Raw genomic sequence first — 113,086 nt, forward strand, 5'->3', positions numbered from 1 at the left:
CCTGATAGTTCTTGCAAATTGTTGTCACTAAAGGGTTTTGTGTGCTTGTTTACAATCGAGTGGGAGTGACGGGCACTGGCTGGCAATGTCTAGCAACGGCAGGCATTTCGGCTGAGGGTAAAAGAACTTTCCGCTAAGCGATAGACTGTATGTAAACACAGTATTGCAAGGACGCGGAACATGCCTCATGTGGCGGCCAGGACGGCCAGCCGGGATCGGGATACTGGTCGTTACCAGAGCCACCGACCCGAGCAAACCCTTCTCTATCAGATCGTTGACGAGTATTACCCGGCATTCGCTGCGCTTATGGCAGAGCAGGGAAAGGAATTGCCGGGCTATGTGCAACGGGAATTTGAAGAATTTCTCCAATGCGGGCGGCTGGAGCATGGCTTTCTACGGGTTCGCTGCGAGTCTTGCCACGCCGAGCACCTGGTCGCTTTCAGCTGTAAGCGTCGCGGTTTCTGCCCGAGCTGTGGGGCGCGGCGGATGGCCGAAAGTGCCGCCTTGCTGGTTGATGAAGTACTGCCTGAACAACCCATGCGTCAGTGGGTGTTGAGCTTCCCGTTTCAGCTGCGTTTCCTGTTTGCCAGCCGGCCCGAGATCATGGGGTGGGTGCTGGGCATCGTTTACCGCGTCATTGCCACGCACCTGGTCAAGAAAGCGGGCCATACCCACCAAGTGGCCAAGACGGGCGCGGTCACCCTGATCCAGCGTTTTGGATCGGCGCTCAATCTGAATGTTCACTTCCACATGCTGTTTCTCGACGGTGTGTATGTCGAGCAATCCCACGGCTCAGCGCGTTTCCGCTGGGTCAAGGCGCCGACCAGCCCAGAGCTCACCCAGCTGACGCACACCATCGCCCACCGGGTGGGTCGCTATCTGGAACGGCAAGGCCTGCTGGAACGGGATGTCGAAAACAGCTATCTGGCCTCGGATGCGGTGGATGACGACCCGATGACACCCCTGCTGGGGCACTCGATCACTTACCGTATCGCTGTCGGTTCACAGGCGGGGCGAAAGGTGTTCACTTTGCAAACTCTGCCGACCAGTGGTGATCCGTTCGGTGACGGGATTGGCAAGGTAGCCGGGTCCAGCCTGCACGCCGGCGTGGCGGCCAGGGCCGATGAACGCAAGAAGCTCGAACGGCTGTGCCGGTACATCAGCCGCCCGGCGGTATCCGAGAAGCGGCTGTCGTTAACACGAGGCGGCAACGTGCGCTACCAGCTCAAGACGCCGTACCGGGACGGCACCACGCACGTCATTTTCGAACCATTGGATTTCATTGCAAGGCTGGCCGCCCTGGTACCGAAGCCCAGAGTCAACCTAACCCGCTTCCACGGGGTGTTCGCACCCAACAGTCGGCACCGGGCGTTGGTCACGCCGGCAAAACGGGGCAGGGGCAACAAGGTCAGGGTGGCTGATGAACCGGCAACACCAGCACAACGGCGAGCGTCGATGACATGGGCGCAACGGCTCAAGCGTGTTTTCAATATCGACATCGAGACCTGCAGCGGCTGCGGCGGCGCCATGAAAGTCATCGCCTGCATTGAAGACCCTATAGTGATCAAGCAGATCCTTGATCACCTGAAGCACAAAGCCGAAACCAGCGGGACCAGGGCGTTACCCGAAAGCCGGGCGCCACCGGCTGAGCTGCTCCTGGGTCTGTTTGACTGACGAGCCTGAAGGCCAACGATACCAATCAAAATGCTGCGTTCACAGCGCCGCGGCAGGGATCCGCCGTGCTGGTTGTCGGAAAAGGAGCCGCTAGTGGGAAAGAGGAGGGTAAATTTTCAGCGTTGCTGGCTCCCCGTCAGCCGGATTGGGTTGCATCGCAGGGGTGTCGAAAGAGTCAACTGCGGTCCAAAGCTGTTGGACTTGGGTGAAAAGGGCGTTTATTCTTCCTATACGTTGTCGGCAGCGGGCCAAAAAGGAATACGTCCATGCCCATCGAGGTGAAACCGGCTGTGAGCGCGGGTTCAAGCATATAGCCCGACAGGCGCGTATCCTTGCCGATCACGACACGATGGCGGTGGTCACCGCGACGAAAGACACGGCCAGCCGCCATGCCGACGCGCAAGGCGGTTTCCGCCGTCATCGCGCCTTCGTTGGCTTTGCCACGAATACCGTCTGTGCCGAAATATTTGCGCACCATAAGGTCGATTATCCTGTCGTCGGGTCGCCCTCAAAGGGGACATGCCTGCTGAACCGCGAATATAGAGAAATATCCCGAATGTGCAGTTAACGAATTCTTGCGGTTTCTTTCAGCGCCGCCAATACCGCCAGCCCGTCGCGCAAGGGGCGCGGCTCGTGTGTGCGGATGAAGTCAGCTCCACCTGCGGCGGCGGCAAGCTCTGCAGCGAGTGTCGCGGCCCCGACATCCCCCGGACCACGGCCTGTGAGCGCGCGCAGAAAGGATTTGCGCGAAACAGACAGAAGCACCGGCAAATCGAAGCGCAGCCGCAATTCATCGAACCGCGCCAGCACCGAGAGCGAGGTTTCGGGAGCAGCCCCCAGAAAAAACCCCATGCCGGGATCAAGGACAAGGCGGTTGCGTTTGATACCGGCACCCGTCAGCGCCGCGATGCGCGCGTCAAAGAACGCCGCAATGTGATCCATGATGTCGCCAGCGGGTGCCTCGCGCCGATCTGCCTGCCCGTCTTGCACCGAATGCATAACGACGAGTTTGGCAGATGATTTCGCCAATTGCGGATAGAACGCAGCGTCTGGAAAACCGCGAATATCATTGAGATAGGCCACACCACGCGACAAGGCATAGGCTTGCGTCGCGGGTTGATAACTGTCGAGCGAGACGGGAATGCCATCTGCCTTGAGCGCGTCCAGCACCGGCGCGATACGCGCGATTTCTGTGTCGGACGAAACAGGCGCGGCGTCGGGATTGCTGGATGCCGGACCGAGGTCGATCACATCTGCCCCCTCGGCCATCAGCTTACGCGCCTGCGCAATGGCTGCGTCTGGCGCCAGATACCGGCCTCCATCGGAGAAACTGTCCGAGGTTATGTTGACGATGCCGAAAATGATGAGCGATTTATTCATGGGGGCTTCTATAATAATAATAATCGAGCATGAGTCTCATACGGATGCTCGGGTCGAAAGGGAATCCCCAGGCGAGTAACCTGTTTGCGGTGATCCATTAGCTGCAGGAGCAGAAGAGCATACATCTGGAAGCAAAGCCAGGAAAGCGGCCTATGGAGCTGTGCGGCAGCGCTCAGTAGGCAATTTTTCAAAATATTGTTAAGCCTTTTCTGAGCATGGTATTTTTCATGGTATTACCAATTAGCAGGAAAATAAGCCATTGAATATAAAAGATAAAAATGTCTTGTTTACAATAGAGTGGGAGTGATCACGCATTGTTCCTGCGGGCATCGATGCGGTGGCTTGGTCTGAAGCGCAGTAAGGCTTAAGCGCGGCGGCGCGCCCAAATTCGCGGCCCCGTGTCTTGGCTTCGTGTTACATCTCCGGAATTGCGTCAATTGCGGCCTGATCGCCCTTCGAATAATCATTTTGACTCTTAACGTTGCCAGATCGCGCATTCGCAGCGTTGCGTGCGTGTTGCGCCCGCAGTTCGGGATCGATGACGTCCATCTTGCGCGGCATCTCAGCAAACGCTTGCTCGCCAGGCATCAATTGGCAGTTCCTAGTGAGCGTGTTGACAGCATCGCCGGTGGTTGCCGTGACATCTTGAAGATTTACCGTAACGCCTAAGGTATCGCCAAGCGGATCGAGGCGACTGCATATTTCATTGAGGGTCGCGTAGCTTTTCAGTTCCGGTCCGCTCACGCGCACCAGCAAGTTTTGTGTATCGACCCATGCTGCACCGCGAACACCTTGCATCTGCAAAACGATGGATCGGGCTGCTTCCGGATCAACACGACGCGTGACATCTTGAAGTCGCATGGACTTCATCATGTCCGAATGAAGTGCCGTGAACTGCTCCTGCACGACGGCCTGATTGCCGAGCGTTGCGGCCGCATTGATTGCCGCAATTCTCGCAGCCGTTTCGGCGGGATTGAGTGGCTGACCTGCACGCGTGGTTGGCGCGCCGACTTGTTCTTCGGGTGCGCAAGCAGACATCAGCGCCAACATTAAAGGGAGTCCGACAGCGCGGATTCCGACATGCTTCATTTTTGTGGCCGCTCGGGCGGCGCTCAATACTCGGTTCATCCGCATCCCCAATGCGATTGGCCTCTCAACAATGTCGAATTTAGCAGGCCTGCACGTCTTTTCAATGGATTTTCTCTAGAGAATTTTGATCCCAAATCCTTTACATCATTGGTAGTACGCTTCGGTGATCACATTCGGAGACCGTGCATGTCTGTTGACCTCATCATTGACAAGCGCATTCACGACTTGGGCGGTGGCTTCCAAGTCGGTCGGCTGCTGCCATACCGCGCGCGTCGCATGGTGGGGCCGTTTGTGTTTTTTGATCACATGGGGCCGATGGATCTTGCGCCCGGGATTTCAAAATCCTTAGACGTACGACCGCACCCGCATATCGGTTTGAGCACCGTGACGTATCTCTACGACGGCGCCATGACCCATCGAGACAGTCTCGGATTCAAAATGGAAATTCGACCCGGTGAAGTCAATTGGATGACGGCAGGCAAGGGCATCACGCATAGCGAGCGCTTCGAGCGCGCACGACTCGAAGGCGCACACATGCATGGCATTCAAGCGTGGGTCGCTTTGCCTAATGAGGCCGAAGAAGTGGACCCGAGATTCACCCACCACGTGGGCCACGATTTGCCCACGTGGTCGGAAATGGGCGTCAAGGGCCGCTTGATTGCTGGGGAAATGGACGGGCTGAAGGCAGGGGTGCCAACGCACTCGCCCTTGTTCTATCAGCATTTGGAAATGATCCCAGGTGCAAAGCACACAGTATCAACGGCATATACAGAGCGGGCCCTCTATGTAGTGAGAGGACACCTCGACATCAACGGACTTGAACTGGAAGCTGGTCAAATGGCTGTGCTGAAAGCAGGGTCTCCGGTCGACATACGCGCGATTGCGGAGTCCACCGTCATGGTGTTGGGTGGTGAGCCTGTGGGTGAGCGATTCCTGTTGTGGAACTTTGTTTCATCGTCCAAAGATAGATTGGCCCAAGCCGCAGAAGATTGGCGACAACAGCGTATGAAGTTGCCTGTTGGCGATGAACTCGAATTCATTCCATTGCCAGACAGCGCGATGCCACCAAGTAAAACTTGAGATTCAAGGATTTCAATATGTCAGACATGATCTTCGTCAATTTGCCCGTCGCAAATCTCGAGCGCTCCAAAGCGTTCTACTCGGAACTTGGTTTTGAGAACAACCCGGTATTCACAGATGAGACGGCCGCGTGCATGGTGCTGAACGACCACTTCGCCGTGATGCTAATTAGTCATCCGCGATGGGCTGAATTTACAAAACGTCCAATTCCATCGAAGGATTCGAGTGAAGTGATGATTGCCATGCCGCGAGAGAATCGCGCGGCTGTCGATGCATTGCTTGACGTGGCCCAGAAGCTAGGCGGCACACCCGATGTCAATCCGACGCAAGATCTAGGGTTCATGTACAACCGGTCGTTCACAGATATTGACGGGCACATCTGGGAAGCATTTTGGATGGACATGGAATCTTTCCCGGGAAACGAGAAGACCGGGTAGCGTTGGCAAGGAGGATGTATGAAGCAGTCCGCGTATGCAAAGCTTGTGGGGTCGATTTTTGCGTTGTTGGCGTTGTTCCACATCTACCGACTAGTCGTTGGTCTACCGATGGACGTCGGTGGTTGGTCAATACCGAATTCAATGTCGATTCTCGGCTTAGTGCTTTCGGCTGGATTGAGCTGGCTCGGATTTAAGTCGAAACCTTAAGCTGCTTCGCTGTCCGCAAAGCGTGCCGCGACACGCTACGCTTTACGGCATGACAGAGGCTCCAGTTCGGGCGAAACACGCCAGTCGACTTCAACTACCGCAAGGTGAATGGGAGACGCTTCTATCTGGATTGTGCGCACGGTTTCCACAAATCTCTGAAGAGACGTGGCGCTCTCGGTTTGATCGGGGGTTAGTCACGGACGCCGAGGGTCGTGTGCTTTCACCGACTACGCCTTACAAGGTCGGGCTTGAGATTCGGTATTTTCGTGAGGTTGAAGCCGAGCCGATCATTCCATTTACCGAATCGATCGTGTACCAGGACGAACACTTAGTTGTGGCAGACAAGCCACACTTCCTTCCAGTGATGCCAGCAGGACGATTTGTTCGAGAGACGCTTCTGACGCGATTGATAGAGAAGCTTGGCAATCCTGATTTGGTGCCCTTGCATCGTATTGATCGCGAGACGGCGGGGTTGGTCATGTTCTCAGCCAACCCGCAAACGCGTGATGCTTATCAGGCGTTGTTTAGAAATCGAGAAATTGAGAAGCGTTACGAAGCGCTTGCGCCCGCTCTGCCGCACTTAACGTTTCCCATGGTGAGGCGAACCCGAATAGTGCAGGGTCATCCATTCTTTAGGATGCAAGAGGTTGAGGGTGAGCCAAACAGCGAGACGCGAATTGAAGTCTTGTCTATGGATGGAGAGATCTGGCGTTACGCATTGTTCCCGGTGACTGGGCGTAAGCATCAGTTGCGAGTGCAAATGGCGGGGTTGGGGGCGCCAATATTGAATGATCGCTCGTATGATGAACGACAGAAGTGTGATTTCGATGGGTATTCTCGGGCATTGAGATTGAGAGCGGATAGACTGAATTTTGTTGATCCCTTGACTGGTTCTATCAGGTCGTTTGTCGCTCACAGGGCTAGTGAAAATTGGAGTTCGGCGAATTGGCTAGGTTCGCGATAGAGCTCTTTATGTTGAGTGACGATTGGGTAACAATTACGTTCCGAAAAGAGATTAAATGCTATGCAATCAATTGGCCAAACTCTTCGTTCAGTTGAGCTTTTCACGGGGGCTGGGGGGCTGGCACTTGCTACTCATATGGCAGGTTTCCGGCATGAGCGGCTATTGGAATGGAACGACGATGCTTGTGAAACTTTGAGACATAACGCAAAGCGACGTGCATTAAGTGGGTTAGGTGGCTGGTCGAACAAAGTCATCCAAAGTGACATTCGTGACATTCAATTTGGATCATTCTCGGGCGTTGATCTCGTCGCAGGGGGGCCACCTTGTCAGCCATTCTCTTTAGGTGGAAGACATGCAGGAATGGAAGATAAGCGGGATATGATTCCGCATTTTATTCGAGCGGTCCGTGAGACTGCGCCTCGTGCATTTATTATGGAGAACGTTAGAGGTCTAACGCGAGAAGCTTTTTCATCCTATTTCCAGTTCTCACTTCTTCAACTTTCATACCCCGAAATTGTCCGCAAAAAGGGTGAGTGTTGGAACACACATCTGGCACGTTTACATCAGCACCATACTTCGAGTCCTAGAAAGTCAGGCCTTAGCTATAGTGTAGTGCACCATGTACTGAATGCAGCAAATTTTGGCGTTCCTCAGTCTCGCGAGAGAGTATTCATCGTCGGATTTAGATCTGATATTGATGCGCACTGGAGCTTTCCCGAACCAACGCATTCTCAGAATCAGCTTCTTTTTGATCAAATTGTGTCCGGAGACTACTGGCGCAGAATCGGGTTGCGAAAAAGAGTTGTCGCGCAAATCTCCGCTTCGCGATTGAATGTGATCAAACGGGATGCTGGGATATTTAAGCCTTGGCGCACCGTGCGCGAAGCTATTGCTGATCTTCCGAAACCCTTCACGAATAGGGATGATGACGGAACGTACTTCAATCATCGTCTACAAAATGGCGCGCGACCATATGCGGGCCATACGGGGAGCCCAATCGATGGTCCCAGCAAGACTCTAAAGGCAGGCGCGCATGGCGTACCGGGCGGTGAAAACATGATTGCTTTTCCAGATGGATCCTATCGCTACTTCACTGTGCGAGAGGCTGGTCGCATACAAACGTTTCCAGACACTTGGCATTTTGAAGGCGCATGGTCAGAGGCGATGCGGCAGCTCGGAAACGCTGTGCCAGTCGAATTGGCGATGGTTGTTGCCAAAAGCGTGGCAAAAACATTGAGAGCCGAGGCGAAAAATTAATGCACGCAATTTACAGTTTTGACTTTCTCAATACTGTCTCGGAGCAATTGAGCAAGGAGCTGGAATCGTTATCTGTTTCGCGCCTGGAGTATTCGAGCATTGCGCAATTGGAGTGCTTTCAAACAGAGAATCGCTCGAAACAGGGTGTATACCTCTTGCATCTATGTGGAGATCCTGTCTACCTTGGAAAGGCAGTCAACATTAAAGAAAGACTATTGCAACACCTGATAAAACTTTCGGGTCGCAGAAATATAAATCTCTTGGATGTCGGCTATAAGGCGTTGCTTTTGGATAAGAGCATGAGCACAGCGGCAAACGAAACGGTGCTTCTCGGTTTCTTTCAACAGAAGTATCCCGAAATGTGGAACAACAAGGGCTTCGGTCCAAAGGACCCTGGCAGGCAGCGTGACAACACCAATCCCGGCTTTTTCGACGTGCATTACCCTATCGAAGAAAACTACGTGATCTCCGTCGCTGTATCAAAAATGAGCATTTCAGATCTTTTCAGAACGATGAAAGCTAGTCTGCCATATGTCTTTAGATACAACCTTGAGGATAAGGGTGGCGCAGAAGTTGATGTTTCAAGCGTGCGGCCTGTAGCTCGTGAACTACTTCAATTGGCTATTGACGCATTGGGGCCGGGATGGAAGGGTGTAGTTTTGGCGTATGGAATGATCGCATATCGGACGAACCAAGAATATGAGTTCGGCGAAGAGCTTTTGCCTCGTATTAAGTAAATGCATGCGCGTTTGATGCCTTTTTGTAACTTTTCGTTAGCCAGTGAAATTCGCAACAACGATAGTGATGAAAATTTGCCTCGATTAAGAGATTGCCAATTGAGTGGATATCAAGCCTGAGAAAGTTGACGTAGGTCAGATGCGGCTTGCTTTAATCGTTGTCAAACATTCAACTCGCAGTATTGAGCATGCACATATTGCAAGGCTTCAGTACTTTTATTCGTCATTTTCTCTTCGCTGAGACTAACTTGTGTGACAGCTTCTTGCGCAGAAGTAGCAGCCATTGATTCTTGAAGTTGGGTAACGATGCTTTGCCTCGGCAACTGCGCCGTGGCAGCTGGAATGCCAACCCAAGTCAATTCTGTGGGAGACGGCCGGCATAAATGCACAGCCAGTTGTCGAGTTATGTACTTCGTGGTCGCCGTTTGGTTGTGGATTTGAATTGAGAACAAAGGTTGGCATTGCGTTGCTCCGTGAGGGGAAAAGACGTGTGTCGCGATCTCTTAATTTCAGATTGCCGTTTCCAAGTCTCAAGGACTGCGACTATCACAGCGAAACATGAAACAGTGTTTACATGGGGCAAAGTAACGGAAACGATGCCAATCGCACGACGCAAGGCATCTTGCGCGCGCCCCACAAGAATTGACGCATTTATTGAGTGAGATGAATCACGCCGCGCTATGCACCGCCATATGCATTTATGCCGCACGTTAGCGTGCTGGTGAACTAAAGTGCATGCCTTTGCGAGACGGAGGAGCAGGATCACCCGACAGTACCCGACTTTGCCAAGGAATTGTTTTCGGCTGGCAACTCTGCGCCCGATGGTAGACCGAAGGACGATGAGTCGTCACGCGGGGGGCGGCGATGGCATGTGTACGTGTCTTAGGGGGCTTGATCTTGAGCCCCAAATTAGGGTGTTGCTTCAAAGTGACCTTTTTTTGATAGTCAGACTTTTATTGTGCTATTCACCTTGTCGAATAGTGCGGCAAAATTATCCATTGTGGCTTTGGAGAAAGCTCTTGCGGAATGTGCTCTTAGCAGTGTTTCCGCAACTGAGCCATGGTCAAATTTACCGTGTTTTCCTTCAAGCCGCTTGGTAATCCGATCACCTGCTTGCAGGTCCGCAAGTTTGTACTTTGTGCCGAACGTTTCGTTAAAGAGTGAAAGATAATCTCCGTCGCTGAAGAGGTCTTCCATGTCTGCACTCTTTGAAGAAGTGACTTGGTTAATTTGAATCAAGCGCTGGTCGTCAAGGATTTTGTTGGCAATCATATTAGTCACACGCTGCATGCCCTGGGTGTCTGAGTCCGCGACTACAGTGATGTCAAGATGCGGTCCGACAAGGCTCACGAACGTAGGGATGTTCGTTGCACCGCCACTGGGAAGGATGCGCCAGCGTTCGTCGAGTTTGGAAAGGCCAGATGCACCGCACAACCGGCTTAGCGTGGTGAGATAGATGTAGTCCGATGTCCCCTCCACTACAAGATTGTTTGGCCCGACAAAGAGACTTTGTGCAATGTCATAGCCCAATGCGGCTTGAAGAGGGAAGAGGCTGTCTGGATCGTTCGCAAGTACTTCATCGGTAACCACCGACCCTTGCGGCGGCCCCTTGTCCTCTACTACGCGGACCCGTTCCAAGTGACCCATTTCAACCATAAAAGGAGAGTGGGTCGTATAAACAACCTGTGAACTTGGAGCCAGCCGTTCGTTGATAAACCGCAGGAAATCAGCTTGCGCTTTACCATGCAACGACAAAGCCGGTTCGTCCAAGAGCACTATCGTTGATTCCTTTTTCTCAAACTCACTAAACGCGGTAAGGAACGAAAAAAACCATTGAAATCCGGACGAGCGTTGACTGAAGTTGTTCGAGTAATTTGTCCGGCGATCACGAAGGCGAACTTCCAGATAGCGCACTGCGATTGTTACACCTTGATTCTGATGCGGGTGTTGTTTCTCAACCTTATCTACGTCAATTGAAACTTCAAGATCTGGATTCTGCTTCCAGTACTCGAATACTTGCCGGGTCAAGTCAATAGATACCGCCTCAAGTTCCGCTCTCCGGTCTTCATAGTCATCGGAGCTAAGTTGTTCCGGTGTAGTGCCTGCGAGCGCAACCAACGCTCTTGCGGTCTGCAATTCGCTGTTGCCGGGCTTTTCGTCGTCACCTCCGAGTTTGTGCAAATCGATTCGACCGGGAAGCGTGTTGTAGTTCGTGAATCGGAAGAATGTCGGTACGCGCGGCCAGAGAACTTCGTAAATGAAATCGACTGGATTCTTGTCTGCTAAGTCATTGCTCTTGGTCAGAGCTGCGACCTCAGCCACATCGCTTGCGCTAACCTCTCCGCCTTCTTCAAGATCCACGAGTGAAGTAATTAGCGAAGTGAGCGATGTGGGTTTTTTTATCGCCTTCAGCGTGGTAGCAGATAGGTTGCGCGTGAGGTGTTCTACAAGCACTTCTTCGTTGACGTCTATGTCCCAATGCGTCTCGTTCGCATAGGAGCGGGAGACTGTGAAAGTCGTCTCTAGCAGGGGGTTCTTTCCAAAGCGGTTTATGAGCGAATCGATGTCTTCGCTATCGAGTTCAAAATTTGCTTCGATAAAGCAATTCTCTTTGATGTCACCGTCGCGGCGATCCTTTGCATACAACCAGCGCGGGTACTGATTTTCAATCTCTGGGATGTCACCGTAGGCTGGCTTCAGCAGGTACAGAGCTTCGAGCATCCCTGACTTTCCTGCCTCGTTCTTTCCAACCAAGCACGTCACTGCATCTGACAAAGTAATGGGGCCAGAATCGACAATGTTGCGAAACTTCCTGACTTGATATGTTTTTAGCTGCATAGCGTGCGCGCCCTGACATTGACTTGACTAACCGACATATGCCTAGGGTAGAGCAAGTGCGATGACACGTATCACGATCCAGTAGCTTTTCGAGCGCACAAACAACAATCCCGACACTGTTGGCCGGGATGTTGGGAAAATCACAAAATTCAATTGTAAGTTATTGATTTTGTTATGTATCTGGCGGAGAGAGGGGGATTCGAACCCCCGAAGCGCGGTTTAGACGCTTACACACTTTCCAGGCGTGCTCCTTCAACCACTCGGACACCTCTCCGGATATTGCGCAGGCGCGAGCGCTTGCGAACCGAGGATTTTACGGGCTTGCGTCAGTTCGAGCAATGAATCATTTCGGGTTGGGGCAGTTCACACCGTAGCTGACGATCGTCGCAGGGCCATCTCCGGCCGTGGTGAAGCTCAGGAATGCGCCTGATTTGTGGGCATAGCCGCCGCTGCAGAACCCATAGCCCGTTCCGCTACAGTCGGCGATTTCAGGCTCCTGACTCAAATGGCCGGAGGGTGGGGCGTCGCCTTCCTCGCGCGGCGGAGAGGGTTTCCAACCAGATTTAGCCAGCAGCGCGCGGGCTTGCGGCACTTCTTTGCCATAGAGGTTGGGGACGTCCAAGCCACAGTAGTTTTCAGATGCGGCCAATGGAACGACCTTCATGCCGGTCTCAGAAAGTTCGATATCGGCGCTCAAGTAGTTGGCAGGCGTGAAGTCGCCAATTCGGACCCGATTGGCTATTTGGGTCTTGATGACGCCGCCAATAGGGGAAAGGCTGTCCGCTTCGGGTGTGTCGCCGTACACAAGGCCAAGCAGCTGCTGCCCTTTGTAGACTGCAATATTGCCGTCCTGAACCATGCAGGTGCCGCTGGTTCCTTCTTCGCCACGGCTGAAAATGCCGACACTCGTCAGTTCGCCCGATTTGACCTCACTGGTGATGGTCCACCCTTTACTCGCGGCATCTTTTCCGCCGGCTGTTTCAGGTCGTTTTGAGATAAAGCTGCAAAAGTGGCCCTCGCTGAAGGCTTTTGCCCCTTTTGCGGCTGGCAAAGTGCCAAGCGCAGTCGCATGCAGGCCCGAAACCTCAGATGTCGCCGTAAATCCAGGCGCATCCGCGTTGGCCGCCGCTGCTGGCGCTGTGGTCGATGCAGGTGTGGTTTGGGTGGTTGCTGCCTCCGGTGAGGCTTGGGCGCAGGCAGACAACGTGACGCAAACGGCCAGTGAGAGTGCAGTACGTAGGGATTGATTCATTTGTACGTATCTTTCATAGGATTCACTTACGTTCGCAGCTTGCTCGATTCTTTGCAATCGCTCAGCTCTGGCGTGTCAAAATGGCTTCATGAGCTATCTCGTTCTCGCGCGCAAATGGCGCCCACGTCGCTTCAGTGAATTGGTCGGTCAAGAGCATGTCGTCCGTGCTTTGACCAATGCCTTGGAGACCGGCCGCGTTCACCATGCCTTCCTGTTCACGGGGACGCGTGGGGTGGGTAAAACCACCATTGCCCGCATTTTCGCAAAGTCACTTAATTGCGAGAACGGTACGTCAACAGAACCCTGCGGCGAATGTTCGACCTGTAAAGACATTGATGCGGGTCGCTACATCGACTTGCTCGAAATCGACGCCGCCAGCAATACCGGTGTCGACGATGTGCGTGAGTTGATCGACAACGCGCAGTACATGCCGTCTCGCGGTCGGGTGAAGGTTTACCTCATCGACGAAGTTCACATGCTCACCCGCAATGCGTTCAACGCATTGTTGAAGACGCTTGAAGAGCCGCCGGGGCATGTGAAGTTCTTACTTGCCACCACAGATCCGCAGAAGTTGCCGGTCACTGTTCTATCGCGCTGTTTGCAGTTCAATCTGAAACGGCTCGAACTCGATCAAATCGAAGGGCAAATGTCTCGCATTCTTCAAGCGGAAGGCATTGCGTTCGAACCAGAAGCCATTGCGCAGCTGAGCGACGCAGCGGATGGTTCACTGCGCGATGGTTTGTCATTGCTCGACCAAGCGATCGCTTACACCGGCGGAAAGCTTGAAGATGCCGCAGTCGCAAAAATGTTGGGCACCGTTGACCGCACGCGCGTTGATACCTTGTTGGATGCGTTGACAGAACAGGACGGTCAACAGCTGATGGCAGAGATTGCCGCGTTGGCTGATTTCTCGCCAGATTGGTCAGCCGTGCTCGAAGCCATGGCGAAAACCTTGCACCGAATTCAGGTCAAGCAACTGGTGCCCGAGGCGCTGGTAGATGACACATCTGAAACTTTGGCGCGATTTGCAAAAGCCATTCCACCTGAGCTTGTGCAGCTTTGGTATCAGTTTGCATTGAACGGTAAGCGCGATTTGGAAAACGCACCGACAATGCGCACCGGTTTTGAGATGACGCTATTGCGGATGTTGGCGTTTCGTCCGTCGCAACAGCAGGCGGTGAGTGCATCAACATCTGACACGCCTTCGCTTAAGCCACAGCCGCGCGCAGAAGTGCCGAGCGCATCCGCACCTGCGGCGGCGCCGAAGGCTCAAAAGCCACACGTCGCTGCGCCAACACCGGCGCCAGCACCCGTACGCCCGACGTCTACACCAAGCAACATCGTGCCGATGAATCACGAAGACTGGGCAGCGATGGTGCGTAACGCAAACCTCTCTGCATTGATCGGGCAGTTGGCCATCAATGCAGCCTTGTTGTCGCAGAAGGGCGCCCAGATTGTTTTAGGTTTGCCGCAGGCCATGCAACACATGGCGCGTCCAAACACTTTGCGCGCACTGGAAGAAAAGCTCACCCCGATATTGGGCTATGTGCCGGTCATCTCTGTCGAATTGCAAGAAGAGGTCAAGGGCACCACGGTGCGTGCCCAAGACGAAAAAGTACACAACGAACGCTTGAGCGCAGCGGAACAGGCGTTCCGTGATGACCCCTTCGTCAGCACATTGCTGGCAGAAGGCGGGCAGATCGTGCCGGATTCAATTCAACCGATTAACGAGTAGGAGTCATTCATGCGAGGCAATATCGCGCAATTGATGCAACAAGCACAGGCCATGCAAGAGAACATGCAACGTGCGCAAAACGAGTTGGGCAATGTAGAGGTGACGGGTCAAGCCGGCGGCGGCATGGTTGAAGTCACACTTACGGGTCGCATGGAGTGCCGCAAGGTGCGCATCGATCCGACAACCGTGTCAGACATCGAAATGCTTGAAGATCTCTTGGCCGCTGCGATGAACGATGCAGTGAACAAGGCGAACGCCGCAGCGCAAGAACGGATGAGTGCCGCGACGCAAGGTATGGGTCTGCCGGCAGGCATGAAGCTGCCGTTCTGATTCGATGTCAACACCTTTGCTCGAACAATTGATCGACGCGTTCCGCATCTTGCCGGGCGTCGGTCAAAAAACGGCACAGCGCATGGCGTATCACGTGCTGGAGCGTGAGCGCGATGGCGCGAAGCGATTGTCTGAGGTGCTCTCAGAGTCCGTCGAAAAGATCGGGCATTGCAAACGCTGCCGGGATTTCAGCGAGACCGAGGTCTGCGCCATTTGTAGCAGCGCTGCGCGTGATGCGCAGTTGCTTTGCGTACTGGAATCCCCTGCAGACCGGATGGCCTTGGAACAAGCCACAGGTTATCGCGGCTTGTATTTCATCTTGCAGGGCCGGTTGAGTCCTTTGGATGGCATCGGCCCCAATGAACTGGGAATGGATCAACTGGTTGCACGGTTGGCAGAAGGTGAGATCACAGAAATGATCATCGCCACCAACCCAACCGTGGAAGGTGAAGCAACAGCACACTACCTCGCGCAACTCGCGCGAAACAAATCGGTTAAGCCGAGCCGCTTGGCGCATGGGGTGCCACTGGGCGGCGAACTTGAGTATGTCGATCGCGGCACCTTGGCGCATGCCTTCGGTAGCCGAATTGAAATGAGCTGAGGACGCCATGAGCGAAACTATTTTTCACAAGATCAAGCGCCGCGAAATTCCGTCCGAGATTGTTTACGAGGACGACCACGTTTTTGCATTTCGTGACATTGCGCCGCAAGCACCGGTCCACGTGCTGTTCGTACCGAAGCAAGATTTCGCCACGTTGAACGACGTGCCATTTGATTCGCCAGAAATTGTCGGCCGCTTAGCAACAGCGGCGGCAGCCTACGCAAAGAAGGAAGGCTTCGCAGAGCGCGGCTACCGAATTGTCATGAACTGCAATGAGGACGCGGGGCAAACCGTGTTTCAGATCCATTTGCACGTGTTGGCCGGTGCCCCCTTGGGACATTTCGGCGCTTAAGGTCGAATGCGTCGAATGTCTCGAATGAGTTGTTTGATGCTTGCAGCGGTTTCCCCTTGGGCGTAGCGCACGTCACTGAAGCGACTTGCCAGCCCGAGCATGGCAACTGCATCTGCCGGCCGTGCTTTGGCAATGCGATCCACCCATGCGGACACCGGTTCATGCGGTGCTCTGCCTAAGCCGTGTTTCGAATAGCGTTTGCTGAGTTGATGCCACGCACGCAGCAACGGGTCGGCAATGCGTTCGCCACGTCGCAGAAGCACAACCATCCACGCCATCGCAATTCCGACGGCAAGTACGAACAGCGCAATCAGGGTGCTGCTGTCCACTTTGTCGATACCGAAGCGCTTGAACATGCTTGCTTGGCGCTTCGAGTCAAAGCCCAGAACAAAATCGTTCCAACCGCGACGCATAGTGTCGCTGACTTCCCAAAGCTTTTGTAAGCCCGCAAACGAGCCAATTCGCCCTGGTGCGCGTTCTTCCAAGGTGTCGTAAATATTGGCAGCGGCCACCGCGGCGGTGGGATCAACACGTGTCCATCCGCGGCCGCGCAACCACACCTCCGCCCATGCGTGCGCGTCCGAATTTCGAATCAACCAGTAGTCACCGGTCTTGTTGTAGAAGCCGCCGGCATAGCCCGTGACGACCCGCGCAGGAATACCGGCCGCGCGCATCAACACCACGAACGCAGTGCTGTAGTGCTCGCAAAAGCCAATCTTGTTTTGAAACATGAAGTCATCGATCCAGTGCAATCCGGGTTGCGGCACGGTCAACGAATACGTGAAGTCTTTGTGGAAGGTGTCTAGGGCGCGTTGAACAATGGCCTCGTCGTTTGCGCCCAATTCGGTGCGCCACTGCGCACCCAAGACACGCGTGCGTCCATTCAAATTATTGGGTAGACGCAAGGCACGTTGCATTTGGAATCTGGAGAGAGGCGTCGCATCTTGCGCCGCTGGGGCTGCATCAACTTGCCAACGCGTGAGTTGCGTCATGGAGTTGTCGGTGCGCAACGCGCCATCTGCATTCATTCGAACGCCTTCGGGCACGGTCGTGCTGAACTCGAGCAAGGGCAGAATTTTGCGATCAGTCGGCTCGACGTCGGCGGTGTAGTGCCAGCGCGGCGCAGTCGTTTTGATCAGGCTGCGTCCTGCTGTATCGACGGCCGATTTATCTGCGGGTTTCCATTCGACGCCATCAAAATCCCAGAACACCGTGCCACGCCAATACATATCACTTGCGTTTGGCGGAGCCCCTTGAAAGCGAACGCGCATCGCGGGTGTGTCGTCGATGAGCAACTGACTCCATTCGCCGGGCTTCATCGTTTCGCCCAAGCCCACCTTGGAAACAGATTTCTCGGGAAGGCCCCACAAGGGCGTTGGCAAACGTGGAAACAGCCAGAAAGCCGCCATCGCCAAAGGTAAGCCTGTCAGCAACAATTTGCCTGTTGCACGCAAGGGTTCTCGATATGACCAATCTTCTGAATCCACGTGATTCTCAAGATCGGCCAAACGCATCAGCACGAGAATCGCGGCAACAATCGCAATGGCGCCCAATATCAGCGCAGTCGGGCTTTGATCCAACAAATACGTGGAGAAGGGTGCAAACGTGGCGAAACCCACCAAGCTGCGCCCGTCACGGACCGTCAAAGTTTCAGAAGGTTTGATGGCAAGCATCGCGGCCAGCAGTGCACAGCCGGTGTCGCGGCCGAAGCCTCGATACACCATGAATACCGCCGTCACGACGATGATCAACAACAAGATCTTGAGCAAAGCGGGTAGCGGATGTCGCCAGCTTGCAATCGTCGTCAATAGGGCGGTGCCGGTGATTGTCAACGCAACCGGCAGTTCCAACTGCAGCATCAGCGGCAACATGCACAAGCCCAAGGCAAGCATGACGTAGGGCCGCGTTTTCGCGTCCAAGGTCATGCGTGTACTCCGGGTAGACGCGCCAAAGCTTCTAGACATGCGGCGCGATGCGCGGGGCCGGTGTTCGCCTCAACCACATGGAGACTTGGCAATTGCAAGGCATAGCGGCGGCCCATTCGGTCTGCCAACACGACCCAATGGGCCAATCGTGAAATGGCGCGCTCATGCGGCAACTGACGCACCTGCATCCAAGCGAGGAGTACATCGGCTTGAACGGCTTGTTCGTACTCACGCGCTAACAGTGCACCGCTTTTTGCCGATGCTTTCCATGCAATAGAACGCATAGGGTCACCGTGTCTGTATGCACGGAGTTGATGCACATCGTCACCCCCTTGCGCAGCGCGCATGCGCGATGCATCCGCGGTCGCTTCGGGCAAGGGCGGGCCGTTCTCTTCCAGTTCCGGATAAACAATCCAACCGTAAACCGGGTACAGCCAACTCCAGGTATGTGCGAGCCCCATCGGACGCGTCGTCCAAATGCTGATGCGATCAATTTCGTGCCAGCCCCGATGCGCCATTGGCAATCGAATCTCTGCAACGCTGTCGGTTGATGCGGGCATCATTAACATCGTTGTGGTGTCTTCAATCCCGATCATCACGCCGGTGCGTGGGCGTGCATCCACGGCATTGAAAGAAAGTCGCAAAGTCGCGTCGTCGCCCGCATGTACCGGATCTGCGTGGAGACTACGGAGGGTCAGCCCTGAGAGTTGCAAATGACCTGTGAGGAGGCCGGCGAGCCCAGCCGTGCCCAACATCAAGGCGAGCAATAGCGCAGGGTTGTTGTTGTAGTTCAACGCGCCCCCGGCCATGACGAAAACGACGGCCGAGAAGAACAGACCAAATTTTGTCGGCAAGACATACACCCGACGTCGATCGATGAGGACGGGGAGTGCATCGATTCGATCGCGGCGGATGAATCGTTCCAGCCTCAACCACAAGGGTTTGCGAGACCGCTTGAACATCATTAGTCCACAGGCACGGCAAGCATGACCGATTGAGCGAGACTGCGCGCCTCCTTAGCATCTCCATTCGACATCAATCGATGCCCAGCGACGTGCACAAAGAGCTGCTGGATGTCTTCCGGTCTCGCGTGATCGCGACCTAACAACAAGGCATGCGCACGCGCAGCGCGAAGCAATGCAATGCCGGCACGCGGTGAGAGGCCCACACGAACACCCGGATGATTGCGGCTGCGTGCAAGCAAAGCCTGCACATAGCTCACCAATGCTTCGCTGACGTGTACGCGGTCAACGGCCTCGCGCAATTCGCTCAGCATCGCCGGCGTCAGAATGGCACGCGCAGATTGCAGCAAGGTGCGGCGATCCACGCCAGACAAGAGTTCACGTTCGGCCTGTTCGCCCGGGTAGCCCATCGAAATGCGCAACAAGAAGCGATCCAATTGCGAGTCCGGCAATGGATAGGTGCCGACCAAGTCGACCGGGTTTTGCGTAGCGATAACAAAGAAGGGTTCCGGCAGCGGATGCGTTTCCCCATCGACGGTCACTTGATGTTCGGCCATGGCTTCGAGCAACGCGCTCTGGGTGCGCGGCGGTGCGCGGTTCACTTCATCTGCCAGCAGCACATTGGTGAATACCGGACCTTTGTGGAATTCAAAGCGGTTCGCATGGGTGTCGTAGATGGAAACGCCCACGACGTCAGCGGGCAACAAGTCCGAGGTGAACTGGACGCGTTGGAAGCCCAAGCCCAGGCTGGAGGCGAGCGCATGGGCAAGTGTGGTTTTGCCCAAGCCCGGCAAATCTTCAATCAGCAAATGCCCGTCGGCGAGCAGTGCGGTAAATGCAAGTCGCACTTCGAGCACTTTGCCCAGCACGACTTGGTTCACTTGGGCCATGGCTTCTTGTAAAGCCTGCGATAATGCGGGGGTCAGGCCTGCGTCTGCTTTTCCGTGCATCGTGTCAATTTGCGAGGGATTCATCGCAGTCTAGCTTGTTCGGCCTTCGTGCCGCATCGTTTTGACTCGGCAGGAAGTTCATGCGCCTCAGCAAATACATCAGTGATACCGGATTCTGTTCACGCCGCGAGGCGGATCGGCTCATCAGTGCGGGTCGATTGACCATTAACGGTACGCGCGCCCGTGTGGGCGACGAAGTGCAAGAGGGCGACGACATCCGCTTGGATGGCGAAAAATTGGTTGCGCGTAGCGCCGCCAAAGGCCAGCGCAAGCACGTTTACATCGCGCTCTACAAACCCGTGGGTGTGACCTGTACAACCGACGAATCCGTGAAAGGCAACATCGTGGATTTTGTCGATCACGACCAGCGCATTTTTCCGATCGGACGTCTCGACAAAGATTCAGAAGGCTTGATCTTGCTCACCAGCAACGGTGACATCGTGAACGAAATTCTTCGCGCCGAGAACAAACTCGAAAAAGAGTATTGGGTCGGCACCAATAAGACGGTGACTGAAATCTTCCTACGCTCAATGGCGAAAGGCGTACCGGTGCACGGTCAGATGACCTTGCCATGCAAAACCGCCAAGCTTGGCGCAGTGGGCTTCAAAATCACCCTTGTGCAAGGCTTGAACCGACAGATTCGCTTGATGGCTTCACATTTTGGCTATCGCGTGAAGCAGCTGGTGCGGATGCGCATCGGCACGGTCAAGTTAGGCCATTTGAAACCAGGGCAATGGCGAAACTTGACCGACGCCGAGTTGAGGGCATTGCTGCCACTACGCACCGAGTGGTGAGGCGAACCTCACTCAATCATGAAACGGCGCAATCTCACCGGGCTTGCGCAGCATCTTGTTGACTTCATCCATGTGCTGCTCTTCGTGCACGATCAGTTCACGCGCATATTCTTCGAGCAACACAGACTTGCCTTCGACCAATTTCAGCAGGTCGTAGTAGGCGGCAAGCGATGCATTTTCGTGGCTCAAGCTTTCACGCAAAATGTCGCCAATGTCGTGGCGTTCCGACTCCAACAACTGACCGATCTTCAAAGACGGGTGACCGCCCAGCAAGGTGACCATTTCACCTGCGCGATGGGCGTGCACCAGACCTTCTTCGGCGTTTGCTTTCATCCAAGAAACGATCGGAATACGGCCATAGCCATAGATCATGAGCGAATAGTGCGTGTAGCGGACGACACCTGCGAGTTCGGTCTCGAGGATCTTGTTCAGCGCCGCAATGGCGGCCTTGCGATCATCGTCATTCAAGTTCATGGCGTGTCCTCTGGCGTGTAGACGGCCAGTCTAGTCAATTCGCCGCGAGGGTGACGAAATGCAACGCATTCTCGCCTGAGCGTGAGGCACAAAAAAACCGGCAAAATGCCGGCTTATTGTCTGGTGGGCGGTACAGGGATCGAACCTGTGACCCTTGCCGTGTGAAGGCAATGCTCTACCGCTGAGCTAACCGCCCGAGCCGGCCATTTTAACGGCAAATCCGGGAACTGTCACCTACGCTCAGAATTTGTCTTTTAGGATGCGCTTTAGCTCGCTTTCAACGGTGCTTTTCATAGCGGAAAAGAGCATGCCGAGTTTGGCATCGATTTCAAGTTCGCCCGGGTGCATGATGATTTTGCCCTGCACGCCACTACGCTGGAAATTGAGCGCATTGCCTTCCCACTGCGTGACCACACCGAGCTTGTCGGCGAGCTTCTGAGCGATTTCGTCGATCGCGGCACGTGCTTTCGCATCGTCGAATGTGTGTGCGTGTCGCAAATGGATGTGTGACATGTATATTTCAAAGCGTAAAAAACATGGCTGAATGGTGCCACAGGCTACAATCAAAAACGTGAACTCCGTCCGACTCCACTTTCCCAATCACGAGCACGTCGATCTTGCCTTGCAGCCGGGTGCGACAGGTCTTGGGCGCGACCCTGATTTTGACCGCGGCATCGCGGTTGTGCAGCCCGATCAAGATGCCTTTATTCGCATTGTTGTCGATCGCCGTGGCATTTGGATGACGGTTTCTGAGGGTGTTTGGGGTGTCCACGTCAATGGTCGGCCCGTGCAAAGTCTGGCGTGCCTGCACGTAGGTGACAGCCTGCACGTGGAAGGCATGGAAATCGTGCTCACGCGTGAGTCTGTTTCAGGTGACGCGGCTGACAGCGATGCCGGCATTGATTTGGATGTGTTGCCTGTTGTGCCGCACCCGGTGTTGCGCGGCGTCGGCGGCCCCTTACATGGTCAAGCGTTGCCGGTGTCCGCGCGAGATTCCTATTGCCCTGTGATTGATTTGGCGGCGCAAAGTGGTTTGCGCATGCTCGATGCAGGGGAATGTATTTTCGTGCAGGCGTCGCCAGAGACGGGGACGTTCGAGGTGAATGGCTTGCCGGTGACTGAGGCATTGTTGCGTTCCGGTGATCAACTCCGTTTGCCAGGTGGGCAGCGCCTGATTGTTGAATCTCCGCGCACCCGTGCATCGCGCGCACCTTTACCGGAGATGGATGCCGTTGAGTCGCCCGAACCGCAAGCAAAGCACTCCGAAAACTGGTCTTTCTTATGGATCTTGTTGTCGGCCGTGTTCATCGCCTTGGTCTTGCTGGCGGTGCTCTGGTTCGGTGCATGAGCAGGTGGGCGTGTCGTGCGTAGTTTGAATTTCAGTGCCGGCCCTGCGCAGTTGCCTTTGCCGGTTTTGCTGCAATTGCGCGATGAACTCCTTGATTGGCGTGGCACGGGTGCCTCGGTCGCTGAGTTGAGCCACCGTGGTAAGCCGTTTATGGCCTTGGCCGAAGAAATTGAGGCCGATGCACGGGCCTTGCTTGAAGTGCCGGACTCGCATGCCGTGTTGTTTCTTTCGGGCGGCGCAACCACGCAGCAAGCCCTGATACCCATGAACCTTTGTGCCCCAGGTGAGGTCGCTGACTATTTGGTCACCGGCCATTGGAGCAAAGTAGCGATCAAGCAAGCCGCTGCGATTTGCAGCGTGAATGAAGTGGCGAGTGCGGAAGGGCATGCATTCACCCGTTTGCCGCCCGTGTCCGAGTGGCGCAGGCACCCTGACGCGGCGTACTTCCATGTCACCGGGAACGAAACCATTCACGGTGTTGAAGTATTTGATTTGCCTGAGTCAGATGGCACGCCCGTGGTGGCCGATCTCAGTTCAAACATTGCGTCAAGACCCATGGACTTTTCCAAGATTGGGCTGGCCTACGCCGGCGCCCAAAAAAACTTGGGACCGTCAGGCATCACCTTGACCGTTGTTGATCGTGCACTGTTGGCACGCGAAGGTATGCCGCGGCCGGACATCTTCAAGTTCGCGTCTCATGCGGCACAAGGTTCAATGCTCAACACGCCGCCCACCTTGAATTGGTATGTGTTGGGTCTGTGTATTCGTTGGATGTTGAACGAAGGCGGCACGCGTACTTTCGAGCAAAGCAATCTCGAAAAGTCTGCGGCCCTGTATTCAACGATTGATCAGTCCTCCGGCTTCTATACCAATCCAATTGAAGCGTCGTGTCGTTCACGAATGAATGTGCCTTTTGTGCTGCATGATTCAGCGTTGGATGCGGTTTTTCTTGAGGAAAGTGAGCGCGCCAACATGATTGGCCTGAAAGGGCACAAGGCTGTCGGCGGCATGCGTGCCTCCCTCTACAACGCAATTCCATTGGCTGACGTGCACGCGCTCTGCGATTTCATGCAGGAGTTTCAACGGCGACATGGCTGATCCTGCGTCGACACCGCGTGCCTGGCACACGCAGCCCAATACGCGTCCGCTTTCTGGTGCCTTGCGTATTCCCGGCGATAAATCCGTTTCGCATCGAGCGGTCATGTTTGCGGCCTTGGCGCATGGCACTTCGCATGTCAAAGGCTTCTTGGAAGCTGAAGACACGCGTGCGACTGCGCGGGTGATGCAGCAACTTGGCGTGGATATCTCTACACCCGCTTATGGCGAACGCGTTATTCATGGCGTTGGTTTGAACGGCTTACATGCGTCCGAGCTGCCCTTGGATTGTGGAAACTCAGGCACGGCCATGCGCCTGTTGAGCGGCGTGCTATCGGGCCAGGCGTTTGCAAGCACGTTGATTGGCGATGACTCGCTGTCAACACGGCCCATGCAGCGTGTCGCGCAGCCACTTCGTGAGATGGGTGCAGATATTCAACTGTCTGCAACGGGCACGTCGCCGATTCAAATTCGACCTGTGCAACAACTCCGTGGCATTCGATATGAAGCGCAGGTCGCAAGTGCGCAGGTGAAATCCGCACTATTGCTTGCAGGCCTGTATGCCGAAGGCGAGACAGAAGTCATCGAAGTCGCGCCGACCCGTGACTACACGGAGACCATGCTGGCGGCGATGGGCGCCGAAATCGCATTCAAACCAGGCTACGCTCGCATTCGTGGTGGTGTGCCCTTGAAGGCGACGAATGTCGATGTGCCGGGTGATTTTTCATCTGCCGCGTTTTCGCTGGTCGCTGCGCTGCTCGTGCCCGGTAGCCATGTCCGATTGCAGGCAGTCGGGATGCATCCGCGTCGCACGGGCTTGCTCGATGTGCTGCGAATGATGGGTGCAAAAATTGAAGTCGTGCCCGTGTCTGGCGGGGGTGAATGCTGCGATATCGAGATTCACGCCTCGCCGCTACACGGCATTGACGTACCGGAGGTCCACGTGCCGGACATGATTGATGAGTTTCCGATCCTGTTTGTAGCGGCCGCTTGTGCAAAGGGCATCACACGCGTACGAGGTGCCGCCGAATTGCGCGTCAAAGAATCAGATCGCATCGCGAAGATGGCAGAGGGATTGCGCACCTTGGGTATCCGTGTGGACGAAACAGCGGACGGCGCGGACATCCACGGTGGCACGCTGCACGCGGGCGTCGTTCACAGTGGCGGCGACCACCGAATCGCGATGGCGTTTGCCATTGCCGGTCTAGTGGCAAGCGCGCCTTTGAAAATTTGCGATGTGGCGAATGTTGAAACTTCGTACCCGGGGTTTGCGTCAGCCATGGCATCGCTCGGTGCCGACATAGCAAGTGCCTAAGCAACAGTGCCGACACCGGGCGGACGGCGTTCGCTCTTACTCGTTGGGCTTGAACTCAAACGGAATCGTGACGCTACCGACAACGGGCTGACCGTTTTGCATCGCGGGCGTAAATTGCCAACGCCGCACCGCTTGGCTTGCGGCCCGATCCAATTGGATTTCACCTGAGGGTTGCGCGATGCTCGTATCGATCACGTCGCCATTGCTGCCGATCGTCGCCCGGATTTCCACATGGCCACCAATGCCAGCATTCATCAACGAACGCGGGTACACAGGTTGAACCTGACGAATCACCTTGGGTTGAATCGTTTTCAGCGGCGCATTGGGTGCTTGTGCAACGGGTGCAGCGGGGGCTTGCACGGCCGGTTTGGGCGGCGGGGGCGGCGTGGTTTCTTCGATGCGCGCAGTGCCTGCTGTGTCGTCATTGGCCGACATGCCTTGGCCCAAGGTGCTACGAGTGTCACCCGGCAGCGGTACCGGAAGCGGTTGGTATTCCTCACCACTGGTGGGCGGTGCGACGGGTGCGACCTTGAAGAACTTGTTTTGCCGTTCGCGGTTCCAAATAAACAGGAAAAAGAGCAGTCCGACCACAAAAGCAACAATGAGCCACTTGCGCTGCTCACGTGTCACCCACGGGTTTTTGCGAGATTCTGGTGCGGTTTGGTTGGAGCTAGGACTCATTTCTTCCACGGGCGGCCTGTATTTGCAACGGAATATCGGGGCAATGATGGATAATGCACTTGAACGTGTGAACAAGTGAAAACCCATGCTAGACCCTCAGAAACTGCGAACGCAAATCACCGACGTCGCAGAACAACTCGCCCGACGCGGCTATGCCCTTGATGTCGCCCGTCTCGAGGCCTTTGAAAGCGAGCGCAAATCGCTGCAAGTCGATACGCAAGAACTGCAGAACAAGCGCAATACCTTGAGCAAGAGCATTGGACAGCTGAAGGCGAAAGGCGAGGATGTGTCTGCTGTGATGGCAGAAGTGGGTGGCTTGGGCGACGTGCTCAAAGCAAGCGAAGCACGCTTGGACGCTTTGCGCGCAGAAATCGACGGCTTGGCGATGACGATCCCGAATATTCCGGATGCATCCGTGCCATATGGCGAGGGCGAAAGCGACAATCAAGAAGAGAAGCGTTGGGGCGAACCGCGCCAGTTTGATTTCGAGCCGAAAGACCATGTTGAGCTCGGACAAGCATTGGGTGAGCTCGATGCCGAAACCGCGGCCAAATTATCGGGATCGCGTTTCACCGTATTGAGAGGCGACATCGCGCGCCTGCATCGCGCGCTCGCGCAGTTCATGTTGGATTTGCACGTTGAGGAACACGGTTACGTAGAAACCAATGTGCCGGTCCTGGTCAATGCAGATTCCATGCGTGGCACCGGGCAATTGCCGAAATTTGAAGAAGACTTGTTCGCCACATCGGTGGGCGAGGGCGAAGATGCCTCGCGTCGTTATTTGATCCCCACGGCGGAAGTGCCGCTGACCAATAGCGTGCGCGACACCATCGTCGATGCAGCGGCGCTGCCGATGCGCATGGTGGCGGACTCACTGTGCTTTCGCGCGGAAGCCGGCAGTGGCGGTCGCGACGTGCGCGGCATGATTCGTCAGCATCAATTTGAAAAGGTTGAGTTGGTCACCATCAGCACGCCCTCTGACTCCGATGCCGAACACCAACGCATGACCCGTGCCGCGGAGACGGTCTTGGAAAAGCTCGGCCTGCCTTACAAGCGCATGCTTCTGTGTACCGGCGATATGGGTTTCTCTGCGCGCAAGACCTACGATCTGGAGGTCTGGCTGCCGTCGCAAAATACCTACCGTGAAATTTCGTCTTGCTCAAATTGCGGCGACTTCCAAGCGCGCCGTATGCAAGCGCGTTGGCGCAACCCCGAAAGCAGCAAGCCTGAGCTTGTACACACCTTGAATGGCTCCGGTGTAGCCGTGGGTCGCTGCCTGATTGCGGTGATGGAAAACTACCAGCAGGCCGATGGCAGTATCGAGGTGCCGGCGGTGTTGCAACCCTATATGCGGGGCAAGACCGTCATTTCTGCTTGACCCCATTTGGGGGCTGAAAGATTCGCCCTTGCGTGCGACAATGTGCGTTCGCGTTTTTCCGGAAGTGTGGCCGAGCGGTTGAAGGCACCGGTCTTGAAAACCGGCAATGGGAAACCATTCGTGGGTTCGAATCCCACCGCTTCCGCCAGCGACATGCTTTGGTGGGGAAAACGCCTTATTGATGTCAGTGTGCGCGAATAGATGCGACACTCACACGAGCATGTTTGCCGGTGCAGCCCATGTGCTACTCAGCGCAAGTTGAGCAAGACTATAAAAAGTACGTTCGCGACTATGGTGCTGAAATCAGTATCCAAGAGTTCGCGCGCATCTTTTGGCACGGGGAAAACGCCAAGGTGCCCAAGGCCATGCTGCACGCGTTTGATGATCCGCACACCGCTTGGGAGCGCGATCTAAAAGCGGGCGCCGACGCGTTGGTCAAGGCGCAAGCTGCCAAATACGAGCAAGCACTCTTTACGCAGAAGACGCGTCTGAATAAGGCGGTCAATGCACTCAAAGTGAAAGAAACGAAAAAGGCCGCGGAAGATCAACGGATCGCAACGAGCAAGATCGCGGCTGCAAACCTTCACTTAAAAGCCCTTCGACGCACACGCTTAATGCCCGAAGATTCGCGGATTTACCCGGGCATGTACAGCACGGTGCTGGCCTCTGCGAATGGTCGGCGTTTCGTGGCGCCGATGCGCTACGGGTGTCGTCTTGCAGGCAAGCCGGCTTCGTATGACAAGCGTTATCCAGGTACCTATAACGCGCGTCGCGACAACCTCACCGGTTTTTGGCAGAAGCAATTCGGCCACGACCATGCATTGATCGTTGCCGAAAAGTTCTATGAGAATGTCGAGATAGACGGGCGAAATCAGGTGCTCGAATTCGAGCCGCGAGACGGTGAGCCCATGTTGATTGCCTGCCTATGGTCCCGTTGGTCAGACCCCGAAGGCATCGCACCCGACTTGCTTTCATTCGCTGCAATCACCGACGAGCCGGAACCTGAGGTCGCAGCGGCCGGGCATGATCGAACGATCATCAATATCAAGCCGGAACATGTCGACGCTTGGCTCAATCCACAAAATGATTTGGCCGCCATGCAGGCCATTTTCGATGACAAGCGACGTCCTTATTACGAGCATCGTCTCGCTGCGTGATTGTCGGCTTGGCCACCGAGCACTGCGTGACTCAGCAGGGCGTGGAAGGCACAATGTGAGACTACGCGACGCCACGGTGGCGGGTATCGCTGACGCTCATAGGCATCCCAAGCATGCATTCAGACCAAAGCGCCCTTGACGAACAGTGGATGCGACAAGCCCTTGTCTTGGCCGAACGCGCGCAGCTTGAAGAGGATGAGATTCCTGTCGGTGCGCTATTGGTCAGTGCCGATGGCATGTGCATCGCCGAAGGGTGGAACAGGAACATCGGCGATCACGACCCCACCGCACATGCCGAAATTGTCGCCATGCGACGCGCAGGTCAAGCGCTGGGCAACCATCGGCTGATTGGTTCGACCCTGTACGTCACCCTCGAACCCTGTGCCATGTGCGCAATGGCCATGGTGCATGCGCGCATTGCGCGTGTTGTTTTTGGCGCCTACGACCCGAAGACAGGCGCGGCAGGGAGCGTGTTCGATCTCCTCGCAGACGCACGGCATAACCATCGCGTAGACGTGCAAGGCGGTGTGCTCGCCGAAGAAGCCGGCGCACGTTTGTCGAACTACTTCAAAGCCAAACGCGCAAAGGTTTGACGCGGGCGGCCACGCGGCCGCGCAGGGTGAGATCTTGCGTCGATGTATCATGCCGCTTGTTGCCCGTAAGAGTCATCGCATGAGTGCCACACAAGACAATCCCGCTGAACGCTTGATTTGGATCGATCTGGAAATGACCGGGCTTGATACCGACGCAGATTCGATTATCGAGATCGCAACGGTTGTGACCGATGCGCAGTTGAACGTGCTCGCAGAGGGGCCTGATTTGGCCATCGCACATCCATTGGCCAAGCTCGAAGCCATGGACGAGTGGAATCGCACGCAGCATTCCAAATCGGGTCTTTGGCGCCGTGTGTTGGAAGAGGGCGTCTCACTGGCAGACGCCGAAGCACAAACCTTGGCCTTCTTGGCGCAATGGGTGCCCGAACGGGCGTCGCCGATGTGCGGCAATTCGATCTGCCAAGACCGTCGATTTTTACATAGAGAGATGCCGGTACTTGAGCGTTATTTTCATTACCGCAATCTTGATGTGAGCACGCTCAAAGAGCTGGCCCGTCGGTGGGCGCCCTCGGTGCTGTCCGGTCATCACAAAGAGAGCAAGCACACTGCGCTGAGCGATGTGCATGATTCCATCGAAGAGTTGAAGTATTACCGATCGAGTTTGGCGTCTTTCGTAGGCTAAAAAAAACGGCGCATTTGCGCCGTTTCTTTTGATCAGCTCGCTTTGGATTTTGCGAGCTTTAACCACGTGTCAACGACGGTATCCGGATTCAAGGACACCGATTCGATGCCTTCGTCCATGAGCCATTGCGCAAAGTCGGGGTGGTCACTCGGGCCTTGGCCGCAAATACCGACGTACTTCTGTTTGCGCTTCGCGGCGCTGATGGCCATCGTGAGCAATTTTTTCACGGCCGGATCTCGTTCGTCGAATAGCTCAGCGACAATCGATGAATCGCGATCAAGCCCCAATGTCAGCTGGGTCATGTCATTGGAGCCAATCGAGAAGCCATCAAAGATGTCGAGGAATTCGTCTGCCAACAAGGCATTCGACGGCACCTCGCACATCATGATGACTTTGAGACCGTTCTCACCTTGCTTGAGTCCGTTTTTGGCGAGCACCTCGATGACCTTACGGCCTTCGTCCAAGGTGCGCACAAACGGAATCATCACCCAAAGGTTGTCTAGGCCCATGTCTTCACGGACGCGCTTGACGGCACGACATTCAAGTGCGAATGCATCGGTGAAGTTGGGCGAGATATAACGGCTGGCACCACGGAAACCGATCATCGGGTTTTCTTCGTGCGGCTCATAACGCTTGCCACCGATTAGGTTGGCATATTCGTTTGATTTGAAGTCCGACAAACGCACGATCACGGGATTCGGTGCAACCGAAGCCGTGATGGTGGCGATGCCTTCGGCCAATCGATCGACATAGAACTCAACGGGCGAGGCGTAACCCAGAATCTTGGCGTCGATCTTTTGCTTGGTATCCGCGTCTTGGCTGTCGTATTCAAGCAGTGCGCGCGGGTGAATGCCGATGTGGCTGGCAATGATCATTTCCAAACGTGCAAGGCCGATACCTGCGTTCGGCAATTGACCGAAGTCGAAAGCGCGTTCCGGATTCGCGACATTCATCATGATCTTGAGCGGCGCAGGCGGCATGTTGCCGAGATCCGTGGTGGTGCGTTCGAACGGCAATTCGCCGGCGTAGATAAAGCCCGTATCACCTTCGGCGCAACTCACAGTGACGCTTTGGCCGTCTGCGATGGTGTCGAGTGCGTTGCCCGTGCCGACGACAGCCGGCACACCCAGTTCGCGCGCAATGATGGCCGCGTGACAGGTACGGCCACCGCGATTGGTCACGATCGCAGCGGCGCGTTTCATCACGGGTTCCCAATCGGGGTCGGTCATATCAGCGACCAGAACGTCGCCTGGCTGCACGCGGTTCATGTCTTCAAGCGTGCGCACAACGCGCGCGACGCCACTGCCGATCTTTTGGCCGATGGCGCGACCGTCGCAGATGACTTCGCCGCGCTCGCCCAAGGCGTAGCGTTCCATCTGCGTCGGCTTTGCCCGTGACTTCACGGTTTCGGGGCGTGCTTGCAGAATATAGAGCTTGCCGGTGTTGCCGTCTTTGCCCCATTCGATATCCATCGGGCGGCCGTAATGCTGTTCGATGACCAAGGCTTGTTTGGACAATTCTTGAACATCAGCATCCGTGATCGAAAAGGTTTGACGCAATTCGACCGGTGTGTCTTCAGTGCGCACGCGTTCGCCCGGCACGTCGGAATACACCATGCGCAATTGCTTGCTACCGATCGAGCGACGCAAGATGGCCGGCTTGCCTTGCTTCAATGTGGGCTTGTATACGTAGAACTCGTCCGGATTGACTGCGCCTTGCACAACCATTTCGCCCAGGCCGTAGCTTGAAGTCACGAATACGACATCGCGGAAGCCGGACTCGGTGTCCAGAGTGAACAAAACGCCAGACGCGCCGATGTCCGAGCGCACCATTTGCTGGATGCCTGCAGACAAAAACACATCTTCGTGCGCAAAACCGTGGTGCACGCGGTAGGCAATGGCGCGGTCGTTATAGAGCGAGGCGAAGACTTCCTTGACCTTGAGGACAACATCATCTGCGCCAGTGACATTCAAGAAAGTTTCTTGTTGGCCTGCAAACGATGCGTCGGGCAAATCTTCTGCAGTGGCCGAAGAGCGCACGGCAACCGCCATGTCGGTGCTGCCTGCTTCTGCGCACATCTGTGCGTAAGCCTTACGGATGTCGGCATCCAAGTCGGCTTGCAGCGGCGCGTCAATCACCCAGCCGCGGATTTCAGCGCCGGCACGGGTGAGGGCAGGCACGTCTTCGACGTCCACTTCGGCGAGCTTGTCGTAGATACGCGCATGCAAATTGTTGTGCGCGATGAAGGCTTTGAATGCATCCGCCGTCGTCGCGAACCCGCCTGGAACGGACACGCCCAGATCGGCGAGTTGCCCGATCATTTCACCCAGAGAGGAATTTTTGCCACCGACTTGTGCGAGGTCGGACAGGCGAAGGTCTTTCAGCCAGAGGATGTTGGCGCTCAAGGCGTACTCCGTTTAAGGTTGGGGCTGCAGCAAGAGTTCGATATTTTAGCAGGCTCGCAAAGGGATCTTTATGCCGACTGCACGACCCATCTTCTACGTCTCAGACGGTACCGGTATCACAGCGGAAACCATTGGGCACAGTTTATTGACCCAATTCACGGAAACCACGTTCAAAAGCGATCGTCTGCCTTTCATCGATACGGATGCCAAGGCGCATGAAGCAGCGCGGAATATTCGTGCGGCCGGCGAGGCGGCAGGGCAGCGGCCCGTGGTCGTCAGTTCTTGCGTGAATACGGATATCGCCGAAATCATTGCATCCAGCGGTGCGCTGGTGTTGGACATTTTTGAGCCGTTCATCGCGCCACTCGAGCGCGAATTAGGTAAAGCGCGCCAGCCGCGCGTTGGTAAAGCCCACGGCATCGTCAATTTCGATACCTATCACCAGCGCATCAATGCAATGAACTACGCACTGACGCATGACGACGGTGTCCGCCTTGACTACAAGGATGCAGAAGTGATCTTGCTCGGTGTCTCGCGCGCCGGGAAGACGCCGACGTGTGTGTACTTGGCCTTGCACCATGGCGTCCGCGCGGCGAACTATCCGCTCACAGAAGAAGATTTGGAAACGGATCGTTTGCCGGCGAAACTGCGGCCGTTCAAGGACAAGATTTTCGGGCTCACCATTGATCCGGAGCGCCTGCATCAAATTCGCCAAGAACGACGGCCCAATTCAAAGTATTCGTCGCTTGACACGTGCAAGAAAGAAATCGCTGCCGCAGATGTGATTTTCCGCACTGAAAGCATTCCTGTCTTATCGACTACGCATGCGTCGATTGAAGAAATTTCAAGCCGTGTGTTGGAATCACTGGGTATCAATCGCGAGATGTACTGAAGGGCTTGTTGAACGCAGCGCTTTCGCCTATATATCGATGCAATGACGAAGATTCTTGACCGCACCGATCAATGGGCTCGACTCAGCAGCTTTCGTTGGCTGATGGGCTTGTATGCCGAGAATCACGTCAAGCTCGAAAGATTCTTTGCGCCGTGCCAGCGCGCGACCGGCACATATTTTTCGCAAGGCGCTGATGGCCTGATCTTGCGTGCCGATGTGCTTGAACAGCATCGTTTTACCACCGAGATGCGCTTGACCTATACGGTTGAAGATCCTGAAACCGGCACTCTGGATCCTTCCGCATTTATCCGCGCCTATCGTGATGCGAAGCAGGTGGAAGCCACGCACTGCCGAGCGGGGCGCAATTGGCAGGACGCGATTGGCATGTTTCCGCCACCTGAGAAAATGATTGACCATCGCCTGCGAATGAACATCTTTCTAGGTAAATGGCTGGACTATTTGGGTTCGCAGGGTCATGCTGCAGAGACCTTCGATGCGAGCCCTGTGCACGAGGCCTCAAACGTCTGAAAAAAACGCTTGACGACATTTAAAGACCTCGGTATTCTTTCGTGCTTCCCATCCGGGGCCATAGCTCAGCTGGGAGAGCGCCTGCATGGCATGCAGGAGGTCGGCGGTTCGATCCCGCCTGGCTCCACCAAGTTTCAAATTGCTTCAGATTCACCGTTTCAAGGTTTGCGTTTAGGCCCGCGAACTGGCTGTACAACCTAAAGCTGTATCTGCGTCCCCATCGTCTAGAGGCCTAGGACATCACCCTTTCACGGTGGCGACCGGGGTTCGAATCCCCGTGGGGACGCCACTATTCCAAAAAGACCTGCCGAAAGGCGGGTCTTTTTTTATGCATAAAAACTATGTTCGGGATTCAGGCGGAATCATTCACAATAGGCCTAAGCGAACGATGGAGTTGGGAATGCGCAAGACACTGAGGCTCATCCTCATTGCCGGGGCCTTGATGGCCACAACCGTGTATGCGGCGGACAAAACGCTCAAGACCGAACGTGAGAAGTTCAGCTATATGGTGGGTATGGATGTCGGAAAGTCGATTGCACCCGTTGCGCAAGATGTTGAACCTGCCGCCCTTGAGAAAGCCATTCGAAATGCGCTGGCCGGGAACAAACCCCTGGTGTCTGGCCCTGCGGCAACGCGCGGTGCGGAAGTCATGAAGGCACGCGTCGCGAGCCGGAAGCAAGGTAAAACCGTGGGTGCATTGCCGAAGGATGTCACCAAGCAAACGATTTCGTATTTGGTCGGGCACGCGGTCGGAATGCCGTTGGCGGAAATGAAAGCGGATTTCGATGTACCGCCCATGATGCAGGGTGCGCTCGATCGTATGACCGGTGGCAAGACCCAGCTCAGTGATGATCAGGCGGCCGCACTACGCAATGCTTACATCCGCAAAAACGTGGATGAGACGGTGCGTGCCAATGCTGAATTCAAACGTGCCAATGAGGCGTTCTTGGTCAAGAACAAGACCGAAGACGGCATTGTCGTAACGTCCAGCGGTCTGCAATACAAAGTGTTGAAGCAGGGTGCGGGCGCCGCACCATTGCGCACTTCCACGGTGCGCGTCGCGTACGAAGGTCGATTGATCGACGGCACCGTCTTTGACGGCTCTAAAGGCACACCCGCTGAATTCCCATTGAACCGGGTGATCCAAGGTTGGACGGAAGGCCTGCAACTCATGAAACCGGGTGCAAAGTACCGTTTCTACATCCCGTCTTATCTCGGCTATGGCGAAAAAGGCGGGGCGCCAACGATTCCTCCGAACGCCACCCTCATTTTCGATGTCGAACTGATGAGCGTCATTCGATAAAACCACACGATCACTGGATAATATCCCTCAAGCCGGCGTACTTCCGGTTCCACAACAGGAGCAACAAACGATGTCGATTCGCAAAGTCGCCTTGCCAGTATTGGCAGCCGCAACGGTGGCCTTGATGGGGTGTAACAACCCTGCCGGAGCCGGTAAAAAAGAAGACGCTAAGACGGGTGCCGCCGCCGATGCGAAAGATGCCAGCAAGCTCGACATTCCGGGTCTCAAAACCGAACGTGAGCAAGTGAGCTACATGGTCGGTTTGGACATGGGTCGCACCTTGAAGCCTGCTAAAGACGACATCGATTTGGACGTGATGTTGAAAGGCATCAAGGATGAATTGGCCGAAGGCAAGAAGCTGATGGATGACAAGCAAGCGGATGCCGTGCGCGAAGCATTCGGTCAAAAGATGCAGGCGAAGCAAATTGCCGCCATGCTTGCCGACCAAAAGAAGAATGCGGAAGCGGGCACCAAGTTCTTGGCTGAGAATGCTAAGAAAGCCGGCGTCAAGACGACCCCGTCGGGTCTTCAGTATCAAGTGATTACCGAAGGTACCGGCCCGAAGCCGAAAGCCACCGACTTTGTGAAGGTGCACTACCGCGGTACCTTGCTAGATGGCAAAGAATTCGATAGCTCTTATTCGCGTAATGAACCCACCATGTTCCCGTTGAATCGCGTGATTCCGGGCTGGTCGGAAGGTGTTCAACTGATGCCTGTCGGCAGTAAGTACAAGTTCTGGATTCCGTCTGAACTTGCTTATGGCGAACAAGGCACGCCGGGTGGTCCGATTCCGCCGAACGCCATGCTGACCTTCGAGCTCGAATTGCTGAGCATCGAGAAAGCACCGCAAATGCCTAAGGGCGCGAAGTAATTGAACGATGTTGCAACGGCCCTGCGGGGCCGTTGCACTGAAAGGATGCTGCACGAATGAAAGTGGTTATTTTCGGAACCGGCTATGTAGGACTCGTCACCGGTACATGTCTTGCCGAGGTCGGGCACACCGTCACCTGTGTCGACATCGACGTGGCCAAAGTCGACGGTCTGAATCATGGTGTCATTCCGATTTTCGAACCGGGTTTGTCACCGATGGTGAAAGAAAACCATGCCTCGGGACGACTGAATTTCACCACGGATGCCGTTGCGGCGATTCAATCTTGCGATGTCATTTTTATTGCGGTCGGCACGCCACCTGACGAAGACGGTAGTGCAGATCTCAAATATGTGTTGAAGGTGGCGCGCACGATCGGCGAGCACATCCATCGCCCGGTCATCGTCGTCAACAAATCGACCGTGCCTGTGGGCACAGCAGACAAAGTGCGCGCGGAAATTGAGCGCGCACTCGAAGCCCGCGGCGCGACCGTCAAGTTTGACGTCGTGTCCAACCCCGAATTCTTGAAAGAAGGCGACGCAGTTAAAGATTGCATGCGACCTGACCGCATCGTGATTGGTGCAGACAACGAAGATGCCGTGCTTGTGATGCGCCGTATTTATGCGCCTTTTAATCGCAATCACGATCGCATGGTCACGATGGATATTCGCTCTGCAGAGCTGACGAAGTACGCCGCGAATGCCATGCTCGCGACCAAGATCAGTTTCATGAATGAGATCGCCAACATCGCGGAACGGGTGGGTGCGGATATTGAGCACGTGCGCAAAGGCATTGGTTCGGATCCGCGTATCGGCTGGCACTTCATTTATCCAGGCGCCGGCTACGGCGGTTCGTGCTTCCCGAAAGATGTGCAAGCCCTTGAGCGCACGGCAAAACAGGTCGGTTATCGCGCTGAGCTGCTCGGTGCCGTCGAGTCAGTCAATGACCGTCAGAAGTCGCATGTCTTTGAATTGATGGTGCGTCACTATGGCAGTGTGGAAGCCTTGCGCGGCAAGTCGATCGCACTTTGGGGACTGGCATTCAAGCCCAACACCGACGACATGCGCGAGGCGTCTAGCCGCCGTTTGATCGCCTTGCTGCTGGAAGCCGGCGCAACGGTGCGTGCCTACGACCCGGAAGCTGCCCATGAAGCAAAACGCATCTTCGGCGAAACAGCCGGTTTGGAGATTGTTGCGCGCGCGAGTGATGCAGTGGCGCACGCCGATGCCTTGGTGATCGTGACGGAATGGAAGCAATTCCGTAGCCCGGACTTCAACGCGCTGGGCCATGCATTGGCCGACCGCGTCATTTTTGACGGCCGTAATTTGTATGAGCCCGCAGAAGTGGAAGGCCATGGTTTGGCCTACTGGGCCATTGGTCGGGGTCGTTCGACCCGAACTGAGCACGTATGAACATTGAAGAACGATTGGTTGAACTGGAATCGCGTATCGCGTTTCAAGACGACACGATTCAAGCATTGAATGACGCATTGGCCGATGCGCAGATGGCATTGAGCAAACAACAGTTGGTGTTGAAGCGCATCGTTGAAGAACTGAAATCTGCGCGCGGTGCCGGTGTCACCATTGACGCGGCAGACGAGCCCCCACCTCCGCATTACTGAGCCTCATGACTGACTCATTACGTGATCAATTGATGGGTTTGGGATTCAAGCAATCCAGCCCTGAGAAAAAACCCGCCCCCAAACATGTGCAAGGCAAGCGGCCTGCACCGCACAAGCGTGGCCCGAAGAAACCTTCGGGCAAGCCCGCAGTCGAGGCCGCGAATTCGGGCGGCTTCGATCTTGCGCGCGCCTATGCTGCGCGCAATGCCCAAGAGCAACGCGAACGCGCGGAAGCCGAGCGCTTGGCACAAGAACAAGCGCGCCTAAAGCGTGAAGCGCGCGCAAAGCTGACCGAGTACTTGGCGGGCAAAGTGCTGAATGATGAGAAGGCGGATATCGCCCGTCATTTTGAATATGGCGGCAAGATCAAACGCATCTATGTCACCGAAGCGCAGCTCAAAGCACTCAATGCCGGTGAGCTGGGCGTGGTGCAGCAGAGTGGCCGCTATCTACTGGTCACGGCCGACACGTTGCTGGAGGCCGAGCGGATTTTTGCGCAGGCGGTAGCACTTAAGGTCGATCCCAACGCGCCCGCACAAGACGATCCCTATAGCGATCCGCTCTACCAAGTCCCAGACGACTTGGTTTGGTAAGCGCGCTGTTGCAGCGCGCTTATTCAGGGTCGTAATCGAGATTCGCAGCAAGCCAGCGTTCGGCCTGCAAAAGGCTGATGCCCTTTCTACGCGCGTAGTCTTCGGCCTGCGTTTTCGAGACGCGACCCAGCACGAAGTACTGCGAATTCGGATGGCTGAAGTACCAGCCAGAGACGGCCGCAGCCGGCATCATTGCGAAATTCTCGGTCAACGTCATGCCTGTGTTTGCTTCAACTGACAGCAACTCGAACAAGGTGCTCTTTTCGCTGTGCTCAGGGCAGGCGGGGTAACCCGGCGCGGGTCGAATGCCTTGATACTTTTCGCCAATCAGCGCCTCTGCATCCAAAGCTTCATCTGCTGCGTAGCCCCAGAACTCTTTGCGGACACGCTGATGCAGTCTTTCCGCCAAGGTCTCGGCCAAACGATCTGCCAATGACTTGAGCAAGATCGCGTTGTAGTCGTCGTGGTCGGCTTCAAACTTTTTGATATGCGGTTCAATACCGAGCCCTGCGGTGCATGCAAAAGCGCCCACCCAGTCTTGTTTGCCTGATTCGACGGATGCGATGAAATCTGCCAAGCAGAAGTCAGGGCGCTCGACGGGCTTGTCGACTTGCTGTCGCAGGAAGTGCAGCGTGGTTTTGTTTTCCAGCACGACGTCGTCGCCGACGGAATTCGCAGGGAATAGACCGATCACCGCATTGGCGGAGATCCACTTTTCTTTGATGATCCGCGCGAGCATGGCTTTGGCATCGTTGAAAAGCTCACGTGCTTGCGTGCCAACGATCTCGTCATCGAGGATATCGGGGAATCTGCCGGCGAGCTCCCAAGCGTTGAAGAACGGGCCCCAGTCAATCAACTCAACCAGTTCTTCCAACGGGTAGTCCTTGAACACCGTGATGCCCGGTTTCACTGGCGTCGGCGGCGTGTACGTCTCCCAATCGCCATTGAACTTCTGTGCGCGCGCCTTTTCGAGCGAGACCAAGCGTTTGGCATCGCCGCGGTTCTTATGACGTTTGCGAATTTCAGCGTAGTCGGCATCGTTCGCTGCCATGAACGGCTGGCGTAGGTCGGGTGAGATCAACGACTGCGCAACGTTCACGGCACGCGAGGCGTCCTTCACCCACACCGTGGGGGATTTGTAATGCGGATCAATCTTCAATGCGGTGTGCGCACGCGACGTCGTCGCACCGCCGATCAACAGCGGCACAGTGAATGCCTGTCGTTCCATTTCTCGGGCGACGTGACTCATTTCTTCCAGCGAAGGCGTGATCAAGCCAGAGAGGCCAATCAGATCGGCATTTTCTTCGCGTGCGCGATCTAGGATTGTTTGCGCGGGCACCATGACGCCCAGGTCAATGACGTCGAAGTTGTTACAGGCCAGGACCACGCCGACGATGTTCTTGCCGATATCGTGCACGTCGCCTTTGACAGTGGCCATGACAATTTTGCCGTTGGACTTGCCGACGTCACCGGTCTTGAGCTTCTCGGCTTCGATAAAGGGCAGTAGATGGGCCACTGCTTTCTTCATGACACGTGCAGATTTGACCACCTGCGGCAAAAACATTTTGCCCGCGCCAAACAAATCGCCGACGACATTCATGCCGTCCATCAGTGGTCCTTCGATGACGTCTAGCGGACGTACAGCTTGCAGACGCGCCTCTTCGGTGTCGAGCTCCACGTACTGATCAATGCCGTGCACCAATGCGTGGCTCAAGCGTGCGGCGACGGGCTTCTCGCGCCAACCGAGATCTTCAACTTTCTTTTCGCCCTTCTTCCCTTTGAATTTGTCTGCGATATCGAGCAGTCTTTCGGTGGCATCCGCGCGGCGATTCAGCACGACGTCTTCCACGCGCGTGCGCAATTCGGCATCCAAATCGTCATAAAGGGGTAGGGCACCCGCATTGACGATGCCCATATCCATGCCTGCTCGGATGGCGTGGTAGAGGAACACCACGTGAATCGCTTGGCGCACGGCTTCGTTGCCGCGGAATGAGAAGGAGACGTTCGAAACGCCGCCCGAGATATGCGTCAACGGGAAACGGCGACGCAGCTCGCGCGCTGCTTCAATGAAATCGACGGCGTAGTTGTTGTGTTCTTCGATGCCCGTTGCGATGGCAAAGCAGTTTGGATCGAAGATGATGTCTTCAGGCGGGAAACCGATCTCTTCTGTCAGCAGTGTGTAAGCCCGCGTCGAAATTTCGATCTTGCGTTCTGCAGTATCTGCTTGCCCAACTTCGTCAAATGCCATGACCACAACCGCTGCGCCATAACGACGAACCAGGCGCGCTTGTCGTAAGAACTCTGCTTCGCCTTCCTTCATCGAAATGGAATTGACGATGCCCTTGCCTTGCAGGCACTTCAAACCGGCTTCAATGACACTCCATTTCGAGGAGTCAACCATCACCGGAATGCGTGCGATATCGGGTTCGGCGGCAATGAGATTTAAAAACTCAACCATGGCTTTCTCGGAATCGAGCAAGCCTTCGTCCATGTTCACGTCGATGATTTGCGCGCCGTTTTCCACCTGTTGGCGCGCGACCGTGACCGCTTCATCGAGGCGGCCTTCCAAGATCAGCTTCTTGAACTGCGCACTTCCCGTGACATTGGTGCGTTCACCGACGTTGATGAAATTCAACGTAGGCGTAATGACCAAAGGCTCGAGGCCGGACAGTCGGGTTTGACGTGCGAGCGTGCTCACGCAGCTTTCTCCAAACGGGGGATTTGGCGCGGCGGAACGCCAGCGACAACGGCGGCAATGGCCGAGATGTGGGCGGGCGAGGTGCCGCAGCAGCCGCCCAGTACGTTGACTAAGCCCGAACGCGCGAACTCGCCGACGACCGCAGACATTTCTTCGGGAGTTTCGTCGTAGCCGCCAAATGCGTTGGGCAGGCCTGCATTGGGGTGTGCACTGATAAAGGCATCGGCGATCGAAGACAGTGCATCGACGTGTGGTCGCAGGTCTTTTGCACCCAAGGCGCAATTGAGTCCGATCGACAGCGGTTGCACGTGGCGCAATGAATACCAAAATGCTTCTGCGGTTTGCCCTGACAAGGTTCGTCCCGACGCATCGGTGATCGTGCCCGAGATCATCACCGGCAAACGGTGGCCGAGTGCCTCGAATGTTTCCTCGATAGCGAATACGGCGGCCTTCGCATTCAACGTGTCGAAAATGGTTTCCACCATCAAGATGTCTGCGCCACCTTCAATCAAACCTTCCGCAGCCTCGCGGTAGGCGAGACGCAGTTCATCAAAAGATGTTGCGCGAAAACCGGGGCGATTGACGTCTGGTGACAACGACGCGGTCTTGCTCGTGGGGCCGAGCACGCCCACAACAAAGCGCGGCTTCTCCGGTGTTTCGGCTTCAACGGCATCGCATGCAGCGCGTGCGAGACGTGCACCTTCGCGATTCAATTCGCGGACCAAGTGCGTTAAACGATAGTCCGCCAAAGACACCGAGGTCGAATTGAAGGTGTTGGTCTCGACCATATCTGCGCCTGCGCGCAGGTACTGCGTATGGATGTCTTGAATGATGTCCGGACGCGTCAGGGTCAACAGATCATTGTTGCCACGTTGATCGTGCGACTCACAACCACAGCCCGCGCCATGCGCATGACCGGGTTGTGGTTCAAAGCGTTGATCAAAGCCATTCGCAAAACGTGTGCCGCGATAATCGGCCTCGGTCAAACCGTGGGCTTGAATCATCGTTCCCATTGCACCGTCTAACACGAGAATGCGTTCTTGTAATGCGGCGAGCAAAGCTTCCGCGCGTTTGGCGTTGTGCCAAGGCAGGGGTGTGTTCACGACTTATGACCGATCAAGGAAATGACTTCAAAATGGGGCGGACGACGCTCACGGGTAATGGATTCAATGCCTTCCGAAGTGAGACCGGCTTTATCCATGAATTTGCGCAATTCCTTGCTGGTGAAACCATGGTTCAAATGACCGAAAGGTTCCACAGCTGTGGCGTGTGCGTGCTTCTTCAAGCTGCTGAGCAAAACGCGACCACCGGGGCGCAATACGCGCGCGGCTTCGAGCACGGCCTTGGCCGGATCGCTTGAGTAGGTGAGCGCGTGCATCAGCACAACGAGGTCAAAGCTGTTGTTGTCGAAAGGCAGCGAATGCATGTCGCCTTCGAGCACTTCAACATTGGTAAAGGGTTTCAAGCGTTCAGCGGCGGCCGTGACGACACGTCGGCTCGCGTCCAAGCACACATAGCGCTTCGCATGCGGGGCGAGCAGTTCCGCCAATACACCGTCGCCTGAGGCGATATCGAGTACGTCACCCGCTGCGAGCAGTGGCAACGCGGAACGGGCCATGGCTTCCCACGTGCGCCCAGGCGAGTAGTGGCGCTCCATATCACCTGCGACACCATCGGCCCAATTCTGTGCATCTGCGCGATTGGCAAGCACGCCTGGCAAGCGTTGAGCGTCTTGTTCAAGCAATGGGTCGTTGCTTCCGTCGCGCAACACGGCCCACAGCTTGGCTTGCGCGTCATCAATGCTGTCTTCATTGAAGCGGTAATACGCTGAGACACCAGAACGGCGATCACGTACGAGATTGAACTCTTTAAGTTTGGACAAATGCGTGGACACGCGCGGTTGCGCAAGACCTGTGATCGCTGCCAGTTCGGCAACGGTGAGCTCTTCGCGCTCAAGCAGTGCAAGCAAACGCACGCGTGTGGTTTCCGCGAGTGTCTTTAAGTGGTTCGACCATGTGTCGAGATCCATATATCTCTCTATGCGGATTAAAAGATAATTGTCTCTCGATTCGTCCAAATGCACAAGCGGGGGCGCGGTTCTACGGGCGGAGGGCTACAATTCGTGTTTGTCTGAAAAATTGAGGAAAAAAGGCGTGGATTTCAATTTCACCGAAGAGCAACTGATGATCCAAGATGTCGCCCGACGCATTGCGCGCGAGAAAATTGCGCCCTCTGCCGAAGGCTTCGATCGCAGCGGTGAGTTTCCTTTGGAAAACATCCGTTTGCTCGGTGAAAACGGCCTGATGGGCATTGAAGTTCCGTCTGAGTACGGCGGAGCAGGCATGGATCCTGTGGCCTATGTGTTGGCGATGGTGGAAATTGCCGCCGCCGATGCTGCGCACAGCACGATCGTGTCGGTGAACAACTCGCTGTTCTGCAACGGCATCCTGACCCACGGCACCGAAGATCAAAAACAGACCTATGTGCGCGCGATTGCAGAAGGTCGTGAAATCGGTGCATTCGCGTTGACCGAACCGCAGTCTGGTTCTGATGCAACGGCGATGCGTTGTCGCGCCGTCAAGCAAGCAGATGGCAGCTATGTGATCGATGGCAAGAAGAGTTGGATCACCTCGGGCCCGGTTGCGAAGTACATCGTCTTGTTTGCGATGACCGACCCGGACAAGGGCGCGCGCGGCATCACCGCATTCCTGATTGACACGGCACGCGACGGGTTCCATCGCGGGAAGACCGAACCGAAGCTCGGCATTCGCGCGTCGGCCACCTGCGAAATTGAATTCGAAGGCTATGTGGCGCGTCCCGAAGACGTGTTGGGTAACGAAGGCGAAGGTTTCAAGATCGCCATGAGCGTTTTGGATGCAGGTCGCATTGGTATCGCTTCGCAAGCCATCGGTATTGCACGCGCTGCTTATGAAGCGACCTTGGCATACGTCAAAGAACGCAAAGCCTTCGGTCAACCGATCGGCGCCTTCCAAATGACCCAAGCCAAAATTGCTGACATGAAGTGCAAGTTGGATGCTTCGTTGATGCTGACCTTGCGCGCGGCGTGGACCAAGGGTCAAGGTAAGAAGTTCACCACTGAAGCTGCGGTTGCAAAACTCACTGCTTCTGAAGCTGCAATGTGGATTGCGCACCAAACGGTTCAAATCCATGCAGGGATGGGCTATTCGAAAGAAATGCCCGTTGAACGCTATTTCCGCGATGCAAAGATCACTGAAATCTATGAAGGCACCAGCGAAATCCAACGCTTGGTGATTGCACGCGCTGAAACCGGTATCCGTTGATTTACTGAACTAACACGTCATCAAGCCGAATCCATTCTGAAAATAGACATGACCACAGCCAAACACTCACCGGCTACGCCGGGACTCATCATTTCCGCTGTACAGAAAGCTGCCACTGCGGCGCAAAAGAAGAATGCGGCGCACTTTGCGCAAGCGTTTATTGCGAGAACGCATGCCTCAGAGTTGCAAGCGCACAGCGCGAACGAGTGGGCCGCTATTTCAAATGATTTATTGTCGTTTGCCGCGACTCGCAAGCGCGGCAAGGTGAGTCTGCGTGTGTTGGCGCCGACTGAGAAAGCCAATGGCTGGACGTCCAATCGTTTGGCATTGCAAATCGTCAATGACGATATGCCGTTCTTGGTCGACTCCGTCACCAACGCCTTGAGTGAGAAGGGTATTGGTGTGCATAGCTTGCTGCACCCGGTGGTGTCCATCGAGCGCGATAAGCAAGGCAAGTTGCTAAGCATGGGTTCGGGCCAGCCGGAATCTTTCATGCATATCGAAATCGATCGCTTGGATGCGGCCGATGCAAAGGCGCTCGAGAAGTCATTGCTCGAAGTGTTGGTTGACGTGCGTGCAAGCGTTGAAGATTGGTCGCGCATGCAAGATCGCATGTTGGCGGCAGCATCGGGCTTGGGTGAGAAGACGGGCGTCGTAGACGCGGAAACCATCGAAGAATCGCAGGCATTCTTGCGTTGGGCGGCAGACAATCACTTCACTTTCCTGGGCTACCGCGAATATGCCGTCGTCAAACGTGGCAAAGACGACATGCTCGTGGCGGTGGAAGGCAGCGGCCTCGGCATTTTGCGTGACGAAGATGAAAGCACGCCGCGCTTGCTGAAGTCGATGGACGCGCACGCGTTGCAAAAGCACGGTGTGCGCGAACCGCTCATCATTACCAAGACAAATGCGCGTTCAAACGTGCACCGTCGTGGGTATATGGACTACATCGGCGTTGTGACGTTTGATGCGAAAGGCAATGCCACCGGCGAACGCCGCTTCGTAGGCCTGTTTACTTCTAGCGCCTACAACCGTCGGCCATGGGAAATTCCGATGGTGCGCACGCGCTTTGAACGCGTGATGTCAGAGTCGAAGTTGCCGGATGCGGGCCACAGTGCCAAGGCATTGCGTCATGTGCTTGAAACCTTGCCGCGTGATGAGTTGTTCCAATCCAACACCGCTGAACTGGGCATGTTGGGTGAAGGCATCCTCGGCTTGCAAGAACGTGTGGAAAGCAAGCTGTTTTTGCGCCGTGACCGTTATGGTCGCTTCTTCTCTGTCTTGGTGTACGTGCCGCGCGATCGTTTCAATACGGAAGTGCGTTTGCGCATTGAACACCTGCTGAAGGAGTCGCTGCAGGCTGATTCGATCGACAGTCACGTCATGATGAGCGACTCGCCACTGGCGCAGTTGCACTTGATCGTGCGTCCGCGCAACAACGCGGATACGTCCAAGGTCGATATGGCCGAAGTCGAACGTCGCTTGGCAGAAATCGTGCGAAATTGGCACGACGACTTGAATGACTTGCTCGTCGCACGTCACGGCGAAGTAGAAGGTTTGCGTCTCGCCAAGTTGTTTGGCCGCGGTCTGCAACCGGCATACATCGAGTCTGAAACGACCATGTCTGCCGCAGATGATGTGGCGCATCTGGCCGCCTTGGAAAAGGGCAGTGCGCTGCAAATCTCTTTGCGCTCAGAAGCGACGAATACAGATTGCGAAGGCTGTTTCGAAGTCAAACTGTTCCACGCCGGCAATAGCTTGCCGTTGTCTGATGTCCTGCCGATGCTTGAAAACATGGGTCTGCGGGTCATGGGTGAGAATGCGCACCGCGTCGTGACCGAGAAGGGGTCTTACTTCATTCAAGACTTCAGTGTGCTGCCGGCATCGGGCCGCGTAGATGTCGATGCGAATGCGGAAGCCTTCGTTGAAGCGTTCTCCAGCACGTGGGCCGGTGATTGCGAAAACGACGGCTTCAACCGATTGATCCTTGCTGCAGGTCTGACCTGGCGCCAAGTTGCGATGTTGCGCAGCTACTGCAAGTTCCTGTTGCAAGTCGGTGTGCCGTTCTCGCAAAGCTACATGGAAAGCAGCATCGCCAAATATCCGCTGATTGCGCGTCTTTTGGTTGAACTCTTCGAGGCACGCTTTGATCCGTCGACCGGTAAAGAAAGCAAAGATCAAATCAAGCAGGGTGCGGATGCGTTTGCATCACAGCTTCAAACCTTGGCCGGTGGTGACGAAGCGACTTTGGCGTTGCTGTCGCGCGTGATCAAGGCGCGCTCGGGTGATCGCGCGACGCAAGTGGAAGCCGTGCACGCCACCTTGGCATCCTTGTACGACCGCGTGTCGAGCTTGGACGAAGACCGCATTCTGCGCGCCTTCATGGGCGTCATGGACGCGACCTTGCGTACCAACTATTACATCGATTACGTCGATGGCAAGCGCAAGGACGGCGGTCCTGCAGACTACTTGAGCTTCAAGTTGGATTCGGCAAATGTGCCGGATCTGCCGAAGCCGCGTCCGTACCGTGAAATCTGGGTGTGTGGCCCGCGCGTTGAAGGTGTCCATTTGCGCTTCGGCCCGGTTGCGCGGGGCGGCTTGCGTTGGTCGGACCGCCGCGAAGACTTCCGTACCGAAGTGCTCGGCCTTGTGAAAGCGCAAATGGTGAAGAACACCGTGATCGTACCGGTGGGCTCCAAGGGCGGTTTCTATTGTAAGCAATTGCCGGACATCAATGTAAATCGCGATGCGTGGTTCAACGAAGGTGTCGCGTGCTACAAGCGTTTCATCAACGGCCTGCTCGATATCACCGACAACTTGGTGAAGGGCAAAGTGGTGCCGCCGGCAAACGTCGTGCGTCACGATGGCGATGATGCCTACTTGGTTGTGGCCGCAGATAAGGGCACTGCGACCTTCTCCGATATCGCAAACGGTATCTCGCAAGCGCATGATTTCTGGTTGGATGATGCCTTCGCGTCAGGCGGCTCGGTCGGTTACGACCACAAGGGCATGGGCATTACCGCACGTGGTGCGTGGGAATCGGTCAAACGCCACTTCCGCGCATTGGGTCATGACACGCAGAAGGAAGATTTCACCTGCGTGGGGATCGGTGACATGTCGGGTGACGTGTTCGGTAACGGCATGATGCTGTCGAAGAAAATTCGCTTGCTTGCCGCCTTTGATCACCGCCACATCTTCCTCGACCCGAATCCGGATTCTGCGGAGTCGTTCAAGGAGCGCCAGCGCTTGTTCAAACTGCCGCGTTCAAGCTGGGCAGATTACGACACCAAGTTGATCAGCAAGGGCGGTGGCGTGCATCCGCGCAGCGCGAAGTCGATTGAACTGACGCCCGAAGTCAAAGCGGTTCTGGGTATTGATGCGGATATCAAGAGCCTTGCGCCGAATGAGTTGATGTCCGCCATCCTCAAATCGCCGGTCGATTTGTTGTGGAACGGCGGCATCGGTACCTACGTGAAGTCGTCGGCGCAGTCCAATGCCGATGTCGGTGACCGTGCGAACAATGGTTTGCGCGTCAACGGTCGCGACCTGCGATGCAAGGTTGTGGGCGAGGGCGGCAATCTCGGCTTTACGCAATTGGGTCGCGTTGAGGCGGCAGAGCATGGCGTGCTCATCAATACCGACTTCATCGACAACTCGGCAGGTGTCGATACCTCCGACCACGAAGTCAATATCAAGATTTTGTTGAATGGCGAAGTGCAGTCGGGTCGTTTGAAGTTGGCAGACCGTAACAAGCTGCTCGCATCCATGACCAACGAAGTCGCGGGCTTGGTTTTGAACGACAACTACCGTCAAAACCAAACCTTGACCTTGATGGAGCGGATGGCCACCACGCGCCTGGGTTCGAAACTGCATTTCATGCGCACTTTGGAAGCGCAAGGTCTGTTGGATCGTCAGATTGAAGATCTGCCGAGCGATGCAGAACTCGCAGACCGCAAATCACGTGGGATGGGTTTGACGCGTCCGGAAATGAGCGTGCTACTCGCTTACTCCAAGCTCGTGGCGTTCCCGCGTTTGTTGGCCAGCGATATTCCGGAAGACAAGTATTTGTCGAAGGAACTGCTGCGTTACTTCCCGCAACCCTTGCAAGACAAGTATGCAAAGGCCACTGAATCGCACTCACTGAAGCGCGAAATCATTGCCACCGCGGTCACCAACTCCTTGATCAACCGCATGGGCGCCACCTTCCTGATGCGCATGGAAGAAGACAGCGGCCGCAACATTGGTGAAATCGCACGTGCATACACCATTACGCGTGAAACGTTGGACGCGCGTGATTTGTGGACCGCGATCGATGCATTGGACGGCAAGGTCGCAGAATCGGTACAAATCGATGCCTTGCAAGTGATTTGGGAACTGCAACGTTCGTTCACGCGTTGGTTGTTGTCACGCGCCGGTGCCATCCCGCAAATCACGGCGGCGGTTGAGCGTTACCACGATGGTTTCCGCGACATCCGTGCAGGCGAAAACATCTTGCCGCCGTCACAACGTCCGGTGTATGAAGAAGCGCGCAAAGAATGGCGTGCGAAAGGTTTGCCAGCGCAATTGGCCGACCAAATCGCAGCATTGCCCTATCTGGATGCATCGCCGGACATCATTGAGTTGGCCCGCGAACACAAATTGCGCCCGGTAGAAGTGGCCAAGTTGTACTTCCGACTCGGCGATGCATTGCGTTTGCCCTGGCTGCGCACCCAGATCGAAGCCTTGGAAGTTGAAGGCCGTTGGCATGCCGTTGCACGCGGTGTGTTGCGCGATGAGCTGTCATCGCAGATGCGCAAGCTCACTGCACAAGTCATGGAAATGCCGGGCAAGGATCCGGATGCGCGTGTTCAAGCTTGGCTTGAGCGTGACGACGCAAACTTACGCTTCACCTTGGCGATGTTGTCGGAATTGGCCGCGCAGAAGACGCTCGACTATCCGACCGTGTCGGTGGCGGTGCAGCGTCTGGCGCAATTGGCGGCACGAGGCTGAGTGGGTACGCCAAGGCTCGCATTCTTGGCCAGTCAGTCGGAAGATGCCCAAGCGGCGTCTTCCGCCTTAGGCGCGCGCTTTGGTCATGTCACGCCTGAAGAAGCGGATGTGCTCGTCCCCCTGGGCGGGGACGGGTTCATGTTGCAGTGTTTGCACCGCTACGCAAACTTGAACAAACCGTTCTACGGCATGAAGCATGGGACGGTCGGCTTCCTCATGAATCAATCGCATGCGGAAGGCTTGCTCGAGCGCATTTCATTGGCCGAGCCGGCAAATCTGCGGCCCTTGGAGATGGTGGCGCAAACGGAGTCAGGCACTACGGTGCACTCGCTTGCCTACAACGAAGTGTCGCTGTTGCGGCAAACACGCCAAGCTGCGCATATTGCCGTCGAGTTGAACGGTGTGGAACGTTTGGATGAACTGATCTGCGATGGCGTGATGGTGGCAACGCCTGCCGGGAGCACTGCCTACAACTTCTCCGCAGGTGGTCCGATCTTGCCGCTAGGCTCCAAGGTCATTGCATTGACGCCGATCGCACCGTTTCGCCCACGCCGTTGGCGCGGAGCCGTGCTGCGCGGCGATACCGTCGCCAGCTTTCGAGTGCTAGACCCATACAAGCGACCCGTCAGCGTGACCGCGGACTCTCACGAAGTGCGTGACATCCTGGAAGTCTCGATTCGCGAAGCGCAAGACCAGTCGGCAATCTTGCTGTTCGACCCTGAGCACAATCTCGAAGAGCGCATCTTGAGTGAGCAATTCACCAGCTGATGGATGATCGTGTGCCGCCACCGTTGGTGATTGCGATTACGTCGCGTGCCTTGTTTTCGATGGAAGACAGCCACGGCTTGTTCGAACGTGAAGGGATCGAGGCCTATCGCGCCTACCAGCAGACGCACGAAAATGATCCGTTGCGGCCGGGCATCGCCTTTCCATTGGTCCGCAAGATTCTGGCGTTGAATCAACGCGTGCCGAAAGACGCACCGCACGTTGAAGTGATCCTGCTGTCACGCAATTCAACTGACACGGGTTTGCGCGTATTTAATTCCATCCAACACCATCAGTTGGACATCAAACGCGCGAGCTTTACGTCAGGTGCGCCCGTTTGGCCGTATATCAGACCGTTCGGTGCGCAACTGTTTCTATCTGCAAACCCCGAGTCGGTCGCGGCGGCACTCGCAGCGGGCGTGGCTGCGGCAACGATTCTGCCTGCAAATGCCGCTGAAACCGCACATGCAGATCAGGTTCGAATCGCCTTTGATGGTGATGCCGTCATTTTTGGCGATGAGAGTGAGCGAATTTCACGCGAGCAGGGCGTTGAAGCCTTCGGTGCACATGAGCGGGCACACGCCAAGCTGCCGTTATCGGGCGGTCCGTTCCGAGGTTTTCTTCAGGCACTGCACGACCTTCAAGAAGCGTTTCCCGTTGGTCAGGAATCACCTATCCGTACCGCATTGGTCACGGCGCGCTCAGCACCGGCGCATGAGCGGGTCATTCGTACCTTGCGCGAATGGGGTGTGCGGCTGGACGAGGCGTCGTTTCTGGGTGGGCGCGACAAAGGCGAGTTTCTCAATGCCTTTGGTGCGGATATCTTTTTCGACGATTCTTTACACAACGTGGAATCTGCGCGGGCGCACGTAGCGACCGGTCACGTCCCGCATGGCGTGAACAACGAAGCGTAATCAGCCCGCTTTCTTGTGCGGCAGCTTGATATTGGCAAGCTTCCAGCGAAAGCCTTCGCGCTCGAATATGAAATCTACGATTGCGGCATCACTGACTTCTACAGTCGCCTGAAAGGTGCTGGCCGAAAGATAATGTGTTTGCGCATTCTTGAATGCATTCAGGGATTTAGGTCCGCCACTCGCAATCCCCGAGCCGGGTTTCATGTCGCCTTTTGCACGCTTAATCAAAGCGTCGCCCTCTAGCAAGACCGCGATACCCGCGGGCGACACCATGCCTTCTGCTGCGGAGGCGGCGACGACATTCGCGGCGCCTGCTGCGGCGCTGCCGAACATGCCACCACGATTGGCGATTTGCGCTGCAATGATCGTTTCCATCTGTGCCTGGATGTTCGGGCGCAATTTTTCAAAGTTGATGTACTTGGGCATGGCGCTCAGGTCACGGGTTTCAACCGCATGTTGGATGCCACGCATGGCGATCCATGGACCCGCGGCAACGTAGGCGATCAAAAGCACGAGCAAGGCGGCCAGTGCTATGGACAGCTTGAGGGTCACGGAGGCGTGCGTGGCCTGCGGGGATTTATGCGGTGTCGACATGTTTAAGATCCGAGTGACTGTGCCAAGGCGTGACGCCAAGCATCCATAGCGTCGAGTATGCCTAATTCATGAGGATTGTCGGCGTTCAAGACGCGCAATTGTTCCACTTTTTCAGCATGCGCCTGCAAGGAGTACTGCGCATTGATGCCGTTGTTCAAACATGCGGCGAGGTGACCTTGCCAGCACGCTTGTTCTTCGAAGCTCAGAAACTCCGGCCAGTTACGCGCACGATACCGGAAGAACAACTCCGGCATACGGGCATCCTGAAAACGAAAACCTTCGGCGCCGAGTGCATCAGGTGGACATGCGTGGATCTGTCTGAACAAGGCTTTGTCAGCCGGCGCGATGAACCCATCAAACAGCGCCGCATCCACGTCATTCTGCGACGACGCTTTGGACGGTGCGAAGACATGGCGGGCGAGTGAGGCCAATGCGTTGCGGTGCTTTCGTAAATACGCAAGATTGCGTTCGACCACTGTCTTGTCGATGGCGGTGCGCTCAAAGTCCGCGTCACGTAGATCGGACAAGGGAATGAGGGTCGGGCTTTCATTGACGCGGATATCGGTGAAGGGGGGGCGAGACACCCCCTCCGGCAATGCATCGCGTCGCGTGAAGTAGTGCGTCTTGGTCAGGTCCGGATCGGCCGACGCCAAATCATCAAGTGGTACGTCCACACGGACAAAGAGCATTTGATTGCGATTCACCGGGTGCTCTGAAATGGGCACCACGATGGCGGCATTGCGATTGGCGGGCGAGTACTGACCCGCGATGTGCATCAATGGCGTCAGCTCGGTGAGATTGATCAGTTGTTGCACGTGGCGTTTGTCGCGAAGTCTGGCCAAGTAGTGCCAGAATTTCGGCTGATGGGTTTTCACCAATCGCGCCAAGCCCACCGTCGCGCGCACGTCAGACAGGGCTTCGTGTGCCATGCCGTGTCTCAGGCCATTGTCTTCCGCCAGATGCTCCAGTCTGAAGCTTGTGGCCTCGGGCACGTCCTCGCGCGCACGCCACTGAATCCCCTCGGGTCTCAAGGCATGCACCGCGCGAATGACATTGAACATATCCCAGCGCGAATTGCCGTCTCGGTACTCACGTTCGTAGGCATCGTGAAAGTTGCGATAGAGTCCGAACCGAACAAAGGCATCGTCGAACTTCAGGGTGTTGTAACCGAGCGTGCATGTATCGGGCTCAGCCATGAGTGCGTGAATTCGATCGAAAGCCTCTGCTTCGACCAAGCCTTCCGCATCGGCAAGCTGCGGCGTGATGCCGGTAATGAGCGCGCTTTCAGGGCAAGGGAGGAAGTCCGCTGCGGGACGGACGTACAGGCTCACCGGCGTGTCGATTTCTTCAAGATCGACCGTCGTGCGGATGGCGGCGAACTGCGCGATACGCGTCTTGCGGGGGTCAAGCCCCCAAGTTTCCAGATCGTAGAAGAGGAAGCTGCCGCTCATGCGTGCGCTGTGAGCGGTGGCAGTTGTTCATTCACCTGTGCATCGGCAGTCGCGAGGTCGACATCTGCGAGCGTCGTCTTACCGCGTGTTGCCGCAATCAAGATGTCACGCTGGATATCGCTTCTTGCCAATGCAACGGCATAGGGAATCCGCATGAAGGTGACCATGGTGTAGTGGGGGACAAATCGCTCAGGGTGACGCGCTTGCAAGGTCAATTCCAACTCGCGTTGCAAGAGAAATGCCGCATCGTCGACCTTGTCTCGCATCTCAATATAGTTTTCCAAGGCCATCTGTTGAATGGCCGCGGCATTCGGCATGCGTTCTGCGCTGTAGGCTTGGAATGCGGCTTCGAGGTCGTCTGCAGCGTCCAGATGTTCTGCCAAGCTGACGCAATCTTCAAACGCACAGTTCATGCCTTGCCCATGGAAAGGCACCATGGCATGTGCGGCATCACCAATCAGCACCGCTTTGTCTTGAAGGTGCCAGCGATCCAAATACAAGGTCGCGAGCTTGCCAACCGGATTCTTGCCGAAGTCTTCTTTTAGCTTCGGAATCAGCGGCAAGGTGTCCGGGAATTGCGCCTCGAACAGTGCGAGTGCTGCGTCAGGTGTCGATACCTGTTGGAAGCTCGGATACGCGCCTTCCAAGGGCATAAACAACGTCACAGTGAAGGTGCGCTCATCATTCGGAAGTGCAATGCACATGTAATGGCCGCGCGGCCAAATGTGCAATGCATTCGCTTCGATGCGGAAGCCGCCGGATTCAGAAGGCGGGATTTCAAGCTCTTTGTAGCCGTGGTCCAGCCACTCGGTCCGTTCTTCGAACGGCAGCTCCGCGTGCATCTGTCCGCGCAGTGACGAACCCGCACCGTCTGCACCGATCAGTGCTGTGAAGCTCACTTCTTGATCGCCGCCCAAGCAGTCGAATCGCGCGCGCTTGGTTTTGAAGTCAACGGATTTCAGCGCCTGATCAAAGCGCAGATGCACACCCGCGCGTTCTGCAGCGTTGAGCAAAGTGATATTGAGTTCACCGCGACTGATCGACCAAATGACCTCGCTGTCATCGCGACCGTAGCGTTGCAAATGCGCCTCGCCCTCGAGCGGGTGGACGAAACGACCGCGCATCATCACGGCCTGTTCCAGAACACGGTGGTCGAGTCCTGCTTGCTTCAAAGCATGCAAGCCGCGTTCGGCCAAAGCGAGATTGATGGAACGACCACCCGCATAGCCCGCAACGCGCGGATCGCTGCGCTGCTCATACACATCGACTTGCCATCCACGCTGCGCGAGCAGGGTGGCGAGCAGTGCGCCAGCCAAGCCGCCACCGACGATGGTGAGATGCTTAGCTCCGGTCATGCAGCCACTCCTGAGTTACGCGAACGAATCGTTGAACGTCTGCATAGGTGTTGTACAAAGGCGCGGGCGAAATACGTATGACATCCGGCTCACGCCAGTCGCCCATCACGCCGTGCTTTGCGAGGTGGTCAAACAATGCCCGGCCCGCATCGCGCCCCTCTTTGACGCGCAAAGACAATTGCGCGCCGCGTTTCTCTGCGGCCATGGGCGTAATGATGTCGATCGCATCTGATAAGTACAGCTCGATGCATTGCGCCAAGTACGCCGTGAGCTGCAAAGACTTTTCTCGCAGCGCGGGCATGCCCGCTCGTTGGAATTGATCCAAAGACGCGCGCAAGGGCGCCAGCCCGAGGATGGGCGGGTTGGACAACTGCCAACCGTCCGCACCCGGCGTGGCACTAAATTCCGGCCCCATCTTGAAACGCACATCGGGATTGTTGCCCCACCAACCTGCAAAACGCGGGCGCGTCGTATTGGCGTGGCGCTCATGCACAAAACAACCGCCCACGGCGCCAGGGCCCGAATTCACGTACTTGTAGTGACACCACACGGCGAAATCCGCATTGATGTCATGCAACTGCAACGGCAAATTGCCCACAGCGTGTGCAAGATCGAAGCCCACCATAGCGCCTGCTTCATGCGCGAGCTCGGCAATCTTGGCCATGTCGAAGGCTTGACCGGTACGGTATTGCACGCCAGGCCAAAGGACGAGGCTCAGACGTTTGCCGTGCGTACGTATTGCATTGGCAATGCATTCGTCAGAGAACACGCCATTGGGCAAGTCGGGTTCGACTTCAATCAATGAATTGCCGGCATTGAAGCCGTGAAACTTCAATTGCGATTCAACGGCATAACGATCGGAGGGGAAGCTGCCTGCTTCAATCAAGATGGCCGTGCGTTCAAGCGTCGGCTGGTAAAAACTCACCATCATCAAATGCAAATTCGCGGAGAGCGAATTCATGGCGACGACTTCGTGGGGCTTTGCGCCCACAAGTGTGGCCAGACCATCACGCACCAGCGCGTGATAAGGCATCCACTGCGCTTCACCGGTGAAGTGGCCCTCAACCGCCTCATCTGCCCATTTGTTGAGCACTTCTTCAACGTGCTTACGTGCGCCTTTCGGTTGCAAGCCTAATGAGTTACCGACGAAGTAGGCCATCGGTGCACCCGCATGTTGCGGGAACAGAAACTCATCGCGAAACTTTCTGAGTGGATCTGCTTGATCCATGCGCGCCGCATACTCGGGCGACAACAACGCTTCGTTCATGCGAATCTCGCTTCAGTCAGACCGAGCCACTCGAGCGCGGTGCCGTTGTAAAGGCGAGCACGCGATGCGTCGTCGAGTGCCAGCCGTTCAATGCTTTCGCCCGGCGATTGTTCGCCCAGCGGGAAGGGGTAGTCGGTGCCCAACATCACGCGATCCGCACCGCAGACATCAAGCAAATATTTCAACGCCAAGTCGTCTGCGACCCAGGAGTCGAAGTACAAGCGCTTTAAGTATTCGCGCGGATTACGGAAGTTGTCAGTGGCCACCAAATCGGGGCGCATGTTGAAGCCGTGTTCTATTCGGCCGATGGTATAGGGGAAACTGCCGCCGCCATGAGCCAAACACACGCGGAGCTTGGGCAAGCGCTCCAGCACGCCGCCAAACACCAAGCAACAGGCCGCACGAGATTGCTCTGCGGGCATGCCGACCAACCAAGGTAACCAGTACTTGGGCATGGATTCACTACCCATCATGTCCCACGGGTGGATCAAGATGGCCGCGCCAAGCTCGGCCGCTGCTTCGAAGAACGGAAACAGTTCAGGGGCGTCGAGATTCATGCCGCCAATGTGCGAGCCGATCTGTACGCCCTGCAAGCCGAGTTCGTCTATGCAGCGCTCGAGCTCGCGAATTGCGAGTTCAGGGGATTGCATGGGGACCGTGCCGATACCCGCGTAATGTTTCGGATAGGCGCGACAGGCTTCTGCCATGTGGTCGTTCAAGGCGCGATGCAATTCGAGCGCATGGTGCGGTTTAGCCCAGTAGGAGAACATCACCGGTACGGTCGACAACACTTGCACCTGCACGCCAAATTCCGCGTAGTCATCAATGCGAATTTGCGGATCCCACGTTTTCGGCCAAATCTCGCGAAAGAACTTGCCGTCTTTGTAAATGCGATGTCGTCCGTCATCGCCGTGGTGGATCACTGCGAAGCGATTGTCACCGTACTTGCTCGCCAGATCGGGCCAGTCTTTGGGGAGATAGTGCGCGTGAATATCGATCTTGAGCATGTGAATCCGGTCAGGTGATATCGGCTTGAGAGTGGGCGTCGAGTTCGTAATGCGATGGTCGTGGATTCAATGTGCCGCACTGTTTGCAAGTGCGCAATGCGTCATCGCGATAGAAGCGCTCGAAAACCTTGAAGAAATCATTTTCGATGTCGACTAAATGAAAGAATTCCTCGTAAATCTTTTCATTACAGTTCACGCAAAACCACATCAATGCATCGTCTTCGTGTGCAAGCCGTTTGCGTTCCATCACCAAGCCCACTGAGCCGGGCATGCGCTGTGGGCTGTGCGGCGTGCGCGGCGGCAAATAGAAGATCTCGCCCGCCTTGATCGGAATGTCGCGTGCTTTGCCATCCTCTTGGATACGCAGCACCATCTCACCTTCGAGTTGATAGAACCATTCCGCGCCTTCTTCAAAATGGTAATCGGTGCGCGAATTCGGGCCGCCGACAATCATCACGATGAAATCGTCATGGACAATTGTCTTATTGCCCACCGGCGGTTTTAGCAAATGTCGATGTTCGTCAATCCAGTGCTGCAAATTGATGGGATTCGGTAACATCACGCATCTCCAAGCACGGCCGTGCATTTGAACTCAATGGCAATGGGCGCCGGAAGTTGCGTGATACCCACAGTCGTGCGACAGGGTGCATTCGCAGCATCAGGAAACTTTTCTGCCCACAAGGCGTTGTACGTTTGGAAATCACGTTCCATGTCGGTCAGAAAGACCGTGACGTCAACAACGTTTGCCCAAGTCGCGCCGCAGGATGCGAGCACGCGCTCAACATTGTCGAACACCGATCGTGTTTGCAGTGCAATGTCATAAGACACCAGCTTGCCTTCTCGATCAAAGACATTGCCGGGTGCAGTATTGGTTGCGGGGTCGCGGGGGCCGATGCCGGATAGAAACAGCAGCGATCCGACGCGACGTGCATGCGGGTAATGACCCACGGGCTTCGGCGCCGCATCGCTGTGAATGCCGGCCGTGCTCATCGATTCATCCTGTCGGCGTGAATTTCGACCAAGGCACGTCCGTACTGTGCTTTGAATGCCTCGTTCGAGTTCACGTTCAAACCGATGTCATGCACGATGCCGTCATTGAGGCTGTAGACCCAGCCGTGCACTACGAGCTTTTGACCGCGGGCCCAGGCGTCTTGAACAATCGTCGTCGTGCAGACGTTGGCGACTTGTTCCAATGCGTTGAGGTCACACAAGCGGTCATGACGCATTTGCGATGTGTCGAGCGATTCGATGAATTCGAGGTGCTTGTCGCGCACATCGGTGACGTGACGAATCCAATTGTCGGCCAAGCCCAATCGGCTTTGGTTCAAACCTGCATGTACGCCACCACAGCCATAGTGCCCGACAACCAAAATATGCTCGACCTTGAGGACATCTACCGCAAATTGAATCACTGACAAGCAGTTGAGATCGGTGTGCACGACGACATTGGCGATATTGCGATGGACAAACACTTCGCCCGGTGCGACGTCGACGACTTGGTTTGCAGGCACGCGTGAATCAGAGCAGCCAATCCAAAGGTACTTAGGAGCTTGTTGCTTGGAGAGCCGCTGGAAAAATGTCGGGTCTTCCGCGTGAACGCGTCGCGACCATTCACGGTTGTTTGCCAGCAGCTCATCCAAATGTGTCATGCGCGAATTCCTAGAGTGCGAACCATGTGTGGTATCAAAGCATCGTCATGCGGGCCTGCGGGCGTTGTCATATCCGCCAAGCTAAAGCCGCGTGCGAGTGCGTCTTCTTCATCTAGACCGTCCCAAGAGACAAACTCGGCGTCCATCAAAGCAGCGCGTGCGGTATCGGGGCTGTCATAGGGCAGGATGTTGCCGTCTGAGTCCAAAACTTCCGCGGTCCCGGCTTCGCGAATTCGAAGCCGCGCCCAAATCAATGTGTTGCCGAGTGTGGCCAACCACCATTCGTCATGTGCATTGTCATCAAGACTCATCCGCCGACTCCGGGAAAGAGCACTGCAAACACGTATAGCAACGCAGCGAAGAAAAGACCCGCCAAAATGACGATCAAAGAAATGCGGGCAGGAGTGGCCAAGCCGGTGAACGAGCGATCTTGCAGCGCTCTGTAGCGACCACTTAGCAACCACCACAATGCTTTCGGATTCAAGAAAGCAAACTCACCCAACATCGATTTGCTTGCGGGATGCTTGTCACGCAGGTGCACCAGCGACAGCGGCCAAAAGATGACGAACGCGGTCGCGCCCGCGATGGCCATGGCAACAAACCAAAGTGCAAAGAACAAAATCATGATCAGAACTCCGCGCTACCCGGCGCGCGCGGATACGCAATCGCGTCACGGATATTCGTTAAACCACACACGTAGACCACGAGGCGTTCGAAGCCCAAACCGAATCCGGCATGCGGCACGCTGCCGTAGCGACGGAAATCGCGATACCAGCTGTAGTGTTCAGTATCCAAGCCGAACTGCTGCATGCGTGCGTCCAACACATCCAGACGTTCTTCACGTTGCGAGCCGCCGATGATCTCGCCGATACCCGGGGCCAGCACATCCATCGCGGCCACGGTCTTGCCGTCATCATTCAAACGCATGTAGAACGCTTTGATTTCTTCCGGATAGTTCATGACAACGACAGGGCGGCCCACATGCTCTTCGGTTAGCCAGCGCTCGTGTTCGGTTTGCAAATCCAGACCCCATTCGACCGGGAACTCAAACTTTTTGCCGCTCTTTTGCAGCAAGGACACCGCGTCGGTGTAATCAATGCGTTCGAACGGCGCGTTGACGAACGCTTCCAGGCGTGTCGCAGCGTCTTTTTGCACGCGTTCCGCAATAAACGCCATGTCGTCTGCACGTTCGCTCAAAACAGCACGGAACAAATACTTCAGGAAGTCTTCGGCAAGGTTGGCGTTGTCATTGAGATCCGCAAACGCCACTTCGGGTTCAATCATCCAGAACTCAGCCAAGTGGCGCGTGGTGTGCGATTGCTCTGCGCGGAAGGTCGGACCGAAGGTATAGACCTTGCTGAGCGCCAAGCAATAGGCTTCGACATTCAGCTGGCCAGACACGGTGAGGAAGGTTTCCTTACCGAAGAAGTCACGGCTGAAATCGACCTGGCCGTCTTTTGTGCGCGGCAAGTTCGCCATGTCCAAAGTGGAGATGCGGAACATCTGTCCGGCACCTTCGGCGTCGCTGGTCGTGATGATCGGCGTTGAAATCCAATAGAAGCCGTTTTCATGGAAATAGCGATGGACGGCCATCGAAAGACAATGACGAATACGCGTGACCGCGCCGAACAAGTTGGTGCGCGGACGCAAATGTGCGACTTCGCGCAAGAATTCCGGCGACATCGGTTTGGGTTGGATCGGGTAGGTGAGGGGGTCTTCCACCCAACCGATCACATCCACCGTATCTGCTTGGATCTCGTAGCTTTGGCCTTTGCCCTGCGACTTCACCAAAGTGCCAGAGGCAATCACGGAGCAGCCAGAAGAAAGTTTGCGCACATCTTCGAAGTTCGACAGCGCATTTGTGGCCACGACCTGCATGGGTGAGAAACAGGAGCCATCGCTGACTTGAATGAAGCACAAGTTCGCCGATTCGCGCACAGTGCGAATCCAGCCGCGAAGGGTGACTTTTCCGCCTTCAGGCAATTTGCCCGAAAGCGCATGTTCTACGCTAGAAATCGTCATGGTGCAGGCGCTCGGGATGAATCTTCAAGAAACATCCATGATAAAGGAAAGCCCGCTTGGGTCATCCGAGCTTGAAGCACCTGCGCATCGGCCCCATCATGTGCGCATGAGTATTGAATTAGCACCTGCCGCGCTTGAACGCGTGCAAAGTTATCTCACGGCCGAACCCAACAAAACCGGGCTCCGCTTTGGCGTCCGCAAAACCGGCTGCTCCGGCTGGGGCTACGTGATCGAGATGGCGGACAGCGTGGCAGCAGATGACGTCGTGTTCGAACAGGACGGTGTGAAGGTATTGGTGGACCCCACCAGTCTCCCCCTGGTCGACGGCACGATCATCGATTTCATCAAGCAAGGCCTGAACGAGCAGTTCGTCTTCAGAAACCCGCAGGTGCAGGGCGAATGCGGCTGCGGCGAAAGTTTCACGACCGATCCAGACAAGGCCCTCTAAGCGCCAGCGCCCAATTTTGCGTCTTGCACGCAAGTGATTGATTTGTCATAATGTCTGGCTCCCTGAACGGGGAGACCTTGCTCCATCCATTGGGAGGAGCTGTCCGGATCGCAATCCCGCGGCCGGATGTCCAAAAGGAAAACACAATGCGTCATTACGAAATCGTGTTCATGGTCCATCCGGACCAGAGCGAACAAGTGCCGGGCATGATCGAGCGCACCACCGCTTTGATCGAAGCCGCCAGCGGCAAAATCCACCGCACCGAAGATTGGGGCCGCCGCATGCTGGCTTACCCGATCAACAATTTGGTGAAAGCCCACTACATCATGATGAACATCGAAGCTGACCAAGCTTCGTTGAACGAGCTCGTTGACGGTTTCCGTTTCAACGATGCAGTGTTGCGCCACCTCGTGATCGCACGTGATGAAGCCGTGACCGAACAATCCTTGATCATGAAGAACAAGGACGAGAAGGTTGAACGCGGTGACCGCCGTCGTCGTGACGACGTCGAAGTCGAAGGTGTTGACGATTCGGAAGAATCTGACGACTCCGTTGAAGCCGCTTAAGGAGCACACACATGTCCAAATTCTTCCGCCGCCGCAAGTTCTGCAAATTCACTGCCGAAGGCATCGTTGAAGTCGATTACAAAGACCTCAATACCTTGCGCCAATACATCACCGAAAACGGCAAGATCATCCCGAGCCGCATCACCGGCACCAAGTCGCGCTACCAGCGCCAGTTGGCTACCGCCGTGAAGCGCGCACGTTTCTTGGCTTTGCTGCCGTACACGGATAACCACGACGTTTAATCGTCAACGTCCTTCCGGACAACACCCATGCTGCAGCGCAAGCTGCTAACGGAGACACACATGAAATTGATTTTGTTGCAGAAAGTTCAAAACCTCGGCGCGTTGGGCGATACCGTCAACGTGAAGCCGGGCTATGGCCGTAACTACCTCGTGCCGCAAGGCAAGGCTGTGCCGGCAACGGCCGCCAACTTGGCCTCGTTTGAAGCCAAGCGCGCTGAGTACGAAGCGAAAGCCAAGGCGATCCTCAACGAAGCCGAATCGCGTCGTGCCAAGCTCGACGGCGCCAGCGTCACCTTGAAGGCGCACGCTTCGGCCGAAGGCAAGCTGTATGGTTCGGTGACCCCGCGTGATATCGCGGACGCACTGACCGCACAAGGCACGCCGGTTCAAAAGAGCGAAGTGGTGTTGGGCGAAGGCCCGATCCGCCACACGGGCGAATTCGATGTCGTGTTGCATTTCGCAGCAGACGTCGAAACCACGCTCAAGGTCATTGTGGAAGGCGACGTCGCCTAAGCACTGGCTTCAAGTTGTTTGAATACGGGCGCTTAGGCGCCCGTATTTGTTTGTCTCAACCCTTGAGACTGTCAGGGAATACAAAGATCAGAGATTCCCACCGGTTATCCACAGGCTTGTCCCTAACGCCTGAAGGCGATGCCGTGATTAGATGATCGACCGTCCCCATGCTTTGTGGAGCTTTTGTCCGATGTCATCCAAACCGCGCTTCAATTCGGATAACCGGACGGAAAGGAAGATCGATCAACTACGGGTGCCACCGCATTCGATTGAGGCCGAGCAAAGCGTTTTGGGTGGGCTCATGCTTTCGCCGATTTCGATTGAAGCGGTTGCAGAAATTCTCACCGAAAGTGCGTTCTATCGACGCGATCACCAATTGATCTATCGCGCGATCAAACAATTGAACGATAAAGACCAGCCGTTCGATGCCGTGACCTTGGGCGAGTGGTTTGATTCGCAAGGCATGTCCGAAATGGTCGCCGGCGGCGCTTACTTGATTGAGCTGGCCTCAACGACACCGTCGGCCGCCAATATTCGCGCCTACGCCAATATCGTGCGCGATAAGGCCACACTTCGAAACTTGATTGATGTCGGCACGAGCATCGTCAATGATGCGTTCCAGCCTGAAGGTCGCGAGAGCCGTGAAGTGCTCGCCAAGGCTGAGCAAGACGTCTTCGCGCTCGCAAACACCGAAGGGCAGGGCCGCAAAGACTTCGTCGACCTCAACTCCGCATTGAACAGCGCCGTCGACATGCTGCAGGAGCGCTATGCCAACCAAGGCGCGGTGACCGGCCTGTCAACGGGCTACACCGATTTGGATGAAATGACGGCGGGCTTGCAGCCCAGCGATCTGGTGATTGTTGCGGCGCGTCCCTCCATGGGCAAGACCACGCTGGCCTTGAATATGGCTGAGTACGCGGCCATCAAGTCGCGTAAAGCGGTCGCTGTGTTTTCGATGGAAATGTCGGCGTCGCAACTGGCGATGCGTTTGGTGTCGTCCGTCGGCCGTATTGACGCGCGCAGGCTAAGAACGGGCGCCTTGGAAGATGAAGATTGGACCCGTGTTACGCATGCCGTGTCGATGTTGAACACCGCCAAAATCTTCATCGAAGAAACACCCGGTTTGTCGCCAGATGTCTTGCGTTCGAAGTCACGCCGCTTGAAGCGCGAGCATGATCTCGGCCTGATCGTGATCGACTATCTGCAGCTGATGTCGGTGCCTGGCAACAATGAAAACCGCGCGACAGAGATCTCCGAAATTTCACGGAGTTTGAAAGCCTTGGCTAAAGAGCTCAACGTGCCCGTGATTGCTTTGTCGCAGTTGAATCGATCACTTGAAACGCGCCAAGACAAACGACCTGTCATGGCCGACTTGCGCGAATCCGGTGCTATCGAGCAAGACGCCGACATGATCTGCTTCATCTATCGCGACGAGTATTACAACAAGGAGTCCGCCGATAAGGGGCTGGCCGAAATCATCATCGGCAAGCAACGGAATGGCCCGACGGGCATGGTCAAGCTGAAGTTCTTTGGTGAGTACACGCGCTTTGACAATTTGGCGCGCGACAGCATCGGACAATTCGAATAAACGCGCGCATGACGCGCACCTTCTAAACTCGTTCCATGGCACGTTCAACGACAGCAACCATCCATCCAGACGCCCTGCGTCACAACCTTGGCGTCATTCGTAAATTGGCACCAGCCAGCAAAGTCATGGCCATTGTCAAAGCCGATGGCTACGGGCATGGCTTGGAACGTGTCGCGAATGCGCTCGCGGGTGCGGATGCGTTCGGTGTGGCCGCGTTGGCAGATGCAGAGCGCTTGCGTGCTACCGGTTTGTCGCAACCCATTCTGTTGTTGTCAGGGTTTGATGCGCCCGACGACGTGCCGCGCATGCGGGCGCTGAATGTCTGGTCAGTGGTGCATCACGCCTCGCAATTGGAGATGCTCGAGCAATCTGAGGGCACGGAACCATTGCGGTGTTGGTTGAAGGTAGACACCGGCATGCATCGTCTCGGGTTCGCGCCTGAGGAGGTGCGTGACGTCTACGCGCGATTGAAGGCGCTGACATCCGTCGACGATGAAATCGGTCTGCTTCAGCACTTTGCGAGTTCAGATGAGTACCTGGACAGTGCGTCCAGAGGCGCGCAAACCCTGTCGCAATTAAGCGTTTTTGACTCTGTCACCCAAGGCTTGGCGGGCGAACGTTCGATGGCCAATTCGGCCGCCGTGTTGGGTTGGCCGCAGTCGCACGGTGATTGGGTGCGCCCGGGTGGCGCGCTCTACGGCATTTCGGTCTGCGAAGGAAAGACGGGCGCAGATTACGGCTTGCGTCCGGCAATGACCTTGACCACACGTCTGATTTCGGTGAAGTCGATTCCTGCCGGTGGACGGGTCGGCTATGCGGGCACCTGGACCGCGCCCGAGGACATGCGTATCGGTGTCGCTGCGGTGGGCTATGGCGATGGCTACCCGAGAATGGCCGCTTCAGGCACGCAAGTGCGCGTGGCAGGCAAAGTGGTACCGACGGTGGGTCGCGTTTCAATGGACCTGATGACGATTGATTTGCGTACGTGCCCCGAAGCAAGCACCGGCGATGAAGTCACCCTGTGGGGCGAAGGTTTACCCGTCGAGCACGTGGGTGAATCCGCGGGCACGATTGGCTACGAGCCTGTGTGCTCGATCACGCGCCGTGTTCGATTTGTCGAAGACTGATCAATCCAAAAATTGAAGTTTGGCCAACTCGGCATACAGGCCGCCTTGTGCAAGCAATTCGGCGTGTGTCCCGCTCGCAACAATCCGGCCTGTATCCATAACGACAATCCGATCGGCTTTGAGAATTGTTGAAAGTCGATGGGCGATCACCAAGGTGGTGCGTCCTTCCATTAGATGCCCCAGCGCGGTTTGAACCGCCATCTCACTTTGCGCATCCAAGGCGGACGTGGCTTCATCCAGCAGTAGGATCGGCGCGTCTTTCAAAATCGCACGGGCAATCACAATCCGTTGTTGTTGTCCGCCCGACAGTCGGGCACCACGTTCGCCCAATTGCGAATCAAACCCTTCTGGCAAGGCTTGAATGAAGTCGAGTGCTTCCGCAGCACGCGTGGCTTCTTTTAGTGCGGCATCGTCGGCATCCAGACGGCCATAACGAATATTTTCGGCGGCCGTGGCGGCAAATATCGTGGGTGATTGCGGGACGAGCGCAATGTTGTCACGCAACTCAGAGGGATCCGCAGTGCGAATGTCGATGCCGTCGATGTCGATATGACCGGAATCTGGGTCATGAAAACGCAACAGCAAGGAGAACACCGTGCTCTTGCCCGCACCCGATGGACCCACCAAGGCAACCGTTTCGCCCGGACGAACTTGCAAAGAGAAATTCTGCAAGGCGGCGGTATCGGGCCGGGAAGGGTAGTGGAAAACGACGTCGTCAAAACGGATATCGCCATTGACAGCTGTCGTCCAATGCGCGGGCTGCGCAGGTGCACGAATTTCCGGTGCTTCTTGCATCAGTTCATTGACACGACCCATGCCGCCGGCTGCACGTTGCAGCTCATTCCAGACTTCCGCCAAGGCACCGACGGAACCGCCGCCGATCATTGCGTACATCAAGAACTGCCCCAATGTGCCCGCAGACATTTCACCGGTGACCACTTCCCGAGCGCCGCTCCATAGCACCAAAGTGACCGCGCCAAAGATCAAGACGATTGCGAGTGCGGTGACCCAGGATTGCGCGGCAATGCGCCGACGTGCGCTGTCCAACGCAATATTCAGGCCCGTCGTGTAGCGATTCAATTCGTAGGGTTCGCGCGCGTGGGCTTGCACGGTGCGCATGGCGCCCAGTACTTCGGTCGCGTGCGTATTGGCATCTGCAATGCGGTCTTGATTCTGCCGTGACATCCCTTGCAAACGTCGACCACTCAGCACCAAAGGTGCAACGGCGAGGGGGATGCCGATCATCGTATAGCCGGCCAGATGCGGGCTAGTCACCACAAGGCCGATCAAACTCCCCAAGACGGTGATCACGCTGCGCAAGGCCACCGACATCGTTGAACCCACCACGCTGCGAAGCAACTCGGCATCTGCGGTCAAGCGCGAGACCAGTTCACCGCTCCGTGTCTTGTCTTGAAACTCCGCATCCAACGAAAGCAGATGCGCGAACAAGCGATTGCGTAGATCGGCCACCACACGTTCGCCTAACAACGAGACGAAGAAGAAACGCACTGCCGTGGCAATTGCGAGCACCAAGGTGACGCCAAAGATAAAGAGGAAGGTGCCGTCGATTTTGGAAAGGTCGTGAAACCCCAAGTCGATCATCTTTCGAATGGCAATCGGAATCGTCAGCGTTGCCGCCGAGCTGCATGCGAGTGCAATCAACCAGCCGGCAAACAGCGTTTTCTCGCGCCGAACAAACGGCCAAAGCGCTTTCAGCGTGCCAACCGCAGCACGCGGCTTTTTTTCTTCAGTCATTTGTCAGTATTCACTTTGCCCAAAGGCGCGAGATCTGCAGGCACGGTGGCCTCGGGGTAACGTTTCCGCCAAGCCTCCAGGCTCGCTGCGGCTTCTTCTTTCTTGCCGGCCTGCATCAGCGCACGTATGCGCTTCAGCCAGGCAACTTGAACGTCTTGCGCTTCGGTGGTCTTTGGCGGTCTCGGGTCGTAACCATTTTCCAAAGTGATCGCGTCGCTCTGAGTTGCAGGCGGTGCCTGTGAAGGGACAGGTGCGGGCGCCGCTGCCGCGGCGGGTGCCGGTTGTGGCGGTGGCGGGCGGGCCGCGCTCGCAGCCGCTTGGCGCGAAAGCACACCGTCTTTTGCGCTGCTTTCCGTGGCGGCATCGTTTGCACGACGGGCGGCGTTGGCCGTGTCGAGCTGCGGGGATGCTGATACAGGCGCGCGTTGCTTGGACTGCATACTCGCCGCACGATCTACTTCCGCTTCTGCTGCCTTGAAGTCGGTATCCGAGCGCGCCTCAGCCGCGCGTACGGCATTTTCTACGGCGTCCACGGTTGGCGTGTCTGCTGCACGCGCCTTCGTTGCAGCGTGTGTCGAAATCTCGGCGCCTGTGTCGATGCGCGCAGTGGGGTCGGGTACGGCTTCTATCGCTGCGGGCGCTTCCACTACTGCTTTATCTGACTCAGCGGCCTGCGCAACGACCGGACGATCGTCTACAGTTTCGTCAATCGTCTTTGCCGGTGCAGCCACTTCTGCCGCTTGCGAAGCAGCAGAGCGATACCCGTCCATCTCTGTTGATTGGGGCGTCTTCAAGGTCTTCCATGCGACGCCCAATGCCAATACGCAGGCAGCGGCAACACCGCCGTATCGAAGCCAGTGCATTGGCTGTGCGCGTGCGCGGTCGGCACTGCGCACGGCGTGATGGGCATCAGAACGAATGGCTTGCTCGATTTCCGGGCTTGGCGCATAGGTGCGCTTGCCGAGTCCGAGCTTCGCAGCCAGATCGCGTTCTTCTGCCGTCAACGGTTCGAAGTCATCGATACTCACGACGCCATCTCCAGCTTTAATTTGTCCATGGCATAGCGCAAGCGCGATTTGACCGTTTCTCGGCCTACACCTGTGATGCGGCCAATGTCTTCCAAAGACAACTCCTGATCGAGTCTCAGTGCGATGACCACTCGCTGCTCGTCCGGCAATCGCTCCATCGCGAGTTGTAAGCGGCGCCGCACTTCAAACGTAGACATTTCGTGTTCGGGCGTGCGCTGCTCGGCGACACGTTCGATTCGATCGTCCGCGTCTGCAGGCGCGGCGGGGCGAAGCTTGGCACTGCGCCAATGGTCCATCAATCGATTGTGTGCAATTTGAAACAGCCAACTTTTGAAATTTGCGGTGGGTTGCCAATGCGTCCGGTTCACAACCACTTTCTGCCAGACGTCTTGAAAGAGCTCATCGGCAAGTGCTTGATTACGCACGTGTTGCATGAGAAATCGGAAGAGCGGCAGTCGACAACTTTGATAAAGACGATCGAAGGCCGTAGGATCGCCGGCCACATAGGCCGCCATCCATACGTTGTCTTGATCGAGCGTGGCGTTGCCGTCCATCCAATAAATATTCCGAATCCACTGCACCATGCTAACCGACCCTCTTTGAACCCTTGGTGGAGGGTTTTGGGGCAGCACTTTGCGCTATTCTCGCGCTATGGGAGATGTATCGGAAGCCACCACGATCATGGGGACATCGGGCTGCGCTGAGTTTCCTCGGATTGCTCGATTCTTGCGTGAGATTGGCGCCATATTGCCGGCAGGTTCTTCGGTTGCCGGTGCGTGGTCGTTTGGCGGTGCGTCCGCTTCATGCTCGAGCGGGCCAGATGCCAATAATCTTGAGGCCTTTGCGCTCTCGGCGCTAAGCCAAGATCCCGCCGTTGCACCGCATCTGAAAGTTTGGACGTCCGGACGTCGGCGACAAGCTTTGGCATTGCATCTGCTTGACGGCGCTGTGCTCGAGGCGTCGATCTGGAACTTCGTTGTCAGCCAATTTGAATCTGTGCTCGACTCCGAGCGTGCAGATCGACAAGTCAAAGCGCTGGATGCGTCCAAACAACTCCAACAGGCTTTGTTCAATATCAGTGAGGTCGTGCAGTCCGACGCGTCGATGGATGAAGTCTTGGAGATCATCCATAAAGATGTGGCGCAATTGATGTATGCCCGCAACTTCATGGTGCTGACTTGGGACCGGGATACCGACTTGGTCCAGCTGCGCTACTTCGTTGACGAAATGGACGAGGCGAGCAAAGTGGCTTCGCGCGTCCCGTATCCCGCGACGCAAATGACGCAGAGTTTGGCCGTACGCATGATGATCGGCGGCAAGCCGCTGTTGGGGCCTTCGGACGATTTGTGTGTGTCGCTCGGCATCAGTACGCACCCTGCGTATGGCTCTCCAAGTCGTGCCTGGCTCGGCGTGCCGATGATGAGCGGTGGCGTGGTGCGTGGTGCGATTGTCGTGCAGAGCTACGAGGAAGAGGCGGAGTACTCAGAAGAATCGCTGCGTATTCTGGAGTTCGTTGCACAGCATTTGCAGATGGCATTGGATCAGCGCCGCGAGATCGACGCGTTGGAGGCTAGGGTTTACGAGCGGACGCATCAGCTCAGAAACGCCAATATGATTCTGCAAAATGAGATCAGCGAGCGCCAACGTGGCGAGGCGCTGCAACGCACACTCTTTAGGATTTCTGAGTTGTCGACCGCGCCGATCAGTGGCGAGCGGTTCTTCTCGGAAGTGCACGAAATTATTTCGAAATTGGTTGACTGCCAAAACTTCTTTATTGCATTGCTCGATGAGTCGCACGAATACCTCGAGCTTGCCTACAGAATCGACCTGCAAGGTGCCGCGCCGCGCAGGCGCCATCGCTTGAACTCGATCACGGACTACGTGGTGTCGCACGGTCGGCCGACGCTCCTTGATCGACCCGCGATTCAAAAAATGATCGAAGAGGGTCGTGTCGAAGCTGCCGGCGAAATTCCGTATTCGTGGTTGGGCGTGCCACTGCGCAAAGAAAACTCGGTGATTGGCGCGATGGTTGTTCAAAGCTATAACGAACACGTCGTGTACGACGAGCGCGATTTGGAGCTCTTTGTGTTTGCGGCACAACAAGTGGGCGGCGCATTGTCGCGACGTACTGCTGTGGTCGAGCTGGAAAACCGTGTCACGCGACGCACGCAAGAGCTCGCACGTTCTAACCGCGCGCTCTTGGCTGAAATCGCCGAACGCATTCGTGTGGAAGATCGACTCCATCACCAGGCGCAGCATGACGTGTTGACGGGCTTGGCAAATCGCCGCCAATTGTTGGATCGCTTGTCGCGAGATATGCGCAATGCGCGCTCAGATGGAACAGTCCCTTCGTTTGCGGTGCTCTATCTGGACATGGATCAGTTCAAATTGGTCAATGATTCGATGGGTCACGCGGCGGGTGATGAAATGCTGGTCGACGTGGCACGCCGTTTGCAGGAGCACGTGCGCCCCGATGATTTGGTTGCGCGTTTGGGCGGGGATGAGTTTGCAATCCTCACCGAGCACTTCGAAGACCCGATGGTGATTGAATCGATGGCGGCGCGCATCCTTGCAGCGTTTGAACGACCATTGCGGATTCATGATCGCGAACTGTTTCCTTCCGCCAGTATCGGCATTGCCTATTGGCGCGAAGGCTACTTCAACGGCGAAGAACTGTTGCGCGATGCCGACGCAGCCATGTATCGAGCGAAGGCCTTGGGCCGCGGCAAGTTCATGGTGTTCGATGAAGAAATGCGCGCTGAATCTGTGCGATTGCTCGATCTGGAAGCTGATTTGCGTCGCGCCATCAACAACGAATCTTTCGAAGTTGTCTATCAGCCCGTGGTGGCCTTCAGTGGCGGCGAAGTCGTCGGTTACGAGGCCTTGGTGCGTTGGATCGATGCCGATGGCAGTTACGTTTTGCCGGATGACTTTATTGGCATGGGCGAAGACAGTGGCCTGATACAAGCCGTCGATTGGTTGGTGTATCGAAAGGTTGCCCGCCGACTGGCAGCACCAGGCACAACCTACATCAGCATCAATGTGTCGCCACAGCATTTCCAGTCGGGAGACTTTGTCGAAAGGCTGATCGAAATGTTGAGCGATGCAGGCGCAGACGTGAACCGACTTCGCATTGAAATCACGGAAAATGCGTTGATGGAAGATGACGGTCTGGCGATGGAAGTACTCGTGAAGCTACGCCGTCATGGCGTCAAAACACTGTTAGATGATTTTGGTACGGGCTATTCGGCACTGTCTTATTTGAGACGATTCCCGCTCTATGGCATCAAGGTCGATCGCTCGTTTATTTCCGGCATGCATGGCGATAGTGACGGCAGCAGCGAAGCGCTCGTGAATGCCATCATCGCGATGTCGCATGCCTTGAATTTGGAGTGTGTTGCAGAAGGTGTCGAAACCGAATATCAAGCGCAGCATTTGGCTGCCGCGGGCTGCGGTTTTGCGCAGGGCTTTCTCTACGGACGTCCCGCCGCACTGAGCAACTAACGGTCTTTCAGTAGCAGCAGTCGCGTTTCACTCATGTCTTCGATGGCATATCGAATGCCTTCGCGTCCCAAGCCGGAGTGTTTGACACCGCCATAGGGCATGGCATCGACGCGGATGCTGGGGACGTCGCCAATGACGACGCCGCCTACTTCCAAGATGTCCCATGCGCGCATGGCATGGGCAATATCAGCGGTAAAGACGCCTGCTTGCAATCCGAACTTGCTGTCATTCGCGCGCTTAAGCGCCGACTCGAAGCGCGAGAATTTTTCGAGCACCTTGACCGGACCGAAGACTTCTTCTGTTTGCAACTTGGCCTTCATGGGGACGTGTTCAAACAAAGCCGGCGCAAGGCGATTGCCACGACGTTTGCCGCGAACCAGTGCGACGCCGCCCATGGATTCAGCCTCGTCCATCCACGCGTCGATGCGTTTGGCGGCGGCTTCGTCAATCATGGGGCCGAGGTCAGTGGTCGAACGCATCGGACTGCCGGACTTGAGAGCCCGTACCGCGCGAATCAATCGGTTCTTAACGGTGTCGTACATGGCCTCATGCACGAGAAGACGCTGCACACTGATGCAGCTCTGTCCGCTTTGATAGTAGCCGCCCATCATCAAGCGATTGATCAGCGTGTCCAAATCGCATCCTGGGTTCTTGTCCACGATGCAGGCTGCATTGCCACCGAGTTCCAAGGTGACTTTCTTGCGCCCGGCACGTGCCTTGAGTTCCCAACCGATCAAGCCGCCCGTGAAAGAGAGCAAGGCAATTCGCTCATCTTCAACCAGCGGCGCGGCGTCATCATTGCTGCAGGGCAAGACCGAGAATGCACCTTCCGGCAATCCAGCCTCAGCTAAGACTTCCGCAATGATGAGTGCGCCGACCGGTGTCTTCTCGGCCGGTTTTAGGACAAAGGGGCAGCCCGCAGCAATTGCCGGCGCGACCTTATGTGCGACCAGATTGAGTGGAAAGTTGAAGGGCGTAATGAAACTGCAGACACCAATCGGCACGCGCTTGGTGAATCCGCGCAGGCCTTCTGCGCGCGGCGAAATTTGCAATGACAATACCTCGCCCTGTTCGCGCATGGCTTCACTGGCGGCCACGCGGAAGGTGTCGATGAGTCGTGTCACTTCGCCCGTTGCGTCTTTGATCGGCTTTCCTGCTTCGATGCAGAGGGCATTGGCCAAGGCGTCCCGGCGCGTTTCAAATGCCTGTACGCAGCGGTTAAGAATGGCTTGCCGTGCATGTGCGGGCAGTGCGGCCATGGCGGGCTTCGCGGCTTCAGCGGCGCGAATCGCTGCAAGGATGTCTGCGCGTGTGGCATACGCCACTTTCCACGCCACTTCGCCCGTGTATTTGTCGAGCACAGACAAATCATGATTCGCGTTTACAGGTTTGCCGGCTAAGTAGTAGGGCAGCTTTTTCATGCATCCTTCTCCTTTGCGGTGACTTTGACAGACAACCGACCGTCTCGAACTCTGGCGACCAGCTCATCTCCAAGTGACACTTGATCGACGGATTGAATGAGTGCGCCGCGCGTGTCTTGGACCAGCGCGTAGCCTCGATCGACAGTGGCCAATGGGCTAATGGCATGCAGCGTCCGTCCCAGACCCTGCAATTTTTGTACGCGCATGCGCACAGCGCTGCTGCTCGCGTCAGCTAAACGTCGCATCGCTGTCGTGCTGCGTATCGCCAGAAGTTCAGGGAGTGCTGCGGGGTGCTTGGCAAGCAAGCGCGCACGTGCGTGCAGCAAACGCTGCGCGCGCATCGCGTGTTCCCGCGTGCGAATAGATTGGAGGCGTGACCAAACGGCTTTGGCGCGCTCATGCATCGTTTGCATCCGCGCCAACGGCGAGGTGGCCGTCAGACGCTTTGCAGTCTGGTCCAGATGTCTGCGCGCGAGATCGAGCGCATGACGATTGCGCTGACTGAGCTGACGCATGTCGCCGCTCAATCGCGCGTGCAGGTCTGCACTGGCCGGCGTCAACAGTTCAGACGCCGCAGAAGGTGTTGCGGCGCGGATGTCGGCAGCGAAGTCGGACAGCGTGGTGTCGCTCTCGTGTCCGACAGCGGAAACGGTCGGTGTTTTTGCCGCAGCGATCGCGCGCACCAAGGCTTCGTCATTGAATGCCCAGAGGTCTTCCAGTGAGCCACCGCCACGCGTCAAAAGAATGGCGTCATAACGTTCGCTTTGATCTGCCCATTGCAGTGCTGCCAAGATCTGCGCGGGCGCGGTGGTGCCCTGCACTTGGACAGGCACCACATCCACTTCAATCATCGGAAAGCGCCGTGCAATGACACTGATGACATCGCGGATGGCGGCACCGCTGGGTGACGTGATGACAGCCAGTCGTCGCACGAAGCGCGGCAGTGCACGTTTGCGCGCCGGGTCAAACACGCCCTCCGCTTGAAGCTGTCGACGCAAGCGTTCCAGTTGTCGACGCAGCTCGCCTTCACCTGCGAGCGTCATGCCGTCGGCAATCAATTGGTAGTCGCCGCGAGGCTCGTACAGCGAAATCTTGCCGTGCACGACAACCCGGGTGCCATCGGCCGGCACAAAGTCCAAACGCTGGCTCTTGGGCTTGAACAATGCGCACCGAACTTGGGCGCGCTCATCCTTCAAAGTGAAGTACAGATGACCCGATGCTGGCCGCGCCAAGTTGCCTATTTCGCCTTCCACCTTGATGCCGCCGAACATATCCTCAAGGGCATTCCGCGCGAGGCTGTTCAGCTGGCTGGGTGTCAGGATGTTGTCTTCGATGGGCGCCATGCCATCAGCATAACGATTCCTCCTTGGACGGAATGTAAAATGTCCCCATGAATGCTGAAACCGCCGACACGTCGAACATCGCCTTGGGTGCATGCGCACGCAAGCAGACTTTAGCCGTCAAGGTCGGCAAGATTTGGGTGGGGGGTGCGCATCCGGTTGTCGTGCAATCGATGACCAATACCGACACCGCGGATATCGATGCCACCGTCAAACAAGTGGCGGCACTGTGGCGGGCAGGTTCCGAATTGGTGCGTGTGACGGTCAACAACATTGAATCAGCCAACGCCATTCCGAAAATTGTCGAGAAGCTCGAGATGATGGGTGTGGATGTGCCGATCATCGGCGACTTCCACTACAACGGCCACACCCTTTTGGCGGAAGCACCTGCTTGCGCAGAAATGCTGGCGAAGTACCGCATTAATCCGGGCAATGTGGGTTTCGGCAAAAAGAAAGATACGCAGTTTGCGCAACTGATTGAGTTTGCGATTCGCTACGACAAGCCGGTACGTATTGGTGCGAACTGGGGCTCATTGGATCAATCCCTTGCTGCGCGATTGATGGATGAAAACCATGAACGCGACATCCCATGGGATGCCGGGCGCGTCCTGCGCGAAGCGTTGATCCTTTCTGCGATTGATTCGGCAGAGCGCGCGGTTGAACTTGGATTGCGGCGGGATCGCATTCTGCTCAGTGCCAAGGTCAGTGGTGTGCAAGAGTTGATCGCCGTCTATCGGGATCTTTCGCGACGCAGTGATTTCGCGCTCCATTTGGGTTTGACCGAGGCGGGTATCGGCAGCAAAGGCATCGTCGCAAGCAGCGCGGCCTTGGCCGTGCTGTTGCAAGAAGGTATTGGCGACACGATTCGCATCTCGTTGACACCCGAGCCGGGTGCATCACGTACGCAAGAAGTCGTGGTGGCGCAGGAGCTTTTGCAGACCATGGGTCTGCGAGCATTCACCCCGATGGTGACGGCATGCCCCGGGTGTGGTCGGACGACGTCGGAGTTCTTCCAAGAATTGGCGAAAGTGGTTCAAAACCACGTGCGTGATCGCATGTCCGAATGGAAGGTCACGCGCCCCGGCGCCGAAAACATGACGCTTGCCGTGATGGGCTGCATCGTGAACGGTCCGGGTGAATCACGTCACGCCAATATCGGGATTTCCTTGCCAGGCACCGGTGAGTCGCCGGCAGCGCCCGTTTTCATTGACGGTGAAAAGCGAATGACTTTGCGCGGCGACAACATCGCACATGAATTCATTGCCTTGATTGACGACTACGTTGAGAAAAACTACGCCTGCATCGTCGAGGTGTAATACCGCGCGCTGTCAGTTGCCGCCGGGCTCTGAGCCGCTGGAAGGTTGCATGCTCTTGTTCTGGCGGGCCAACTTGGCTTCTCGATGTGAGATGTAGGCCGTGGCGCTCAGAATGATGGCGGCCCCGCCGAGTGTCCATGCATCTATGGACTCACCGAACATCGCCCAACCTGCAAAGGTCACGATTGGCAACTGAACAAATGAGATCGGCGTGAGCGCAGACACATCGCCGATATTCAAAGCACGCGTCCACAGCAGTTGCCCGACGGTGCCCAAAATGCCCGAGGCGATGAGCCATATCCAGGCGTCTCCTTGTGGCCAATGCCAGACAAACATGGCCGGCAAGAGCGACATGGGTATCCAGAAGACATAGGTCCAAAAGACGATCGTATTGGGCGTGTCTTCGCGTGTGAGTTGTTTGATCTGGATCGCGACAATTGCGGTAATCAACGCGGCACTGATAGCGACGAGCGCACCCATTGAGAAGGCGTGCGACCACGGTCGGACAATGACCAGCATGCCCAAGAAACCAATGACGACGGCGGCCCAACGACGGGCGCGTACTTTTTCACCCAAGAGCAGCGCGGCTGCGATGGTCGCGAAAATCGGTGAGGAGTAGGCGAGGGCAATCGCCTGCGACAGCGGCAAGTTCGAGATCGCCCAAAAGCCGCAGAACATACTGACGACACCAATCAAACACCGCACGACATAGCGCCGCAATTGGTTTGTTTTCACTTCTGCCGCATAGTCTTTCAGCGGACGACGTTGCCGCAGCAGGGGCCAGAAAATAATCGGGAGGGCAATCAAACCGCCGAAAAAACTGCGAAAGAACGCGACCTCCAAGGTCGGTTCTGTTTTGGACGCTAGACGAATCGTAATCGCCATCAAGCCGAAGCCAACGGTGGACGCGAGCATCAACATGGGGGCGTGCAGACTTCGATTCATGGGGCTACCATTCACCGCCGATCAGGCGAGGTTCGGGATGCAGCGGGACACCGAATTTTGCCTCGACGGCTTCGGCGACATCACGTGCGACTTGCACGATCTCAATACCGCTGGCGCCGCCATGGTTCACGAGGACAAGTGCATGTCGGTCGGACACGCCCGCATGCCCACGCGTGTACCCCTTCATGCCGGCGTTTTCAATCAGCCAAGCAGCAGACAGCTTTTTCGAGCCCGGCTGCCCCGTACGATTGACCGGCATGTCTGGATACTCCGCAGCAAGAGCATCGGCAAACGCGGTGCTCAGAATCGGATTCTTGAAGAAACTGCCTGCATTTCCGATCACAGCAGGGTCCGGCAATTTACGCGTGCGTTGACGAATGACAGCGCGCGCAACGTCCATAGGTGCGGGTGCTGAAATACCCGCGTCTTGAAGTTCGTCGCGAATGCCCGCATAGTCCAAGACCAATCGCGGTTGTGCACTGAGCTTGAACTCGACGTGCGTAATGAAATAGCGATCCGGTTCGTGCTTGAAACGACTGTCGCGGTAACTGAAATCGCACGCGTCATGCAGAAAGGACACGGGCATGCGCCGTTGACGATCCCAAGCATCGACTTGCAAGATTCTGTCCATAATTTCAACGCCGTACGCGCCGATATTTTGAACGGGCGATGCACCCACCGTGCCTGGAATCAAGGCGAGATTTTCAAGGCCGTACCAGTGGTGCTCCAAGGTGTGCATCACGAAGTCATGCCACGGCTTGCCTGCGGCGCAACGCACGCGGTAGTAACCGTCTTCACTGGTCTCGCAGGTCACGCGGTTATCCAGAATGCGCATCACCGCGTTGGGCGGTGAAACAAACACCACATTGCTTCCCGAGCCGAGCAGGAATAGATCTTGCGATTCGTGCGCGTCCAACGCGGCTTCAAGCGCTAACAGATCTTCGACGTCGACGAGCTTTTCAGCGGCGACATCAATCCCAAACGTATTCAGGGCTTTCAGTGATGCATGACGACTGACGCGAAAACCTGATCTCATGAAAAGTTCGCGATTCCAGATGCGCGGTCAACTTTGCGCCGACGAATGGCTTCTGCACACTCAGCGATCAGTTTCGGGCCGCGGTACACAAAGCCGGTATACAACTGCACCAAAGTGGCACCTGCTGCGGTCTTCGCAACCGCGTCTGCACCTTTACAAATGCCCCCCACACCAATGACGGGAATATCGTCGTCGAGTCTCGAACATAAGCGACGCAAGCAGCTTGTCGAACGCGCGAGCAGTGGGCCGCCAGACAATCCGCCGGCTTCAGCAGCCGTGGAATAGCCTTGAACGGTGAGGCGCGAAATCGTTGTATTGGTGGCAACAACACCGTCGATCTTGAGTTCTGTGAACACGCGCGCAGCCGCATCGATATCCGGTTCGGTGAGGTCAGGTGAGAGCTTGACCAAAACCGGCACACGGCGACCATGGCGCACTGCGAGCTGCTCGCGACTCTCGAATAGCGAAGTGATGAGGCGACGCAGGGCTTGTTCTTCCTGCAATTCTCGAAGCCCCATCGTGTTGGGCGACGAAATATTCACGGTCACATAGTCGGCGAATGGATAAGCGCGCTCAAAGCAGGTCACATAGTCGCGCCATGCCACATCGTTTTCGGTGTCTTTGTTCTTACCGATATTGATGCCAAGGACGCCCGGCTTCTTATTAGCACGCACAAAACGCGAAGCCTCGATATTGCGGATCGCCGCATCGATGCCGTCGTTGTTGAAACCCATGCGATTGATGATGGCCTGTTCTTCCGGAATACGGAACAGGCGTGGTTTCGGATTGCCCGCTTGAGGACGCGGCGTAATCGTGCCGACTTCAACAAAACCGAAACCCAGCGCAAACAGTGCATCGATGTGCGCCGCATTCTTATCGAGCCCGGCCGCCAGGCCAACAGCATTTGGAAAATCGAGGCCGAATGCTCGGATCGGATGCGAGGGTGGGCGTTTGGTGACCAACCCCGTCATGCCTAATGCATAGAGTCGTTCAAGCCCCGCAAGGGTGGCAGCATGGGCCCGTTCGGGGTCCATGCGCATCAGGAAGGGGCGTGTGATCGGATACACGATCAGAAGTCGAACTTGATGCCTTGGGCCAAAGGCAACGCGTCAGAGTAATTGATCGTGTTGGTCTGACGACGCATATACGCCTTCCATGCATCCGAACCGGATTCGCGGCCACCACCGGTTTCTTTCTCGCCACCGAATGCGCCGCCAATTTCTGCGCCGGAGGTACCGATATTGACGTTGGCGATACCGCAGTCAGAACCTGTGGCAGCCAAGAACGCCTCAGCGCGCTTCAAGTTGGTCGTGAAGATTGCGGATGACAGACCTTGCGGCACTGCGTTCTGCATATCAATCGCTTGGTCGATGTCTTTGTACTTCATGACATACAGGATGGGTGCGAAGGTTTCATGTTGCACAACCTCAGCGTCATTGCCGAGCCCTGTCACGATGGCCGGCTTCACGAAGAACCCATTGCCTTCGATTGCAGTGCCGCCGATTTCAATCGTGCCACCGGATTGTTTCGCTTTTGCGATCGAATCGAGGAAGGCATCCACAGCATCCGACGAGTTCAACGGTCCCACCAAGTTGGCCGGGTTGGTCGGATCGCCGATCTTGCCTTCGACTTGTCCATAAGCCGTCACCAACTTGGCCAAGACATCTGCGTAGATGGATTCATGCACGATCAAACGTCGTGTCGTGGTGCAGCGTTGGCCACAGGTGCCGACAGCGCCGAATACGATGGCCGGAATCGCCAATTTCAGATCGGCACTTTCGTCCACGATGATGGCGTTGTTGCCACCCAGCTCAAGCAATGAGCGACCCATGCGGCGTGCGACGCGCTCACCGACCGTGCGGCCGACCTTGGTTGAGCCGGTGAAACTGACCAATGCAACACGTTTGTCGTCAACGAAATCTTGAGCGAGGTCGGTGCCTGCATCGTTGAAGAGGAAGAAGATGTCGGGGAAGCCAGCAGCATTCAATGCTTCGTTGCAGATCTTCATCGAAGCGATCGCCGACAGCGGCGTCTTCGGTGAAGGTTTCCACACGGTCACGTTGCCGCAGACTGCCGCAACAAAGCTATTCCACGCCCACACGGCGACGGGGAAGTTAAACGCGCTGATGACACCCACAACGCCGATCGGGTGCCATTGTTCGTACATGCGGTGGCCCGGACGTTCACTGTGCATGGTGAGGCCGTACAGCTGACGCGACAAACCGACAGCGAATTCGCCGATGTCAATCATCTCTTGAACTTCGCCGTCACCTTCCGGCTTCGACTTGCCCATTTCCAATGCGACGAGCGAGCCCAACGCGTCTTTGTTTGCACGCAGCGCGTCTGCACACAAGCGGATGGCTTCGCCACGCTTCGGTGCCGGCACTTTGCGCCAAGCTTTAAAGGTTTCCGTTGCCCGCGCCATCATCGTGTCGTAGTCAGCGCGACTGCTTGCATGGACCTTACCCAGGACTTCGCCCGTGGTCGGGTTGACGGGTTCCAGCACCCCGGCATCTCGCGTGGATGACCATTCGCGATTGCCAAGGTAGGTGCCCGATTCGGTGTCGTTTAAGCCGAGGGCGGTCAGTACTGGATGCATGAGGAACTCCGTGTATTAAATTCGAGTAACAAAACTGGCGTGGTGACCCCGGCGCGATTCGAACGCACGACCTGTCCCTTAGGAGGGGACCGCTCTATCCAGCTGAGCTACGGGGCCAAGAGTCAGACAAAAGGCAATGTCTAAGGATACCTCATGCCTGTTCAGACTTCGCCCGAACTAATGGATATGGCGTAGCAGTTGTAGGCCGCCGTGGCCTATGGAATAGCCTTGTTTCATAGCCTCAGAGACGTATTCGCTGGCATCCGCGCAGGCTTTGGGCAGCGTCATGCCTTTGGCGAGTTGCGCGGCAATGGCTGAGGCAAAAGTACATCCGGTGCCGTGCCCTTCGACGGGCAGGCGTGGGTGGACGAACTCGAAGTGGTCGAATTGTGTAAAGAGTCGATCAATGACTTGATCGCCTTCGTCGAGGTGCGCGCCTTTTGCCATCACCGCAGACACGCCCATGTCGAGCAACAGTTGTGCAGCGCGCGCGATGTCTTCTGCGTTTCGGATGGATGTCTCTGTCAACGTTTCCAGCTCAGGCACGTTCGGTGTAATCACGGTCGCCCGTGGCAGCAGTAAACGATTCAAGGCATGCACGGCATCTGCTTCCAGCAGGCGTGCGCCTGAGGTGGCGATCATGACCGGATCCAGCACGACGGGCACGTTTGGATGCGCTTGCAGTGCTTCCGCGACTGTCTCAATAATCTGCCGGTTCGCCAGCATGCCGATCTTGACTGCAGAAATCTCAAAGTCCGCGAAGCATGCCTCAAGCTGTGCACGGACGAAGGGAATACTCGGCACCTCAATACTGATGACGCCCAGCGTATTTTGCGCCGTCAGCGCAGCGAAAACCGAGAGGCCATGCACGCCGAGTGCGGCAAACGTTTTTAAATCCGCTTGAACGCCTGCGCCACCGCCAGAGTCAGATCCGGCGATGGTCATGGCACAACGAGGCGGATCTTGATCGTGCATAGATACTTAGAGGACTTCCGAGGCGTGGTCTGCCAAACGCGAACGTTCGCCGCGACGCAAGGTGATATGCGCACTATGCGCCCAACCCTTGAATCGATCGACGACGTAGGTCAGACCGGATGTGGTTTCGGTCAGGTAGGGCGTATCAATTTGCTCAACGTTGCCTAGGCAGACGATTTTCGTACCAGGACCCGCGCGCGTAATCAGCGTCTTCATCTGTTTGGGCGTCAAATTCTGCGCTTCGTCCAAAATCAGGTAGCGGCTTAGGAAAGTACGACCGCGCATAAAGTTCATCGAACGGATCTTGATGCGGGAGGCCAACAGATCATTTGTCGCTGCACGTCCCCATGCACCGCCTTCTTTTGCATTGGGCATGAGCACTTCAAGATTGTCGGTCAAGGCGCCCATCCACGGCGTCATCTTTTCTTCTTCCGTGCCGGGCAAGAAGCCGATGTCTTCGCCAACGCTCACCGTGGCGCGGGTCATGATGATTTCACGATAGCGCTGCACATCCATCGACTGCGCAAGGCCGGCCGCAAGCGTCAGCAGCGTTTTACCGGTGCCTGCGGTGCCGAGTAGGGTAACGAAATCGATCTCCGGCTCCATCAATGCATTGAGCGCGAAGTTTTGTTCACGGTTGCGAGCCGTGATGCCCCACACTGCGTGTTGGGGATTGCGGTAGTCATCCACAATTTGCAACACCGCTTTGCTGCCATCGATGCCGACAACGCGAAATTCAGATTGCTCGTCGCCCGGTAGATACAAGAACTGATTCGGATACCAATCGTCGCCTTCAAGCACGCTGACTTCATAGAAAGTGCGCCCGTGTTCGGTCCACGAACGCAAATCCTTGCCATTTCGCGTCCAAAACTCACCATCAAGCGCCGTAGCACCGGTATAGAGCAAGTTGAAGTCATCGAGCGCCCGATCGTTCTCATAGTCTTCCGAACGAATGCCGGCAATCGCGCCTTTGATTCTTAAATTGATGTCTTTGGAAACGAACACCACCGGGGTGTCGGGCTCTTGCGCTTGCAATGCAACGATCGCGGCAAGAATGTGGTTGTCGGCCATCGATGTGCCGAGCGACTCGCCGCCACCAAAACCTTTTGTTTGAAAACGCAGCACACCGCGCGCGTCACCGGACTTCAGCTGGATGCTGCCGGGCTGCTTGAGTTGCAGGCCCTTTTCAATTTGATCGGTGCCCTGCGCTTCAATCAACTCATTGATAAAGCGGCTGACTTGCCGCGCATTTCGGCTGGCTTCCGAGGTGCCTTTCTTGCCATTGTCCAGCTCTTCGATGACTTGCATCGTGAGATAAACATCGTGCTCCTCGAATTTAAACAAGGCGGTGGGGTCATGCATCAAAACGTTCGTGTCGAGTACGTAGATCCGCTTGCCTTGCGTCATGCGTGATTCCTTCAGTTGGAAAGTTGCTTAAGCGTGTTGAGTACGTCCTCAGCGTGCCCTTTGACCTTGACGGCATCCCAAGCGTGCACAAGCGTGTGTGCAGGGTCGATCAAGAAGGTGCTGCGAACGATGCCTTCATACTCACGGCCATAGTTCTTCTTCATTCGCCAAACGCCGAAGGCTTCGCACAGGTCGCCGTCGACGTCACTGATGAGGTCGAATGCGAAGCCCTGTTTTTGACAGAAATTGCTGTGCGACTTCACTGAATCGCGAGAGACGCCCAAGACCGTTGCGTTTGCTTTGGCAAATTTCGGCAGCAAGGCATTGAAATCGAGGCCTTCTGTCGTGCAACCCGGTGTGCTGTCCTTTGGATAGAAATAGAGGACGAGCCAGCGGCCAGCGTAGTCAGAGAGTTTTAAGGGTTCGCCGTCTTGATTGAGTAACGGCAAGTTCAATACTTTCTTTGGAACTGCTTTACCTGGAGTTAGCATGCTGTGCTCAGAACTTCATGGGATCCATGATCGCATCGAGATTCAAGCGATCTGAGAACTCGAGGAAATCATCGCGTAACGCAGCGATGTGCATATCGGCGGGTACACCGATGGTGAGTTGTGCAGTAAACATCTCGGCACCTGTTTGCATCGCCTTGTAGCGTGAGCTTTGCAGGTTTTCGACGGTAATGTTTTGTCGATCAAAGAAATCCGCCAGTTGATAGAGAATGCCTGGCTTGTCGGCCGCGACAACTTCCACAACGTACGGAATCAAGTTGGACTGGATGGGCTTGGGGCCGGTGCGATTCCAGTTCAAACGAATGCCTTCTTCTTCGCGCTCGAGGCGACCGAGAATGGCTTCCAATTTTGCGATCGCGTCCCAAGAGCCGGTCGCGAGCAAGGTCACGGAAACATCTCGGCCTACGGTTGCCAGTCGCGCATCCAGCAAGTTGCAGCCACTGTCATTGATGCGTCTGGAAACGGGCAACAAAGGAGAGAGCGGGTGCGTGGAATAGGCGTTGATGAGAAGGTGGTTCTCATGCGTGGTCTGGCGTGCAGCAAATTCATTCAATTGGGGTGCTTCCGGCGATGGAGTCATCGCATGTACCTGGGCGGGACGCCTTGTTCCAAGAATACTTGCCCCAAGTTTCCTGCGGCAAGTAACATCGTATGACTATCCCCATTTGGACCTGACGATGCAACTGCGTGGCGTGACTACGGCTTTGGCAACCCCTTTTGCGCCTTCTGGTGAGGTCGATCACGAGGCATGGGTACGACTGTTGCAAAGCCAATCTGCGGCAGGCGTGGCGGCGGTTGTGGTGGCAGGTTCGACGGGTGAAGCCAATGCCTTGAGTGATGCTGAATACGGCGCGCTGATCGAGCTGGCTGTGACACATGCGGGCGGCATGACGGTGATTGCGGGAACCGGCCTACCCAACACAGCAAAAACCATTCAGATGACACGTTTGGCGCGCTCGCATGGCGCGCAAGCAGCGCTGGTTGTTACGCCGCCTTATGTACGTCCGACGCAAGCCGGTTTGGTCGCGCACTTTCGAGCCGTTGCTGACGAGGGTGGGCTGCCGGTCATCTTGTACAACGTGCCCGGTCGCACCGGCGTCGATTTACAGCCGGAAACCGTCGCACAGCTCGTCGGTCATCCGAATATCGTCGGCATCAAAGAGGCTGTGGACACGGAATCACGGATGGCAGCTTTGCTTGCATTGAAGTCCGATCGCTTTGTTGTCTTGTCGGGGGATGATCCGACCGTTGCGCGGGCATGTTTGGCCGGCGCAGATGGTTTGGTCTCGGTTGGCAGCAATATCGCGCCGCGCAGTTTTGTCTACATGGTGGAAAAAGCCATGCAAGGCGACGCCGCGGCACGCACGATGAACGATCGACTTCGCGACGTACACGCGTTTCTGTCGGTTGAACCCAATCCGATACCCGTGAAGGCCTTGTTGTCGAAGTTCGGTTATGGTCACGGCTTGCGATTGCCATTGACGGAATTGTCCGCGGCGCACACACAGGCATTGGCAGACGTCGCCAAGCTTGTTGAATCGCTGGAATCCGACAGCCACTGAACTTCGATACCGAATTGAGAAACGCCCATATGCACGCCAATAAAGCCATTCGATTTACCGCAGTTGTTCTCGCCTCGAGCGTTCTGTTCACTTCGGGCTGCGGTTGGCTCAAGGGTAAAAAGAACGCCGATTACGCATTGCCGGCAGATCAGCGTCCGCTGGATATTCCGCCCGATCTTGATCGTCCCACGGCAGATGCCGCACTGAATGCACCCGCAGCGGGCAACAGCGTGACGCGTTCGTCGGTACAACAATCCATGGCTTCACCCGAATCCGGCGCAGGTTTCACCGTGTCGGGTACGCGCGATCAGATCTTTGAAAAAGTGGGTACGATCCTCGCCGCGACGCCGGGCGTCACAATTGCAAGCAAAGCCCAGCTGCTCGGCAGCTACGACGTTTCCTATGAAGGCTCAAACTTCTTGGTTCGCGTCAGTGACGTCACCAATGGCGCTTATGTCTCTGCCGTCGATCCGCGCGGTGTGCCAGCGCAAGGCGCTGCACCGGTCAAGCTCTTGAATGCGCTCAGGGCAGGTCTTCAGTAATCCACGCACGCAGTAGCAAAAAGGCGCCCTCAGGCGCCTTTTTGATTTTGTGGGTTTATTTTTCCAAGTACTTGAGCTTGTCTTTGACACCATCCCAATCTGCGGCATCCGGCGGTGCATCCTTACGCACAGCGATCACGGGCCAATCACGTGAGAGCTCCGCATTGAGCTTGATGTAGTGCTCTTGGCCGGCCGGCACGTCGTCCTCGGGGAAGATGGCTTGGGCCGGGCATTCGGGTTCACAGAGGGTGCAGTCGATGCATTCGTCCGGATCGATCACCAAAAAGTTGGGACCTTCGTGGAAGCAGTCCACCGGGCAAACTTCCACGCAATCGGTGTACTTGCATTTGATGCAATTGTCAGTCACTACGAAGGGCATTGCCGTCTTTCCAGTCTTATTTCATGGGTCGCAGAGCAAGTCGATGCGCGCCCCTGGTCGGTGAATTACCGACCCTTGCTAGTATATCAGCCAGTTGGCCGCGGATCGTGGCCTGTAAAGACCCCGACCAAGGACTGTCACCGTTTGAATCGGCAGGTAACCCTCATTCCGCGCGATCAACATCCGATCTCGCGAAAACAGATCAGTACAAGCGCATTACGTGTTCTGTACCGTCTACACGAGGAAGGCTACGCTGCCTTCCTGGTGGGCGGTGCTGTGCGAGATGCATTGGCAGGCATTGCGCCGAAAGATTTCGATATCGCCACAGACGCAACGCCCGAGCAAGTGCGCGGACTGTTTCGCAACTGTCGTTTGATTGGACGAAGGTTTCGTTTGGCGCATGTCGTGTTTGGGCGCGAGATTATCGAAGTCGCGACATTCCGCGGGCAATCCGACGATGGCACCGGCGATCGTCAGGTGCATCAAGATGGTCGCGTCATTCGCGACAACGTCTACGGGACGATCGAAGAAGATGCCGCCAGACGCGATTTCACTGCGAATGCGCTTTATTACAACATCGCGGATTTCTCGATCCACGATTACGTGGGCGGATTCGAAGATGTGCGCGCGCGACGTTTGCGTTTAATCGGCTCGCCCGATGATCGGTATCGAGAAGACCCCGTACGCATGCTGCGAGCCGCGCGCCTTGCCGCGAAATTGCAGTTCGACATCAGCCCTGAAACGGCTGAGCCCATTCCAAGACTGGCCAGCCTGCTCACGCAGGCGGCGCCGGCGCGACTCTTTGATGAATGCCTGAAGCTGTTCCTGTCTGGGCACGCCGTGCGCAGCTTTGAGGGCTTGGAGCGGATGGGCCTGCTGGCAGTTTTACTGCCCGACACTGCAAAGGCCTTGAAATCAAACTCAAACGGTAGCTTGAAGGCGATGCTGTTGCGCGGACTGGCGCAAACGGATGAACGCGTCGCCCGAGGCGACTCGGTGTCGCCGGCGTTCTTGTTCTCACTGTTGCTATGGCCGGCATGGTGCCGAACCAAGGCGCAACTGGAAGCCAATGGCATGCACGCGGCCGAAGCGCAGCAACGTGCTGCTGACAAGGTGACGTTGCAGCAAGTGCATCTCATTGCCATCCCGCGCCGATTCTCCATGCCGATGCAGGAAATCTGGCTGCTGCAATCGCGTTTTTCGCAGCGTAAACGTGTGGGCCGATTGGTGGCGCATCCGCGTTTTCGCGCCGCCTATGATTTTTTCAAACTGCGTGCCGATACCGGTGCGTCGCACGCCGAAGATGCAGCCTTCTGGGCGAGCCAAGTCGTCGAAACGCCGGGCGAGCAAGGTGAGACGAACTGGGATATCGCGGTGGATGACGCGCCGCCGCGCACACGAAAGCGTCGGCGTCGGTCCGGCCCGACGAGCTAATGCAGGACGTTTATGTGGGATTCGGCGGCAACCTGGGCGATGTTGCGGCCACCTTCGACGCGGCGCTGTCTGAGCTGTTGGCGGAGAGTGATGCGCGATTCATCTCGGGCTCTTTTTTATACCGCTCACCGCCTTGGGGCGGCGTCGCGCAGCCCGATTATCTAAACGCAGTGGTCCATCTGCAGAGTGCGCGCTCTGCTCAGTCGCTGCTTCAATTAATGTTGTCGATCGAAAAGCGCCATGGTCGCGATCGAAACACAGAAGTCCGTTGGGGTGCCCGCACCTTGGACCTGGATCTGCTGCTCTATGGCGACAGCGAGATCGACGAGGACCACTTGCAAGTACCACATCCGCGAGTGTTGGCGCGCGCATTTGTAGTCATTCCGTTGTTGGATATTGCAGACTCGCAGCTGCGCGTGAACGGCGTGACACTCCGTGATGCCGCAGAGACCCATTCGGGCGCGATAATAGAAAAGTTACCCAGGCAAATTCAGCCGGAGTCAAAACATGAAGCCGATTCAACAACGTGACTTGAAGGCTGTAACGGTACCGGCATTGATCGAGGCCAAACGCGAAGGGCGCAAGCTGGCCATGCTGACGGCCTACGACGCCGGGTTTGCACGCGTGATGGATGCGGCAGGCGTCGATTTGATATTGATTGGTGATTCCTTAGGCATGGTCGTGCAAGGGGAGGGCAACACCCTTTCTGTGACAGTCGATGACATCGCGTATCACACCGGCTGCGTTGCGCGCGCCGCGACACGCGCGTTGATCATTTCGGACCTGCCGTTTCAAGCGGATGCATCGGTCGAACGCGCGCTGGAAGCTTCAGTGAAGTTTTTGCAATCCGGTGCCGGCATGGTCAAGTTGGAAGGCGCAGGACACAAGTTGGAAGTCATCCAATATTTGTCAGAACGCGAGATTCCAGTGTGCGCCCATTTGGGCTTAACACCGCAGTCTGTGTTGCGCTTTGGTGGCTTCAAGATTCAAGGTCGCGGCGAAGCTGCGGCAGATAAGTTGTATCGAGAAGCATTGGAAGTTGAGGCGGCGGGCGCTTCATTGCTTGTGCTCGAAGGTGTCCCTGCGCCTGTTGCTGCACGCATCACCCAAGGCATTCGCATCCCAACGATTGGGATCGGTGCAGGCGCGCAATGCGACGGCCAAGTGTTAGTGCTGCACGACATGTTGGGATTAGACAGTGGCCACCGCCGTCCGCGATTCGTCAAAGACTTTCTTGCCGAGGGCGGTTCCGTTGCTGGCGCCATTGCAGCCTATTGCGATGCAGTGCGTAGCGGTGAATTTCCGACCGAAGCGCATACCTACGCGAGCTAATTCCAATGCAAACGTTTACTGAACTGTCTTCGCTCCGCAAAGGCCTGGCCACATGGCGCGAACGCGGTGCGACGATTGCCTTCGTGCCAACGATGGGGAACTTGCACGCAGGGCATTTCAGTTTGATCGCGCGCGCGCGTCAGTTGGCAGACCACGTGGTCGCCAGTGTGTTTGTAAACCCCACGCAATTCGGTCCTAACGAAGATTTCGACCAATACCCGCGAACACCCGACGAAGACGCCGCTGGATTGGCGAAGGCGGGATGTGACGCGCTTTGGTTGCCGAGTGTGGATGAGATGTATCCCTTCGGCATCGAGGCCACGGTCAAGGTTGCCGTGCCAGGTGTGACGCGCCTTTTGGATGGCGCGCATCGCCCGGGTCATTTCGATGGGGTTGCGACGGTGGTGTCGCGCCTGTTCAATCAGGTGCAACCTGATGTTGCGGTGTTTGGGCGCAAGGACTATCAGCAACTGGCGGTTATTCGCTACATGGTGACGGACATGGCGTTTCCGGTTGAGATTGTCGGCGCGCCGACATTCCGCGCCGACGATGGTCTGGCCTTGAGCTCACGCAATCAGTATCTGGACGCGGCCCAAAGAGCGAAGGCGCCAGCCCTATATGCGACGCTGCAGACGCTGGCGCGCGACGTGCAGGATGGCCGTGATATCGCGTCCGCTCAAGCTGCAGGCATTGCGCATTTGCGTAGCTTGGGTTTTGAGCCCGACTACTTGGCCGTGCATGACCGAACTTTGGGGTCGGCGAATAGCAACACCGATGAACTGGTCGTGCTTGTGGCGGCAAGATTGGGCAAGACACGCCTGATCGACAATCTTGAATTCAGCCGTTTCGCGAGCTCGCAAAACCTTCAGTGACGGCTGTTACACTTGGCGCACGTTGAACGAAGTCGGAACCATGCAACTCACTGTTTTGAAAGCAAAAATTCATCGAGCGACTGTGACGCACGCGGCGCTTCATTACGAAGGTTCGTGTGCCATTGATGGTCGCTTGTTGGAAATCTCAGGCATCCTCGAAAACGAACGTGTAGAGATCTACAACGTCAATAGCGGTCATCGCTTCGCAACCTATGCCATTCGCGCCGAAGAAGGCAGCGGCATCATTTCGGTCAATGGCGCCGCCGCACACCGCGCTCAACCGGGTGATTTGGTAATTATTTGCGCCTATGGCCAATGCAGTGACGCGGAAGCGCGCGCCTATAAGCCCACCTTGGTGTATGTGGACCGAGACAACGCGCTGACCCACACCAACAACGGCATTCCTCAACAAGCTGCCGCTTGATGCACCTCACGCAATTGCTCGAGCCACACGCAGATCGCCTCAAGGCGCTGTCGCTCTCGCAATTAAATGCAATGGATCCGGATCGCGCGCATGATTTTGCGCTGCGATCACATGCGCTTTATTTGAATTTTGCGCGCCAGCGTTGGGATCGCACCGCATTGCAAGCGCTGTTTGACTATGCGGACTCGGCGGGGGTTGAAGCACATATTCGCGCCTTGTTTGAGGGTGAATCTGTCAATCGCACCGAGCAACGTCCGGCATTGCATACGTCGTTACGCACAGATGTTTCGACATCTGCCGTCGCGCGTGCTGCGCGACAAACAGCGCTCGACACATTGGCAGAGATGACCAAGGTGGTCGAAGCGCTGAATCAGCCGGATATCCATGACGTCGTCAGCTTTGGCATTGGCGGTTCCGACTTGGGACCGCGTTTCGTAGTGGATGCATTCGGCCAAGCGCATGGGCCGTGCGTGCATTTTGTTTCAAATGCCGATGCGCATGCCATTGATCGATGCCTTGAGGGCCTTGATCCCAAGCACACGGCGATCATCGTTATTTCCAAATCGTTTACCACCCAAGAGACTTTGTTGAACGCAAACATTGCGAAGGCATGGTTGGGTGCAAACGCTGTAGACCGGATCTACGCAGTCACCAGCAAGACGGACGCAGCGCGTGCGTTTGGCGTCGACGCCAGTCGCATCCTGCCGATGTGGGATTGGGTTGGAGGTCGCTACTCATTGTGGTCGGCGGTGGGTCTACCGATTGCCGTCGCGTTGGGCATGCCTGCTTTCGAGCAACTGTTGGCGGGTGCCGCAAAAACAGATGCGGTCGTCTATTCGAATCCGTTGCGCAGCAATCCGGCTGTTTGGCACGCGTTGTCGATCGTTTGGAATACGAATGCACTTGGCTTGAGCGGGCATGTCGTCGTGCCTTACGACGAGCGTTTACGACTTCTGCCGATGTATCTGCAACAACTGGTCATGGAAAGCCTGGGCAAGTCGACGCAGTCTGATGGCCAGACGGCGCTCGATGCGACTTCGCCGGTGTGGTGGGGCTCGGCAGGTACGGATGCGCAACATAGCTACTTTCAGTGTTTGCACCAAGGCAACCCCACTTCAAATATTGAATTGATTGGCGTCCTGAAACCGGACCATGCGCATGCCGCACAACATCAAGTCGTATTGGCCAATCTTTTGGCGCAAAGCGAGGCGTTGGCGAATGGCCATGCGTCTGCAGATCCGCATCGCGTGCATGAAGGCAATCGCCCCAACACACTGATCTTGCTGGATCGCCTGACGCCCGACACCTTAGGCCAGTTACTGTCGCTCTACGAACACAGCGTTTACATTCAAGCGGTGATGTGGGGCATCAATGCCTTTGATCAATTCGGCGTTGAACTGGGCAAGCGGCTCGCCGGATCCCTGATCGAGCATTGGGGGCATGAAGGCGAGTCGAGTGACGCGGTGACACGAACACTGCTTGAAGAAATACGTCGCAAATAAGCGTTAGGCGTTTCGACGCGCGTGCTGTCCGAGTGCCCAATGCACGTGTTCTCGTACGATGTCATCTGGGTCTTCTTTGGCGGCTGTTAGCGCGCTGAGCACTGTTTCGCTGCTGTTTGCATTGCCCAAAGCCACTGCGATATTTCTTCGCCAGCGACTGAAGCCTGTACGTCTTATCGCTGAGCCCTCGGTTCGCGCCAGAAATTCGGCCTCGGTCCAACGGAATAAGTCTTCTAGCGTGGCAGTGTCGAGATTGTTGCGCACGCGGAAATCCGGCTCATCGGTCCGTTGCGCAAACTTGTTCCAAGGGCACACCAATTGGCAGTCATCACAGCCGAAGATTCGGTTGCCAATCGCTTCGCGGAATTCCTCCGGAATCGCGCCCTCGTGCTCGATGGTGAGGTAGCTTATGCATTTACGTGCATCCAATATCCAAGGCGCAATGATGGCTTGCGTCGGGCACACGTCGATGCATCGCACGCAAGTGCCGCAATGCGCCGTTGCCGGCGGGTCAATGGGCAAGGGCACGTCGACAAAAAGCTCACCCAAGAAGAACCACGAGCCGCCTTCGTGATCGATCAAGCAGGTGTGCTTACCGATCCAACCAAGTCCGGCGTTACGCGCCAGTGCGCGCTCCAACACGGGCGCCGAATCGACAAACACGCGATAGCCCATCGGTCCAACTGCGTCGGTCAACCACTCCGCGAGTTTCTGCAGACGATTGCGCATCAGCTTGTGATAGTCGCGGCCCAGCGCGTATCGCGCCACATAGGCCCTTTCGGTGTCGCGCAAGTTGGCCCATGCCGCATCGGGATCGCGGCCGTAATCCAAACCTACCGAGATCACGCGCAGCGTGCCGGGTACGAGCGCATCGGGTGCGGTGCGTTTCTCGTGATTTCTCGCCATCCACGCCATCGTGCCGTGGCGTCCGGCCGCGATCCAATGGGTGAGGTGGGCAGCGTCAGCCTCGACCGCCACGTCTGCAACGCCGAAATGCGTGAAGCCCAACGCCAGCGCTTGGTTTTGCAGCGCGCGCTTCAAATCAGGCGCTGACAGGGTGTCGGAGGCATCTTGCATAAGAGTGTGAACGACGCTGCTGCGTTTAGAATCCATATTTGGCGGGATCGGCTTGCATCATGCTACATGGATAAATTTCTACCCAACCCTGAAGCGACGGATGCGTTTGCCGAAAGTTTGGCGCGTACGCAGCAATCGCCCGCGTTGATTTGGCTCAAAGGCGACTTAGGCGCTGGCAAATCGGCCTTTTCGCGTGCCTACCTCCGTACTTTGGGCGTGACCGGCGCGATCAAGAGTCCCACTTATACGCTCGTGGAACTCTATGCGTTGCCTGACGGACGCCAAGCAGCCCACCTTGATCTTTATCGACTCGCAGGCCCGGATGACGTGGAATTCCTGGGCCTGCCAGACCGCGCGTCCCTGCATATTGCATTGATTGAATGGCCTGAACAGGGCGCGATCGCGCTCGGTGCGCCTGATCTGCAAATCGAACTCTCGATGCAAGGCGAAGGTCGAGATGCGCGGCTGACCGCTATGAATCCAGCGGCGCAGGCGTGGCTTTTACGTGCTGAATCGGCGCTAGCGGCACTGTGATCAACGCTGATGTGTAGCTGACTGCCACACACTGACATCCGTCAATTCCTTGTAAACCGAGCCCTGTGATGATTGAATCCCCAAGAGTCTCCAGGGAAGTGCATGTGCTTTTAAAATGGATCACGGGTGTCGGATGTGCTTTGCTGTGCGCGTCATCTCTCCACGCTGGCGAGGTTTCGCAAGTCCGACTCTCACAAACGGCCATTGGCACGCAGGCGGAAATTACGCTCTCTGAGAATGCCGACTATGCCTTCATTCAGTTGAAGGATCCTTCGCGTTTGGTGGTGGATTTCAAAGGCACGACGATTTCACCGCGCGTCCGCGTTTCAGAAGGCACGGGCGTCATTACGACGGTGCGTACGGGTGCCCCGTCTGCCGATGTCGCTCGGATTGTGTTTGATCTCAGTGAGAGCGTGACGCCCCTTAACGCGCGGGTCGAGACGCGAGCTGGGAAACGCGTCCTTATTTTTGACTTGCCGGGCGACGACGCCACGGGCACCACGACGACTGAAGTATCAGCGACACCACCGCCGGAAGCGATGCCAACAGTTAAACCCGCTGTCCCGGTCGTAGGCATTGCCACGGGTCAGCCTGCACCCAAGCCGAGTGATTCCCCGCCACCGAACACGACGCCCACCCTACAGGCCCCTGTGCGCACTGTTGCGGACGTTGCGAAGCGTGCGGCCGGCCGCCCTTTGTTGATCGCGATCGATGCAGGGCATGGCGGGCAAGATTCAGGCGCACGCGGCGCGTCTGGCAGTGTTGAAAAACACATCACGCTTGCGGTGGCGAAAAAACTCGCCGCGCAAATCAACGCAACGCCGGGCATGCGCGCCTACTTAACGCGTGATGCCGATTTCTTTATTCCGCTGGCGCAGCGTTATCAAAAAGCGCGCGCGAAGAAAGCGGACATGTTTGTGTCTGTACACGCCGACGCATTTACTAGCCCCTCGGCGAGTGGTTCATCTGTCTTCGTGCTGTCACGGAAAGGTGCATCGTCACAGGCCGCACGATGGTTGGCAGACCAAGAAAACGCCGCAGATCTGGTCGGTGGCGTGCGCTTGAAAGACAAAGACAATTCTTTGGCATCCGTATTGTTGGATCTGTCTCAAAGCGCGACGCAGCGCGCGTCTGAAGAAATCGGCGGGCAAGTGCTGCGCGGCCTGAAAGATTTGGGAAAGACACATAAAGGTGAAATCGAGCGCGCGAATTTTGTTGTGCTGCGCTCGCCGGACGTGCCTTCGATCTTGGTCGAAACTGCTTTCATCAGCAATCCTGAAGAAGAACGTCGCCTGTTGAATCCGGAATATCAAGAACAGTTGGCACGCGCCGTCTTGAATGGCATTCACACCTACTTCAAAAGGCAGCCGCCACCGGGGACGCAATATGCGTCCATTTATGGCGACGGACGTCGCTGATCCGGTGCGCGACGTGCAAGTGATCCATGTCCTGCCTGAAACACTAGCGAATCAGATTGCCGCAGGCGAGGTTGTTGAGCGCCCGGCATCGGTCGTAAAGGAGCTTGTCGAGAATGCTTTGGATGCCGGCGCTACGCGCGTGGATATCGAACTGCAAGAGGGCGGCGTCAAACTCATCCTCATTCGTGACAACGGCATGGGCATGTCGGTGGTTGATCTGCCGCGATCGGTGCAACGGCATGCCACGAGCAAGATCACTTCCTTGGATGATCTGGAAGCCGTTAAAACCTTGGGTTTTCGTGGCGAAGCGCTACCGTCGATCGCTTCGGTGAGTCGATTCGTCGTCACCTCATCCCAATCGGAAGACGGGCGCGGATTTCAATTGCAGGTCGAAGGCGGACAGGTGGGTGAAGCGCAACCCGCACCGCATGCACGCGGTACGACGGTTGAAGTGCACGACCTCTTTTTCAATACGCCTGCTCGCCGCAAGTTCTTGCGTGCAGAGCGCACTGAGTTCAATCACATCGAAGAGTGGTTGCGCACCTTGGCGCTCTCGCGCCCTGAGGTCGAACTGCGTATTTCGCACAACGGCAAAGCCATCCGGCGCTACAAGCAAGAGCTGGATGCGAATGAAACCCGCAATGCGCGCATCATCGACACATTGGGCGAAGATTTCTTCGCGCAGCGTTTGTCGGTGGACGAAGAAATGGGCGGTATTCGCGTGTCCGGTTGGATGGCCAAGCCGGTGTACAACCGCGCCTCAACCGACCAGCAATACCTTTATGTGAACGGTCGCTGCGTGCGCGATAAGACGATTGCGCACGCCATTCGACAGGCCTATGCCGATGTCTTGTTCCATGGTCGGCATCCGGCCTATGTTTTGTTCATCGACATCGATCCCAAGCGCGTTGACGTCAACGTGCATCCGGCCAAGCACGAAGTGCGTTTCAGAGATTCGCGGGCGGTGCATGAGGTTGTCTACCGTGTTCTGAGCCAAGCACTCGCGCAGACACGTGCAGGCGAGGGCTACAGTGCATCAGGCGCACCGCCACTGAATGACCCTTCGACATCCTCTGCGACCTATTCGCCCGCCATGCACTACGCGCAGTCTTCGACCTTGGGTTTAGGCATGCGACTGGACGATATGCGCGCAGCTTACCAAGGACTCTATGGCGCGAACCCCGGCATGCCGACGGAAGCGCGGCAACCGATGGCGGAAGTGAGCGCGGGCGAAGTGCCACCGCTTGGATTTGCTTTAGCGCAACTGCATGGTGTTTTCATCTTGGCGCAAAACGCCCAAGGCATGGTGGTTGTCGATATGCATGCCGCACACGAGCGTATTCAGTACGAACGTTTGAAGCATGCGCACGACGCAGAAGGCATTGTGCGCCAGCCCTTGTTGGTACCACTGGCGGTGTCCGTCGGTGAACGTGAAGCCGATTTGGTTGAGAACGAGAACGAGTCTTTGTTGGATCTTGGATTCGAACTTGTGCGCGTGTCTCCGACGTCTATCCAGATCCGTGCGATTCCCAATCTATTGGCGCAAGGTGACGTTGAGAATTTGGTGCGCGATGTGTTGAGCGATCTCCGGCAGCACAGCACGACGCGCAAAGTTGAAGAAGCCCGCGATGAATTGTTGGCAACCATGGCGTGTCACGGTGCGGTGCGTGCCAATCGACGATTGACCATTGACGAAATGAACGCTTTGTTGCGTCAAATGGAAGCGACCGAACGCTCAGGACAATGTAATCACGGGCGACCGACGTGGACCCAGTTCGCGTTAGCTGACATGGACAAGTGGTTTCTCAGGGGGAAATGAAATGCGATTGAAGCTTCTGGCTGCCGGCACGGCATTGGCTGTCCTTTTGGCAGCACCGTCGTCGCGCGCGAATTCGGTGGCAAAGCCCTTTCTCTGGAAGGCCTGTGACGCAGACAGCTGTATCTACTTGCTAGGCACTTTTCATGCTTTGAAGGCGGAAGACACTCGAATTGCGCCAGAAGTTGAAGCGGCGCAATCGGCAAGTGATCGATTCTTCTTCGAGGTCAATCCAAAGGAAACCGAGAATGCCGCAGTCGCGGGCATGGCATTTTTGCGAGCAGCCATTCGCGAAGACGGGAGTCGTTTGAATGACGACCTGACACCGGCCCTTCAAAAGAAATTGAGTGACGTCATCGACCGGCATGGTAAAGACAGCGAAGTGCTCGCGCTCCTCAGTGGCGAAGGTCGCCAACAACTCGAGCTGTGGTACGTGGCCCTGCTGCTCACGTTGACGGGTGTCGAGCGTGGCGACCTGGATCCGGAATTCGGGCTAGACAAGCAAATGGAGGGCAGGCTTGCGAAAGAAAACAAGCAAGTCTTCGGCCTGGAATCCGTTCAAGACCAAGTGGATGTCTTTGATGCACTTAGCAAGAAAGAACAAGTGCAATTGCTTGAGGAAGCCTTGGACGCAATGGAGAAAGGACCGGCGGAGTTCGCAAAGATGCGTAAGTCGTGGCTAGAGGGTGATGAGCAAGCCTCTTGGATGTCACTTGGCGCGAGCACCAAAAAATCCTATCCCGATCTCTACAAGCGTATTCAGGTCGACCGCAATACCCGTTGGATGGACAAGATTGAAGGCGTGCTCTCAGAGATGAAGGAGGGCAATGCCATGGTCATTGTCGGCACTTTGCATCTGTTAGGCGAGGACAGTGTTGTCGCAATGCTCAAGAAGAAAGGCTATTCGATTGAGCGTATTTGCAAGGCGTGTAAGACGCAGCAGTAATTACGACACAATCTTGATGCAATCGACCGGGCATGCCGGTATACAAAGTTCGCACCCTGTACACAAGGGTGCGATGACAACATGCATGAGTTTCGCGCCACCGATGATGGCGTCAACGGGGCAAGCGGTAATGCACTTCGTACAGCCGATACATTCGGCTTCAACAATGGTGACCTTCAAATCCGGCGCATGATGTCCACGGCTACGGTCAAAGGGTTTAGTCGGTCGCCCCAATAAACGCGCGAGCGCCGCTGCACCTTCATCACCGCCAGGCGGGCAATGATCTATATCGGCTTCACCGCGCGCGAGCGCTTCCGCATAGGGCCTGCAAGACGGATAGCCGCATTGACCGCATTGGGTTTGCGGGAGCAATCGGTCGATTCGCTCTACCCACGCAACAGAGGTTGGAAGGTCTTCGGACACAATTCAGCGCACGGGCATGCCAGGCTCAGCGCCTTGGTCGACATCCAATAGGAACAAACTGCCACCGTCATGGCCGGCAGACAGGATCATGCCTTCGCTCAGGCCGAATCGCATCTTGCGCGGCGCGAGATTGGCGATAAAGACGATGTTGCGTCCAACAAGCGTCTCAGGCGTGCCATAAGAAGCGCGAATGCCAGAGAAGATTTGTCGCGTTCCGAGTGCGCCCGCATCTAGTTCAAAACGTAGCAACTTGTCTGATCCATCGACGAATTCACAGGCGGTGACTTTGCCAATACGCAAATCCAACTTGGCAAAGTCGTCGATACCGATCGTAGCTGCAGTGTCATCCGAGCTGGCAGCAGGTGAAGCCGATTTTTCAACGGGCTTTTTGGTTTCCGCCACAGGTGCGCTGAGCGTTTCTTTACTGGCTTCGATCATGCGTTCAATCGCCTTGCTATCGACACGGGTGAATAGGGCTTCGTATTTTTGGATGTCATGTGACAGCAAGGGTGCATCGCAATCATTCCAGTGCTGCATTGGCGCATTGAAAAATGCGCCCACGCGCGCGGCAGTCGTCGGCAACACCGGCGCCAATGCCAAAGCAATCATGCGGAACAGATTCAAGCCTTGCGTGCAAACGAGCTGCAAGCGGGCTTCTTCACCCGATTGCTTGGCGATCACCCACGGCTTTTGCTCATCGATGTAACGGTTGGCCTCGTCTGCCATTGACATGACCATGCGCAGCACTTCAGCGGCATTGTCTGCGCTATAGGCGGCTTGAATCGCGGGCAGTTTCGAAACGAAACCTGCGTACATGGCCGCGTCGTCCAATTGGTCGGCGAGACGACCATCGAATTGCTTGTTGATAAATCCAGCGCAGCGGCTGGCCAAGTTGACGAATTTGCCGACAATGTCGCTATTCACGCGGCTGGTGAAGTCGGTCAGATTCAAATCAAGGTCGTCAACGGCCCCGGACGTTTTGCTGGCGAAGTAGTAGCGCAGCGCCTCGGGGGCTAAGCCATGCTCAAGGAACGTTCTTGCCTTGATAAACGTGCCACGAGACTTCGACATCTTCGCGCCATCGACTGTGAGGTAGCCGTTGACGTGCAAACGTGTCGGGGTCTTCATACCGGCGCCTTCAAGCACCGACGGCCAGAACAAGCCGTGGAAATTGACAATGTCCTTGCCGATGAAGTGATGCATCTCACTGTCAAAATCAGGTGACAACCAAGCTTCAAAATCCAAGCCACGCTGATCACACAGTGTTTGGAAGCTGGAGAGATAGCCAATCGGGGCATCGAGCCAGACGTAGAAGAATTTGCCGGGCGCACCCGGAATCTCGAATCCAAAGTACGGCGCGTCGCGTGAAATATCCCAAGCGCGCAAGCCACCTTCCGTGCTGAGCCATTCTTGTAACTTCGCTTTGACGGGGCCTACAGCGACATTGCCTGCCAACCAATGACGCAAGAATGTTTCGAACTGCCCGAGCTCAAAGAAATAGTGCTCGCTGTCTTTCATGACCGGTGTCGCGCCTGACACGACGGATCGTGGGTCAATCAAATCCGTAGGTGAATACGTGGCACCACAGTTTTCGCAGTTGTCGCCGTATTGATCCACTGTGCCGCATTTGGGGCAGGTGCCTTTGACGTACCGATCGGGTAAGAACATGCCGCGTTCGGGATCGTACAGTTGGGAAATTGTGCGTGACGAAATATGTCCGCTTTCTTTCAAGGTCAAATAGATGCGTTCGACCATCGCGCGGTTGCGCGGCGAGTGGGTTGAATCGTAGTGATCAAACGCGACGCCGAAATCCTTGAAGTCCACTTCATGGCTGGCTTGCACTTCTGCAATAAATTGTTCCGGCGCAACGCCCGCTTTTTCGGCGGCCAACATGATCGGCGTGCCGTGCGTGTCATCCGCGCATACAAAATGCGTTTCCTTGCCCGCCATACGTTGGGCGCGCACCCAAATATCTGCCTGGATATAGCCCACCAAGTGACCGAGGTGGAGCGGGCCGTTGGCGTAGGGCAGGGCGCAAGTGACAAGCTGCTTCGAAGACATAAATGCGGGCGTTTGGGCGAAACCGCGATTATCGCATGGTCAAAAAAAGGGCCCGCACTGCGGGCCCTTGGGTATAGCGCGATGGGGTTGCGATCAGTTGTGCTTCACCCAAGTCGCGGTGCGACAGAAGATCGCCTTACAGCCCGTCACGGCGAGTTTCTTGCCACCTTCGACAACTTTGACCGACTTCGCACGGAAGCTGTCACCTGAGGAAGGTTTGAAGCCGTTGCCGTCGCCATAGGTGCCGTCTTTTTGAACTTTCAGATTCCAAAGAACAACAACGCCTTCAATCGGACGGCCTTTGTCTTTGCCCTTACAGGTCGTGCAGGTGGCCGGCGCCGCAATGTTTTCCACAACCTTTGCCGCCAGCGTGCCGTTTGCCGCTTTGTAAACTTCGACCACCGTCATCGGCTTGCCGGATTCGTCATCCAACGTCGTCCACTTGCCAATCGGCGAGGCGGTGTCAGCCATGGCAGCCAGCGGCGACAGCGCGAGCGTGAGAAGAGCGGTCTTAAGAATTGTGCGCATTTGAATGGGTCCCTGTAGTCGTATTGCGGCGCCAGTCGCCGTCTCCCTAGGTATATCGCACGTCCAGCCCGCGGTGCAAAGCCGCAACGCAACATTCAGCTGGCGTATGTTCGCCGATGCCGCGCGTTAAGCCTTAAAATGACAATCATGAACATAGAAACACCACGTCGACTCGAAGCCCATGCCGTTCAAGGTGCCCTGAAGCCCCACGCTGGCGTGCGAAACGTCGTTGTGGTGGGATCTGGCAAGGGCGGGGTCGGAAAGTCGACAACCTCAGTCAATCTGGCGGTCGCGCTGCAACACTTGGGCTATCGGGTCGGCATTCTGGATGCGGACGTTTACGGCCCGTCCATCCCAGCGATGCTCGGTGTCACCGGCAAGCCAACGACGCCCGACGGCAAATCATTTTCACCCATGCAAGCGTACGGCCTGCAAACCATGTCGATCGGCTCACTGCTCGATTCCGAAGATGCGCCTGCCATTTGGCGCGGTCCGATGGCGACTTCGGCACTGACCCAGTTGTTCAACGACACGCGCTGGGACGATCTGGACGTATTGGTGGTCGACTTGCCGCCTGGCACAGGTGATATTCAACTGACGTTGGCGCAAAAGATTCCGGTGGCCGGCGCAGTGATCGTGACCACACCGCAAGACATCGCTACTTTGGATGCGCGCAAAGCATTGCGCATGTTTGAGAAAGTCGGCGTGCCCGTGCTCGGTATTGTTGAAAACATGTCGACGCATGTATGCAGCAAGTGCGGTCATGAAGAACACGTGTTCGGCGAAGGCGGCGGACGCGCCATGGCGGAACGCTATGAGGTGTCGCTATTAGGAAGCCTGCCTTTGGATATGCGCATTCGTGCACAAGGCGATGCCGGTGCACCGATCGTGGTCGCTGCACCCGATAGCCCTTTGTCCGCAGCCTATGTGCATATTGCACAGCAAACGATTGAAGCCTTAGAAAAACGCCCACGTACCCAAGGCAGTATTGCCGCATCGCTCGTCTGAGCACCCCCATAAACACGAAGGACTTTGATGAGCATCAAGAGCGACAAATGGATCCGCCGCATGTCGGAACAGCACGACATGATTTCGCCGTTCGAACCGGGTCAGGTCAAAGTCAATGCTGACGGCGGTCGCATCGTCAGTTACGGCACGTCAAGCTATGGCTACGACGTGCGTTGCTCGCGCGAATTCAAAGTGTTCACCAATATCAACTCGACGATTGTTGACCCGAAGGAATTCGATAGCGGCAGTTTTGTCGATATCGAATCGGACGTGTGCATCATCCCGCCCAATTCTTTCGCTTTGGCGCGAACAGTCGAGTACTTCAAAATTCCGCGCGATACCTTGGTGGTTTGCTTAGGCAAGAGCACGTATGCGCGGTGCGGCATCATCGTGAACGTGACACCGCTTGAGCCTGAGTGGGAGGGGCATGTGACCTTGGAATTCAGCAACACAACGCCGCTACCGGCGCGCATCTATGCCAATGAAGGCGTGGCACAGATGCTGTTCTTCCAATCTGACGAAGTGTGTGAAACCTCGTACCGCGATCGTGGCGGCAAGTACCAAGGTCAGACAGGCGTCACACTGCCGAAAACTTGATGCCGCGATGACTTAGCGGTTGCGTTCGTAGGTGACGAAGAAGCCGATCAAGTCTGAGTTCTCCACGTAGGGCTGCACGCTCACCACGTGATAGCCACGCGCATAAAACGCGCCGTGGGCCTCGCTCAAACTGTTGGCCGCACCTTGCTTGCGAAATCCCCACGAGGCGTCCACAAAAATGGTGACGGCCGGCATGGCCGCCGCTGCAGCTTCTTCCGCAGACTTCGCCGGGTTCTTGCTGAAGAGGCCGGCCGAAGCAAATTGGCTGACAAGCAGCAGCGACAAAAGGGCAAGTTTTTTCATGTGCATTCCTGGAGGGGGAGGCGGGCATGCAGCGCTTCGCGCAGTTGCGCGGACAGTGCATCGGATTGTTGTGATGGGCGCTTCTCGACAGGGAAGGCACCCCAAACGGGTGCAGGCCACGCCGCGTCCGCTTTGAATCGGGCGATGACGTGGATATGCAGTTGATTGACCACATTGCCTAAGGCGGCGACGTTGAGTTTGTCCGGTGTAAACACATCGCGAAGTGCATGCGCTGCGCGATCTACTTCCACAGTGGCTTGCGCACGCTGTTCTGCGGACAAGTCGACCAACTCTGACACTGAAGGCACTCTCGGTACGAGAATCAGCCACGGGTAGTGCGTGTCATCCATCAACAGCACGCGGCACACCGGCCAATCGCCCAGTGGCAGCGTATCGGCTTGTAAACGCGCATCCAGTTGCCAATGCGTCTGGCTCAAATCAACGATTCCCTAAAAAAGCGCAGCGTGCGTTCGTTCGCCAATTGCGCAGAAGCTGCATGGTAATGCGAAGGATCGACATCGCGGTTAAATGCGTGGCCCGCATCAGGATAGACATACACCTCAGCCTCAGGATGCGCGCGTCGCGTCGTCTCGATATCGCTTGCTGGAATGGATGCGTCCTTCTCACCGAAATGAAACTGCATGGGTGCGCGCAGCTTTTCATCCATGAAGGGCATGGATCGGGCGCCGTAGTAGCTCACCCCGGGCATGCCCAATCGTGTATTCGCGAGATATGACCACGAGCCGCCCCAGCAAAAACCAACTGTCCCGACCGCGTCTATGCCGCGTTCGTGCAAGGCGTCGCGCGCTGCCTGTATCACCTGCAGGGCGCGCTCGAAACCCACAGCCGTGGCAAGATCGCGTCCGCGCTGCATGCCATCCGCATCGTATTCAAGTACGACGCCCTGGGTTTCCACATCAAAAATGGCGGGTGCAATGGCCATATAGCCCGCTTCGGCATACCTGCGCACAAGGTCTTGGATATGCGCATTCACCCCAAAAATTTCCTGCAACACCACGATTCCAGCCGTGGTGGGTGCTTTGGGTACGGCCAGATAGGCATCGATGTCCGGACACTTTGCAACGGAAAGGGTGACGACTTCCATAGTGGGAACGCTTCAAAGGGATGCGCTTTAGAATAGTCCGGTCTTTCGATAAGAACCACGCCCCCATGTCCAACGCCGCACCCAAAGTCGGTTTCGTCAGCCTCGGTTGTCCCAAGGCGCTCGTCGATTCCGAACGCATCCTGACTCAGCTGAAAGTGGAAGGCTATGCGGTGGCGCCCAACTATGACGATGCCGATGTGGTGGTCGTCAACACGTGCGGGTTCATCGACTCGGCCGTCGCCGAATCATTGGATGCCATTGGCGAAGCGATGGCAGAGAACGGCAAAGTGATCGTCACCGGCTGCCTCGGCAAACGTGCGGACATCATTCGTGAAGCGCATCCCGGCGTGTTGTCGATCAGTGGGCCGCAGGACTACGTGAGCGTGATGGATGCCGTGCACGAAGCCTTGCCGCCGTCGCACGATCCGTTTATCGATTTGATTCCGGATTACGGCGTCAAGCTGACGCCCAAGCACTACGCCTATTTGAAAATTTCAGAAGGCTGTAACCATCGTTGTACGTTCTGCATCATTCCCTCGATGCGCGGCGACTTGGTCTCGCGACCTGTCGATGAGGTCTTGCGTGAGGCCGAGAAATTGGCGATGGGCGGTGTGAAAGAACTCTTGGTCGTGTCGCAAGACACGAGCGCTTATGGTGTCGATGTGCGTTATGCGCCGCGCACGTGGCATGACAAAACCTATGAAACGCGCATGAAGTCATTGTGCGAAGGCTTGTCTGAACTCGGACTCTGGACGCGACTGCATTACGTGTACCCGTATCCGCATGTTGACGACATCATTCCCTTAATGGCCGACGGCAAAATCCTGCCGTATCTCGACATTCCGTTCCAACACGCGAGTCCGAAAGTACTCAAGGCCATGAAGCGACCGGGTGCAATTGATAAGACCCTTCAGCGCGTACACAACTGGCGAAAGATGTGTCCCGACCTCACGATTCGGAGCACCTTTATCGTCGGATTCCCGGGCGAGACGGAAGCAGACTTCCAAATGCTGCTCGACTTCATTGAAGACGCGCAGTTAGATCGCGTCGGGGCGTTTACTTATTCACCCGTTGAAGGCGCAGTCGCCAACGACATCGCCGATCATGTTGTGCCGGAAGAGCAAGCATCGCGATTGGCGAGATTCATGGCGTTGCAAGCAGAAATTTCGGAAGCAAAACTGGCTGCGAAGGTGGGCAGCCGACAAACCTGCATCGTCGATGAGATTGATGGTGAACTTGCCATTGCCCGCTCAAAAGCAGATGCACCGGAAATCGATGGCCTCGTGCAAATTCAAAACGGTTTTGAGGCAGGCCTTAAGCCGGGTGATTTTGTTGAAGTGGACATCATGGGTAGCGACGAACACGATCTCTACGGCGAAGTCCCGTTCGACGACTAAGCTGTGTACACGACAGCCGCAATCACATAGCTGCGTTTGCCTATCGGAAGATCTACTTCGAACGCATCATCCACGCGCCGCTTTAGCAGGGCGCGTGCCATGGGCGAGTCGATGCTGATACGACCCTCGAGTGAGTCTGTTTCATCGGGTCCGACAATGCGGTAGGTGACGTTGCGCCCGTCTTCAATGTCTTCCAGTGTCACCTGTGCGCCAAAGAAAACGCACTCCGGATCCGAAGGTGCGTCTGCGACGACTTTCAGTGCAGGGATACGTTTACTCAAATAGCGAACACGACGATCGATTTCGCCAAGCTGCTTCTTGCGATAAATGTATTCGGCATTCTCAGAACGGTCGCCTTCCGCCGCCGCAGCTGATAACGCACGCACGACTTCTGGCCGACGTACGCGCCAAAGGTCATCGAGCTCCGCTTTCAGTACCGCGTGCCCATCAGGCGTGATGAGCGCGGTGCTGTGTGCAGGTGGCGGTCGCCAACGTCCCATGCGCGCTGCGACGCCTCAGCGTCGCCCACCAAACATGCCGCCCAAAACGCCGCGCAAAATTTGACGGCCGACTTGTGAGCCCATCGTGCGCGCTGTTTGTTTGGCCATGGTTTCGATCATGCCTTGACGGCGCTTCGTCCCGAAGAGTGCATCTTTGACCACTTGGCCAATACCGCCTTCCGATTCTGCTTCTGCCGATTCAATGGGCTTCGCCGGCGGCGCGTTGGCCGCTTCTGTTGCGGCTTGTGCCTTTTTCAAAAGCAATTCAGCTGCTGACTCGCGATCAATCGGCTGGTCGTACTTGCCGCCCACCGGACTTGCTGCGCGCACTTGCATGCGCTCTGCATCGGTGATGGCGCCCAAGCGACAGCCCGGTGGTACCACCAAGGTCTTTTCGACGGGCATTGGGATGCCCTTGTCTTGCAAGGTTGACACCAGTGCTTCGCCGACACCAAGGCTCGAAAGCGTCTGAACGAGATCCGTGATCGCTGGATTGGGAACGAAAGTTTCAGCGGCTGTTTTAACCGCTTTTTGGTCGCGCGGCGTAAAGGCGCGAAGCGCGTGCTGAAAACGATTGCCCAGCTGACCCAAGATGGCGTCTGGCACGTCGTCCGGGAACTGCGAACAAAAGTACACGCCAACGCCTTTTGAGCGAATGATGCGCACAACCTGCTCGACGCGTTGTTGCAAAGCGGGCGGGGCATCATCAAACAACAAATGCGCTTCATCGAACACAAAGACCAACTTCGGTTTGTCCAGGTCGCCGACTTCAGGCAGTCGTTCGAACAGTTCGCTGAGCAACCAAAGCAAGAAGCTCGAATACAAACGCGGCTTCAGAATCAGTTGGTCGGCCGCGAGGATGTTCAACACGCCCTTGCCGTCGAGGGTGGTGCGCATCAAATCGTTGAGATCCAAGGCGGGTTCGCCGAAGAACGCATCTCCGCCTTGTTGTTCGATTTGTAACAAGGCGCGCTGAATGGCACCGATGGATTGCACGCTGACCAAGCCGTAACTGGTTGAAATATCTTTTCGTTCGTCGGCGATCAATCCCAACAAAGCGCGCAAGTCTTTCAAATCCAGTAAAAGCAAACCGCGGTCGTCTGCAAGTTTGAAGACGATATCGAGCACGCCACTTTGCGTGTCATTCAATTCGAGGATGCGAGAGAGCAGCAAGGGCCCCATTTCGCTGACCGTGGTTCGGACCGGGTGACCTTTTTGGCCCCACAGATCCCAAAACACCACCGGATTGGCCGCATGGGCAAAATCCTGCACGCCCAGTTCTTTGACACGTGCATCGATTTTTTCATTGCCGGCACCCGCCATCGCCAAGCCTGCGACGTCGCCTTTGACGTCTGCAAGGAACACGGGGACCCCGCGCTTCGAAAAGCCTTCTGCCAGTGTCAGCAAGGTGACGGTCTTACCAGTGCCGGTGGCGCCTGCGACCAATCCGTGGCGATTGCCGTATTTCGGGAGCAATTCAACGTTGATGCTGTCCGGTGTGCTGACACCTTTGCCGACGAAGATGGGATCCATGAAAGCTCCGCGCAGAAAAATTCATTCTATCTGTACCTATGCCATTTTTCGCGTGTGTGCGTCCTTGCCCAAAACAGCCGGAGCGTCTAGGCTCGGAGTTCTGCTTCACGAACTCGGAACAAAACAAGTGCAATCTGCAAAAAAGTGCGTTTTGGCGGCCACGCCATTGATCCTTGCCATGTTGGCGACACCCGCGCTTGCGGCTAAAAACAAGAAAGAGGCCGCGTTACAAGCCGAGATGACCCGTTTGGAAGCTGAGGTCAAGGCGGCCGAGTCGCCCGATGCGCGTGATGTCTTGATCACCCGAATGGACGGCTTGCTGCAGCAATGCGGTGCAATGAAAGGCTGCCAAATGGTGCCGTTGCTCGAAGTCTATAAGCGTGCGCTTGCCGTTGAAGATGCCAGTGAAGAAGTCGACATTGATGACATCGACGCCGAAGATCGCATCAATGTGACCGGCCAGAATGTGCCCGAGGGCGCGACCGCAGATGCGCTGTTGGACGATCGCAGCCGCAACTTTCTGGCGCGCGTTCAAATGAATCCGGCCGTGCAAGCAGGCATCCGTCGTTGGCTGACGGATATGCGCCCGTCGTTGATGACAAGTTATGAGAACTTTCAATATTTGAAGCCTCAGATGGCACCGGCCTTTCATAAGTACGGCCTGTCAGAAGCGCTTTTGTTCGGCATCGTGACCAAAGAATCGAATGGCAAAGTGCATGTGGGCTCGCGTGTGGGCGCAATTGGCCCCATGCAATTCATGCCGGCAACGGGTCGTCGCTTCGGCCTTGGCAATGACGGTACAGGCTTCGACACGCGTTACGACCCACGCATGTCTGCCGAGGCGGCCGCAAGCTATATCGTTGAACGTTACGCAGAACTCAATGGCAGCATTGAGATGGCCTTGGCCGCCTATAACGGTGGAGAAGGGCGCGCTTTGCGCATCTTCAACGCGACCGGCGGACGGAATTTCTGGGATTCAACCGTCTACAACCAGTTCCCTGCAGAAACCCGTGATTACGTCCCGATGGTGATTGCGGCCGCGTGGTTGTATCTCCACGCGAAAGATTATGGCCTGCGGTTCCCGCGCATTTCTAACAAGCAAGTCAGTTTGCGTCTGCAGAAGCCGACCACATTGAACGAGCTGACGATTTGCATGGGGAATCAGCGCGGCACAGATGGCTTCCAGCGGGCCCTTCGCAATATGAATCCGCGATTGGATGTGAATCAATGGCTGCAGGCCGGCACGACGATCACGGTCAACTCGACGATGTCGCGTGCATACAGCTGGAACTGCGTGAATGGCAAACGCGCTGATATTGCGCGTCAGGTGATCAGTGCGGATCCATCGACTGCCATTGTGCGCGTGGGGACCTTGGTGAATCGAACCGTTGATGGCGGTGATAGTTCGGATCTCGTAGCCAATAACCGGCCAGCAGAGGCTACATCCGGCGTCGTTGATCCTGCGGTGGTCGTGCAGAAGCCAGCGGTCATCAAACCGTCTAATCCGCAAGCTGCAAGCAAATTGCAGCCTTCCGCAAAAAAATCACCCGACTCGCACCGCGTAACGAATGGTGAAACGCTCTATAGCATTGCCCGCGATTACAAATGCAATGTTGCGAGCCTGGCGAAAGACAACAAGCTCAAGGCACCGCGCTACAGCATCAAGCCCGGGCAGGTCTTGCGATTGTCAAAGTGCAAGCCCTGAGCTGAGGCTCAGCGCTGCAGTTCAAACATCGGTTCGCCCAAGCGAACCGGTGCTTCTGCTGTCATAGCGTTCGACCACACGCCGCTACCTTCAGGCAAAAGCACAATCACCGTTGAGCCGTAATTGAAGCGTGCCATTTCAGCAAAGCCATCAAGCGTGATGCCTTTGCCGCGCCAGTCTTTGCGTTGAATCCGATCACCGTAAGCGGGGATTTCAACGCCACTCCAAACGGTTTCAACACCAGACACCAAGAGCGCGCCGACCATCACCATCATCATCGGGCCGAACTCAGTATCGAAGTGGCAGACCAAACGCTCGTTGCGTGCGAACAGCCTCGGCACGTTGCGAACCGCATCCGGACCAACGGAGAACAAGCGGCCTGGCACGTGAAGTGTTTCCACCAAGGTGCCTTTGCAGGGCATATGTACTCGGTGGTAATCACGCGGTGACAAATAGATCGTGGCAAATTCACCATCGTTGAAGCGTGCACCCAATGCGTCGTCACCCAGCAACTCTGCGGTCGTGAACGATTGACCCTTCGCTTGGAAAATACGACCGGCTTCGATCTTTCCGCATTGGCTGACGCGTCCATCTGCCGGCATGGAAAGCCAATTTGGCGCCGTCGGTGGCGTACGCACGCCCGCTTTCAATGCGCGTGTAAAGAACGCATTAAAAGATGCGTAGCGTGATGCGTCGGATTCTTCTGCTTCCGACAAGTTCACCCCGAATTTCCGCACGACCGTATCAATCAACCATTGTTTGATTTTCGGGTTCTGCGAGTAGGCGAGTTTGCGTGCTGCGCTAGACAATGCGCGATGCGGCAATACATAAGTCAACCACGTGACGGCGCTCACGGCGCGCGTGCTCGCGTCAAAGCATCCATGTCCTGTGTGATGGCTGCAGGATCAAACGGTGCTTTCAAAAAGCCTGCAAGTTGGCCCTGCGGATTGATGACTGCCATCGCAGCGGAGTGGTCGACGCTGTATTGATCCGGTTTTTTGGCATCGTCTGGCGCGTTGCGCATAAAGACCATCGACAGCGATTGAGTGAATTTGAGCAAGTTCGCCTCGTCCGTAGTTGCAGCCACGGTGTCCGGGCTAAACGCACTTGCGTAGCGTTGCGCCACTTCCGGCGTGTCCCGATTCGGATCGACGCTCACGAAAACGAGCTGCGGCCGCGTTGCATCCGGGAACGCTTCGCGCCAATGGGCTTGGACAGGCTTCATCGTCGCCAAGGTCGTTGGGCAAATATCAGGGCAATGGGTGAAACCGAGAAAAATCAAGGTCCAATGACCCTTCAAATCGGCAGGTGTAAAGCGCTGCCCTTCGGTGCGCTGAAGCGTAAATGTCGGCAAATCCCTCGGTGCGTCCATCAATTGGACAGCGCGCAAAGGGGGATGCGCAGGGGCTTCAGCTGGGGCCTGAGGGCGGTTGAAATACAGCCAGCCGGAGACCAGACCGGCCAATCCGAAGGCGATGACAAGAATCCACAAGGTCGAGCGATTGAACATGAAAAGTCACTGGCTTTGAGACCGAGCCATCATACCGTTTGCACGACCACTGGCCTCTATACTGTGGCATTCATCCGAAGAGTCTTGCCCTGTGCTTCCCGCATCCGTACCTGAACTGCGCACAATCATCGATCACATCCGATATGGCGGCAGCCGTTTCAATGAAGCGGGTTTGACGTTTGGCCATAGTTTTGACAATGCCATGGACGAAGCCACGCAATTGGTTTTGCACGCGCTGCACATGCCGCATGACTTGTCGCCTGTCTACGGGGCTGCGCGCATCACCGCGGATGAGCAGGCAAAAATCCTGGCCTTGTTCAATCGACGGATCAACGAACGCATTCCAGCGGCGTATTTGACGGGTGAGGCGTGGTTCGCCGGCTTGTCTTTCAAATCTGACAGCCGCGCGTTGGTACCGCGTTCTCCCATTGCCGAATTGATTGAGTCAGGTTTCGAACCTTGGCTCGGCGGCCGTGAAGTCACTTCCGCCCTCGATCTGTGCACGGGCTCGGGGTGTATCGCGATCGCTATGGCGCATTACCAGCCTGACTGGCAAGTGGACGGCGTCGATCTGTCTGACGATGCCTTGTCATTGGCCGAAGAAAACAAGAAGCGTTTGCTGACAGACAATGTGTCGTTCGTGAAGTCGGATTTGTTCACGCAACTCGGTGGTCGCACATACGATCTCATCGTGACCAATCCGCCGTACGTCACGAACGACGAAACAGATGCCTTGCCGAAGGAATATGCACACGAACCGGAGCTCGGCTTGCGGGCCGGCGATGATGGATTGGACCTTGCGCTGAAAATCATGCGCGATGCACCGGCGCATCTGAATGAAGACGGTTTGCTCATTTGCGAAGTCGGTGAAGCGGAAATGGCTTTGGCTGCACTGTTGCCTGAAGTGCCGATGGCCTGGGTGGAGTTCAAGGTGGGTCAAATGGGCATCTTCGTGGTCGAACGCGAAGACCTCGTTCAACATCACGACCGTATTCGCAGCCTGGCGGACGCACGCGCTTGAATACCTTCGGCAAATTGCTCCGCGTGACAACCTTTGGCGAGTCTCATGGCCCCGCCATCGGTTGTGTCGTGGACGGTTGCCCACCTGACATCCCACTCGCGCCGAAAGACTTTGTCGAAGACCTTGCGCGACGTGCGACGGGAAAATCCCGGCACGTCTCTCAACGCCATGAACCGGATGAAGTCGAAATTCTGTCGGGCGTTTTCGAAGGCATCACAACGGGTACACCGATTGCGCTCGTGATTCGCAATGTCGATGCGCGGAGCAAAGATTACGCATCCATTGCACATAGCTATCGACCGGGTCACGCCGATTACACCTATGACCGGAAGTACGGTCGACGCGATCCGAATGGCGGGGGGCGGAGTAGTGCGCGGGAAACCGCCATACGTGTCGCGGCTGGCGTGATTGCTAAGAAGTGGCTGCGTCACACCTATGGCGTTGAGGTGCGCGCTTGCGTGACGCAGGCGGGCGGATTCAAGGCAAACGCAATCGATTGGTGTGTCGTTGAAGACAACGGTTTGTTTTGGCCAAACGCGGAACAAGTGCCAGCCCTTGAAGCGCATCTTGATGCCTTGCGTAAGTCTGGCGATTCCTGCGGTGCGCGTGTGTATGTGGAAGCTTTAGGCGTCCCGGCCGGCTGGGGCGAACCACTCTATGGAAAGCTCGATGCGGAAATCGCAGGCGCCATGATGTCGATCAACGCAGTCAAAGGGGTGGAGATCGGTGCTGGCTTTGACAGCATTGAACAACCCGGTTCGGTCCATCGAGATGCGTTGAGCGCAACGGGCTTCGAGACCAATCATGCGGGCGGCATTCTGGGTGGCATCAGCTCCGGACAAATCATTCGCGTCGGCGTGGCCTTCAAGCCCACATCAAGTCTGCGAATTCCGGTCTCGAGCATCGACGTCAACGGGCAGGCGGTTCAGGTCGTAACCACCGGTCGGCATGACCCATGTGTCGGCCTGCGGGCGCCGCCGATTTGCGAGGCCATGTTGGCACTGGTCCTCATGGACCAAGCAATGCGTCATCGTGCCCAGTGCGGCGAAGTCGTCCACGACACGCCCGGTATGTTACCGGGGAGTTATCAGATTTAATCCCCCATCCAAAGAGAGTTTCGAGACTAGATATGAAAGTTGCAGTAGTGGGCGCAACAGGCGCCGTGGGCGAAGTGATGCTGTCGATTCTTGCCGAGCGCAAGTTTCCCGCCGATGAAGTGATCGCCCTGGCGAGCGAGCGCTCTGCAGGGTCTGAGGTCGACTACGGTCATCGCAGATTGATCGTGCAAGACCTTGCAAACTTTGATCCGAAAGGCGTCGATATTGCTTTGTTTTCTGCGGGTGGCGAAACGTCGAAACGTTATGCGCCGAAATTTGCTGCTGCCGGCGCCATCGTGATCGACAACTCCTCGGCCTTTCGTCAGGATCCAGACGTGCCTTTGGTCGTTTCTGAAGTCAATCCTGAAGCACTGAAAAATATCCCCAAGGGCATTGTGGCGAACCCGAATTGCTCAACGATGCAGTTGATGGTCGCGATTGCACCCATCCATAAGAAGGTTGGCATCGAGCGTTTGAATATTGCAACGTATCAATCGGTGTCGGGCACGGGTAAACGCGCCATGGAAGAGTTGGGCAAGCAAACCGCTGACTTGCTCAACTTCAACGCGGCCGAACCTGAGGTGTATCCGGTTCAAATCGCGTTCAATGTCATTCCGCATGGCGGCGACTTTCTAGACAACGGTTACACCAGCGAAGAAATGAAGCTCGTCTGGGAAACGCGCAAGATCTTGGGCGACGAGTCCATTCAAATCAATGCGACCGTGGTGCGCGTCCCCGTGTTCTTCGGTCACTCTGAAGCGGTCTCCATTGAGACGCGCGAAAAGATCAGTGCAACAGAAGTGCGCGACTTGCTGATGCATGCGCCGGGTGCAGAAGTGGTTGATGAAAGGGCACCTGCGGGCTATCCCACGCCGGTGACCCATGCATCGGGCAAAGACGCGGTCTACATCGGTCGAATTCGCGAAGATATCTCGCATCCGCGCGGCATCAACCTGTGGGTCGTGTCTGACAATATTCGCAAAGGCGCTGCATTGAACGCTGTGCAAATTGCGGAATTAATTGCCAAGCGCCCCTAAATGCCTCTACAGTGCGATGAGGATATTGGGGCTTGACATGAAGAAGTTCTTGCAAGTCATTGTGATTGCACTGGCTTTTGTCTTGGCTAGCGCGCCTGCATGGGCGCTGGGTCTGGGGCAAATCCAAGTCAAGTCGCGCCTGAACGAACCGTTTCTTGCCTATATCCCCATCATTTCGAGCGATCCCGCCGAGCTACAAGAGCTCAGTGCAAAGCTGGCTGACCCTGAAACGTTTATTCGTGTCGGCCTGCCGCTGCCGGACCGCTTGGTCTCCGATTTGCATTTTTCGATCGAGACAGGCGAAGACGGTAAGCCCTTTGTAAAGGTCACCAGCCTCACACCGGTCACGCTGACCGAGCTCGACTTCCTTGTGGAGGTGCAATGGTCGGACGGTCGCTTGGTGCGCGAATATTCGGCCTTGATGACACCGCCGAATACGATCTCAGGCACGCCGCCGGCGATTCAAGCGCCGACAGTTGCGCCAAACAACGCCGTGGTGCGTGCTGAGTCGACCGTCACTGAGGCACTACCCGAACAAACGACGACACCCAGTGTCGCCACCTCGGCAGCACCGGTATCGAGCGTTGCGGACACCGCATCAGCACCTGAGTCGAGCAGTGCATCGAGCGTCGTCGCCTCCGGTCGAACGTATGGGCCCATTCGCTATGGTCAGACATTGGGCGAGATCGCACGCGCGATGGCGGGCAACAACGGCGATCCGACCCAAACAATGCAGCAATTGCTGCAACTCAATAGCGATGCATTCATCGGTGGCAATATCAACCGATTGAAAGCCGGCGCAATATTGCGCACGCCGGAAGGCAGTCTCGACGTTAAGGCACCCTCGGCTGAGGATCGCGCTGCCGTGGCCAAAGCGGCACCTTCAGTCGCCAATCGCACCGTTCGACCGACCGATACGTCGACGGTTGCGAACAAGGCTGCGAACGAGAGCAGAACGAGTGCGTCCGCCGCGCCAAAGGCACTGAGCGAGGCGCGTTTGAAAATCGTCGCGCCGACGGCGAATAACGATGCACCGACCACGCGCAGTGGGGGAGGCAAACAAGGGGATGGCGACATGCTTCAACAACAGATTCAGCAGGCCAACGAGTCGATCGCCACGAAAGACGCAGAGATCAACGAGTTGAAATCACGCGTTGCTGAGCTCGAACAATTGAAAAACAAGCAAGCGCAGCTGATTGCGATTAAAGACACGCAGTTGGCGAGCGCGCAGAAGAATCTACAAACCCGCCAGACCGAAAAGGGCAAAGACGCAGCAGGCGCGAACCATTTCCCGTGGATGGGTCTGACCTGGGCACTGATCGCGGCGGTCTTGTTAGCGGGTTTGGTCTGGGTGTTCCGTGGCCGTAAGAAGTCGAGCGCAAAGCCGGCAGGCACACCGCGTTGGATGCAGGATCTCGCCGCTGCCTCTGCGGTGTCTGAAGCAGCCTACGCAGCTGAGGTCAAAAACGCAGACGCCAACGTCGAGCCTTCACACGAACCTGTCCCGGTGCCGAAAGCAGATCCGATCTCAGAGGATCACGATGCTTTGTCGAAAATTGCGAAGGCGCGTGCTTGCATCGTCGTCGGTGACAAGCACACGGCGCGCGAAATTCTACAAACGCTCTTACAAGAA

110 protein-coding genes and 6 tRNA genes (1 of these 116 running past the window's edge) are annotated in these 113,086 nt (G+C 56.2%); 62 read left to right on the forward strand and 54 right to left on the reverse strand.

All coding sequences use genetic code 11. The features are described 5' to 3' along the window. The first annotated feature begins 180 nt into the window (after positions 1 to 180). Positions 181 to 1,674 carry an IS91-like element ISVsa3 family transposase gene (locus G7069_RS07770; RefSeq protein WP_001120888.1) on the forward strand — a complete coding sequence of 498 codons (1,494 nt, stop codon included), beginning with the start codon at positions 181 to 183 and terminating at the stop codon, positions 1,672 to 1,674. Positions 1,675 to 1,849: 175 nt separating this feature from the next. Here G7069_RS07770 and G7069_RS07780 read toward each other — a convergent pair whose 3' ends face one another. The 3 genes from G7069_RS07780 to G7069_RS07795 all read right to left on the reverse strand — a co-directional run bounded on the left by G7069_RS07780 (position 1,850) and on the right by G7069_RS07795 (position 4,104). Next, on the reverse strand, positions 1,850 to 2,152 hold the full coding sequence (locus tag G7069_RS07780) for a phosphoglucosamine mutase (protein WP_000251875.1): 303 nt from the start codon (positions 2,150 to 2,152) through the stop codon (positions 1,850 to 1,852). An 86-nt stretch (positions 2,153 to 2,238) separates the two neighbouring features. Beyond that, complete coding sequence (gene sul2 / locus G7069_RS07785; RefSeq protein WP_001043260.1) at positions 2,239 to 3,054, reverse strand: sulfonamide-resistant dihydropteroate synthase Sul2; 816 nt, start codon at positions 3,052 to 3,054, stop codon at positions 2,239 to 2,241. Positions 3,055 to 3,468: 414 nt separating this feature from the next. After that, positions 3,469 to 4,104, reverse strand: a complete 636-nt coding sequence (locus tag G7069_RS07795; RefSeq protein WP_205758703.1) for a hypothetical protein — start codon at positions 4,102 to 4,104, stop codon at positions 3,469 to 3,471. Positions 4,105 to 4,329: 225 nt separating this feature from the next. Here G7069_RS07795 and G7069_RS07800 point away from each other — a divergent pair, with 225 nt between their 5' ends. From G7069_RS07800 to G7069_RS07825, 6 genes are read left to right on the forward strand one after another with little or no spacing between them, the layout of a single operon-like run. Continuing rightward, positions 4,330 to 5,223 (forward strand): pirin family protein, encoded by an 894-nt coding sequence (locus tag G7069_RS07800; RefSeq protein WP_166296033.1) that lies wholly within the window; start codon positions 4,330 to 4,332, stop codon positions 5,221 to 5,223. A gap of 26 nt (positions 5,224 to 5,249) precedes the next feature. Next, positions 5,250 to 5,660, forward strand: a complete 411-nt coding sequence (locus G7069_RS07805; protein ID WP_240912519.1) for a VOC family protein — start codon at positions 5,250 to 5,252, stop codon at positions 5,658 to 5,660. A gap of 18 nt (positions 5,661 to 5,678) precedes the next feature. Further along, a complete protein-coding gene (locus tag G7069_RS07810) occupies positions 5,679 to 5,867 on the forward strand; it encodes a hypothetical protein (protein ID WP_166296039.1) in 189 nt (62 codons plus the stop codon). Positions 5,868 to 5,916: 49 nt separating this feature from the next. Next, on the forward strand, positions 5,917 to 6,831 hold the full coding sequence (locus G7069_RS07815) for a pseudouridine synthase (protein ID WP_166296042.1): 915 nt from the start codon (positions 5,917 to 5,919) through the stop codon (positions 6,829 to 6,831). Positions 6,832 to 6,891: 60 nt separating this feature from the next. After that, positions 6,892 to 8,088, forward strand: a complete 1,197-nt coding sequence (locus G7069_RS07820) for a DNA cytosine methyltransferase (RefSeq protein ID WP_166296044.1) — start codon at positions 6,892 to 6,894, stop codon at positions 8,086 to 8,088. Next, a complete protein-coding gene (locus tag G7069_RS07825; RefSeq protein ID WP_166296047.1) occupies positions 8,088 to 8,825 on the forward strand; it encodes a hypothetical protein in 738 nt (245 codons plus the stop codon). The genes G7069_RS07820 and G7069_RS07825 overlap by 1 nt, the downstream gene beginning before the upstream one ends. 945 nt (positions 8,826 to 9,770) lie before the next feature. Here G7069_RS07825 and G7069_RS07830 read toward each other — a convergent pair. The 3 genes from G7069_RS07830 to G7069_RS07840 all read right to left on the reverse strand — a co-directional run bounded on the left by G7069_RS07830 (position 9,771) and on the right by G7069_RS07840 (position 12,714). Next, positions 9,771 to 11,546 (reverse strand): AAA family ATPase, encoded by a 1,776-nt coding sequence (locus G7069_RS07830; protein WP_240912521.1) that lies wholly within the window; start codon positions 11,544 to 11,546, stop codon positions 9,771 to 9,773. Between the two features lie 298 nt (positions 11,547 to 11,844). Further along, positions 11,845 to 11,937, reverse strand: a tRNA-Ser gene (locus G7069_RS07835). 69 nt (positions 11,938 to 12,006) lie between these two features. Beyond that, on the reverse strand, positions 12,007 to 12,714 hold the full coding sequence (locus G7069_RS07840; protein ID WP_166296053.1) for a PASTA domain-containing protein: 708 nt from the start codon (positions 12,712 to 12,714) through the stop codon (positions 12,007 to 12,009). A 1-nt stretch (position 12,715) separates the two neighbouring features. Between G7069_RS07840 and G7069_RS07845 the strand changes: the two genes are divergently transcribed. The 5 genes from G7069_RS07845 to G7069_RS07865 all read left to right on the forward strand — a co-directional run bounded on the left by G7069_RS07845 (position 12,716) and on the right by G7069_RS07865 (position 15,933). Further along, a complete protein-coding gene (locus tag G7069_RS07845; protein WP_166296056.1) occupies positions 12,716 to 12,910 on the forward strand; it encodes a hypothetical protein in 195 nt (64 codons plus the stop codon). A 93-nt stretch (positions 12,911 to 13,003) separates the two neighbouring features. Further along, positions 13,004 to 14,650, forward strand: a complete 1,647-nt coding sequence (dnaX, locus tag G7069_RS07850) for a DNA polymerase III subunit gamma/tau (RefSeq protein WP_166296059.1) — start codon at positions 13,004 to 13,006, stop codon at positions 14,648 to 14,650. A gap of 9 nt (positions 14,651 to 14,659) precedes the next feature. Next, positions 14,660 to 14,980: a YbaB/EbfC family nucleoid-associated protein gene (locus tag G7069_RS07855; RefSeq protein WP_166296062.1), complete on the forward strand. Its 321-nt coding sequence runs from the start codon at positions 14,660 to 14,662 to the stop codon at positions 14,978 to 14,980. A 4-nt stretch (positions 14,981 to 14,984) separates the two neighbouring features. After that, positions 14,985 to 15,581 (forward strand): recombination mediator RecR, encoded by a 597-nt coding sequence (recR, locus tag G7069_RS07860; RefSeq protein WP_166296065.1) that lies wholly within the window; start codon positions 14,985 to 14,987, stop codon positions 15,579 to 15,581. A gap of 7 nt (positions 15,582 to 15,588) precedes the next feature. After that, positions 15,589 to 15,933, forward strand: a complete 345-nt coding sequence (locus G7069_RS07865; protein WP_166296068.1) for a histidine triad nucleotide-binding protein — start codon at positions 15,589 to 15,591, stop codon at positions 15,931 to 15,933. On the opposite strand, the gene G7069_RS07870 is transcribed toward G7069_RS07865, so the two are convergent. From G7069_RS07870 to G7069_RS07880, 3 genes are read right to left on the reverse strand one after another with little or no spacing between them, the layout of a single operon-like run. Beyond that, entirely contained in the window at positions 15,930 to 17,858 is a 1,929-nt protein-coding gene (locus tag G7069_RS07870) for a DUF3488 and transglutaminase-like domain-containing protein (RefSeq protein WP_166296071.1), read from the reverse strand. The genes G7069_RS07865 and G7069_RS07870 overlap by 4 nt on opposite strands. After that, complete coding sequence (locus G7069_RS07875; protein ID WP_166296074.1) at positions 17,855 to 18,823, reverse strand: DUF58 domain-containing protein; 969 nt, start codon at positions 18,821 to 18,823, stop codon at positions 17,855 to 17,857. Before G7069_RS07875 ends, G7069_RS07870 begins: the two co-directional genes overlap by 4 nt. Then, entirely contained in the window at positions 18,823 to 19,770 is a 948-nt protein-coding gene (locus tag G7069_RS07880) for an AAA family ATPase (protein ID WP_166297652.1), read from the reverse strand. Before G7069_RS07880 ends, G7069_RS07875 begins: the two co-directional genes overlap by 1 nt. A gap of 80 nt (positions 19,771 to 19,850) precedes the next feature. Between G7069_RS07880 and G7069_RS07885 the strand changes: the two genes are divergently transcribed. Continuing rightward, on the forward strand, positions 19,851 to 20,564 hold the full coding sequence (locus tag G7069_RS07885; RefSeq protein ID WP_166296077.1) for a pseudouridine synthase: 714 nt from the start codon (positions 19,851 to 19,853) through the stop codon (positions 20,562 to 20,564). A gap of 12 nt (positions 20,565 to 20,576) precedes the next feature. Here the strand turns inward: G7069_RS07885 and G7069_RS07890 are convergent, their stop codons facing one another. The 3 genes from G7069_RS07890 to G7069_RS07900 all read right to left on the reverse strand — a co-directional run bounded on the left by G7069_RS07890 (position 20,577) and on the right by G7069_RS07900 (position 21,551). Beyond that, a complete protein-coding gene (locus G7069_RS07890; protein ID WP_240912523.1) occupies positions 20,577 to 21,038 on the reverse strand; it encodes a ferritin-like domain-containing protein in 462 nt (153 codons plus the stop codon). A 121-nt stretch (positions 21,039 to 21,159) separates the two neighbouring features. Beyond that, positions 21,160 to 21,234: transfer RNA gene (locus tag G7069_RS07895), tRNA-Val, on the reverse strand. 44 nt (positions 21,235 to 21,278) lie between these two features. Next, a complete protein-coding gene (locus G7069_RS07900) occupies positions 21,279 to 21,551 on the reverse strand; it encodes a polyhydroxyalkanoic acid system family protein (protein ID WP_166296081.1) in 273 nt (90 codons plus the stop codon). Between the two features lie 58 nt (positions 21,552 to 21,609). Between G7069_RS07900 and G7069_RS07905 the strand changes: the two genes are divergently transcribed. Genes G7069_RS07905 through aroA form a run of 3 tightly spaced genes read left to right on the forward strand, consistent with a single transcriptional unit; the run spans position 21,610 to position 24,796 of the window. Beyond that, positions 21,610 to 22,386, forward strand: coding sequence for a hypothetical protein (locus G7069_RS07905; protein ID WP_166296084.1), 777 nt, complete (start codon positions 21,610 to 21,612; stop codon positions 22,384 to 22,386). Between the two features lie 15 nt (positions 22,387 to 22,401). Next, positions 22,402 to 23,484 carry a phosphoserine transaminase gene (gene serC / locus G7069_RS07910; protein WP_166296087.1) on the forward strand — a complete coding sequence of 361 codons (1,083 nt, stop codon included), beginning with the start codon at positions 22,402 to 22,404 and terminating at the stop codon, positions 23,482 to 23,484. Further along, positions 23,477 to 24,796: a 3-phosphoshikimate 1-carboxyvinyltransferase gene (gene aroA, locus G7069_RS07915; protein WP_166296090.1), complete on the forward strand. Its 1,320-nt coding sequence runs from the start codon at positions 23,477 to 23,479 to the stop codon at positions 24,794 to 24,796. The genes serC and aroA overlap by 8 nt, the downstream gene beginning before the upstream one ends. A 36-nt stretch (positions 24,797 to 24,832) precedes the next feature. Here aroA and G7069_RS07920 read toward each other — a convergent pair whose 3' ends face one another. Beyond that, positions 24,833 to 25,477 carry an energy transducer TonB gene (locus G7069_RS07920; protein WP_166296093.1) on the reverse strand — a complete coding sequence of 215 codons (645 nt, stop codon included), beginning with the start codon at positions 25,475 to 25,477 and terminating at the stop codon, positions 24,833 to 24,835. An 85-nt stretch (positions 25,478 to 25,562) separates the two neighbouring features. On the opposite strand from G7069_RS07920, the gene serS reads away from it, so the two are divergent. The 5 genes from serS to orn all read left to right on the forward strand — a co-directional run bounded on the left by serS (position 25,563) and on the right by orn (position 29,248). Continuing rightward, positions 25,563 to 26,855: a serine--tRNA ligase gene (gene serS / locus G7069_RS07925; RefSeq protein ID WP_166296096.1), complete on the forward strand. Its 1,293-nt coding sequence runs from the start codon at positions 25,563 to 25,565 to the stop codon at positions 26,853 to 26,855. Between the two features lie 60 nt (positions 26,856 to 26,915). Further along, positions 26,916 to 27,003, forward strand: a tRNA-Ser gene (locus tag G7069_RS07930). 91 nt (positions 27,004 to 27,094) lie between these two features. Continuing rightward, positions 27,095 to 28,012: an SOS response-associated peptidase family protein gene (locus G7069_RS07935; RefSeq protein WP_166296099.1), complete on the forward strand. Its 918-nt coding sequence runs from the start codon at positions 27,095 to 27,097 to the stop codon at positions 28,010 to 28,012. 113 nt (positions 28,013 to 28,125) lie between these two features. After that, positions 28,126 to 28,605 (forward strand): tRNA adenosine(34) deaminase TadA, encoded by a 480-nt coding sequence (gene tadA, locus G7069_RS07940; protein ID WP_166296102.1) that lies wholly within the window; start codon positions 28,126 to 28,128, stop codon positions 28,603 to 28,605. Positions 28,606 to 28,684: 79 nt separating this feature from the next. Further along, positions 28,685 to 29,248, forward strand: coding sequence for an oligoribonuclease (orn, locus tag G7069_RS07945; RefSeq protein WP_166296105.1), 564 nt, complete (start codon positions 28,685 to 28,687; stop codon positions 29,246 to 29,248). A gap of 32 nt (positions 29,249 to 29,280) precedes the next feature. Here the strand turns inward: orn and ppsA are convergent, their stop codons facing one another. Further along, positions 29,281 to 31,653 carry a phosphoenolpyruvate synthase gene (ppsA, locus tag G7069_RS07950; RefSeq protein ID WP_166296108.1) on the reverse strand — a complete coding sequence of 791 codons (2,373 nt, stop codon included), beginning with the start codon at positions 31,651 to 31,653 and terminating at the stop codon, positions 29,281 to 29,283. 70 nt (positions 31,654 to 31,723) lie between these two features. On the opposite strand from ppsA, the gene G7069_RS07955 reads away from it, so the two are divergent. From G7069_RS07955 to G7069_RS07995, 9 genes are all read left to right on the forward strand, one after another. Beyond that, on the forward strand, positions 31,724 to 32,545 hold the full coding sequence (locus G7069_RS07955; protein WP_166296111.1) for a pyruvate, water dikinase regulatory protein: 822 nt from the start codon (positions 31,724 to 31,726) through the stop codon (positions 32,543 to 32,545). 42 nt (positions 32,546 to 32,587) lie between these two features. Next, positions 32,588 to 33,073 carry a DUF1249 domain-containing protein gene (locus G7069_RS07960; RefSeq protein ID WP_166296114.1) on the forward strand — a complete coding sequence of 162 codons (486 nt, stop codon included), beginning with the start codon at positions 32,588 to 32,590 and terminating at the stop codon, positions 33,071 to 33,073. Positions 33,074 to 33,127: 54 nt separating this feature from the next. Continuing rightward, positions 33,128 to 33,203: transfer RNA gene (locus G7069_RS07965), tRNA-Ala, on the forward strand. Between the two features lie 83 nt (positions 33,204 to 33,286). Beyond that, positions 33,287 to 33,362 (forward strand) — tRNA-Glu (locus G7069_RS07970). A 111-nt stretch (positions 33,363 to 33,473) separates the two neighbouring features. Next, positions 33,474 to 34,376 carry an FKBP-type peptidyl-prolyl cis-trans isomerase gene (locus G7069_RS07975; protein ID WP_166296117.1) on the forward strand — a complete coding sequence of 301 codons (903 nt, stop codon included), beginning with the start codon at positions 33,474 to 33,476 and terminating at the stop codon, positions 34,374 to 34,376. A 70-nt stretch (positions 34,377 to 34,446) separates the two neighbouring features. Continuing rightward, the gene (locus tag G7069_RS07980; RefSeq protein ID WP_205758704.1) at positions 34,447 to 35,247 is read left to right on the forward strand and encodes an FKBP-type peptidyl-prolyl cis-trans isomerase; all 801 of its coding nucleotides are present in this window, start codon (positions 34,447 to 34,449) and stop codon (positions 35,245 to 35,247) included. 56 nt (positions 35,248 to 35,303) lie between these two features. Next, positions 35,304 to 36,656, forward strand: a complete 1,353-nt coding sequence (locus tag G7069_RS07985) for a UDP-glucose/GDP-mannose dehydrogenase family protein (protein WP_166296120.1) — start codon at positions 35,304 to 35,306, stop codon at positions 36,654 to 36,656. Further along, positions 36,653 to 36,865, forward strand: a complete 213-nt coding sequence (locus G7069_RS07990; protein ID WP_166296123.1) for a SlyX family protein — start codon at positions 36,653 to 36,655, stop codon at positions 36,863 to 36,865. The genes G7069_RS07985 and G7069_RS07990 overlap by 4 nt, the downstream gene beginning before the upstream one ends. A 5-nt stretch (positions 36,866 to 36,870) precedes the next feature. Continuing rightward, positions 36,871 to 37,458: a DUF2058 family protein gene (locus G7069_RS07995; protein WP_166296126.1), complete on the forward strand. Its 588-nt coding sequence runs from the start codon at positions 36,871 to 36,873 to the stop codon at positions 37,456 to 37,458. A gap of 19 nt (positions 37,459 to 37,477) precedes the next feature. Here the strand turns inward: G7069_RS07995 and metH are convergent, their stop codons facing one another. The 3 genes from metH to G7069_RS08010 are packed head-to-tail and all read right to left on the reverse strand — an operon-like array spanning position 37,478 to position 42,185. Then, positions 37,478 to 40,156, reverse strand: a complete 2,679-nt coding sequence (metH, locus tag G7069_RS08000) for a methionine synthase (RefSeq protein WP_166296129.1) — start codon at positions 40,154 to 40,156, stop codon at positions 37,478 to 37,480. Further along, the gene (locus G7069_RS08005; RefSeq protein WP_166296132.1) at positions 40,153 to 41,259 is read right to left on the reverse strand and encodes a homocysteine S-methyltransferase family protein; all 1,107 of its coding nucleotides are present in this window, start codon (positions 41,257 to 41,259) and stop codon (positions 40,153 to 40,155) included. Before G7069_RS08005 ends, metH begins: the two co-directional genes overlap by 4 nt. Then, the gene (locus G7069_RS08010; protein WP_166296135.1) at positions 41,256 to 42,185 is read right to left on the reverse strand and encodes a metalloregulator ArsR/SmtB family transcription factor; all 930 of its coding nucleotides are present in this window, start codon (positions 42,183 to 42,185) and stop codon (positions 41,256 to 41,258) included. The genes G7069_RS08005 and G7069_RS08010 overlap by 4 nt, the downstream gene beginning before the upstream one ends. Before the next feature lie 124 nt (positions 42,186 to 42,309). Between G7069_RS08010 and G7069_RS08015 the strand changes: the two genes are divergently transcribed. The 4 genes from G7069_RS08015 to G7069_RS08030 are packed head-to-tail and all read left to right on the forward strand — an operon-like array spanning position 42,310 to position 50,126. Further along, entirely contained in the window at positions 42,310 to 43,458 is a 1,149-nt protein-coding gene (locus G7069_RS08015; protein ID WP_166296138.1) for an acyl-CoA dehydrogenase family protein, read from the forward strand. 48 nt (positions 43,459 to 43,506) lie between these two features. Next, entirely contained in the window at positions 43,507 to 48,447 is a 4,941-nt protein-coding gene (locus tag G7069_RS08020; RefSeq protein WP_166296140.1) for an NAD-glutamate dehydrogenase domain-containing protein, read from the forward strand. Further along, complete coding sequence (locus tag G7069_RS08025; protein ID WP_166296143.1) at positions 48,448 to 49,215, forward strand: NAD kinase; 768 nt, start codon at positions 48,448 to 48,450, stop codon at positions 49,213 to 49,215. Further along, the gene (locus tag G7069_RS08030) at positions 49,215 to 50,126 is read left to right on the forward strand and encodes a 5'-nucleotidase (protein WP_166296146.1); all 912 of its coding nucleotides are present in this window, start codon (positions 49,215 to 49,217) and stop codon (positions 50,124 to 50,126) included. The genes G7069_RS08025 and G7069_RS08030 overlap by 1 nt, the downstream gene beginning before the upstream one ends. On the opposite strand, the gene G7069_RS08035 is transcribed toward G7069_RS08030, so the two are convergent. From G7069_RS08035 to asnS, 11 genes are read right to left on the reverse strand one after another with little or no spacing between them, the layout of a single operon-like run. Then, positions 50,127 to 50,720, reverse strand: coding sequence for a DUF2939 domain-containing protein (locus G7069_RS08035; protein WP_166296149.1), 594 nt, complete (start codon positions 50,718 to 50,720; stop codon positions 50,127 to 50,129). A 2-nt stretch (positions 50,721 to 50,722) separates the two neighbouring features. After that, positions 50,723 to 52,171, reverse strand: a complete 1,449-nt coding sequence (gene sbcB / locus G7069_RS08040) for an exodeoxyribonuclease I (protein ID WP_166296152.1) — start codon at positions 52,169 to 52,171, stop codon at positions 50,723 to 50,725. Then, on the reverse strand, positions 52,168 to 53,526 hold the full coding sequence (locus tag G7069_RS08045) for an NAD(P)/FAD-dependent oxidoreductase (protein WP_166296154.1): 1,359 nt from the start codon (positions 53,524 to 53,526) through the stop codon (positions 52,168 to 52,170). The genes sbcB and G7069_RS08045 overlap by 4 nt, the downstream gene beginning before the upstream one ends. Further along, positions 53,513 to 54,793 carry a kynureninase gene (kynU, locus tag G7069_RS08050; protein WP_166296157.1) on the reverse strand — a complete coding sequence of 427 codons (1,281 nt, stop codon included), beginning with the start codon at positions 54,791 to 54,793 and terminating at the stop codon, positions 53,513 to 53,515. The genes G7069_RS08045 and kynU overlap by 14 nt, the downstream gene beginning before the upstream one ends. Next, positions 54,790 to 55,800: an amidohydrolase family protein gene (locus G7069_RS08055; protein WP_166296160.1), complete on the reverse strand. Its 1,011-nt coding sequence runs from the start codon at positions 55,798 to 55,800 to the stop codon at positions 54,790 to 54,792. The genes kynU and G7069_RS08055 overlap by 4 nt, the downstream gene beginning before the upstream one ends. A gap of 10 nt (positions 55,801 to 55,810) precedes the next feature. Then, on the reverse strand, positions 55,811 to 56,359 hold the full coding sequence (locus tag G7069_RS08060; protein ID WP_166296163.1) for a 3-hydroxyanthranilate 3,4-dioxygenase: 549 nt from the start codon (positions 56,357 to 56,359) through the stop codon (positions 55,811 to 55,813). Further along, on the reverse strand, positions 56,359 to 56,790 hold the full coding sequence (locus G7069_RS08065; RefSeq protein ID WP_166296166.1) for a RidA family protein: 432 nt from the start codon (positions 56,788 to 56,790) through the stop codon (positions 56,359 to 56,361). Before G7069_RS08065 ends, G7069_RS08060 begins: the two co-directional genes overlap by 1 nt. After that, positions 56,787 to 57,449 carry a carbonate dehydratase gene (gene can, locus G7069_RS08070; RefSeq protein ID WP_166296169.1) on the reverse strand — a complete coding sequence of 221 codons (663 nt, stop codon included), beginning with the start codon at positions 57,447 to 57,449 and terminating at the stop codon, positions 56,787 to 56,789. The genes G7069_RS08065 and can overlap by 4 nt, the downstream gene beginning before the upstream one ends. Continuing rightward, on the reverse strand, positions 57,446 to 57,760 hold the full coding sequence (locus G7069_RS08075) for a hypothetical protein (protein WP_166296172.1): 315 nt from the start codon (positions 57,758 to 57,760) through the stop codon (positions 57,446 to 57,448). The genes can and G7069_RS08075 overlap by 4 nt, the downstream gene beginning before the upstream one ends. Further along, on the reverse strand, positions 57,757 to 58,074 hold the full coding sequence (locus G7069_RS08080; protein ID WP_166296175.1) for a hypothetical protein: 318 nt from the start codon (positions 58,072 to 58,074) through the stop codon (positions 57,757 to 57,759). The genes G7069_RS08075 and G7069_RS08080 overlap by 4 nt, the downstream gene beginning before the upstream one ends. A gap of 2 nt (positions 58,075 to 58,076) precedes the next feature. After that, on the reverse strand, positions 58,077 to 59,471 hold the full coding sequence (gene asnS / locus G7069_RS08085) for an asparagine--tRNA ligase (RefSeq protein WP_166296178.1): 1,395 nt from the start codon (positions 59,469 to 59,471) through the stop codon (positions 58,077 to 58,079). A 106-nt stretch (positions 59,472 to 59,577) separates the two neighbouring features. On the opposite strand from asnS, the gene G7069_RS08090 reads away from it, so the two are divergent. The 6 genes from G7069_RS08090 (at position 59,578) to alr (ending at position 63,955) form a co-directional block, all read left to right on the forward strand. Continuing rightward, positions 59,578 to 59,919: an iron-sulfur cluster assembly accessory protein gene (locus G7069_RS08090; RefSeq protein ID WP_166297658.1), complete on the forward strand. Its 342-nt coding sequence runs from the start codon at positions 59,578 to 59,580 to the stop codon at positions 59,917 to 59,919. A 146-nt stretch (positions 59,920 to 60,065) separates the two neighbouring features. Further along, complete coding sequence (gene rpsF / locus G7069_RS08095; protein WP_166296181.1) at positions 60,066 to 60,485, forward strand: 30S ribosomal protein S6; 420 nt, start codon at positions 60,066 to 60,068, stop codon at positions 60,483 to 60,485. 11 nt (positions 60,486 to 60,496) lie between these two features. Beyond that, a complete protein-coding gene (rpsR, locus tag G7069_RS08100) occupies positions 60,497 to 60,727 on the forward strand; it encodes a 30S ribosomal protein S18 (protein ID WP_166296184.1) in 231 nt (76 codons plus the stop codon). Between the two features lie 60 nt (positions 60,728 to 60,787). Further along, entirely contained in the window at positions 60,788 to 61,240 is a 453-nt protein-coding gene (gene rplI, locus G7069_RS08105; protein WP_166296187.1) for a 50S ribosomal protein L9, read from the forward strand. 190 nt (positions 61,241 to 61,430) lie between these two features. Beyond that, on the forward strand, positions 61,431 to 62,828 hold the full coding sequence (locus tag G7069_RS08110) for a replicative DNA helicase (protein ID WP_166296190.1): 1,398 nt from the start codon (positions 61,431 to 61,433) through the stop codon (positions 62,826 to 62,828). Between the two features lie 35 nt (positions 62,829 to 62,863). Next, entirely contained in the window at positions 62,864 to 63,955 is a 1,092-nt protein-coding gene (gene alr / locus G7069_RS08115; RefSeq protein ID WP_166296193.1) for an alanine racemase, read from the forward strand. Here the strand turns inward: alr and G7069_RS08120 are convergent, their stop codons facing one another. The 3 genes from G7069_RS08120 to G7069_RS08130 are packed head-to-tail and all read right to left on the reverse strand — an operon-like array spanning position 63,956 to position 67,292. Next, the gene (locus G7069_RS08120) at positions 63,956 to 65,710 is read right to left on the reverse strand and encodes an ABC transporter transmembrane domain-containing protein (RefSeq protein WP_166296196.1); all 1,755 of its coding nucleotides are present in this window, start codon (positions 65,708 to 65,710) and stop codon (positions 63,956 to 63,958) included. It lies immediately after the preceding gene. Further along, positions 65,707 to 66,738: a hypothetical protein gene (locus G7069_RS08125; protein WP_166296199.1), complete on the reverse strand. Its 1,032-nt coding sequence runs from the start codon at positions 66,736 to 66,738 to the stop codon at positions 65,707 to 65,709. The genes G7069_RS08120 and G7069_RS08125 overlap by 4 nt, the downstream gene beginning before the upstream one ends. Further along, the gene (locus tag G7069_RS08130) at positions 66,735 to 67,292 is read right to left on the reverse strand and encodes an RNA polymerase sigma factor (RefSeq protein ID WP_166297660.1); all 558 of its coding nucleotides are present in this window, start codon (positions 67,290 to 67,292) and stop codon (positions 66,735 to 66,737) included. Before G7069_RS08130 ends, G7069_RS08125 begins: the two co-directional genes overlap by 4 nt. A 172-nt stretch (positions 67,293 to 67,464) precedes the next feature. Here G7069_RS08130 and G7069_RS08135 point away from each other — a divergent pair, with 172 nt between their 5' ends. After that, the gene (locus G7069_RS08135) at positions 67,465 to 70,242 is read left to right on the forward strand and encodes an EAL domain-containing protein (protein WP_205758705.1); all 2,778 of its coding nucleotides are present in this window, start codon (positions 67,465 to 67,467) and stop codon (positions 70,240 to 70,242) included. On the opposite strand, the gene G7069_RS08140 is transcribed toward G7069_RS08135, so the two are convergent. Continuing rightward, positions 70,239 to 71,663: an aldehyde dehydrogenase family protein gene (locus G7069_RS08140; protein ID WP_166296205.1), complete on the reverse strand. Its 1,425-nt coding sequence runs from the start codon at positions 71,661 to 71,663 to the stop codon at positions 70,239 to 70,241. The genes G7069_RS08135 and G7069_RS08140 overlap by 4 nt on opposite strands. Next, positions 71,660 to 73,006 (reverse strand): exodeoxyribonuclease VII large subunit, encoded by a 1,347-nt coding sequence (xseA, locus tag G7069_RS08145; protein WP_166296208.1) that lies wholly within the window; start codon positions 73,004 to 73,006, stop codon positions 71,660 to 71,662. The genes G7069_RS08140 and xseA overlap by 4 nt, the downstream gene beginning before the upstream one ends. Positions 73,007 to 73,053: 47 nt before the next feature. Here xseA and ispG point away from each other — a divergent pair, with 47 nt between their 5' ends. Further along, positions 73,054 to 74,319, forward strand: a complete 1,266-nt coding sequence (ispG, locus tag G7069_RS08150; RefSeq protein ID WP_166296210.1) for a flavodoxin-dependent (E)-4-hydroxy-3-methylbut-2-enyl-diphosphate synthase — start codon at positions 73,054 to 73,056, stop codon at positions 74,317 to 74,319. A gap of 12 nt (positions 74,320 to 74,331) precedes the next feature. Here the strand turns inward: ispG and G7069_RS08155 are convergent, their stop codons facing one another. The 9 genes from G7069_RS08155 to G7069_RS08195 form a co-directional block, all read right to left on the reverse strand. Beyond that, complete coding sequence (locus G7069_RS08155) at positions 74,332 to 75,264, reverse strand: DMT family transporter (protein WP_166296213.1); 933 nt, start codon at positions 75,262 to 75,264, stop codon at positions 74,332 to 74,334. Positions 75,265 to 75,268: 4 nt separating this feature from the next. Beyond that, positions 75,269 to 76,300, reverse strand: a complete 1,032-nt coding sequence (gene murB / locus G7069_RS08160) for a UDP-N-acetylmuramate dehydrogenase (protein ID WP_166296216.1) — start codon at positions 76,298 to 76,300, stop codon at positions 75,269 to 75,271. Beyond that, the gene (locus tag G7069_RS08165) at positions 76,297 to 77,367 is read right to left on the reverse strand and encodes a quinone-dependent dihydroorotate dehydrogenase (RefSeq protein WP_166296219.1); all 1,071 of its coding nucleotides are present in this window, start codon (positions 77,365 to 77,367) and stop codon (positions 76,297 to 76,299) included. The genes murB and G7069_RS08165 overlap by 4 nt, the downstream gene beginning before the upstream one ends. A gap of 2 nt (positions 77,368 to 77,369) precedes the next feature. Then, the gene (locus tag G7069_RS08170; protein WP_166296221.1) at positions 77,370 to 78,899 is read right to left on the reverse strand and encodes an aldehyde dehydrogenase family protein; all 1,530 of its coding nucleotides are present in this window, start codon (positions 78,897 to 78,899) and stop codon (positions 77,370 to 77,372) included. A gap of 40 nt (positions 78,900 to 78,939) precedes the next feature. After that, positions 78,940 to 79,016 (reverse strand) — tRNA-Arg (locus G7069_RS08175). A gap of 60 nt (positions 79,017 to 79,076) precedes the next feature. Continuing rightward, positions 79,077 to 79,844 carry a bifunctional hydroxymethylpyrimidine kinase/phosphomethylpyrimidine kinase gene (thiD, locus tag G7069_RS08180; RefSeq protein WP_240912526.1) on the reverse strand — a complete coding sequence of 256 codons (768 nt, stop codon included), beginning with the start codon at positions 79,842 to 79,844 and terminating at the stop codon, positions 79,077 to 79,079. A gap of 36 nt (positions 79,845 to 79,880) precedes the next feature. Further along, positions 79,881 to 81,281 (reverse strand): PhoH family protein, encoded by a 1,401-nt coding sequence (locus G7069_RS08185; protein WP_166296227.1) that lies wholly within the window; start codon positions 81,279 to 81,281, stop codon positions 79,881 to 79,883. 11 nt (positions 81,282 to 81,292) lie between these two features. Next, positions 81,293 to 81,772: a peroxiredoxin gene (locus G7069_RS08190; protein WP_166296230.1), complete on the reverse strand. Its 480-nt coding sequence runs from the start codon at positions 81,770 to 81,772 to the stop codon at positions 81,293 to 81,295. A gap of 7 nt (positions 81,773 to 81,779) precedes the next feature. Further along, positions 81,780 to 82,370, reverse strand: coding sequence for a glycine cleavage system protein R (locus tag G7069_RS08195; RefSeq protein WP_166296233.1), 591 nt, complete (start codon positions 82,368 to 82,370; stop codon positions 81,780 to 81,782). A gap of 97 nt (positions 82,371 to 82,467) precedes the next feature. Here G7069_RS08195 and dapA point away from each other — a divergent pair, with 97 nt between their 5' ends. Then, the gene (dapA, locus tag G7069_RS08200; protein WP_166296236.1) at positions 82,468 to 83,352 is read left to right on the forward strand and encodes a 4-hydroxy-tetrahydrodipicolinate synthase; all 885 of its coding nucleotides are present in this window, start codon (positions 82,468 to 82,470) and stop codon (positions 83,350 to 83,352) included. A 29-nt stretch (positions 83,353 to 83,381) separates the two neighbouring features. Beyond that, positions 83,382 to 83,894 carry a hypothetical protein gene (locus G7069_RS08205; RefSeq protein WP_166296239.1) on the forward strand — a complete coding sequence of 171 codons (513 nt, stop codon included), beginning with the start codon at positions 83,382 to 83,384 and terminating at the stop codon, positions 83,892 to 83,894. Between the two features lie 55 nt (positions 83,895 to 83,949). On the opposite strand, the gene fdxA is transcribed toward G7069_RS08205, so the two are convergent. Continuing rightward, positions 83,950 to 84,273 (reverse strand): ferredoxin FdxA, encoded by a 324-nt coding sequence (gene fdxA, locus G7069_RS08210; RefSeq protein ID WP_166296242.1) that lies wholly within the window; start codon positions 84,271 to 84,273, stop codon positions 83,950 to 83,952. A 144-nt stretch (positions 84,274 to 84,417) separates the two neighbouring features. Here fdxA and pcnB point away from each other — a divergent pair, with 144 nt between their 5' ends. The 6 genes from pcnB to pgi are packed head-to-tail and all read left to right on the forward strand — an operon-like array spanning position 84,418 to position 89,837. Next, entirely contained in the window at positions 84,418 to 85,707 is a 1,290-nt protein-coding gene (gene pcnB, locus G7069_RS08215) for a polynucleotide adenylyltransferase PcnB (RefSeq protein WP_166296245.1), read from the forward strand. Further along, positions 85,707 to 86,237 carry a 2-amino-4-hydroxy-6-hydroxymethyldihydropteridine diphosphokinase gene (folK, locus tag G7069_RS08220; RefSeq protein WP_166296248.1) on the forward strand — a complete coding sequence of 177 codons (531 nt, stop codon included), beginning with the start codon at positions 85,707 to 85,709 and terminating at the stop codon, positions 86,235 to 86,237. Before pcnB ends, folK begins: the two co-directional genes overlap by 1 nt. Next, positions 86,215 to 87,039 carry a 3-methyl-2-oxobutanoate hydroxymethyltransferase gene (gene panB / locus G7069_RS08225; protein ID WP_166296251.1) on the forward strand — a complete coding sequence of 275 codons (825 nt, stop codon included), beginning with the start codon at positions 86,215 to 86,217 and terminating at the stop codon, positions 87,037 to 87,039. Before folK ends, panB begins: the two co-directional genes overlap by 23 nt. A 5-nt stretch (positions 87,040 to 87,044) precedes the next feature. After that, positions 87,045 to 87,911 carry a pantoate--beta-alanine ligase gene (gene panC / locus G7069_RS08230; RefSeq protein ID WP_166296254.1) on the forward strand — a complete coding sequence of 289 codons (867 nt, stop codon included), beginning with the start codon at positions 87,045 to 87,047 and terminating at the stop codon, positions 87,909 to 87,911. A 40-nt stretch (positions 87,912 to 87,951) separates the two neighbouring features. Further along, positions 87,952 to 88,335 (forward strand): aspartate 1-decarboxylase, encoded by a 384-nt coding sequence (gene panD, locus G7069_RS08235; protein ID WP_166296257.1) that lies wholly within the window; start codon positions 87,952 to 87,954, stop codon positions 88,333 to 88,335. After that, the gene (pgi, locus tag G7069_RS08240; RefSeq protein ID WP_166297662.1) at positions 88,335 to 89,837 is read left to right on the forward strand and encodes a glucose-6-phosphate isomerase; all 1,503 of its coding nucleotides are present in this window, start codon (positions 88,335 to 88,337) and stop codon (positions 89,835 to 89,837) included. Before panD ends, pgi begins: the two co-directional genes overlap by 1 nt. A gap of 3 nt (positions 89,838 to 89,840) precedes the next feature. On the opposite strand, the gene queG is transcribed toward pgi, so the two are convergent. Next, positions 89,841 to 90,914 carry a tRNA epoxyqueuosine(34) reductase QueG gene (queG, locus tag G7069_RS08245; RefSeq protein ID WP_166296260.1) on the reverse strand — a complete coding sequence of 358 codons (1,074 nt, stop codon included), beginning with the start codon at positions 90,912 to 90,914 and terminating at the stop codon, positions 89,841 to 89,843. 66 nt (positions 90,915 to 90,980) lie between these two features. Between queG and tsaE the strand changes: the two genes are divergently transcribed. The 4 genes from tsaE to G7069_RS08265 all read left to right on the forward strand — a co-directional run bounded on the left by tsaE (position 90,981) and on the right by G7069_RS08265 (position 95,628). After that, positions 90,981 to 91,448: a tRNA (adenosine(37)-N6)-threonylcarbamoyltransferase complex ATPase subunit type 1 TsaE gene (gene tsaE, locus G7069_RS08250; protein WP_166296278.1), complete on the forward strand. Its 468-nt coding sequence runs from the start codon at positions 90,981 to 90,983 to the stop codon at positions 91,446 to 91,448. Between the two features lie 98 nt (positions 91,449 to 91,546). Next, complete coding sequence (locus tag G7069_RS08255; protein WP_240912533.1) at positions 91,547 to 92,866, forward strand: N-acetylmuramoyl-L-alanine amidase; 1,320 nt, start codon at positions 91,547 to 91,549, stop codon at positions 92,864 to 92,866. After that, positions 92,847 to 94,685, forward strand: coding sequence for a DNA mismatch repair endonuclease MutL (gene mutL / locus G7069_RS08260; RefSeq protein ID WP_166296285.1), 1,839 nt, complete (start codon positions 92,847 to 92,849; stop codon positions 94,683 to 94,685). Before G7069_RS08255 ends, mutL begins: the two co-directional genes overlap by 20 nt. Position 94,686: 1 nt before the next feature. Next, on the forward strand, positions 94,687 to 95,628 hold the full coding sequence (locus G7069_RS08265) for a TraB/GumN family protein (protein WP_166296288.1): 942 nt from the start codon (positions 94,687 to 94,689) through the stop codon (positions 95,626 to 95,628). Here the strand turns inward: G7069_RS08265 and rnfB are convergent, their stop codons facing one another. The 3 genes from rnfB to G7069_RS08280 all read right to left on the reverse strand — a co-directional run bounded on the left by rnfB (position 95,629) and on the right by G7069_RS08280 (position 98,640). Further along, a complete protein-coding gene (rnfB, locus tag G7069_RS08270) occupies positions 95,629 to 96,051 on the reverse strand; it encodes an Rnf electron transport complex subunit RnfB (RefSeq protein ID WP_166296291.1) in 423 nt (140 codons plus the stop codon). Positions 96,052 to 96,054: 3 nt separating this feature from the next. Next, positions 96,055 to 98,112, reverse strand: a complete 2,058-nt coding sequence (gene metG / locus G7069_RS08275; RefSeq protein WP_166296309.1) for a methionine--tRNA ligase — start codon at positions 98,110 to 98,112, stop codon at positions 96,055 to 96,057. Between the two features lie 93 nt (positions 98,113 to 98,205). Next, the gene (locus G7069_RS08280; RefSeq protein WP_166296312.1) at positions 98,206 to 98,640 is read right to left on the reverse strand and encodes a DUF2147 domain-containing protein; all 435 of its coding nucleotides are present in this window, start codon (positions 98,638 to 98,640) and stop codon (positions 98,206 to 98,208) included. A 138-nt stretch (positions 98,641 to 98,778) separates the two neighbouring features. Between G7069_RS08280 and apbC the strand changes: the two genes are divergently transcribed. Continuing rightward, a complete protein-coding gene (apbC, locus tag G7069_RS08285; protein ID WP_240912534.1) occupies positions 98,779 to 99,648 on the forward strand; it encodes an iron-sulfur cluster carrier protein ApbC in 870 nt (289 codons plus the stop codon). Between the two features lie 27 nt (positions 99,649 to 99,675). Next, the gene (gene dcd, locus G7069_RS08290) at positions 99,676 to 100,245 is read left to right on the forward strand and encodes a dCTP deaminase (RefSeq protein ID WP_166296315.1); all 570 of its coding nucleotides are present in this window, start codon (positions 99,676 to 99,678) and stop codon (positions 100,243 to 100,245) included. A gap of 12 nt (positions 100,246 to 100,257) precedes the next feature. On the opposite strand, the gene G7069_RS08295 is transcribed toward dcd, so the two are convergent. The 3 genes from G7069_RS08295 to G7069_RS08305 are packed head-to-tail and all read right to left on the reverse strand — an operon-like array spanning position 100,258 to position 101,653. Next, positions 100,258 to 100,548 carry a hypothetical protein gene (locus tag G7069_RS08295; protein WP_166296318.1) on the reverse strand — a complete coding sequence of 97 codons (291 nt, stop codon included), beginning with the start codon at positions 100,546 to 100,548 and terminating at the stop codon, positions 100,258 to 100,260. Then, entirely contained in the window at positions 100,545 to 100,985 is a 441-nt protein-coding gene (locus tag G7069_RS08300) for an HIT domain-containing protein (protein ID WP_166296320.1), read from the reverse strand. The genes G7069_RS08295 and G7069_RS08300 overlap by 4 nt, the downstream gene beginning before the upstream one ends. Then, the gene (locus tag G7069_RS08305) at positions 100,982 to 101,653 is read right to left on the reverse strand and encodes a dienelactone hydrolase family protein (protein WP_166296323.1); all 672 of its coding nucleotides are present in this window, start codon (positions 101,651 to 101,653) and stop codon (positions 100,982 to 100,984) included. Before G7069_RS08305 ends, G7069_RS08300 begins: the two co-directional genes overlap by 4 nt. A gap of 65 nt (positions 101,654 to 101,718) precedes the next feature. Here G7069_RS08305 and rimO point away from each other — a divergent pair, with 65 nt between their 5' ends. Continuing rightward, complete coding sequence (gene rimO, locus G7069_RS08310) at positions 101,719 to 103,050, forward strand: 30S ribosomal protein S12 methylthiotransferase RimO (protein WP_166296326.1); 1,332 nt, start codon at positions 101,719 to 101,721, stop codon at positions 103,048 to 103,050. Here rimO and greB read toward each other — a convergent pair. Further along, on the reverse strand, positions 103,047 to 103,550 hold the full coding sequence (gene greB, locus G7069_RS08315; protein WP_166296329.1) for a transcription elongation factor GreB: 504 nt from the start codon (positions 103,548 to 103,550) through the stop codon (positions 103,047 to 103,049). The two genes, rimO and greB, sit on opposite strands and share 4 nt — an antisense overlap. A gap of 15 nt (positions 103,551 to 103,565) precedes the next feature. Further along, a complete protein-coding gene (locus tag G7069_RS08320) occupies positions 103,566 to 105,083 on the reverse strand; it encodes a helicase HerA-like domain-containing protein (RefSeq protein WP_166296332.1) in 1,518 nt (505 codons plus the stop codon). Between the two features lie 127 nt (positions 105,084 to 105,210). On the opposite strand from G7069_RS08320, the gene G7069_RS08325 reads away from it, so the two are divergent. Further along, positions 105,211 to 106,788 (forward strand): transglycosylase SLT domain-containing protein, encoded by a 1,578-nt coding sequence (locus tag G7069_RS08325; protein ID WP_166296335.1) that lies wholly within the window; start codon positions 105,211 to 105,213, stop codon positions 106,786 to 106,788. A gap of 8 nt (positions 106,789 to 106,796) precedes the next feature. Here G7069_RS08325 and asd read toward each other — a convergent pair whose 3' ends face one another. Beyond that, a complete protein-coding gene (gene asd, locus G7069_RS08330; RefSeq protein ID WP_166296338.1) occupies positions 106,797 to 107,642 on the reverse strand; it encodes an archaetidylserine decarboxylase in 846 nt (281 codons plus the stop codon). Continuing rightward, positions 107,639 to 108,298: an SCO family protein gene (locus tag G7069_RS08335; protein WP_166296341.1), complete on the reverse strand. Its 660-nt coding sequence runs from the start codon at positions 108,296 to 108,298 to the stop codon at positions 107,639 to 107,641. The genes asd and G7069_RS08335 overlap by 4 nt, the downstream gene beginning before the upstream one ends. Before the next feature lie 91 nt (positions 108,299 to 108,389). On the opposite strand from G7069_RS08335, the gene prmB reads away from it, so the two are divergent. The 4 genes in view from prmB to G7069_RS08355 are tightly spaced (at most 37 nt apart) and all read left to right on the forward strand, a layout consistent with a single transcriptional unit that may run on beyond the window. Further along, complete coding sequence (gene prmB / locus G7069_RS08340; protein WP_166296344.1) at positions 108,390 to 109,319, forward strand: 50S ribosomal protein L3 N(5)-glutamine methyltransferase; 930 nt, start codon at positions 108,390 to 108,392, stop codon at positions 109,317 to 109,319. After that, the gene (gene aroC, locus G7069_RS08345) at positions 109,316 to 110,416 is read left to right on the forward strand and encodes a chorismate synthase (protein WP_166296347.1); all 1,101 of its coding nucleotides are present in this window, start codon (positions 109,316 to 109,318) and stop codon (positions 110,414 to 110,416) included. Before prmB ends, aroC begins: the two co-directional genes overlap by 4 nt. Positions 110,417 to 110,448: 32 nt before the next feature. Further along, complete coding sequence (locus G7069_RS08350) at positions 110,449 to 111,453, forward strand: aspartate-semialdehyde dehydrogenase (protein ID WP_166296366.1); 1,005 nt, start codon at positions 110,449 to 110,451, stop codon at positions 111,451 to 111,453. 37 nt (positions 111,454 to 111,490) lie between these two features. After that, positions 111,491 to 113,086: the 5' portion of a FimV/HubP family polar landmark protein gene (locus G7069_RS08355; RefSeq protein ID WP_166296369.1), read on the forward strand. Its footprint extends 57 nt past the window's final position; only the first 1,596 of its 1,653 coding nucleotides appear in the window; it begins with the start codon at positions 111,491 to 111,493; its stop codon lies off the right edge, out of view.

It is taken from the genome of Lysobacter sp. HDW10 (assembly GCF_011300685.1).
Lineage (GTDB): Bacteria > Pseudomonadota > Gammaproteobacteria > Xanthomonadales > Xanthomonadaceae > Solilutibacter.

What these genes read in the sequence shown, in the direction of transcription:
- G7069_RS08130 (WP_166297660.1), bottom strand. Translation starts at nt 67,292, where the DNA reads ATGGACGGCAACGCCACGCTCGATCAAGACAACGTATGGATGGCGGCC.
- rpsF (WP_166296181.1), top strand. Translation starts at nt 60,066, where the DNA reads ATGCGTCATTACGAAATCGTGTTCATGGTCCATCCGGACCAGAGCGAA.
- ispG (WP_166296210.1), top strand. Translation starts at nt 73,054, where the DNA reads ATGAATGCTGAAACCGCCGACACGTCGAACATCGCCTTGGGTGCATGC.
- G7069_RS08090 (WP_166297658.1), top strand. Translation starts at nt 59,578, where the DNA reads ATGAGTATTGAATTAGCACCTGCCGCGCTTGAACGCGTGCAAAGTTAT.
- G7069_RS07990 (WP_166296123.1), top strand. Translation starts at nt 36,653, where the DNA reads ATGAACATTGAAGAACGATTGGTTGAACTGGAATCGCGTATCGCGTTT.
- G7069_RS07975 (WP_166296117.1), top strand. Translation starts at nt 33,474, where the DNA reads ATGCGCAAGACACTGAGGCTCATCCTCATTGCCGGGGCCTTGATGGCC.
- panB (WP_166296251.1), top strand. Translation starts at nt 86,215, where the DNA reads ATGAAGCCGATTCAACAACGTGACTTGAAGGCTGTAACGGTACCGGCA.
- G7069_RS07955 (WP_166296111.1), top strand. Translation starts at nt 31,724, where the DNA reads ATGCCGACTGCACGACCCATCTTCTACGTCTCAGACGGTACCGGTATC.
- G7069_RS07885 (WP_166296077.1), top strand. Translation starts at nt 19,851, where the DNA reads ATGCGCCTCAGCAAATACATCAGTGATACCGGATTCTGTTCACGCCGC.
- G7069_RS07890 (WP_240912523.1), bottom strand. Translation starts at nt 21,038, where the DNA reads ATGAACTTGAATGACGATGATCGCAAGGCCGCCATTGCGGCGCTGAAC.
- G7069_RS08055 (WP_166296160.1), bottom strand. Translation starts at nt 55,800, where the DNA reads ATGCTCAAGATCGATATTCACGCGCACTATCTCCCCAAAGACTGGCCC.
- G7069_RS07920 (WP_166296093.1), bottom strand. Translation starts at nt 25,477, where the DNA reads ATGAGTCCTAGCTCCAACCAAACCGCACCAGAATCTCGCAAAAACCCG.
- G7069_RS08185 (WP_166296227.1), bottom strand. Translation starts at nt 81,281, where the DNA reads ATGACGCAAGGCAAGCGGATCTACGTACTCGACACGAACGTTTTGATG.
- tsaE (WP_166296278.1), top strand. Translation starts at nt 90,981, where the DNA reads ATGGATAAATTTCTACCCAACCCTGAAGCGACGGATGCGTTTGCCGAA.
- G7069_RS07770 (WP_001120888.1), top strand. Translation starts at nt 181, where the DNA reads ATGCCTCATGTGGCGGCCAGGACGGCCAGCCGGGATCGGGATACTGGT.
- G7069_RS08265 (WP_166296288.1), top strand. Translation starts at nt 94,687, where the DNA reads ATGCGATTGAAGCTTCTGGCTGCCGGCACGGCATTGGCTGTCCTTTTG.
- G7069_RS07995 (WP_166296126.1), top strand. Translation starts at nt 36,871, where the DNA reads ATGACTGACTCATTACGTGATCAATTGATGGGTTTGGGATTCAAGCAA.
- apbC (WP_240912534.1), top strand. Translation starts at nt 98,779, where the DNA reads ATGACAATCATGAACATAGAAACACCACGTCGACTCGAAGCCCATGCC.
- rimO (WP_166296326.1), top strand. Translation starts at nt 101,719, where the DNA reads ATGTCCAACGCCGCACCCAAAGTCGGTTTCGTCAGCCTCGGTTGTCCC.
- aroA (WP_166296090.1), top strand. Translation starts at nt 23,477, where the DNA reads ATGGCTGATCCTGCGTCGACACCGCGTGCCTGGCACACGCAGCCCAAT.
- G7069_RS07825 (WP_166296047.1), top strand. Translation starts at nt 8,088, where the DNA reads ATGCACGCAATTTACAGTTTTGACTTTCTCAATACTGTCTCGGAGCAA.
- G7069_RS07800 (WP_166296033.1), top strand. Translation starts at nt 4,330, where the DNA reads ATGTCTGTTGACCTCATCATTGACAAGCGCATTCACGACTTGGGCGGT.
- dapA (WP_166296236.1), top strand. Translation starts at nt 82,468, where the DNA reads ATGCAACTGCGTGGCGTGACTACGGCTTTGGCAACCCCTTTTGCGCCT.
- G7069_RS07985 (WP_166296120.1), top strand. Translation starts at nt 35,304, where the DNA reads ATGAAAGTGGTTATTTTCGGAACCGGCTATGTAGGACTCGTCACCGGT.
- G7069_RS07810 (WP_166296039.1), top strand. Translation starts at nt 5,679, where the DNA reads ATGAAGCAGTCCGCGTATGCAAAGCTTGTGGGGTCGATTTTTGCGTTG.
- alr (WP_166296193.1), top strand. Translation starts at nt 62,864, where the DNA reads ATGGCACGTTCAACGACAGCAACCATCCATCCAGACGCCCTGCGTCAC.
- G7069_RS08205 (WP_166296239.1), top strand. Translation starts at nt 83,382, where the DNA reads ATGCACGCCAATAAAGCCATTCGATTTACCGCAGTTGTTCTCGCCTCG.
- G7069_RS08120 (WP_166296196.1), bottom strand. Translation starts at nt 65,710, where the DNA reads ATGACTGAAGAAAAAAAGCCGCGTGCTGCGGTTGGCACGCTGAAAGCG.
- G7069_RS08140 (WP_166296205.1), bottom strand. Translation starts at nt 71,663, where the DNA reads ATGAAAAAGCTGCCCTACTACTTAGCCGGCAAACCTGTAAACGCGAAT.
- G7069_RS07880 (WP_166297652.1), bottom strand. Translation starts at nt 19,770, where the DNA reads ATGCACGGAAAAGCAGACGCAGGCCTGACCCCCGCATTATCGCAGGCT.
- G7069_RS07830 (WP_240912521.1), bottom strand. Translation starts at nt 11,546, where the DNA reads ATGCTCGAAGCTCTGTACCTGCTGAAGCCAGCCTACGGTGACATCCCA.
- G7069_RS07875 (WP_166296074.1), bottom strand. Translation starts at nt 18,823, where the DNA reads ATGATGTTCAAGCGGTCTCGCAAACCCTTGTGGTTGAGGCTGGAACGA.
- G7069_RS07935 (WP_166296099.1), top strand. Translation starts at nt 27,095, where the DNA reads ATGTGCTACTCAGCGCAAGTTGAGCAAGACTATAAAAAGTACGTTCGC.
- G7069_RS08110 (WP_166296190.1), top strand. Translation starts at nt 61,431, where the DNA reads ATGTCATCCAAACCGCGCTTCAATTCGGATAACCGGACGGAAAGGAAG.
- murB (WP_166296216.1), bottom strand. Translation starts at nt 76,300, where the DNA reads ATGAGATCAGGTTTTCGCGTCAGTCGTCATGCATCACTGAAAGCCCTG.
- recR (WP_166296065.1), top strand. Translation starts at nt 14,985, where the DNA reads ATGTCAACACCTTTGCTCGAACAATTGATCGACGCGTTCCGCATCTTG.
- G7069_RS07795 (WP_205758703.1), bottom strand. Translation starts at nt 4,104, where the DNA reads ATGTTGGCGCTGATGTCTGCTTGCGCACCCGAAGAACAAGTCGGCGCG.
- G7069_RS08320 (WP_166296332.1), bottom strand. Translation starts at nt 105,083, where the DNA reads ATGGATCCCATCTTCGTCGGCAAAGGTGTCAGCACACCGGACAGCATC.
- dcd (WP_166296315.1), top strand. Translation starts at nt 99,676, where the DNA reads ATGAGCATCAAGAGCGACAAATGGATCCGCCGCATGTCGGAACAGCAC.
- dnaX (WP_166296059.1), top strand. Translation starts at nt 13,004, where the DNA reads ATGAGCTATCTCGTTCTCGCGCGCAAATGGCGCCCACGTCGCTTCAGT.
- panC (WP_166296254.1), top strand. Translation starts at nt 87,045, where the DNA reads ATGCAAACGTTTACTGAACTGTCTTCGCTCCGCAAAGGCCTGGCCACA.
- fdxA (WP_166296242.1), bottom strand. Translation starts at nt 84,273, where the DNA reads ATGCCCTTCGTAGTGACTGACAATTGCATCAAATGCAAGTACACCGAT.
- G7069_RS08035 (WP_166296149.1), bottom strand. Translation starts at nt 50,720, where the DNA reads ATGTCGACACCGCATAAATCCCCGCAGGCCACGCACGCCTCCGTGACC.
- G7069_RS07870 (WP_166296071.1), bottom strand. Translation starts at nt 17,858, where the DNA reads ATGACCTTGGACGCGAAAACGCGGCCCTACGTCATGCTTGCCTTGGGC.
- G7069_RS07980 (WP_205758704.1), top strand. Translation starts at nt 34,447, where the DNA reads ATGTCGATTCGCAAAGTCGCCTTGCCAGTATTGGCAGCCGCAACGGTG.
- G7069_RS07805 (WP_240912519.1), top strand. Translation starts at nt 5,250, where the DNA reads ATGATCTTCGTCAATTTGCCCGTCGCAAATCTCGAGCGCTCCAAAGCG.
- G7069_RS07780 (WP_000251875.1), bottom strand. Translation starts at nt 2,152, where the DNA reads ATGGTGCGCAAATATTTCGGCACAGACGGTATTCGTGGCAAAGCCAAC.
- G7069_RS08080 (WP_166296175.1), bottom strand. Translation starts at nt 58,074, where the DNA reads ATGATTTTGTTCTTTGCACTTTGGTTTGTTGCCATGGCCATCGCGGGC.
- G7069_RS08020 (WP_166296140.1), top strand. Translation starts at nt 43,507, where the DNA reads ATGACCACAGCCAAACACTCACCGGCTACGCCGGGACTCATCATTTCC.
- G7069_RS08155 (WP_166296213.1), bottom strand. Translation starts at nt 75,264, where the DNA reads ATGAATCGAAGTCTGCACGCCCCCATGTTGATGCTCGCGTCCACCGTT.
- G7069_RS08045 (WP_166296154.1), bottom strand. Translation starts at nt 53,526, where the DNA reads ATGACCGGAGCTAAGCATCTCACCATCGTCGGTGGCGGCTTGGCTGGC.
- can (WP_166296169.1), bottom strand. Translation starts at nt 57,449, where the DNA reads ATGACACATTTGGATGAGCTGCTGGCAAACAACCGTGAATGGTCGCGA.
- G7069_RS08030 (WP_166296146.1), top strand. Translation starts at nt 49,215, where the DNA reads ATGGATGATCGTGTGCCGCCACCGTTGGTGATTGCGATTACGTCGCGT.
- G7069_RS08350 (WP_166296366.1), top strand. Translation starts at nt 110,449, where the DNA reads ATGAAAGTTGCAGTAGTGGGCGCAACAGGCGCCGTGGGCGAAGTGATG.
- thiD (WP_240912526.1), bottom strand. Translation starts at nt 79,844, where the DNA reads ATGACCATCGCCGGATCTGACTCTGGCGGTGGCGCAGGCGTTCAAGCG.
- G7069_RS08190 (WP_166296230.1), bottom strand. Translation starts at nt 81,772, where the DNA reads ATGCTAACTCCAGGTAAAGCAGTTCCAAAGAAAGTATTGAACTTGCCG.
- G7069_RS08305 (WP_166296323.1), bottom strand. Translation starts at nt 101,653, where the DNA reads ATGGAAGTCGTCACCCTTTCCGTTGCAAAGTGTCCGGACATCGATGCC.
- G7069_RS07865 (WP_166296068.1), top strand. Translation starts at nt 15,589, where the DNA reads ATGAGCGAAACTATTTTTCACAAGATCAAGCGCCGCGAAATTCCGTCC.
- pgi (WP_166297662.1), top strand. Translation starts at nt 88,335, where the DNA reads ATGCACCTCACGCAATTGCTCGAGCCACACGCAGATCGCCTCAAGGCG.
- tadA (WP_166296102.1), top strand. Translation starts at nt 28,126, where the DNA reads ATGCATTCAGACCAAAGCGCCCTTGACGAACAGTGGATGCGACAAGCC.
- queG (WP_166296260.1), bottom strand. Translation starts at nt 90,914, where the DNA reads ATGCAAGATGCCTCCGACACCCTGTCAGCGCCTGATTTGAAGCGCGCG.
- G7069_RS08075 (WP_166296172.1), bottom strand. Translation starts at nt 57,760, where the DNA reads ATGAGTCTTGATGACAATGCACATGACGAATGGTGGTTGGCCACACTC.
- G7069_RS08065 (WP_166296166.1), bottom strand. Translation starts at nt 56,790, where the DNA reads ATGAGCACGGCCGGCATTCACAGCGATGCGGCGCCGAAGCCCGTGGGT.
- folK (WP_166296248.1), top strand. Translation starts at nt 85,707, where the DNA reads ATGCAGGACGTTTATGTGGGATTCGGCGGCAACCTGGGCGATGTTGCG.
- G7069_RS08280 (WP_166296312.1), bottom strand. Translation starts at nt 98,640, where the DNA reads ATGCGCACAATTCTTAAGACCGCTCTTCTCACGCTCGCGCTGTCGCCG.
- G7069_RS08060 (WP_166296163.1), bottom strand. Translation starts at nt 56,359, where the DNA reads ATGTTACCGAATCCCATCAATTTGCAGCACTGGATTGACGAACATCGA.
- xseA (WP_166296208.1), bottom strand. Translation starts at nt 73,006, where the DNA reads ATGGCGCCCATCGAAGACAACATCCTGACACCCAGCCAGCTGAACAGC.
- G7069_RS08295 (WP_166296318.1), bottom strand. Translation starts at nt 100,548, where the DNA reads ATGAAAAAACTTGCCCTTTTGTCGCTGCTGCTTGTCAGCCAATTTGCT.
- G7069_RS07900 (WP_166296081.1), bottom strand. Translation starts at nt 21,551, where the DNA reads ATGTCACACATCCATTTGCGACACGCACACACATTCGACGATGCGAAA.
- orn (WP_166296105.1), top strand. Translation starts at nt 28,685, where the DNA reads ATGAGTGCCACACAAGACAATCCCGCTGAACGCTTGATTTGGATCGAT.
- metG (WP_166296309.1), bottom strand. Translation starts at nt 98,112, where the DNA reads ATGTCTTCGAAGCAGCTTGTCACTTGCGCCCTGCCCTACGCCAACGGC.
- rplI (WP_166296187.1), top strand. Translation starts at nt 60,788, where the DNA reads ATGAAATTGATTTTGTTGCAGAAAGTTCAAAACCTCGGCGCGTTGGGC.
- rpsR (WP_166296184.1), top strand. Translation starts at nt 60,497, where the DNA reads ATGTCCAAATTCTTCCGCCGCCGCAAGTTCTGCAAATTCACTGCCGAA.
- kynU (WP_166296157.1), bottom strand. Translation starts at nt 54,793, where the DNA reads ATGAACGAAGCGTTGTTGTCGCCCGAGTATGCGGCGCGCATGGATCAA.
- asnS (WP_166296178.1), bottom strand. Translation starts at nt 59,471, where the DNA reads ATGACGATTTCTAGCGTAGAACATGCGCTTTCGGGCAAATTGCCTGAA.
- panD (WP_166296257.1), top strand. Translation starts at nt 87,952, where the DNA reads ATGCAACTCACTGTTTTGAAAGCAAAAATTCATCGAGCGACTGTGACG.
- greB (WP_166296329.1), bottom strand. Translation starts at nt 103,550, where the DNA reads ATGGGACGTTGGCGACCGCCACCTGCACACAGCACCGCGCTCATCACG.
- G7069_RS08170 (WP_166296221.1), bottom strand. Translation starts at nt 78,899, where the DNA reads ATGCATCCAGTACTGACCGCCCTCGGCTTAAACGACACCGAATCGGGC.
- sul2 (WP_001043260.1), bottom strand. Translation starts at nt 3,054, where the DNA reads ATGAATAAATCGCTCATCATTTTCGGCATCGTCAACATAACCTCGGAC.
- G7069_RS07820 (WP_166296044.1), top strand. Translation starts at nt 6,892, where the DNA reads ATGCAATCAATTGGCCAAACTCTTCGTTCAGTTGAGCTTTTCACGGGG.
- G7069_RS07855 (WP_166296062.1), top strand. Translation starts at nt 14,660, where the DNA reads ATGCGAGGCAATATCGCGCAATTGATGCAACAAGCACAGGCCATGCAA.
- serS (WP_166296096.1), top strand. Translation starts at nt 25,563, where the DNA reads ATGCTAGACCCTCAGAAACTGCGAACGCAAATCACCGACGTCGCAGAA.
- G7069_RS07815 (WP_166296042.1), top strand. Translation starts at nt 5,917, where the DNA reads ATGACAGAGGCTCCAGTTCGGGCGAAACACGCCAGTCGACTTCAACTA.
- G7069_RS08195 (WP_166296233.1), bottom strand. Translation starts at nt 82,370, where the DNA reads ATGACTCCATCGCCGGAAGCACCCCAATTGAATGAATTTGCTGCACGC.
- G7069_RS08010 (WP_166296135.1), bottom strand. Translation starts at nt 42,185, where the DNA reads ATGGATCTCGACACATGGTCGAACCACTTAAAGACACTCGCGGAAACC.
- mutL (WP_166296285.1), top strand. Translation starts at nt 92,847, where the DNA reads ATGGCGACGGACGTCGCTGATCCGGTGCGCGACGTGCAAGTGATCCAT.
- G7069_RS07960 (WP_166296114.1), top strand. Translation starts at nt 32,588, where the DNA reads ATGACGAAGATTCTTGACCGCACCGATCAATGGGCTCGACTCAGCAGC.
- G7069_RS08335 (WP_166296341.1), bottom strand. Translation starts at nt 108,298, where the DNA reads ATGTTCAATCGCTCGACCTTGTGGATTCTTGTCATCGCCTTCGGATTG.
- sbcB (WP_166296152.1), bottom strand. Translation starts at nt 52,171, where the DNA reads ATGAGCGGCAGCTTCCTCTTCTACGATCTGGAAACTTGGGGGCTTGAC.